General features: G+C 39.1%; 113 protein-coding genes, 4 tRNA genes and 1 pseudogene (1 of these 118 running past the window's edge). 57 read left to right on the top strand and 61 right to left on the bottom strand.

What is annotated here, in order from left to right:
- The 9 genes and pseudogenes from PGN18_RS13115 to kdsB form a co-directional block, all read left to right on the top strand.
- A protein-coding gene (locus tag PGN18_RS13115) for an arginine deiminase family protein (protein WP_335319955.1) crosses the window boundary here: on the top strand, positions 1-889 show its 3' portion. 557 nt of this gene lie to the left of the window's left edge; 889 of the gene's 1446 nt are visible here — the last part of the coding sequence; the start codon falls outside the window, past its left edge; its stop codon occupies positions 887-889.
- Between the two features lie 62 nt (positions 890-951).
- Positions 952-1884, top strand: coding sequence for a citrulline utilization hydrolase CtlX (gene ctlX / locus PGN18_RS13110; protein ID WP_335319954.1), 933 nt, complete (start codon positions 952-954; stop codon positions 1882-1884).
- 460 nt (positions 1885-2344) lie between these two features.
- Positions 2345-2923, top strand: coding sequence for a PhnA domain-containing protein (locus PGN18_RS13105; protein ID WP_335319953.1), 579 nt, complete (start codon positions 2345-2347; stop codon positions 2921-2923).
- 997 nt (positions 2924-3920) lie between these two features.
- The gene (locus PGN18_RS13100) at positions 3921-5309 is read left to right on the top strand and encodes an arginine decarboxylase (protein WP_090496099.1); all 1389 of its coding nucleotides are present in this window, start codon (positions 3921-3923) and stop codon (positions 5307-5309) included.
- A gap of 174 nt (positions 5310-5483) precedes the next feature.
- The gene (locus tag PGN18_RS13095) at positions 5484-6389 is read left to right on the top strand and encodes a DUF72 domain-containing protein (protein ID WP_335319952.1); all 906 of its coding nucleotides are present in this window, start codon (positions 5484-5486) and stop codon (positions 6387-6389) included.
- Positions 6390-6799: 410 nt separating this feature from the next.
- Positions 6800-7797, top strand: a pseudogene (gene trpS, locus PGN18_RS13090) (tryptophan--tRNA ligase).
- Between the two features lie 63 nt (positions 7798-7860).
- The gene (locus PGN18_RS13085; RefSeq protein WP_186828611.1) at positions 7861-8475 is read left to right on the top strand and encodes a deoxynucleoside kinase; all 615 of its coding nucleotides are present in this window, start codon (positions 7861-7863) and stop codon (positions 8473-8475) included.
- Between the two features lie 63 nt (positions 8476-8538).
- Entirely contained in the window at positions 8539-8742 is a 204-nt protein-coding gene (locus PGN18_RS13080) for a DUF5808 domain-containing protein (protein ID WP_335319951.1), read from the top strand.
- Positions 8739-9506, top strand: coding sequence for a 3-deoxy-manno-octulosonate cytidylyltransferase (kdsB, locus tag PGN18_RS13075; RefSeq protein ID WP_335319950.1), 768 nt, complete (start codon positions 8739-8741; stop codon positions 9504-9506). Before PGN18_RS13080 ends, kdsB begins: the two co-directional genes overlap by 4 nt.
- Positions 9507-9613: 107 nt before the next feature.
- Here kdsB and PGN18_RS13070 read toward each other — a convergent pair whose 3' ends face one another.
- Positions 9614-10567 carry a bifunctional helix-turn-helix transcriptional regulator/GNAT family N-acetyltransferase gene (locus tag PGN18_RS13070; RefSeq protein ID WP_335319949.1) on the bottom strand — a complete coding sequence of 318 codons (954 nt, stop codon included), beginning with the start codon at positions 10565-10567 and terminating at the stop codon, positions 9614-9616.
- A 370-nt stretch (positions 10568-10937) separates the two neighbouring features.
- Between PGN18_RS13070 and PGN18_RS13065 the strand changes: the two genes are divergently transcribed.
- On the top strand, positions 10938-11480 hold the full coding sequence (locus PGN18_RS13065; protein ID WP_335319948.1) for a hypothetical protein: 543 nt from the start codon (positions 10938-10940) through the stop codon (positions 11478-11480).
- Positions 11481-11780: 300 nt separating this feature from the next.
- Here the strand turns inward: PGN18_RS13065 and PGN18_RS13060 are convergent, their stop codons facing one another.
- The 3 genes from PGN18_RS13060 to PGN18_RS13050 all read right to left on the bottom strand — a co-directional run bounded on the left by PGN18_RS13060 (position 11781) and on the right by PGN18_RS13050 (position 13894).
- Complete coding sequence (locus tag PGN18_RS13060; RefSeq protein WP_335319947.1) at positions 11781-11951, bottom strand: lysoplasmalogenase family protein; 171 nt, start codon at positions 11949-11951, stop codon at positions 11781-11783.
- On the bottom strand, positions 11920-12507 hold the full coding sequence (locus PGN18_RS13055; protein ID WP_335319945.1) for a lysoplasmalogenase: 588 nt from the start codon (positions 12505-12507) through the stop codon (positions 11920-11922). Before PGN18_RS13055 ends, PGN18_RS13060 begins: the two co-directional genes overlap by 32 nt.
- 379 nt (positions 12508-12886) lie before the next feature.
- A complete protein-coding gene (locus PGN18_RS13050) occupies positions 12887-13894 on the bottom strand; it encodes an LLM class flavin-dependent oxidoreductase (protein ID WP_335319944.1) in 1008 nt (335 codons plus the stop codon).
- A gap of 448 nt (positions 13895-14342) precedes the next feature.
- On the opposite strand from PGN18_RS13050, the gene PGN18_RS13045 reads away from it, so the two are divergent.
- Positions 14343-15068, top strand: a complete 726-nt coding sequence (locus PGN18_RS13045; protein ID WP_335319943.1) for a LytR/AlgR family response regulator transcription factor — start codon at positions 14343-14345, stop codon at positions 15066-15068.
- Between the two features lie 230 nt (positions 15069-15298).
- Positions 15299-16438: a sensor histidine kinase gene (locus PGN18_RS13040; protein ID WP_335319942.1), complete on the top strand. Its 1140-nt coding sequence runs from the start codon at positions 15299-15301 to the stop codon at positions 16436-16438.
- A 96-nt stretch (positions 16439-16534) separates the two neighbouring features.
- Here the strand turns inward: PGN18_RS13040 and PGN18_RS13035 are convergent, their stop codons facing one another.
- The 4 genes from PGN18_RS13035 to PGN18_RS13020 all read right to left on the bottom strand — a co-directional run bounded on the left by PGN18_RS13035 (position 16535) and on the right by PGN18_RS13020 (position 21201).
- Positions 16535-17428 carry a sugar phosphate isomerase/epimerase family protein gene (locus PGN18_RS13035; protein ID WP_335319941.1) on the bottom strand — a complete coding sequence of 298 codons (894 nt, stop codon included), beginning with the start codon at positions 17426-17428 and terminating at the stop codon, positions 16535-16537.
- Positions 17429-17611: 183 nt separating this feature from the next.
- A complete protein-coding gene (gene arsC / locus PGN18_RS13030; RefSeq protein ID WP_335319940.1) occupies positions 17612-17956 on the bottom strand; it encodes an arsenate reductase (glutaredoxin) in 345 nt (114 codons plus the stop codon).
- An 11-nt stretch (positions 17957-17967) separates the two neighbouring features.
- On the bottom strand, positions 17968-18558 hold the full coding sequence (locus PGN18_RS13025; protein WP_335319938.1) for a DUF502 domain-containing protein: 591 nt from the start codon (positions 18556-18558) through the stop codon (positions 17968-17970).
- Between the two features lie 183 nt (positions 18559-18741).
- A complete protein-coding gene (locus PGN18_RS13020) occupies positions 18742-21201 on the bottom strand; it encodes a bifunctional UDP-N-acetylmuramoyl-tripeptide:D-alanyl-D-alanine ligase/alanine racemase (RefSeq protein WP_335319937.1) in 2460 nt (819 codons plus the stop codon).
- Positions 21202-21263: 62 nt separating this feature from the next.
- On the opposite strand from PGN18_RS13020, the gene PGN18_RS13015 reads away from it, so the two are divergent.
- The 4 genes from PGN18_RS13015 (at position 21264) to PGN18_RS13000 (ending at position 22579) form a co-directional block, all read left to right on the top strand.
- Complete coding sequence (locus PGN18_RS13015) at positions 21264-21752, top strand: regulatory protein RecX (RefSeq protein ID WP_335319935.1); 489 nt, start codon at positions 21264-21266, stop codon at positions 21750-21752.
- Between the two features lie 94 nt (positions 21753-21846).
- Positions 21847-21923: transfer RNA gene (locus PGN18_RS13010), tRNA-Gly, on the top strand.
- 69 nt (positions 21924-21992) lie between these two features.
- Positions 21993-22076 (top strand) — tRNA-Leu (locus tag PGN18_RS13005).
- Between the two features lie 272 nt (positions 22077-22348).
- Positions 22349-22579: a hypothetical protein gene (locus PGN18_RS13000; protein ID WP_335319934.1), complete on the top strand. Its 231-nt coding sequence runs from the start codon at positions 22349-22351 to the stop codon at positions 22577-22579.
- Between the two features lie 94 nt (positions 22580-22673).
- On the opposite strand, the gene PGN18_RS12995 is transcribed toward PGN18_RS13000, so the two are convergent.
- A complete protein-coding gene (locus PGN18_RS12995; RefSeq protein WP_335319932.1) occupies positions 22674-23402 on the bottom strand; it encodes a hypothetical protein in 729 nt (242 codons plus the stop codon).
- A gap of 398 nt (positions 23403-23800) precedes the next feature.
- Between PGN18_RS12995 and PGN18_RS12990 the strand changes: the two genes are divergently transcribed.
- Positions 23801-23873, top strand: a tRNA-Gly gene (locus PGN18_RS12990).
- A gap of 71 nt (positions 23874-23944) precedes the next feature.
- Positions 23945-24028, top strand: a tRNA-Leu gene (locus PGN18_RS12985).
- A gap of 228 nt (positions 24029-24256) precedes the next feature.
- Here the strand turns inward: PGN18_RS12985 and PGN18_RS12980 are convergent.
- The 3 genes from PGN18_RS12980 to PGN18_RS12970 form a co-directional block, all read right to left on the bottom strand.
- Complete coding sequence (locus tag PGN18_RS12980) at positions 24257-25090, bottom strand: transporter (protein WP_335319931.1); 834 nt, start codon at positions 25088-25090, stop codon at positions 24257-24259.
- 188 nt (positions 25091-25278) lie between these two features.
- Positions 25279-25686 carry an NAD(+)--rifampin ADP-ribosyltransferase gene (arr, locus tag PGN18_RS22425; RefSeq protein WP_442955356.1) on the bottom strand — a complete coding sequence of 136 codons (408 nt, stop codon included), beginning with the start codon at positions 25684-25686 and terminating at the stop codon, positions 25279-25281.
- Between the two features lie 763 nt (positions 25687-26449).
- Entirely contained in the window at positions 26450-27559 is a 1110-nt protein-coding gene (locus tag PGN18_RS12970; RefSeq protein WP_335319929.1) for an FAD-dependent monooxygenase, read from the bottom strand.
- Between the two features lie 104 nt (positions 27560-27663).
- Between PGN18_RS12970 and PGN18_RS12965 the strand changes: the two genes are divergently transcribed.
- From PGN18_RS12965 to PGN18_RS12950, 4 genes are all read left to right on the top strand, one after another.
- Positions 27664-28629, top strand: a complete 966-nt coding sequence (locus tag PGN18_RS12965) for a helix-turn-helix domain-containing protein (RefSeq protein ID WP_335319927.1) — start codon at positions 27664-27666, stop codon at positions 28627-28629.
- A 137-nt stretch (positions 28630-28766) separates the two neighbouring features.
- Entirely contained in the window at positions 28767-30185 is a 1419-nt protein-coding gene (locus tag PGN18_RS12960) for an SDR family oxidoreductase (RefSeq protein ID WP_335319926.1), read from the top strand.
- A gap of 7 nt (positions 30186-30192) precedes the next feature.
- Positions 30193-30348 carry a DUF2256 domain-containing protein gene (locus PGN18_RS12955; RefSeq protein ID WP_335319925.1) on the top strand — a complete coding sequence of 52 codons (156 nt, stop codon included), beginning with the start codon at positions 30193-30195 and terminating at the stop codon, positions 30346-30348.
- A 69-nt stretch (positions 30349-30417) separates the two neighbouring features.
- Positions 30418-30957 (top strand): lipocalin family protein, encoded by a 540-nt coding sequence (locus PGN18_RS12950; protein ID WP_335319924.1) that lies wholly within the window; start codon positions 30418-30420, stop codon positions 30955-30957.
- Positions 30958-31008: 51 nt separating this feature from the next.
- On the opposite strand, the gene PGN18_RS12945 is transcribed toward PGN18_RS12950, so the two are convergent.
- Positions 31009-31380 (bottom strand): response regulator, encoded by a 372-nt coding sequence (locus PGN18_RS12945; protein WP_335319994.1) that lies wholly within the window; start codon positions 31378-31380, stop codon positions 31009-31011.
- Positions 31380-33995 (bottom strand): GAF domain-containing sensor histidine kinase, encoded by a 2616-nt coding sequence (locus tag PGN18_RS12940; protein WP_335319923.1) that lies wholly within the window; start codon positions 33993-33995, stop codon positions 31380-31382. The genes PGN18_RS12945 and PGN18_RS12940 overlap by 1 nt, the downstream gene beginning before the upstream one ends.
- Positions 33996-34404: 409 nt before the next feature.
- On the opposite strand from PGN18_RS12940, the gene PGN18_RS12935 reads away from it, so the two are divergent.
- From PGN18_RS12935 to PGN18_RS12915, 5 genes are read left to right on the top strand one after another with little or no spacing between them, the layout of a single operon-like run.
- Positions 34405-35382 (top strand): glycosyltransferase, encoded by a 978-nt coding sequence (locus PGN18_RS12935; protein WP_335319922.1) that lies wholly within the window; start codon positions 34405-34407, stop codon positions 35380-35382.
- A 10-nt stretch (positions 35383-35392) separates the two neighbouring features.
- The gene (locus PGN18_RS12930; protein ID WP_335319921.1) at positions 35393-37294 is read left to right on the top strand and encodes a glycosyltransferase; all 1902 of its coding nucleotides are present in this window, start codon (positions 35393-35395) and stop codon (positions 37292-37294) included.
- Entirely contained in the window at positions 37284-37898 is a 615-nt protein-coding gene (locus PGN18_RS12925) for a D-glycero-alpha-D-manno-heptose-1,7-bisphosphate 7-phosphatase (RefSeq protein ID WP_335319920.1), read from the top strand. Before PGN18_RS12930 ends, PGN18_RS12925 begins: the two co-directional genes overlap by 11 nt.
- The gene (locus tag PGN18_RS12920) at positions 37852-39354 is read left to right on the top strand and encodes a PfkB family carbohydrate kinase (RefSeq protein WP_335319918.1); all 1503 of its coding nucleotides are present in this window, start codon (positions 37852-37854) and stop codon (positions 39352-39354) included. Before PGN18_RS12925 ends, PGN18_RS12920 begins: the two co-directional genes overlap by 47 nt.
- The gene (locus tag PGN18_RS12915) at positions 39354-40424 is read left to right on the top strand and encodes a glycosyltransferase family 9 protein (RefSeq protein WP_335319917.1); all 1071 of its coding nucleotides are present in this window, start codon (positions 39354-39356) and stop codon (positions 40422-40424) included. The genes PGN18_RS12920 and PGN18_RS12915 overlap by 1 nt, the downstream gene beginning before the upstream one ends.
- Here the strand turns inward: PGN18_RS12915 and PGN18_RS12910 are convergent.
- The 6 genes from PGN18_RS12910 to PGN18_RS12885 form a co-directional block, all read right to left on the bottom strand.
- Positions 40366-41382 carry a glycosyltransferase family 9 protein gene (locus PGN18_RS12910; protein WP_335319915.1) on the bottom strand — a complete coding sequence of 339 codons (1017 nt, stop codon included), beginning with the start codon at positions 41380-41382 and terminating at the stop codon, positions 40366-40368. The two genes, PGN18_RS12915 and PGN18_RS12910, sit on opposite strands and share 59 nt — an antisense overlap.
- Position 41383: 1 nt before the next feature.
- The gene (locus PGN18_RS12905) at positions 41384-42355 is read right to left on the bottom strand and encodes a glycosyltransferase family 2 protein (RefSeq protein ID WP_335319914.1); all 972 of its coding nucleotides are present in this window, start codon (positions 42353-42355) and stop codon (positions 41384-41386) included.
- Positions 42297-44072: a carbamoyltransferase family protein gene (locus PGN18_RS12900; RefSeq protein WP_335319913.1), complete on the bottom strand. Its 1776-nt coding sequence runs from the start codon at positions 44070-44072 to the stop codon at positions 42297-42299. Before PGN18_RS12900 ends, PGN18_RS12905 begins: the two co-directional genes overlap by 59 nt.
- A gap of 139 nt (positions 44073-44211) precedes the next feature.
- Positions 44212-46332 carry a glycogen debranching protein GlgX gene (gene glgX / locus PGN18_RS12895; RefSeq protein WP_335319912.1) on the bottom strand — a complete coding sequence of 707 codons (2121 nt, stop codon included), beginning with the start codon at positions 46330-46332 and terminating at the stop codon, positions 44212-44214.
- A gap of 200 nt (positions 46333-46532) precedes the next feature.
- The gene (locus tag PGN18_RS12890) at positions 46533-47600 is read right to left on the bottom strand and encodes a zinc-dependent alcohol dehydrogenase (RefSeq protein WP_335319911.1); all 1068 of its coding nucleotides are present in this window, start codon (positions 47598-47600) and stop codon (positions 46533-46535) included.
- Positions 47601-47696: 96 nt separating this feature from the next.
- Positions 47697-48452, bottom strand: a complete 756-nt coding sequence (locus PGN18_RS12885; protein ID WP_335319909.1) for an SDR family oxidoreductase — start codon at positions 48450-48452, stop codon at positions 47697-47699.
- Between the two features lie 279 nt (positions 48453-48731).
- Between PGN18_RS12885 and PGN18_RS12880 the strand changes: the two genes are divergently transcribed.
- The 3 genes from PGN18_RS12880 to PGN18_RS12870 are packed head-to-tail and all read left to right on the top strand — an operon-like array spanning position 48732 to position 50616.
- Positions 48732-49214, top strand: coding sequence for a hypothetical protein (locus PGN18_RS12880; RefSeq protein WP_335319907.1), 483 nt, complete (start codon positions 48732-48734; stop codon positions 49212-49214).
- Positions 49211-49909 (top strand): DUF421 domain-containing protein, encoded by a 699-nt coding sequence (locus tag PGN18_RS12875; protein WP_335319906.1) that lies wholly within the window; start codon positions 49211-49213, stop codon positions 49907-49909. Before PGN18_RS12880 ends, PGN18_RS12875 begins: the two co-directional genes overlap by 4 nt.
- Entirely contained in the window at positions 49906-50616 is a 711-nt protein-coding gene (locus PGN18_RS12870) for a DUF421 domain-containing protein (RefSeq protein WP_335319905.1), read from the top strand. Before PGN18_RS12875 ends, PGN18_RS12870 begins: the two co-directional genes overlap by 4 nt.
- Before the next feature lie 17 nt (positions 50617-50633).
- Here the strand turns inward: PGN18_RS12870 and PGN18_RS12865 are convergent, their stop codons facing one another.
- Entirely contained in the window at positions 50634-51218 is a 585-nt protein-coding gene (locus PGN18_RS12865) for a hypothetical protein (protein WP_335319904.1), read from the bottom strand.
- Between the two features lie 336 nt (positions 51219-51554).
- On the opposite strand from PGN18_RS12865, the gene PGN18_RS12860 reads away from it, so the two are divergent.
- The 3 genes from PGN18_RS12860 (at position 51555) to PGN18_RS12850 (ending at position 53479) form a co-directional block, all read left to right on the top strand.
- A complete protein-coding gene (locus tag PGN18_RS12860) occupies positions 51555-51770 on the top strand; it encodes a hypothetical protein (RefSeq protein WP_335319902.1) in 216 nt (71 codons plus the stop codon).
- A 77-nt stretch (positions 51771-51847) separates the two neighbouring features.
- Positions 51848-52990 (top strand): zinc-dependent alcohol dehydrogenase, encoded by a 1143-nt coding sequence (locus tag PGN18_RS12855; protein WP_335319901.1) that lies wholly within the window; start codon positions 51848-51850, stop codon positions 52988-52990.
- 3 nt (positions 52991-52993) lie between these two features.
- Positions 52994-53479, top strand: a complete 486-nt coding sequence (locus tag PGN18_RS12850; RefSeq protein ID WP_335319900.1) for a hypothetical protein — start codon at positions 52994-52996, stop codon at positions 53477-53479.
- A gap of 135 nt (positions 53480-53614) precedes the next feature.
- Here the strand turns inward: PGN18_RS12850 and PGN18_RS12845 are convergent, their stop codons facing one another.
- The 4 genes from PGN18_RS12845 to PGN18_RS12830 all read right to left on the bottom strand — a co-directional run bounded on the left by PGN18_RS12845 (position 53615) and on the right by PGN18_RS12830 (position 55758).
- Complete coding sequence (locus tag PGN18_RS12845; RefSeq protein WP_335319899.1) at positions 53615-54118, bottom strand: hypothetical protein; 504 nt, start codon at positions 54116-54118, stop codon at positions 53615-53617.
- 110 nt (positions 54119-54228) lie between these two features.
- Entirely contained in the window at positions 54229-54441 is a 213-nt protein-coding gene (locus PGN18_RS12840) for a hypothetical protein (protein ID WP_335319897.1), read from the bottom strand.
- Positions 54442-54656: 215 nt separating this feature from the next.
- Positions 54657-54842, bottom strand: a complete 186-nt coding sequence (locus PGN18_RS12835) for a hypothetical protein (protein WP_335319896.1) — start codon at positions 54840-54842, stop codon at positions 54657-54659.
- Positions 54843-54891: 49 nt separating this feature from the next.
- Positions 54892-55758, bottom strand: a complete 867-nt coding sequence (locus tag PGN18_RS12830) for a cyanophycinase (protein ID WP_335319895.1) — start codon at positions 55756-55758, stop codon at positions 54892-54894.
- Between the two features lie 305 nt (positions 55759-56063).
- Between PGN18_RS12830 and PGN18_RS12825 the strand changes: the two genes are divergently transcribed.
- Positions 56064-56441, top strand: coding sequence for a response regulator (locus PGN18_RS12825; protein ID WP_335319894.1), 378 nt, complete (start codon positions 56064-56066; stop codon positions 56439-56441).
- A 67-nt stretch (positions 56442-56508) separates the two neighbouring features.
- Here the strand turns inward: PGN18_RS12825 and PGN18_RS12820 are convergent, their stop codons facing one another.
- Together PGN18_RS12820 and PGN18_RS12815 are read right to left on the bottom strand one after the other, a co-directional pair.
- Positions 56509-56976, bottom strand: coding sequence for a BLUF domain-containing protein (locus tag PGN18_RS12820; RefSeq protein WP_335319893.1), 468 nt, complete (start codon positions 56974-56976; stop codon positions 56509-56511).
- 334 nt (positions 56977-57310) lie between these two features.
- Positions 57311-57640 carry a hypothetical protein gene (locus tag PGN18_RS12815; protein WP_335319892.1) on the bottom strand — a complete coding sequence of 110 codons (330 nt, stop codon included), beginning with the start codon at positions 57638-57640 and terminating at the stop codon, positions 57311-57313.
- Between the two features lie 310 nt (positions 57641-57950).
- Between PGN18_RS12815 and PGN18_RS12810 the strand changes: the two genes are divergently transcribed.
- The 4 genes from PGN18_RS12810 to PGN18_RS12795 all read left to right on the top strand — a co-directional run bounded on the left by PGN18_RS12810 (position 57951) and on the right by PGN18_RS12795 (position 60563).
- Positions 57951-58607, top strand: coding sequence for a response regulator transcription factor (locus PGN18_RS12810; protein ID WP_335319891.1), 657 nt, complete (start codon positions 57951-57953; stop codon positions 58605-58607).
- 758 nt (positions 58608-59365) lie between these two features.
- A complete protein-coding gene (locus PGN18_RS12805; protein WP_335319890.1) occupies positions 59366-59869 on the top strand; it encodes an RNA polymerase sigma factor in 504 nt (167 codons plus the stop codon).
- 133 nt (positions 59870-60002) lie between these two features.
- The gene (locus PGN18_RS12800) at positions 60003-60197 is read left to right on the top strand and encodes a hypothetical protein (protein WP_335319889.1); all 195 of its coding nucleotides are present in this window, start codon (positions 60003-60005) and stop codon (positions 60195-60197) included.
- A gap of 177 nt (positions 60198-60374) precedes the next feature.
- Positions 60375-60563 carry a hypothetical protein gene (locus tag PGN18_RS12795; protein WP_335319888.1) on the top strand — a complete coding sequence of 63 codons (189 nt, stop codon included), beginning with the start codon at positions 60375-60377 and terminating at the stop codon, positions 60561-60563.
- Positions 60564-60612: 49 nt separating this feature from the next.
- Here the strand turns inward: PGN18_RS12795 and PGN18_RS12790 are convergent, their stop codons facing one another.
- Complete coding sequence (locus tag PGN18_RS12790; protein ID WP_335319887.1) at positions 60613-60867, bottom strand: hypothetical protein; 255 nt, start codon at positions 60865-60867, stop codon at positions 60613-60615.
- Between the two features lie 241 nt (positions 60868-61108).
- A complete protein-coding gene (locus PGN18_RS12785; protein WP_335319886.1) occupies positions 61109-61927 on the bottom strand; it encodes an alpha/beta hydrolase in 819 nt (272 codons plus the stop codon).
- Positions 61928-62541: 614 nt separating this feature from the next.
- Here PGN18_RS12785 and PGN18_RS12780 point away from each other — a divergent pair.
- Positions 62542-63060, top strand: a complete 519-nt coding sequence (locus PGN18_RS12780) for a protease (RefSeq protein WP_335319885.1) — start codon at positions 62542-62544, stop codon at positions 63058-63060.
- Between the two features lie 265 nt (positions 63061-63325).
- Entirely contained in the window at positions 63326-63745 is a 420-nt protein-coding gene (locus PGN18_RS12775; RefSeq protein ID WP_335319884.1) for an SRPBCC family protein, read from the top strand.
- A 341-nt stretch (positions 63746-64086) separates the two neighbouring features.
- Here the strand turns inward: PGN18_RS12775 and PGN18_RS12770 are convergent, their stop codons facing one another.
- Positions 64087-67605, bottom strand: a complete 3519-nt coding sequence (locus PGN18_RS12770; RefSeq protein ID WP_335319883.1) for an ABC transporter permease/M1 family aminopeptidase — start codon at positions 67603-67605, stop codon at positions 64087-64089.
- Complete coding sequence (locus PGN18_RS12765; protein ID WP_335319882.1) at positions 67602-68501, bottom strand: ABC transporter ATP-binding protein; 900 nt, start codon at positions 68499-68501, stop codon at positions 67602-67604. Before PGN18_RS12765 ends, PGN18_RS12770 begins: the two co-directional genes overlap by 4 nt.
- A 397-nt stretch (positions 68502-68898) precedes the next feature.
- Between PGN18_RS12765 and PGN18_RS12760 the strand changes: the two genes are divergently transcribed.
- The 5 genes from PGN18_RS12760 (at position 68899) to PGN18_RS12740 (ending at position 73820) form a co-directional block, all read left to right on the top strand.
- Positions 68899-70395 (top strand): sensor histidine kinase, encoded by a 1497-nt coding sequence (locus PGN18_RS12760; protein WP_335319881.1) that lies wholly within the window; start codon positions 68899-68901, stop codon positions 70393-70395.
- Positions 70392-71117, top strand: a complete 726-nt coding sequence (locus PGN18_RS12755) for a LytR/AlgR family response regulator transcription factor (protein WP_335319880.1) — start codon at positions 70392-70394, stop codon at positions 71115-71117. Before PGN18_RS12760 ends, PGN18_RS12755 begins: the two co-directional genes overlap by 4 nt.
- 87 nt (positions 71118-71204) lie before the next feature.
- Positions 71205-72209 (top strand): phosphotransferase, encoded by a 1005-nt coding sequence (locus PGN18_RS12750; protein WP_335319878.1) that lies wholly within the window; start codon positions 71205-71207, stop codon positions 72207-72209.
- A gap of 63 nt (positions 72210-72272) precedes the next feature.
- Positions 72273-73136, top strand: coding sequence for a dienelactone hydrolase family protein (locus PGN18_RS12745; RefSeq protein WP_335319876.1), 864 nt, complete (start codon positions 72273-72275; stop codon positions 73134-73136).
- Between the two features lie 378 nt (positions 73137-73514).
- Positions 73515-73820 (top strand): GIY-YIG nuclease family protein, encoded by a 306-nt coding sequence (locus tag PGN18_RS12740; RefSeq protein ID WP_335319875.1) that lies wholly within the window; start codon positions 73515-73517, stop codon positions 73818-73820.
- Between the two features lie 577 nt (positions 73821-74397).
- Here PGN18_RS12740 and PGN18_RS12735 read toward each other — a convergent pair.
- The 12 genes from PGN18_RS12735 to PGN18_RS12680 all read right to left on the bottom strand — a co-directional run bounded on the left by PGN18_RS12735 (position 74398) and on the right by PGN18_RS12680 (position 83260).
- Positions 74398-75360, bottom strand: coding sequence for a hypothetical protein (locus PGN18_RS12735; protein ID WP_335319874.1), 963 nt, complete (start codon positions 75358-75360; stop codon positions 74398-74400).
- Positions 75361-75367: 7 nt separating this feature from the next.
- Positions 75368-76465, bottom strand: a complete 1098-nt coding sequence (locus PGN18_RS12730; protein ID WP_335319873.1) for a toxic anion resistance protein — start codon at positions 76463-76465, stop codon at positions 75368-75370.
- 27 nt (positions 76466-76492) lie between these two features.
- Complete coding sequence (locus PGN18_RS12725; protein ID WP_335319872.1) at positions 76493-77107, bottom strand: TerD family protein; 615 nt, start codon at positions 77105-77107, stop codon at positions 76493-76495.
- Positions 77108-77111: 4 nt separating this feature from the next.
- On the bottom strand, positions 77112-77666 hold the full coding sequence (locus PGN18_RS12720; RefSeq protein ID WP_335319871.1) for a TerD family protein: 555 nt from the start codon (positions 77664-77666) through the stop codon (positions 77112-77114).
- A 2-nt stretch (positions 77667-77668) separates the two neighbouring features.
- The gene (locus PGN18_RS12715; RefSeq protein WP_335319870.1) at positions 77669-78505 is read right to left on the bottom strand and encodes a phosphoribosyltransferase family protein; all 837 of its coding nucleotides are present in this window, start codon (positions 78503-78505) and stop codon (positions 77669-77671) included.
- Positions 78492-79196, bottom strand: coding sequence for an HAD family hydrolase (locus PGN18_RS12710; RefSeq protein ID WP_335319869.1), 705 nt, complete (start codon positions 79194-79196; stop codon positions 78492-78494). Before PGN18_RS12710 ends, PGN18_RS12715 begins: the two co-directional genes overlap by 14 nt.
- A gap of 104 nt (positions 79197-79300) precedes the next feature.
- On the bottom strand, positions 79301-80116 hold the full coding sequence (locus tag PGN18_RS12705; RefSeq protein WP_335319868.1) for a TerC family protein: 816 nt from the start codon (positions 80114-80116) through the stop codon (positions 79301-79303).
- Positions 80117-80253: 137 nt separating this feature from the next.
- Positions 80254-81273: a WD40/YVTN/BNR-like repeat-containing protein gene (locus PGN18_RS12700; RefSeq protein WP_335319867.1), complete on the bottom strand. Its 1020-nt coding sequence runs from the start codon at positions 81271-81273 to the stop codon at positions 80254-80256.
- 7 nt (positions 81274-81280) lie between these two features.
- Complete coding sequence (locus PGN18_RS12695; protein ID WP_335319866.1) at positions 81281-81712, bottom strand: DUF2147 domain-containing protein; 432 nt, start codon at positions 81710-81712, stop codon at positions 81281-81283.
- Positions 81713-81811: 99 nt separating this feature from the next.
- Complete coding sequence (locus PGN18_RS12690) at positions 81812-82189, bottom strand: DoxX family protein (RefSeq protein ID WP_335319865.1); 378 nt, start codon at positions 82187-82189, stop codon at positions 81812-81814.
- A gap of 139 nt (positions 82190-82328) precedes the next feature.
- A complete protein-coding gene (locus PGN18_RS12685) occupies positions 82329-82745 on the bottom strand; it encodes a VOC family protein (RefSeq protein ID WP_335319864.1) in 417 nt (138 codons plus the stop codon).
- A gap of 101 nt (positions 82746-82846) precedes the next feature.
- On the bottom strand, positions 82847-83260 hold the full coding sequence (locus PGN18_RS12680; protein WP_335319863.1) for a hypothetical protein: 414 nt from the start codon (positions 83258-83260) through the stop codon (positions 82847-82849).
- A gap of 359 nt (positions 83261-83619) precedes the next feature.
- Here PGN18_RS12680 and PGN18_RS12675 point away from each other — a divergent pair, with 359 nt between their 5' ends.
- Positions 83620-84579 carry a GlxA family transcriptional regulator gene (locus PGN18_RS12675; protein WP_335319862.1) on the top strand — a complete coding sequence of 320 codons (960 nt, stop codon included), beginning with the start codon at positions 83620-83622 and terminating at the stop codon, positions 84577-84579.
- A gap of 490 nt (positions 84580-85069) precedes the next feature.
- Here the strand turns inward: PGN18_RS12675 and PGN18_RS12670 are convergent, their stop codons facing one another.
- Positions 85070-85939, bottom strand: coding sequence for an AraC family transcriptional regulator (locus tag PGN18_RS12670; protein ID WP_335319861.1), 870 nt, complete (start codon positions 85937-85939; stop codon positions 85070-85072).
- Positions 85940-86279: 340 nt separating this feature from the next.
- Here PGN18_RS12670 and fucP point away from each other — a divergent pair, with 340 nt between their 5' ends.
- The 3 genes from fucP (at position 86280) to PGN18_RS12655 (ending at position 90207) form a co-directional block, all read left to right on the top strand.
- Entirely contained in the window at positions 86280-87590 is a 1311-nt protein-coding gene (fucP, locus tag PGN18_RS12665) for an L-fucose:H+ symporter permease (RefSeq protein WP_335319860.1), read from the top strand.
- Positions 87591-87597: 7 nt separating this feature from the next.
- A complete protein-coding gene (locus PGN18_RS12660) occupies positions 87598-89235 on the top strand; it encodes a UxaA family hydrolase (protein WP_335319859.1) in 1638 nt (545 codons plus the stop codon).
- Between the two features lie 189 nt (positions 89236-89424).
- Positions 89425-90207 carry an SDR family oxidoreductase gene (locus PGN18_RS12655; RefSeq protein ID WP_335319858.1) on the top strand — a complete coding sequence of 261 codons (783 nt, stop codon included), beginning with the start codon at positions 89425-89427 and terminating at the stop codon, positions 90205-90207.
- A 267-nt stretch (positions 90208-90474) separates the two neighbouring features.
- On the opposite strand, the gene PGN18_RS12650 is transcribed toward PGN18_RS12655, so the two are convergent.
- The 5 genes from PGN18_RS12650 to PGN18_RS12630 all read right to left on the bottom strand — a co-directional run bounded on the left by PGN18_RS12650 (position 90475) and on the right by PGN18_RS12630 (position 98106).
- Entirely contained in the window at positions 90475-91881 is a 1407-nt protein-coding gene (locus tag PGN18_RS12650; RefSeq protein ID WP_335319857.1) for a TolC family protein, read from the bottom strand.
- Positions 91868-95068, bottom strand: coding sequence for an efflux RND transporter permease subunit (locus PGN18_RS12645; RefSeq protein ID WP_335319856.1), 3201 nt, complete (start codon positions 95066-95068; stop codon positions 91868-91870). The genes PGN18_RS12650 and PGN18_RS12645 overlap by 14 nt, the downstream gene beginning before the upstream one ends.
- Before the next feature lie 24 nt (positions 95069-95092).
- The gene (locus tag PGN18_RS12640) at positions 95093-96295 is read right to left on the bottom strand and encodes an efflux RND transporter periplasmic adaptor subunit (protein ID WP_335319855.1); all 1203 of its coding nucleotides are present in this window, start codon (positions 96293-96295) and stop codon (positions 95093-95095) included.
- Positions 96296-96367: 72 nt separating this feature from the next.
- Positions 96368-96973: a TetR/AcrR family transcriptional regulator gene (locus tag PGN18_RS12635; RefSeq protein ID WP_335319854.1), complete on the bottom strand. Its 606-nt coding sequence runs from the start codon at positions 96971-96973 to the stop codon at positions 96368-96370.
- Between the two features lie 662 nt (positions 96974-97635).
- Positions 97636-98106, bottom strand: coding sequence for an Lrp/AsnC family transcriptional regulator (locus PGN18_RS12630; protein ID WP_335319853.1), 471 nt, complete (start codon positions 98104-98106; stop codon positions 97636-97638).
- Positions 98107-98231: 125 nt separating this feature from the next.
- On the opposite strand from PGN18_RS12630, the gene PGN18_RS12625 reads away from it, so the two are divergent.
- Both PGN18_RS12625 and PGN18_RS12620 read left to right on the top strand, forming a co-directional pair.
- Positions 98232-98894, top strand: coding sequence for a metal-dependent transcriptional regulator (locus PGN18_RS12625; protein WP_335319852.1), 663 nt, complete (start codon positions 98232-98234; stop codon positions 98892-98894).
- The gene (locus PGN18_RS12620) at positions 98881-100746 is read left to right on the top strand and encodes an Nramp family divalent metal transporter (RefSeq protein WP_335319851.1); all 1866 of its coding nucleotides are present in this window, start codon (positions 98881-98883) and stop codon (positions 100744-100746) included. The genes PGN18_RS12625 and PGN18_RS12620 overlap by 14 nt, the downstream gene beginning before the upstream one ends.
- A 68-nt stretch (positions 100747-100814) precedes the next feature.
- On the opposite strand, the gene PGN18_RS12615 is transcribed toward PGN18_RS12620, so the two are convergent.
- Positions 100815-101294, bottom strand: coding sequence for a TlpA family protein disulfide reductase (locus PGN18_RS12615; RefSeq protein ID WP_335319850.1), 480 nt, complete (start codon positions 101292-101294; stop codon positions 100815-100817).
- 686 nt (positions 101295-101980) lie between these two features.
- On the opposite strand from PGN18_RS12615, the gene smpB reads away from it, so the two are divergent.
- Positions 101981-102430, top strand: coding sequence for an SsrA-binding protein (smpB, locus tag PGN18_RS12610; RefSeq protein WP_090496795.1), 450 nt, complete (start codon positions 101981-101983; stop codon positions 102428-102430).
- A 65-nt stretch (positions 102431-102495) separates the two neighbouring features.
- On the opposite strand, the gene PGN18_RS12605 is transcribed toward smpB, so the two are convergent.
- From PGN18_RS12605 to PGN18_RS12595, 3 genes are all read right to left on the bottom strand, one after another.
- Entirely contained in the window at positions 102496-103152 is a 657-nt protein-coding gene (locus PGN18_RS12605) for a protein-L-isoaspartate(D-aspartate) O-methyltransferase (protein WP_335319849.1), read from the bottom strand.
- 197 nt (positions 103153-103349) lie between these two features.
- Entirely contained in the window at positions 103350-105830 is a 2481-nt protein-coding gene (priA, locus tag PGN18_RS12600) for a replication restart helicase PriA (RefSeq protein ID WP_335319848.1), read from the bottom strand.
- Positions 105830-106216 (bottom strand): DUF423 domain-containing protein, encoded by a 387-nt coding sequence (locus tag PGN18_RS12595; RefSeq protein ID WP_335319847.1) that lies wholly within the window; start codon positions 106214-106216, stop codon positions 105830-105832. Before PGN18_RS12595 ends, priA begins: the two co-directional genes overlap by 1 nt.
- Before the next feature lie 90 nt (positions 106217-106306).
- Here PGN18_RS12595 and PGN18_RS12590 point away from each other — a divergent pair, with 90 nt between their 5' ends.
- The 4 genes from PGN18_RS12590 (at position 106307) to PGN18_RS12575 (ending at position 109317) form a co-directional block, all read left to right on the top strand.
- A complete protein-coding gene (locus tag PGN18_RS12590; RefSeq protein ID WP_335319846.1) occupies positions 106307-107875 on the top strand; it encodes a hypothetical protein in 1569 nt (522 codons plus the stop codon).
- A 116-nt stretch (positions 107876-107991) separates the two neighbouring features.
- On the top strand, positions 107992-108219 hold the full coding sequence (locus PGN18_RS12585) for a hypothetical protein (RefSeq protein ID WP_335319845.1): 228 nt from the start codon (positions 107992-107994) through the stop codon (positions 108217-108219).
- 41 nt (positions 108220-108260) lie between these two features.
- Complete coding sequence (locus PGN18_RS12580) at positions 108261-108596, top strand: DUF5723 family protein (protein ID WP_335319844.1); 336 nt, start codon at positions 108261-108263, stop codon at positions 108594-108596.
- Between the two features lie 46 nt (positions 108597-108642).
- The gene (locus PGN18_RS12575) at positions 108643-109317 is read left to right on the top strand and encodes a hypothetical protein (protein WP_335319843.1); all 675 of its coding nucleotides are present in this window, start codon (positions 108643-108645) and stop codon (positions 109315-109317) included.
- A gap of 2 nt (positions 109318-109319) precedes the next feature.
- On the opposite strand, the gene tsaB is transcribed toward PGN18_RS12575, so the two are convergent.
- The 8 genes from tsaB to PGN18_RS12535 form a co-directional block, all read right to left on the bottom strand.
- A complete protein-coding gene (tsaB, locus tag PGN18_RS12570) occupies positions 109320-110015 on the bottom strand; it encodes a tRNA (adenosine(37)-N6)-threonylcarbamoyltransferase complex dimerization subunit type 1 TsaB (RefSeq protein WP_335319842.1) in 696 nt (231 codons plus the stop codon).
- A 299-nt stretch (positions 110016-110314) separates the two neighbouring features.
- Positions 110315-110545 (bottom strand): membrane protein insertion efficiency factor YidD, encoded by a 231-nt coding sequence (yidD, locus tag PGN18_RS12565; RefSeq protein ID WP_335319841.1) that lies wholly within the window; start codon positions 110543-110545, stop codon positions 110315-110317.
- On the bottom strand, positions 110529-110945 hold the full coding sequence (locus PGN18_RS12560; protein ID WP_335319840.1) for a ribonuclease P protein component: 417 nt from the start codon (positions 110943-110945) through the stop codon (positions 110529-110531). The genes yidD and PGN18_RS12560 overlap by 17 nt, the downstream gene beginning before the upstream one ends.
- Positions 110946-110995: 50 nt before the next feature.
- Complete coding sequence (gene rpmH / locus PGN18_RS12555; protein ID WP_010601723.1) at positions 110996-111154, bottom strand: 50S ribosomal protein L34; 159 nt, start codon at positions 111152-111154, stop codon at positions 110996-110998.
- A gap of 349 nt (positions 111155-111503) precedes the next feature.
- Entirely contained in the window at positions 111504-112238 is a 735-nt protein-coding gene (locus PGN18_RS12550) for a LytR/AlgR family response regulator transcription factor (protein WP_335319839.1), read from the bottom strand.
- A complete protein-coding gene (locus tag PGN18_RS12545; RefSeq protein WP_335319838.1) occupies positions 112216-113232 on the bottom strand; it encodes a sensor histidine kinase in 1017 nt (338 codons plus the stop codon). Before PGN18_RS12545 ends, PGN18_RS12550 begins: the two co-directional genes overlap by 23 nt.
- Positions 113233-113266: 34 nt before the next feature.
- The gene (locus tag PGN18_RS12540; RefSeq protein ID WP_335319837.1) at positions 113267-113614 is read right to left on the bottom strand and encodes a DUF4288 domain-containing protein; all 348 of its coding nucleotides are present in this window, start codon (positions 113612-113614) and stop codon (positions 113267-113269) included.
- Positions 113615-113637: 23 nt separating this feature from the next.
- The gene (locus PGN18_RS12535; RefSeq protein WP_335319836.1) at positions 113638-114393 is read right to left on the bottom strand and encodes a LiaF transmembrane domain-containing protein; all 756 of its coding nucleotides are present in this window, start codon (positions 114391-114393) and stop codon (positions 113638-113640) included.
- A 132-nt stretch (positions 114394-114525) separates the two neighbouring features.
- On the opposite strand from PGN18_RS12535, the gene PGN18_RS12530 reads away from it, so the two are divergent.
- On the top strand, positions 114526-115343 hold an 818-nt coding region (locus PGN18_RS12530), incomplete at its 3' end, for a ChaN family lipoprotein (RefSeq protein ID WP_335319835.1).

Below are 115343 nucleotides of genomic sequence, written 5' to 3'. Positions count from 1 at the left end.
CTTATTAAATAAACCGGCAAAAAAGGCGCGCGTACGCGAAACGCTTTTGATGCGCTATATTTTCTTTAACCATTCGTTATTTAAGAGTTACCGCAATAACATCCTCGAAATTCCGGATGTTACCATGCACTTTTTACGTCCTGGCGATGAACCTGCTTTTAGCACCACATTGGAAGGTGGCGATGTGATGATGGTTAGCCCTAACCACGTACTAATTGGCTGTAGCGAACGTACATCAGAACATGGCGCTAACGAAGCCATTAAACTTTTGTTTGAGCAGAACGTGGTCGAAAAAGTAACAGTGGTAAAAATACCGAGCAAACGCGATTACATGCACCTGGATACTGTTTTCACACAGGTAAAACGAAATACCTGGGTGATTTTAAACTCAATCGCCCATTCGCCAAAATACAATCCTTATGAGCCGATCAACTTCTTAAAAGAGCCAGAAAAACTCGAAGCCACTACTGCTATTCAGTTTACAAAAGCCAATCCACAGGAACCGAAGCATTTCGAACATGTAGAAGCCTTATTGAACGATATTAGTCAGAATGATTTAAAGAGTACCGAACCAACGAAGATTATTTATAGCGGAAACAATACTTTCCCTTACGATTCAAGAGAACAATGGACCGATTCGTGTAACTTGTTAGCCATTAAAGAGGGGGTAGTTTTGGGTTACGACCGGAATGATAAAACCGTTGAAGCATTTAAAGCAGCTGGTTTTGATGTAGTTGATGTAAAAGATTTAATCCAGGATCTGGAAAGTGGTAAGGTAAATACTGAAACCATAACTGATACTTTGATTTTAATGCCATCAGCAGAACTTTCGCGTGCCCGTGGGGGTTTCCATTGTATGAGCCTACCGATTTTAAGAGACAATTTATAAATATAACGTCATACTGAATTTATTTCTGCATCTAATCAAAAAGATCCTGAAATGAATTCAGGATGACGAATAGAGAAAGAAAAATGCAAACTACCAGCCATATCCTTATGATCCGCCCGGTCGACTTTAAATTTAACGAGCAAACCGCGGCGAATAATAAATTTCAGGTAGCATCCGAAACACAGGATGTACAGGAGCAAGCCTTAAAAGAGTTTGACGGTTTTGTTGAACTGTTAAGGCAAAATGATGTTGATGTTACGGTAGTTGATGATACCCTGCAACCAGAAACGCCCGACTCCATTTTCCCAAACAACTGGGTTTCTTTTCATGAAGATGGCTCAGTTTACCTCTACCCTATGTTTTCTGAAAACCGCCGTTTAGAGCGCAGAAAAGAAATACTGGAAGATCTGAAAACGAGATTTGAACTGAAGCATTTAAGCGACCTAAGCTTTTACGAAATGCAATATGCTTTTTTAGAAGGCACTGGCAGTATGGTGTTAGACCGCACCAATAAAATTGCCTATGCTTGTTTAAGCGTACGTACAGATGAAGAAGTTTTAAATAACTTTTGCATGCTTAGCGGATACGAACCGGTTATTTTTCAAGCAGTAGATAGCGACAATTTCCCGATTTACCACACCAACGTAATGATGTGTATTGGCGATCGTTTTGCAGTGGTTTGTCTTGATTCTATCCGCAATGCTGACGAACGTATTCAGGTGAACATCAGTTTAAAAGGGAGCGATAAAGAAATTATCGAAATCAGTTTAGCACAGATGAATAAATTTGCGGGGAATATGCTACAGGTTTCCAATGCGGCAGGTGAAAGTTTGCTGGTGATGTCTGAACAGGCATATCTATCTTTAAATCCCGAGCAGGTTAAAACATTAGAACAATACAGTCGCATCATTTATGCGCCGCTTTACACCATCGAAAAAAATGGTGGTGGTAGTGCAAGGTGTATGCTGGCAGAAATACATTTGCCGGTTAAATAAATGATTAGTTGTAAAATCTTGCTGTAGTTCGCAAAGATACGAACCACTTTTATTTCGGCCACGGAAGCACGAAATACAAGGAAAATCCAATAAAAAATACACTTTGGATCTCCTCTCCGTGGTTCGTGTTTGCGCGAACTACTTTATTTTTTGCCACGGAAACTCGAAACACACGGAAAATCCATGGAATAGTAGGCACCCGGCTATTCGCAGCAAATAGTGGCACCGGCCCAAATCAATAAACCTGATCGAAACGAACACGAGTGCAACGAGTAAAGTGGAGAGCAGGGCTAACCCAAACCTATAAAAAACAGGAACCTGCTTTCCAAATAATTATCAAATATTATTGTCTATAAACCATAGTCTTTAAATTATAAGCTTGAGATCTGGCAATATTGCCTGCATCACAATACCTGCTTATTCCAATTAGTTTATTATTTTCGCGAAAATTTAAACATCCATGTCATTACTACAAGAATTGCAAACCCGTTCAGGAAATAAATGTGAATTATGCACCGCTGAAAACAGCCTATCTGTTTATGAAGTACCCCCGACCAGCAATGCCAATAGCGATAACAGCATTTTAGTTTGTAAAACCTGTTTGGACCAGATTGAAAAAAGTGAACAGCTTGATGCCAATCACTGGAAAATTTTAACAGAAACCATGTGGTCGGAATTTGCGCCTGTTCAGATAGTGGCCTGGAGGATGTTAAGCCGATTGAGAAATGAAGGTTGGGCTGCAGACAGTCTGGACATTTTATACCTTGACGATGAAACTTTGGAATGGGCTAAAAAAACCGGCGACCATGAACAGGAAGGTACAGTGGAATTTCATCAGGACTGCAATGGAACCCGTTTATTTGAAGGCGATACTGTGGTTTTGGTTAAAACACTTGACGTTAAGGGTTCTACATTGAGTGCTAAGCTGGGTACAGTAGTAAAAAACATCCGTTTGGTACATGATAATACCGAACAGATTGAAGGCAAAGTAGAGGGCCAAACCATTGTGATTTTAACAAAATACCTAAGAAAAGGATAGTTTTGACGTTAATTTGCGTTCTGGTGACGGCACACGTTTAAGCTTGAGCGCGTTTAAAACGCGCGCTTGAATAGCCTAACGATTGCATCGTTACAAATGATAATCATGGTGTTTTGCCACGGAAGCTCAGAACACACGGAAAATTTTTCACATTAGGCGCCTCGCTGTAAAACCCTAAATAGTACTAACACCCTTGCCACCTAAAACCTGATCGGAACGGACACGAGTGAAACGAGTAAAGGGAAGAGCAGGGCCAACCCAAACCTATAAAAAACAGGAACCTGCTTTCCTGATTATGTTTAGATATTTATCTTCTTCAGCCTTTTAAAAATTTACATAGAGCCTTAGCGAGACGCTTAGATCAGATAGGGCTTCTTAAATAGGTCCATAAATAGCAGAACGATTATACTGTTCAACTTATGTTTTTTTCATTAATATTGGAATATTAATTTGCACCATCTGCTTGAACAAAATAATATGGTTTATAAGAGACTGAAATAAATTCAGCCTGACGACCCATTTTAGTGCTGGCGCGCGTTTGAAACGGGCGCTTAAATAGCCTAACGATTGCATCGTTACAAATGATATTCGGCGCTTTGTTCGCATCTTGAATCATGGTGTTTTGCCGCGGAAGTTTAAAACACACGGAAAATTTTCACATTAAAACGCCTCGCTGTAAAACCCTAAATAGTACTACCACCCTTGCCACCTAAACCTGATCGGAACGGACACGAGTGAAACGAGTAAAGTGAAGAGCAGGGCCAACCCAAACCTTTGAAAAACAGGAACCTGCTTTCCCAAATATCAAGCAGAAACAAATCTACTATAATACTGAATTACAGGCAGGTAAGCAAAAAGAATTTACGCATCGTTTTAAAAAACATTTGATATTGAAATTTTGTATTTGATCCAAGCGTTTATTCACCGTAAAAATATTCTGAATACCGTTTAATTCTCAATTTAAAATTACATTTTTGCAAAAATTATTTAAAAGTAAATGCAGAGTTACTCAGAATTTCTCGATCTAAGCGTTGGCTTTCCACAGGAAGGCTTTGACGTAATAGATGATGAATTATATTTTCAGGATTTAAACCTGATGGAAATGATCGAAACTTACGGTACTCCCCTACGTTTCACATACTTACCAATGGTAAGTAAGAAAATTCAGCAGGCGAAGATTCTTTTCCAGACTGCCATTTTAAAGAACAACTATCGCGGCGATTACAAATACTGTTATTGTACAAAAAGCTCGCATTTCAGGCACATTGTTGAAGAAGCCTTAAAGAACAATATTCACCTCGAAACATCTTCTGCTTTTGACATGCCTATGGTTGATGCATTGGAGAAAAAAGGTGCTTTAACTAAAGATACAACCATTATCTGCAACGGATTTAAGACATACCAATACAAACAGTATATCATTGATATGCTGCATGATGGTTACACCAATATTATTCCGGTTTTAGATAATAAAGAGGAATTTAATCTCTTTGATGACGAGGTAGATATTGATACCCCTTGTAACCTGGGGATCCGTATTGCTGCTGAGGAGCAACCAGATTCGCAGTTTTATACTTCGCGTTTAGGCGTACGTATGGAAGATGTAATCGATTTTTATAACAATAAAATTGTACATAACCCTAATTTCAGGGTAAAGCTATTACACTTCTTTATCAATTCGGGTATTACCGATTCGCCTTATTACTGGAACGAATTGGAAAAATACGTGACCCTTTACTGCAAATTCAAAAAAATCAATCCTGATTTAGATACGCTTGATATTGGTGGCGGTATGCCGTTCAAAGATTCGTTGGTTTTCGATTTCGATTACGAGTATATGGTGAACGAAATTGTCAAAAGGATCAAAGAAATCTGCGCCATCCATGAAGTAATGGAACCAGATATTATTACTGAATTTGGTAAATATACCGTTGCCGAGGCTTCTGGTATTTTATATAAGGTCTTAGGCCGTAAACAACAAAACGACCGCGAACGCTGGTTAATGCTGGATGGTTCTTTCATAACCAACCTACCCGATGTTTGGGCTTTAAACCAAAAATATATCTTGCTACCGATTAACAACTGGGATGCAGAATACGAACGTGTTAACTTAGGTGGCATTACCTGCGATGGACAGGATTATTACAACCAGGAAGCGCACATGAACAGTGTATTTATGCCTAAAACCCGTAAAGTACAGTATTTAGGATTCTTCCATACTGGTGCGTACCAGGAGGTGTTGAGCGGTTATGGCGGTATACACCATTGTTTATTACCAAGTCCGAAACATGTGTTAATCCGCAGAAACCGTGACGAGAGTTTCAATTTTGAAGTTTTTGGTGAAGAGCAGAACAGTAAGCAAGTGTTGAAGATCCTGGGTTACTAGGTAAGTTTCCAATTAGCAATTTTCAGTTTTCAGTTTGAGATACGGAAATTATAAACTTTCCACAATAAACTAAAGCAAAGCACAAGTTTCTTATTTTTACAATATATAAATACCTTAGTTGAATGAGCTAAGGTATTTTTTTGGCCTTAGACGTTACACCTAAAACCTTTAAAAATGCAATTCGGGAAAGTAGACGATCCTTCAGTAATAGATTATACCCTTCCGGCAGATGCTCCGGAAACGGTGGCAATTTTAGCCGCAAATAAACCTAAACAATCTTTTAAGGCTTACGTAGGTTGTGCAAAATGGAACAAGGCTGATTTAAAGGGTTTTTACCCAAAAGGAACAAAAGATGAGCTTACTTATTATGCTACTCAATTTAATTCTATTGAGCTTAACGCTACCTTTTATGGGATGCCATCCAGTGAACAGGTGATTACATGGACCCAAAAAACACCTGCAGATTTTAAATTTTTCCCGAAACTGACCAATACCATTAGTCACTTTAAAAGATTAATCAACGTTAAAGAACCTGTGGCCCAGTATTGCGATGCCATTAGTAATTTCGAAGATAAACTGGGCATGGCATTTCTTCAATTGCATGACAATTTCAAACCCAAAGATTTTGAAAGGTTAAAAATTGTGATCAACGAATTTCCAAAGGTAATTCCTCTTGGAGTTGAGGTTAGAAACACAGAATGGTTTAGCAACCCGGCAATTTTGAACGAATTTGCCAAACTGTTTGAAAGTAACGGGATAACGAACATCATTGTTGATACTTCCGGACGCCGAGACATGCTGCATATGCGCCTAACTACACCAACGGCATTTATACGTTTTGTAGGTGCCAATGACGATGAAATCGATAAAAAACGTTTAGATGACTGGATTGAAAGAATTGTGGAATGGAAAGAACAAGGCTTAGAAAACCTATATTTTTTCGTACATCAGAATGTCGAACTCTCCTCTCCGTTATTCTCCGCTTATTTTATTGATAAACTAAACAAAGCGATAGGGACAGATTTAAAAATTCCGGTAATGGCTAACCAAGCGCCACCTAGTTTTCCTAGCTTGTTTTAACAGTATAATTTTAATTACCAGCATATGCTTGCCATAAAAGAGTTTGCAGATGATGTTAGGTATTGGTGGATCTTAAAATGCGATTCTGTCGATCGTATTGCAAAACTATTAAAGCAATTGCTGTGGTTGCTCTAAATTATATTATCCAGAACCGCGCTCTGGTTTTCTTCGATAATAAAAGCAATAAATATCATAGATTTTAGTTTATGGCTAAACAACTACACATAACCATAATGTTGCTTTTAAATTCGGTATTGCTCTGGTCTGGAATAAGATCGATCTGTGGAAATGCGATTTAAAGGCCGAGCTGATAACAAAAGTCTCGAAACGACCGTGCTATTAAAAATCTTGCAATGAAAATTGAGCCGACTTGTGGATTGCTTGCATTTTATTTTTAATTTCGTGCCATTATGAAAGAAACAGTGGTGAGCGGTATCCGCTCAACAGGAAAATTACATTTAGGTAATTATTATGGTGCAGTTAAAAACTTTGTTCAAATGCAGACGACTATAACTGTTACTTTTTTATCGCCGATTTACATTCCTTAACTACACACCCTACGCCAGCCGATTTGCACGGAAACATTAAACATGTTTTAGTTGAATATCTGGCCAGTGGAATTGATCCAGAAAATAGCACCATTTATATACAAAGTGATGTACCTGAAGTTGCAGAGCTATATCTGTACCTGAACATGAACGCTTATATGGGTGAACTGGAACGCAGCACTTCATTTAAAGATAAGGTACGCGCCAATCCCGACAATGTAAACGCGGGTTTATTAACTTACCCTGTACTAATGGCTGCCGATATTTTAATTCACAAAGCGACCAAAGTACCTGTTGGAAAAGATCAGGAACAACATTTAGAAATGGCCCGTACTTTTGGCAATCGTTTCAACAGGTTGTATCATACCGAATATTTCCCTGAACCTTACGCTTTTAGCTACACCGATAAATTGGTTAAAGTACCTGGCTTAGATGGAAAAGGTAAAATGGGAAAATCAGAAGGCGAAGCGAATGCTGTTTACCTTTCTGATGATCCTGAAACGATCCGCAAAAAAGTAATGCGTGCGGTTAGTGATGGTGGCCCAACGGAAGAAAACCAGCCAAAACCCGAACCGATCCAGAATCTCTTTGATTTAATGAAGGTGGTATCAAGTGTAGATACGCATCAACATTTTGACAATCTGTATAATAAAATGCAGATCCGTTACGGCGATTTCAAAAAACAACTGGCGGAAGATATGATTATAGCTACTGCACCGATGCGCGAGCGTATCCAGGACATTGCAAAAGACGATGCTTATTTAAGGCAAGTAGCCAAACATGGTGCACTAAAAGCCCGTGAGAGTGCACAAAAAACCATTAGAGAAATTCGTAGTTTAATCGGGTTTAAAAGTTTTTAATTAATATTGCGATAAGCGTTTGGAGAAACAATGCCTTACGCAAAACGCATAACGAAGGAACATATGCACATAGCAATTGTAGGAAATATTGGTGCCGGTAAAACTACCTTAACAGGTTTGTTGGCCAAGAATTATGGATGGGAAGCTTTATATGAGGCTGTGGACAATAACCCTTATTTGGAAGATTTTTATAGCGACATGAAACGCTGGAGCTTTAATCTTCAGATCTATTTCCTAAACAGCCGTTTTCAGCAGATTACTGATATTGAAGTTAACAAACGCAATGTAATTCAGGACAGAACCATTTATGAGGACGCGCATATTTTTGCAGAAAACCTTCATGACATGGCTTTGATGACTACCCGCGATCATGATAATTACAGGGCTATTTTCGATAATATTACTTCTTTTATTAAACCGCCTGATTTATTGGTTTACCTTCGTGCGTCGGTACCTACCCTGGTTAATAATATCCAACGCCGTGGCCGTGAATATGAAGCTGGGATCCGCATCGATTACCTTTCTAAACTGAATGAAAAATACGAAGCATGGATTAGGGGATATAAACTGGGTAAATTATTGATTTTAGATAAGGACAAGCTAGATTTTACCAATAATCCTGAAGATTTAGGTACGGTAATCCAATCTATAGAGGCAGAAATTAACGGTTTATTTTAAGAATCTATTTTCTTTATTTGGAGTTGAATGAAGAATGCATTGTTTAATTTATTACCAGATAATATGGAAAAAGATTTTCAACATGAAAATCCAGAAAACTGGAAATGGGGTATTTTTTATTTCAACAAAAACGACCATAGGTTAATCGTTCCCAAACGCATCAAAATACTGGGTTGGACACTTAATTTTGCCCATCCCCTTTCCTATATCATTATTGCATTGATGTTTACTTTTGTTTTTTACCAGTTCTATCAGCATAGTATATGAAAGACAAAAATCTAAAAGCGATCGGGATTATTCCTGCGCGCTATGCCTCTACCCGTTTTCCTGGAAAACCCTTGGTTGATATTGCCGGAAAAACGATGATTCAGCGGGTGTATGAACAGGCTTTGAAAGCCAAAAGTTTATCGAAAGTGGTGGTTGCAACCGATGATGAGCGTATTGCACATGAAGTAAAAAGATTTGGTGGCGAATTTGCTTTTACCGCTTCCCATCACCAAAGCGGAACCGATAGATGCGCTGAAGTAATTGAGCAATTGCCTGGTTTTGATATCGTTATTAACATCCAGGGGGATGAGCCTTTTATAGAACCTGCACAAATCGATTTGCTTGCCAGTTGCTTTTCTGAAGAAAAAGTACAATTGGCAACGTTAATCAAATCCATCCAAAGCCAGGAAAGCATCTACAACCCCAATAGCCCAAAAGTGGTTATTGATGTAAATGGCCGTGCCATGTATTTTAGCCGTAGCCCAATTCCTTTCGTCAGAAATGGCGAACCGGGTGTATGGGCAGAAAAGCATCAGTTTTACAAACACATTGGCATTTATGGTTATCGTACAGCAGCTTTAAAAGCCATAACCCAACTACCACCCTCTTCATTAGAAACTGCCGAAAGCCTGGAGCAGCTTCGGTGGATTGAAAATGGATTTTATATCCAGACAAAAATAACTGATTTAGAAACAGTTGCCATAGACACACCAGAGGACTTATTGAAATTGAATAAGCTATTGAAAGCTTTGAAAGCGGAATGAGTTTATCAATTCCGTCATGCTGAATTTATTTCATCATCTTTCCTGCAAAATAGACCCCTGAAATGAATCCGATAACTATCGAATCATGGGTGACGTATTGAGTGCAACTAACTTAAGGAAAGTTCCATCTGAATATTACATCTCGCGTAGGGTGTAGGCTTACCTGCTACTTTTTGGAAGCCCAGTTTATGGTAAAGGTTGATGGCTGGCTTTAAAATGGTATTGCTTTCTAAATAGATTTTAGATGCACCTAATGATCTTGCTTTATCAATAATTGCATTTGCAAGTATAAAGCCTATATTTTTTCCCTGCGCTTTTGGCGATACCGCCATTTTAGCCAGCTCAAAATCATATTCGCCATCATTTATCTTAATAAGCGCACAAACGCCAAGCGGTTCGCCATCATATTGTGCCACTAATATAAAACCTCCTTTATCTAAAATATAACCTTGCGGATCATCCAATGCTTTATAGTCAGATTCTTCCATTTTAAAATATCTCGAAATCCATTCTACATTTAATGATCTGAATACTTCCTGGTATTCCGGTTTGTAAGCTACAATTTCAACTTTTGCACCATCGCGTTGTTTTTTCTTTTCCATAACCCTTCTCAACAAACTTTTTTGTTCCAATAAAAATTCCCACTCTCCTATTGCTTCCCAAAGTTTATGCTGCGCTTGCGCCGAAATCTCTTCAATGGCGGCGTTTACATCGATAAGCTGGTCTTTTAATTCTGCTGAAATTTTCATTCCTTTTTTAGAAAGGCTTATTACATTTCTGCGTCCATCGGCTTTGTCTTTACTTTCCTTAACATAGCCTTTTTTCAGCATCTCGCTAATGATTTTACTAACTGAAGGGTGAGAATGGCCAATAGCTTTAGCTATTTCGGTAATCGTTTTTTCCCGCTCTTGCGTAAGTGTATAAAATACCGGAAACCATTTGGGCTGCATATCGATATGATACAATTTATAAATCTGTGCAGCATCTTCGGTTACTTTATCAGTCAACATTCTCAGCCTGCTTCCTATCGCTACTTTACCAATCTCTTCAAAAAATTCCATAAAATAATAAGTTACGTAATCAGTTACGCAAATATAATCATATTATTAATTCAATCAAACCGCATTAACTCATGTGGTGTATTTGTAAATACATGAAAAATAAAATGCGATCATTTTAATATATATTGCTTCTCATAGGGTGATCCATGCCTTTGACTAAGGCTAGTATCCTAAATTGGCAGCCTTGGATTTGAACTGGTGTAAACGCTTTGTGTTATAGGGGTTATAATGGCGTTCAAAATAAGGTTACAAATAGGCCACCCGGTGATTACTTCGCTTTGCAACTATGGTTACTGTAGGTCATTCATTCTAAATACAAGAATGATTAAATTAGAAATGTGAACTAAACTTAAAATTTGTAGTTTTGGATATGAGAAATACCCCGCTCTTGATTCCCATCTGTTTATTAGTGTTAGTAGCCTGCAATTCGAAAGGTAAAAAGGATAGCAATGCGATCGAGTTTAAAAATGTCAACCAAAGTGTAGCCAAATCATTTTCTGATTTAAAAACACTAGACACTTTTAAAATAGAACTTACCGGTAGAAAGCCAGAGGAAATGGTATTAAATTTCACGATCAAAAACGCTGGTGGAAAAGAAATTTACCACATGAAAATCAAAGGAACTGAATTGTTGGATAGCACAGATCCAAATATTGATCTTTCAAAAAAGAAAGACCAGATTATTTTCTTAAAAACCATTGCCGACGATTTTTTTAGCGATGAAAATTTTCTTGAACCGGCCGTAATGCCGGAAGATAAAGCCGATAGCTATGTTCCTGATAAGACACTTTATGAGGAATTGAAAAAAACAGGTTTAAACGGCTTCAAATATCGCCTGGGTAAAGAAAACAACATTTATATTGCGTGGAGCGAAAAGGAGAAAAAGGTAAAGGTTTACTATAATTGTTGCTAGCTTATAAAGCTAAGAAATGAAAAGATCTTTATTTATTGCAAATCGATCAAGAGAAAGTTCATTAAATTTCGATAAAAAGTGTTTGGCCGTAAATTTATCGAAAAAAAAATATCAAACAGTCCAACATTGTTTTTTTATAAAAATCCATTTATGGTTAAAAATGTGGAGGCAAAAGCAAGTACGAGTTGGGTTGGAAAATAAAAAAACTATCACCCTCTGTCATTGCCTATCCTAAAATAGTCAACTATATCAAAGGATAATTACTGCCTTAAAAGTTCTTTTATAATTGAAACCAATTCATTAAACCTCTGTTCTAGTAACCACTAATTGTCGGGAAATTGTTCCATATACCATCAAATACTGAGCGATCATATACGTTGCAATAATGATAGCCCCGCTTTGTGGAATAGGTTGAGCAAACTTGTTAACAGCCAAAATGCTATCGGAAAGCAAAAAAAAACAATGCCCCATAAAAAATGAGTTTAAAGCTGAAAATATTCACTTTACCATATCGATTAAAGGCCATTATAACCATAACCGTAACAATAATAGCATACATTAAAACGGGGAATTGCATAGGCCCCAGTTTAGGCTGTAGGTAGAAAAACAATCCTGAACAAAAAATGGCGAAGGCTCCTACAACCCATAAAAAATAGGGCGTTTTGTGATTAGGATTTGATTTATGATCAAGTGTAAAGGCCCTGATATAAAAAATATGGCAAACTACAAATGCGATTAATCCATAGATAAAAAAAAACATTTTATCGTTTTGAAAAATCAGCAGAATATCCCCAATCCATGCAAAAATTAATCCTGTAAAAATTCGTTTGTGAAAACGTCCCTTCAAATTTGTGCCAACATAAAGCCATACCAGAAGTACCACTACGATTAATGGCTTCGCAAAATTTCGTAGTTGGATATTATTAACATATTCAGCATACAACTGAATTATAAATACGAGAAAAAATATTAAAGAAAATAATTTAGTCTTCATTAGTGCCAAGATTTGCCTTTTAATTAAAGCCAAATTACGGATATTAACTGAATAGCTACAAAAATTACTGGGCACCCAATCGGGCAATGTCGAAAACAGCGATAATAAATTACCGCAAAGCGACATAAAGTACTGAATCAATTTAGATACTTTCTGTTCTAACCGAGTTCCACAGGTGGTTAACACCATCTCTGTAAGGCTAACAAGTATGGCATATTTCCACTAAAAAAAAGGTATGGAATGCTATACATTTCACTTCCCCATCATACTTACAGCCAAATGCAGGATCAAATCGGGAGATACACAAAGTAAGCGCCCAGAAACTACCGCTATCAAGATTTCCGTAGGCTTTCATATGGCATTGCCCAGCAATCTTTTATGGGTACCTAAAAAAACAACATTATAATCTACCTTACGCTTTAAATAACCCTGCAAAAATTTCATTCGAACGCAATTTTGCCTCATGGTCGTAAATATGAGAGGTACTCATTATCTCGTTTACGCCAAATTTTGCAACAAAAGCTACTAAATTTTCTTTAATGGTTTTGGCGCTGCCAATAAACGAGTAGTACAACATCTGTTCGACTGCTTCTTTTTCCATACGGTCCCAGTACTTATTGATATTATCAACAGCTGGCTTGAGCATTTCTCTTTTACCCGTTATAACCCCTAGGAACATTCGTTTTACAGAACTTGATAAATGTTCCGCCTCTTCATCAGTATCTGCAGCAACTACATTTACACAAGCCATTACATAAGGCTCGCGCAAAAATTCAGACGGTTTAAAGTTATTTCTATAAATCGAAATTGCCTGTTCGAAATAAGTTGGGGCAAAATGACTGGCAAACGCATACGGAAGTCCTTTTTCTGCGGCTAAACGTGCACTATCGGTACTCGAACCCAAGATCCAGATCGGTATGTTCAACCCCTCCCCCGGAATGGCCCTCACGCTTGCCTTGGCATTATTGGCAGAAAAAAATTGCTGTAATTTTTCAATATCTCTGGGAAAACTGTGAACGGCATTAAAATTCTCGCCGCGGATGGACATTGCAGTAACCTGATCAGTTCCAGGTGCTCTGCCCAAACCCAGATCAATGCGGTTAGGATAAAGCGAAGCTAATGTCCCAAATTGTTCTGCTACAATTAAGGGAGCGTGGTTTGGCAGCATGATACCTCCAGAACCTATGCGTATTTTACTGGTGTTACCAGCTATATAACCAATAAGCACAACTGGTGCCGAACTGGCCACACCGGCCATATTATGGTGTTCGGCAAACCAGTAACGTGTATAGCCCAAATTTTCAGACTGTATAGCCAAATCTAAGCTTGCTTTAAAGGTATCTAAAGCAGTGGAACCATCTAAAACGGTTGCCAGATCGAGAACGGAATAAGGTATATTTTTCAATAAGTGATCAGCCATAAATTAAGGGGATAAACTGTAGTGCAAAAATATCTTTAATAAAACCAAGTACGACTCAAACTCAACACATATGACGTTCAGCCAACATACTCTATCAACTGTACAACAAAGTTGCTAACAAAACTGAAAAAACTTAATCAGACAGCATTAAATACAGCAATGTATGAGTTTGTCTATTCCGGTAACAAAAAAGATGCGCATACGCTCTTAATTTGATTAAACTTGTTATATTGATTAGCAAATCAATTAATGGCTGTGAATGCCTTATGGCAGAATATTTGGAATATTTATGGATTGTAACCGATGGCCGCATCAAGTAAATTTAATTGATACAGATTTACGTTAAATTAATAAATAGCGAAAAGAGTTTAAATTATTGCGTACAGATGGTACTTTTTTCGTTACAAAAAGGCGTAATTTCGTTATAAGAGAACCAGATATTTTGAAGATGATTAAGTGCATAGCCATAGACGACCAGTACAGTTCCTTAGCAGGGCTCCAAAAATACATAGAAGATACTCCAAATATGCGGCTAGTGCAGCAATTTACCGATCCCATTACTGCCTTAAGGGAGCTGGCCAGTTCAGAAACGGTGGATGTAATTTTTATGGATGTAGAAATGCCCCAAATTTCCGGGCTCGAACTAGCCAAAGCTATCCGCTATAGAACCAGGAAACTCATCTTTACCACATCTCACCAGCAATATGCTTTTGATGCTTTTGAGGCTGCTGGTGATGCTTATTTGCTTAAACCATATAGCTATGCTAAATTTGCAACTACTATAACCCGACTTTTTGGGCATGAGATGGCGGGCGGAGCCAATGAAGATTATTTTCTGGTTAAAAACAAGGAAGAGGAGCACCGTGCGGTAATGGTTAAATATGAGGATATTATTGCTTTTGAAAGTTTTCATAATTACATTAAATTACATACGGTAAGTAAAGTAATTATTGCTTACTTAAGCTTAAAAGATGTTCGGGAACAGCTTAGTATAAAAAAAGGTTTTATCCAGTTACACCGTGGTTACATTGTGGCCATAGATAAAATTTTGCATATAGATGGCAATAGGATTACCATGAATAACCACATTAGTTTTACCGTTGGAGACATTTATCACCATGAATTTAAAAGTTTTATTTCCGAAAGGTTAATCATCAGTAGCCGTAAAAAATAACGGCTACCGATGGAAAGATTTAATAACTTATACCTGAAACTGTAGTAAATGTTGTCGTAGTGGGTTCAGTAAGAGTTGTTGGTTTATTGATCTTTCTAACCTGTTTTTTTTTAAATACAAATAGTGCTCTTTTAGCTAGTTTTTGAGTTTTCATAATTGTTTTTTTTCGAAAACTAGCGGCAATGGCACCCTATAACTTTAGTTGTTACACAAATAGTAAACATGTCTTTATGAATAGGTTTAAATGGGGCAACAGCATGTTGCAAAACTGGCTGTACACTTACCGTATACACATTATTGCTTGGACAGCATTCATCTTTTGGGAAACCGTGATGGTGATTTACTTTCTTGGCCTAGTAGGCACATTCGGTAACTACGCTATTCATTATAGTATTAATATCACCTTGTTTTATACCTATGCTTTACTCCTGGAAAAAGCAACAGCATTCCCTAATGGTACGGTATGGAAAATTCCTTTGGTTGTGATATCAACTATCTTAACTTATTTAGGCATAGTTACCGGTGTAGACATTCTATTAAATGCCTATACCAATATTTTACCGGGAGAATTACCAAGTCTTCAGGTTAGAATAAGTAAAGTACTATATAGAGGTTCGTTTTTCCTTCTTTTTTCTACAGGCTATTATTTTTTAAAACGGTTTATTAGAGAAAAAGCAGAGAAATCCCGTATTGAAAAACAACGTTTCCAGGTGCTTCTTGAGAAAGAGAAAATGGAAAAGGAATTAGCGATGTCTAAAAATGCTTTTATGAAAGCACAGATTAATCCGCATTTGCTTTTTAATACATTTGAATTTGTACACCAAAAGCTAAGAACTTACTCTCCTGAAGATGCCAAAGTAATGCTCTATCTTTCGGATATGATGCGCTTTGCTGCCAGTACACAGCACAATGAGGGATTTGTACATCTAAGTGAGGAAATTTCGCAATGTGAAAACCTGATTGCTTTGCATCACATTACACAAGGTGCAATTTACATTGAACTAGCCAGCGGACCAGATCTGGATGAAATTAAACTCATTCCACTGGTTTTGCTCACTATTCTGGAAAATATGTTTAAACATGGAAACCTTAATGATGTAAAAAATAAGGCTACTATAGCTATTTACACTTTTGATGGCAGGCTACATATCGAAAGCCGCAATTTACCGAGGTTAATTAAAAGCAAGGTGGGCTTTGGCTCAGGAATGGATAACATCAGAAACAGGTTAAATTATGCCTACCAGCAAAATGCTCAGATGACTGCCGGAATTGATGAAGAAGGTTTTTATACGTTAAACATCAGCATTTCTTTGGCAGCACTAAGCACAGCGCCGGTAATAAAAAAAGCGGAACAGACGATCCATGCATAACGATATTTTTAAATTAAATATCATTAACAGCATCTGGCTGTTTAAGCTGTATGTACATGATATGGCCATCCGGACAGGCAAAAGAAAATGTCTAGTTCAATCTTCCTTCTGTTTATTTTCAGCATATACTGCTGCAATCTGGGCTGAAAGATATTTAAAAGCAAGTGGCATTTCAGCAGTTGCATTTTGAATGCTGCCTTCCATAAAAATAAAACCTTGATAATCGATTTGGTGCAAAGCGCGCAAATACGGTTTAAAATCATCGCCCATTACGCCCGGCAATGATCTTTTTTCTTTTTCGGCCACTTCTACAAATCCAATCCATTTACGAGCCTTAATAATTTCATTAGGCAATTCTCCTTCACGCATCATATGAAATATATCGGCATTGAGTCTGAAATTAGGGTGATTTACCCTGCCCACTATCTCTGCTGCCGACCTTAATGAGGTGATGAAGTTTGTTTCGGTAGTTTCGAGGTTTTCTAATAAAATCGTAACCTTATGCTTACCTGCAATTTGGGCTAGCTTTGTGCATAAAGCAACAAAGTCTGCTTTCGCTTTAATGATATTATAATCTGCAGGGATGCTCCTTGCACCCGAGCTACCTAAAACAATAAACTTAACGCCTGCCCTCCCGGCTCTTGAAAGAACGGTTTCCGTATAAGCTAAAACTCTTGCTTCGTCTACATCAGGTCCGGCTATTTTGATACTCGATGGAAAGAAAAGATTACAGCTCAAAACTTTACACTTTGCTGCTTTGATCTTGTTTAAATTGGCGTTAAACTGTTCGTCTGTTAAAGCAGGTGAAAGCAAATTTGGAACCGATTCGCCAATCAGCCTAAAACCCGAAGCATAAGCCAAACTATCCTGCTTCAAACTGGATACAATGCCTATATGCGGATAACTTTTTTGATCTGAAATAAAACCAGAAAACAGGGTATAAACCAGGCAAGTAAAAAAGGCTAAACAGGTGGATTTCGTAACACTCATATTATTCAAATCATTTGGTCAAGAAAATTAGGTCTCAAAATTGTAATTCCCGTATTTAAGTAAATAGCCAGAGAAATATTTTGAGAACTCTTATCTAAGATAAGATAAAATCTAACTGTTTGCTAGATCTGTACAACGAAAGAAAGTTAAACTTTCAAAAACTTTCATCAATCAATTCGAAAATTAGCCCAATATGTCTTTAATCTTTTCCGTTGGCCTGGCGATTACCGCTTTGTTACCAAAAATAACAATCGGTCTTTCAATTAAAATGGGGTGTGCAATCATGGCATCAATCCATTCTCCATCATTCAGGCTCTTTCCTTTATAGTTTTCAATAAAAACCTTCTCGCCTTTTCGGATTAAATTCAATGGCTTAATATCTAGTTTACTGATGATTTCTTCCAGTTCACGTTTACTGGGTGGTGTTTCCAGATAATTAATTACTTTAAAAGCCCTTCCACTGCTTTCTAATTCAGTTAAAGCACACCGGCTTTTACTACACCGGCTATTATGATATATCGTAATCATTTAAAAAGTATTTAAAGTCCACTTACTCCACCGCTAACCACCAGTTTCATTGCATCAGCTGCCGTCATTTTCAAATCGGTAACCTTATCACGTTGTACAATACATAACTGACCGGCAAATGAATAGGAAAGCGGAAAATAAACGGCAACTTCATTAGGCAAATCCAGTTTGTGTAAATTGTTCTGTGTTAAAAAACCAATCTTTTTTAAACCACCTTCTACCTCAACCAGTACGGGATGGTTGAATTTCTTCTCATCGCCCACAAAGGCTTCTGTTAAATCTTTAATGGAAGAATAGATGAAATTAAACAAGGGCAGGCGCTGCATTATCCGCTGAAACCAGTTGTACATCGGTTCGGTAACCAAATTAGTTACAAAAATACCTGCCAGCAAAATAATAGTCACAACGGTAAGCAAACCCAATCCCGGAATATTCCTACTTTCGCCAGTAAGTGGATTTACACCAAATACATTCTTTACATTTAGCCAGCTATCAACTGTTGTAACCGCCCAAACGACAATAAAAATACTCACCGCAATGGGTACCACAATTAATAAACCTTTAATCAGATAGTTTAAAATGGCTTTCCCAACTCTATTCATGGTGTAAAAATAACATATTTTAGTTATAAGTATTCAATCGTTTATTGGTCATTAATTCATTTGTGCAAGGTGCGTACCATTGCAATTGGCCATTAGCGCAGGCTATGAACCATCAAGTGATTAGCCAGCATACAAATAGGCAATCCGCTATACTAATGACCAATTAACCAATAACCATTGAACTTACTCATAGAAATAAACACGTTTAACCCGCTGTGAAATATTGGTGAGGATTTCATACGGAATGGTACCGATATCTTTGGCTAACTGCATAATGGTATGCTCTTTATTAAAAACGATTGCTTCATCACCAGCTTTTACCTCAACGCCGGTAACATCCAGCATGGTCATATCCATACAGATCGACCCAATTGTTGGCACCAAATGGCCATTAATGATCATTTTGCCAACGCCATTGCCAAAATATCGGGCGTATCCATCTGCATAGCCAATTTTTACGGTTGCTATTTTTCCACCATTTGGCATGAGTCCTTTCCTGCTATATCCTACGGTTTCGCCCGAAGCTAAAGTTTTCACCTGTGTAACGGTCGTTTTAAGTACCATAACTGTCTGCAATCCCCGGTTGTTGGTTAAAGCAGAATCAAAACCATACAAACCTATGCCCAAACGTACCATATCCATTTGCGCATCAGGCCAACGCGATATACCAGAAGTATTGGAGATATGCAACAATGGTTTGTAGCCTAACATGTTAATTAATTGATGGGCTACGGTTTTAAATGTATCAATCTGCTGCTGGGTAAATCCGTCATGCTCTGCAGCATCGCTAGCTACTAAATGCGAAAAAATGCTCTGCACTTTTAGCCTTGCTGAATCTTTTAACAGTAGAAATAAGGTATCCATTTCGGCTTGATCGAAGCCTAAGCGGTGCATGCCACTATCTATTTTAATGTGGATGGGATAATCGAAATCATAATCTGACAGTGCATTTAAGAAGCTGTTCAGGATTTCCACACTATAAATTTCAGGTTCGAGCCTATGTTTGATAATGGCATCGAAAGCCGATTCTTCGGGACTCATCACCATGATTGGCAAAGTAATGCCGGCTTTCCTCAACGCGATTCCCTCATCGGCATAAGCTACCGCCAGATAATCCACTTTGTGAAACTGCAATAAATTAGCGATTTCGAAACTTCCGCTTCCATAAGAAAAGGCCTTGACCATCGCCATTATTTTAACGCGTGGCTTAATTTTAGAGCGATAAAACTGCAAGTTGCCAACCATGGCATTCAGATCGATCTCTAAAACTGTATCGTGTATTTTTTGGGTAAGCAATTTGCTGATGCGCCCAAATTCAAAGCGCCTGGCCCCTTTTACCAATATTGTTTCGTGATTAAAATGCAAACCTGGAAAAGCTTCTACAAAAGCATTGGTATCCTCAAAAAACTGCGTTTCTAACTTAAACATATCGGCATAATGGGCTATGTTTGTACCAATGCCGATCAATCGGTTTACCTTTTTTTGCGAGAGCAACTCGGCTATTTCCCTATACAAATCAAAATCGTCTCTACCGGTTTCGAATAATTCGGAAAGGATAACGGTTTTCTTTGGGTGTTGGTTCTGTTGATTTAAAAAATCGAGTGCGATGGCTAAAGAAGATATATCAGCGCTGTACGAATCGTCAATAATAGAACATTGATTAATACCGTTTTTAAGTTCCAGGCGCATACTTACGTGACTTAGTTTCTCCAGACGCAGATCGGCCTGCTCCGGGCTATAACCTAGCGCCAATAAAGTTGCCCAGCAGATCATGCCATTTTCAATGGAAGCTTTATCTTTAAAAGGCAGCATGCATTCAATTTCCCTATTTTGATAAATGGCCCTTAAATAACATCTTCCTTCAATAGGTTCAACAGTGGTGATATACAGATCTGCTGGCTGTTTACTGCTCCAGCTGAAGTGCTTTTTGCCAGGCAGGTTTTTTATACCTATTTCACTTACATATTCTGGTGAATAAATTAATAACTCAGATGCAGCAAAGAGTATCAGTTTTTCGGCAAGTTTTTCTTGTTTGGAACCAAATCCTTCAGCATGTGCCTCACCGATATTGGTTAAAATTCCGATTTCGGGACGGATAATTTTGGCTAAATGCTCCATTTCATCAACCGAAGAGATACCAGCTTCAAAAATGCCGAGGGTATGCTCAGCCTCAATCTGCCATACAGAAAGTGGCACCCCTATTTGTGAATTATAACTTTTTGGACTCTTCACAATATTGAAATCAGCTGCCAAAAGCTGATACAACCATTCTTTAACAATGGTTTTCCCGTTACTGCCAGTGATACCGATTGTTTTTAAATCAAATTGATTCCGGTGATAAGCGCTTAACTTTTGTAGCGCCGTCAAAACATCATTTACCAATAAAAAATTACAATCTGGATATTCATGAACATATTTTGCTTCCGTAACTACAAAATTCCTGATTTCCTTTGCATAGGCATCTTTAATAAATTCGTGCCCGTTACGGTGCGAAGAAAGGGCAAAGAACAGCGAACTTTCCGGCACCAAAACCGAGCGACTATCAATTACCAGGTAATGGATAATGAGCTCTCCATCAACTAATTTAGTATTTGCATTTAAAATTTCGGCTATTTTGACAACGGTATATATTTGATTTTGCATTGCTATTATATTCAGAAAAATACGGTAATCGCTTTTATTTTTACGAATTTCAGTAATTAATTATGAAAAGCGGTAAACAAGAAGCAGTATTATTGGATAAAAAGCAAGCATTGGCCAAAGCCGAAAGCTTTTGCGTTTACCAGGAACGATCACAAAAAGAAGTTCGATATAAATTGGTTGAATGGGGCGTACGTGGCGATGAACTGGAGGAAATTATCACCGAGCTGATCATCAACAATTTTTTAAATGAAGAAAGATTTGCCAAACATTATGCATCGGGAAAATTTAACATCAAACATTGGGGCCGGATTAAAATAAAACAGGGGTTGAAATTGAAAGGTGTTCCTGATAAAATCTTACAAAAAGCAATTTATAGTATTGATGAGGAAGATTATTTAAAGACGATAGAAAAATTAGCGGAAAAAAAAGTGCAAAGTCTGAATGAAAATGATCCTTTCAAAAGGAAAAACAAGCTGATGAGTTACCTTCAGGCGAAAGGATTTGAAACCGATTTAATTTTACTGGTACTGAAAGCCAGCAATTTAAATTAAATATTAAATTTTTAATAAAAAATCTCTTGACAGATATATAAATCTGCCTATATTTGCATCACCAAAACGAAACAATAACATCAGTTTTGTAAATGCGAAAGTAGCTCAGTTGGTAGAGCACGACCTTGCCAAGGTCGGGGGTCGCGAGTTCGAATCTCGTCTTTCGCTCCAAAATGCCTTCCTACCAGAAGGCATTTATTTTAAAGTTAACCAAGTCGATGGAGGTCGGCAGCGGCTAATGCTCGGGTGGTGGAACTGGTAGACACGCAGGACTTAAAATCCTGTGCTTTCAAAGGCGTGCGGGTTCGATTCCCGCCCCGAGTACATAACAAAGAGAGGTCCGGTCAAAACGATCGGACTTTTTTTATTTTTGACTTATACTTTAGCACCTACCCTATCGATCTCGTATAGTTTTCACATTTGCTCAATATTTCTTAACTGTGGCGCCTCCGCTAATGCCGCTATTTAGTTTTGTATATTGCTTTCTAAACTGTAGATACAAGATCGTTGTGACCAATGGATAAAGTATCACAAAGATCCAAAGTTTGGTCATCACATTAGCACTATAATGATACCCGTCCAAACATAAACTTGTAATGAACATAGCAATTAGCAAAATCGGGGCTCCGGAAAAGCTAAGCCATGAAAATAAAGGAGTATCCCTGATTTCCCGGATAAAATTTGAAAGAACGGTAAAAGCACAGATAACGGCTGCCACAAGGTACAATAATGAAAAACCGATGTTTAAAACAAGATCTGCAATATACAGAATAGTAGCTTCAAAGCCACTACCGGAAGCCGATGAATTCATAATAGTCATCACATAGGCTATATATAAAAAGAAACCTATTAGCAAATCGATGATCCAGTATTTTAGGATAGTTTTGTTCATTTTAATGCGAACTCGTTTGATGGGTAAGTTTAATCAAATGCAACCAATTTATCCTCCGGAAGGTCATGCTCGTAAATCCGGCCATTTTCTTCTCCAATATAAAGCCATTGAACAATATTACTGCCGTTTGGCCCTATCGGGGCAATACCAATTACCCTGTAGTGCTGACCATTCCTTTCTGCAGATTCGATAGAGTAAGTCAGCTCCTCTCGTTTTTTTATAGCCAACTGCAGTAATGGATTTTTAGTTTGAGTAAGATAATATTCTGTCAACTGATAAACCTTATTCAAATATGATGTGGTAAATTCCTCATCGGTAGACCAGGTATATCTTAATTTTTTGCCATAGGTAGTTCTGAAGGACGTTACTGGACCGTCGGCTGTTTTCTTTATGGAAAATAATAACCTGGCCGGCATCTCTGCATCATTATCTCCAGGAACGGCAACCTGCCCGTCTTTCCAGGCAACCTCTATCTGGTCTCCACGATTTAGGTTTTTGGTAGTATCGGTTTCATTTATAAAAACGAAGGTACTATCAGCCTTCTTTGCTAAAATCTGGAAATAGTCACCATCATCCAGATACGATACAAAAGTCATTTGGTCAATGTGTTCATGATAATTATTTTGTTTTCTTACGACAACAGGCTTTTGCGGAGGAGGGCTTAGCTTCACTGGGCCCTGCTCCTGTGCTGTTTTGCAATGACAGGCCAAAAGCCCGCATACGCCTGTTATGGTGATTGCAATTATTCGTTTTTTCATCCGGTAAATTGTTTTATCTGATGGGCGTAAATAAAATTAAACCGTATTTCCATTCTAAACTGCGTTTACTAACCTAGTCATTTAAATAGCTTCGAGCAAGTTACAAAAAGTTGCTATGATAAAAATAACAATTATCGTATGTATTGGTAACAGGGTAGATATTTCTTCGTTTTTTTTATACCTGGTTAAATCCCTTGAGCTGAGCTAAGAAACCTGATTCTAACTCCCTGATAATCTTCAAATTTCATGCATATAATAAAAAAAACAATCAACCAGTATGCACCCAAAAAGCTGCCTTAAACACAATTCAAAGCAAAAAAAATAAAATTATTTTTGATAGTGATATTTATATTTCTATATTTGCAACCCCAAAGGAACACAATACATGTGTTAATTTTGCGAAAGTAGCTCAGTTGGTAGAGCACGACCTTGCCAAGGTCGGGGTCGCGAGTTCGAATCTCGTCTTTCGCTCTAAATGCCTTCCTACCAGAAGGCATTTGTTTTTAAGTTAACCAAGTCGATGGAGATCGGCAGCGGCTAATGCTCGGGTGGTGGAACTGGTAGACACGCAGGACTTAAAATCCTGTGCTTTCAAAGGCGTGCGGGTTCGATTCCCGCCCCGAGTACAACAAAAAAATCGAGCGAAAACCTTTCAGAAATGGAAGGTTTTTTAGTTTGATATATATATCCTATTCGAAAAATTAACGTTAATCTCGTTCAGTTACTGGACATAGACCGTATCCGGCTTGCTTCCTTTAACAATTAAGTAAAAAGGACAGCCTTATGTTGAAGGCATCGATACTGAAAGTAACAAGTATCATGCACTGGAACTATCTTGTATTTGTGATGAGCTATTAAATTCGGACGGCTATGCCAAGAAAGTATTTTTTCATCGCATTTTTCTGTATTCCATAATTCAAACCGCCATCAATTTTTAAATCATGTGCGATTTCCAACTGGACCGCAGCATTAACAAAGTTTGAATACTGGTGTTCTTTAAAATCATAAGTAAAGTAAGTTTCAGCGATACCGGTAATATTTTTCCTGATTTCGTGGCTGACCGTTAGTGACTGCAGGTATTCCATGTGCATTTGGTCGCCAGCCTTATCTTTTAAATGGTCCAGTTCTACCTGCGTGCCTACTTTCCATTCCGACGGTAATTTAACCTGCATGGGTACGATAAGTCCCTCCTCAAATTTACTGTCAACAGATGTTGCCGTCGGCAGCGTAACATAGGGCAGTAATGCCAATGCAAAATTACCTTTATCGTTACCAAGCAGATTTTGTTTGAGTCGCAGATTGATATCTCCAAATCCTTTGCTATTTTCAACATCTCCTGTTTCAATATTTTTTTCTTTTTCCCAGGCGTAGGTTTCAATGCCGACCTGCAAAGATGTGCTGCCGGTGAGTCCCATTTTGAGGTTCGCCCCGTTTACGATTATCGTTTTCTGCAAAGAGGATTCGGATCGCTCGCGCTCAAAAGCAAACAGGTCACTTTCGTATTGAAAATGACCAGCATCAACCGTGATGGCAGATTCGGTAACGTCTGGCCGGTCAGTTTCCATTTCCCGGAGTCTTTCTTTCGGTGTGGGCGAAAATATAGAGTAAGACTTTTGAGTAGTCTGTGCCAGAACGAACTTCGGCAACAGAAAAATCACAGTAGCAGCAAAGAGATACTTAAATGTCATATTTCAGTTTTTCCCGGGGTAAATTCAAATTTTCGTTTCCTGACAAAGTTTGTCTGATCGCATAAACAACAAGATAACGGCAGGTAACTATTCACCTAAACAGCATTAGATGAGATATTGTTTTGCGTGTAACATAAGCGGCGAAGCCAATACCAGGCCCTACTTCTCACTGTTCTCCTGCCCTGGTCTCAATTAATGACCTCTCCTTTGTTGGCAGCCAATTTTTCACGCCATTGCTGTAGCTGTTCAGGCGTTTGCCTTAACCATTCACTTACTTCACCAATAATTTTCAGTGGTTCCTTAGTGCGATAAGAACGGGTTGGGTTGCCCGGAAACCTCTTGTTGGTAACATTGGGGTCATCCTCAAAATCGCTGGTGGGTTCAACGATATAAACGCGTTCCGGGCCATCACCTTTGGCCAAAGCTGCTGCTAAACCTGCACCGTTTACCAGAGCGGTAAAGTAAATATGGTTCATCACGAGTCCTGACTGATAGTTAGATGTATATCCGGCAGTCAACAGGTCACCAACCTCCAGGTTTGCTCTTGTACCGTGATAAAAAGGGCCACCATCAGCAGGTAGCACTACAAAAGCCAATGATAGGGAATGTTGTTGTTTTGCCTTTTCAACGTTGCCAAGTGCTTCGTAACATTTGGCGATGTTCAGGTACAGCGACGGAAGAGCAGCCTTTACTGCTTCATCCTGAATACTTAAAGCTAATTGCAATGCGTTTTCATACCACTTTAATCTTTCAGCAATGCTCACCTGCCGCCTGGCTACAAACCACGCGGCGATAAACTTTTCATGGTCATTTGCCGCTTCGTTCCAGGCCTGATAAAATAGCTGCTCCGCCGCTTCAAAATTACCGGCTTCTTCGTTCTGCATGCCTTGCATACAGCGCTGTACAATGTGATGATGCGAATTAAATTCCATACTTATGCTCTCCGAAAAATGTTGATTTTTCTCCAAAAATAGCAGCAGGACCCGCAAAAAGATCAGCATTTTAAGTATAATTTTTCTAATGTACTATCGCTTTGATTTCAGCGTTATCATTACAAAGTATCTCCAGAATAATTGGGAAATAAGTAACTGGAAATACCATTTAATAGCTTCATATGTACCTACGTCGAGATTACTTAAACTTACTGGTTTCAGACATTGTATTTTGACTTTTTACTCCCGTACTTTAGAAAAAATGATCACCGCCTAGATTGTAGTTTTGCTACATAAACTTTCGCGAAGAATACGTTTAATACATCGAAGAATTTTAATGCAAGCACCTTAAGATTCCCGCATGCGCGAGATCCGATTGTTATCGGATGACGACCGAAATAGTAGAAAACTGCTTTAAACGATGTATTTATTGATTATTGCTCCAGGCCACAAACGAAGCTTGTAATTCCTCTTCGGTTTCAGGTAGCTGAACTTTGAGTGAAGCATCAACCCTCGCCTGAACGCTTTCTACAAATGATCTGAATCCCTGGTTATATTTTCCGAAAGCAATCTGGTGATCCTGATGGTGAGATAATTCTTTTGCCAACATGGTTGCACCCTGCATGGCCAGACTGGTACCCATCCCTGTAAAAAAACTTGGGGCATAAGCCGCATCACCGATTAGCCCTACCCTGCCTTTTGTCCATGAAGGCATTTTGATCTGACAGGCCTCATCGAAATAAAGATCGTCGGCAGCCTGCATGGCTTCCAGAATTTCCGGAATTTTCCAGTTCTTATTCCCACCGAAGTAATCTTTCAGGATTTGCTTAGGCCATTCCCGATCACGGTAGTCCCAATTTAATTTCGGTGCCCTGAATACTAAAATAGCGTTTGCAGCATTTTTAAACTGGAAGATGACAGCCTGTTTTCCCAGTTCGCGATATACCATGCCGGTAGATTTTGGCCTGCCAGTTTGGATATGATCTGCCGCCGCAAAGGCAAAGTAAACCCCCAAAAACTTTTTGTAGTTGTCTTCCGGACCAAAAACGAGTTTTCGCACCATAGAATGTGTGCCGTCAGCACCAAACACCAAATCGTAAATTTGATCATCTCCTTTCTCAAAAGATACTTTTACGTAACCATCATGCTGAATCAATGCAGTAATACTATTGCCAAACATGACGTGAACTTCATCTTTAGGAATGGCATCGTAGATAATCTCTACCAGATCACCACGATGAATCTCTATGTCGCCCAGATATTCTGGCAAGGTATTAATTGCAAAGTGTACCAATGTTTTCCCTTTAGCATCAACGATCTCGTCTGTATGAACAAATTCGTTGGCTTTAATCTGATCGTAAATACCCATTTCCCTTGCTATATCCAGAGCTACACCACGCACGTCGATTGGCGAACCGCCTATTCTGAGATCATTCCCTAATTCAACTACCGTAACTTCATAACCAAATTTATTTAGCCAATAAGCCAACGTTAGTCCCGCAAAGCTTGCACCTGATATCAATACTTGTTTTTTCATCGCTTTTACATTTTATTTTTTAGATATGCATTTTATTTATCACAAAGCTAATTGTATCTTTACGATTAAAATATTCGATAAACTAGCATTTTTAGTCGAAAAAAATGAAAGATGAAAGAAATGAATATGTTGATAGCGATATGCAGCAGTTCACCAACAAACTCGGACTGGTCTTGGAAAATGTGCTGGAGAATTTTGAGGTCACTTTCTTTAAAGGATTAACATTTTTACCTGACATGGCCATGCATTTCGGATCATTTGCCGTAAAAGAAGATTTTACCCGTGTAACCGGCCAATCTGATCTCGTTGATGGTATCGGAATTATATTTCATAATATATTTGAACACTATGGAAACAAAGAACCGGAAAACCGAAAAGCACGACATACCATGGAAGCACCTTATGTGCGCATCTTTCCATATACAATAAGCCAAACTTTGCAATTTAAAAAAAACACACAGGTATCTCATGTTTCCATTAGCATCAGTGCGCAATATCTGAAGGATTTTTTAAAGGAAGAGGCTGAACACTTTGACTATTTGTTTGATCGTGCCAACAGCTTTTGGATAGAAGAGTTAATGACGGATGATATTTTAAGAACTGTAAATGAAATTGCGAAAAAACAAGAGCCAGGTAACTTAAAAAGCTTTTATTATAAAGTGAAGGCCATGGAATTACTATTTTACCTGTTTGAAAGTTTAAAGAAACGGGAAAATGCTGAAAATTTGAAATTGAACGCAAAAGAAATTCAGGCGGTGTACAATGTAAGAGACAAGATCGTATCCTCATTAAGCAATTTCAATACGATAGCAGAATTAAAGCAGATTGCCGGAATGAATGAATTTAAACTGCGCAAAATATTTAAACAGGTGTTCGGCATGGGCGTGTACGACTATTATCAACATTTACGGATGAAGGAAGCGGCACGTCTTCTGCGAGAGGAAAAACTCTCGGTTTCGGAAGCTGGATATGAAATGGGGTTCGAGAACCTTGGCCACTTTACCAGGGTATTTGAAAAGCATATCGGAAAGAAGCCTAAAAAATACATGCAGAATCTTCAACAAAATTAGTATCAAGACCAATCCTTAAAGCAATGTATATCCCAAAATATGCATGCTTCTACAATATCAAATTTCACCTTAAACTTATCTTCACCTCCCAGCAAACATAAAAAGGCCGATAGCTGTTGGTATATTAAAACTACGCATTGAATATACTACTCACCGGTGCAACCGGATATATTGCCCAGCGATTGCTTCCAGTTCTGTTGGAACAAGGCCATTCTGTTTTTTGCCTGGTTAGAAATGCCGCACGTTTCGACCAGAACAAATTTGGCCATGATGCTAAGGTCAACGTTATAGAAGCTGACCTCATGAAACCTGAAAGTTTACATTCACTACCCAAAGATATTGACGCGGCATACTATCTTGTCCATTCGATGAGTGGTGATAAAAACTTTAGTGACAATGAAGCAAAGTCTGCCAGTAACTTTTCAAAAGCAATTGGCGAGACCTCAGCAAAGCAGATTATATTTTTAAGCGGGATCGTCAACAGCACTGAACTTTCTAAACACCTGGCCTCCCGTAAAAAAGTAGAGCAGTTGTTGGGTGAAGGCAAAGTACCACTAACCACATTGAGGGCTGGAATCATTGTGGGATCTGGCAGTGCCTCATTTGAGATTATCCGCGATCTGGTGGAAAAGTTACCGGTAATGGTTGCACCCAAATGGTTACATACCAAATGCCAACCGATTGCAATCCGCAATGTGATCGAATTCCTATTTAAAGTACTGTTAAAGGAGTTTACTTTCAACAAACATTACGACATTTATGGCCCGGATATATTAAGCTACAAGAAAATGCTGCTGCAATTTGCGGAGGTTAGGAAACTGAAAAGACGCATCTTCATCGTGCCTGTTATGACGCCCAAGCTTTCCTCCTACTGGTTATATTTTGTAACTTCAACCTCATACAGCCTCGCCCGGAACCTGGTTGACAGCATGCATGTGGATGTAGTGGCCGAACCAAATGATTTAGCAGGTCAACTTGATATTAAATTAATCCCATACAAACAAGCTATTAACCTCGCTTTTCAAAAGATTGAACAAAATATGGTGCTTTCTAGCTGGTATGATGCGATGGGAAAAACGTATTCGAAGGAGATGATCAAAAAGCTGCTCACTGTGCCAAAAAATGGTGTGTTTGTAGATCGAAAATCAGCTCATACCAAAAACAGGAAACTGGCAGCAGCAAGAATATTTGCCATTGGCGGGCGCTCGGGATGGTACTATGCAAATTGGCTATGGAACTTTCGGGGTTTCCTGGATAAATTGTTTGGTGGCGTCGGTCTCAATCGCGGAAGAAAAAATCCAACATCCATCAGTACAGGCGATCAGCTTGATTTTTGGCGGGTAATTTATTCAAATCCTGAAGAAAGTCGTTTGCTTTTATATGCTGAAATGAAGTTACCAGGTGAAGCCTGGTTAGAGTTTAAAATAGTAGACAGTTGTGTTTATCAAACGGCCACTTTCAGGCCGCTTGGATTAGCCGGTCGATTGTATTGGTACGCTGTGCTGCCCTTCCATTATTTTATTTTTAATGGCATGATCAAAAAAATTGTCTCTTGATATTTTTATGAAAGATGTAAAAAAGCAGCATCTACCAATGAAAACCTGTCCGGTTTGCAACCGCCCTTTTATGTGGCGTACCAAATGGGCAAAAAACTGGGATGAAGTGATCTATTGCAGTCAAAAATGCAGGCGTAAAAAAAGCTTGGCGAAAACGGTATAAATTAATGCTCACTTCAAGCATTCAAACATTTGCCCTTCACCTTTGTTGAAATTATTTAAGATTAAAACCGTGAAAAAAATATACAGTAATACACTTCTACTTGCTACATTAGCTGTTGTGGCGGTAACCTATACAAGTTGTAAGGTTTCAATCCCTGGTGGAGCAACAGCAGTTAAGCCATTTAACAAAGATAAATACCTGGGTACCTGGCACGAAATTGCCAGAATGGATTTCAAGTTTGAAAAAAACCTGAAGAATGTAACTGCTACCTATTCACTGAATGATGATGGATCTATCCGGGTAGACAACAAAGGCTACGATATGGTGAAAAACAAATGGAAACAGAGTATCGGAAAAGCCAAATTTGTAAAGGGCAATGATGAAGCCAGGCTAAAAGTTTCATTTTTTGGTCCTTTTTACGCAGGGTACAATGTAATTGAAATCGATAAAGACTACCAATACGCCCTGATAGCCGGAAATAACCTGGACTACCTTTGGATACTATCACGTACAAAACAAATTCCCGATGCGATAAAGGCAACTTACCTTAAAAAAGCAGAGAATCTTGGCTACCAAACCAAAGATCTGGTGTGGACCATTCAAGATTAAGGCTGGATACGAAGCTATCATAGTAAAGATTGTGATGGAAACTGCCCCAAATCATTTTTTTGCATAAACCTCGCGGATGATTTTGGCCAATTCTTCAATTTCAAGATCTTTAAGTAAATAGGCAGAAGCTCCGGCATTAAAAGCCTGAATCCGGTACTCATCTTTACTATGCATAGTTAAAATAATAATTTTAATATCTGGCATTTGCGATTTCACCCGTTTTGTTAATTCTAAGCCTGATATACCTGGCATATTCCAATCGATCAACATCACATCAACTAATATACCTAACTCCAACTTTTTCATTACGCTAGCGCCGTTTTCAGCAGTGGCAACAATCGTAATTCCTGCCTCTTTAGCAAGCAGCAGTGAAAGGCCCTCGCGAACAATATCATTATCTTCTATTATTACTAACCGGATCATCACCTACTTGGCTTTTGGATTAATCCTTGATGAGGAATAATTACTTCAACATGGGTTCCCTTACCAGGCACTGAAGAAATGGTGAGCCGCCCATCTAACAATTCAATCTTACTGCGAATGGATGCGAGGCCTATGCCATTAAGCTTTTCCAATTTTTCTGGCATTCCCTGTCCGTCGTCATTAACCGCTATTTTTACCTGATCAGTCCCAACGATGATCGTTACCTCGCAGGTAGTTGCCTTTGCATGTTTAACCACATTAGTCATCAGTTCTTGAGTGGTGCGGTAAACAGCCAGTTCCATATATTTTTCTAACCTGTTATGCTGAACGGAGATGTGACAGTTGAATTCAATTTTTCCCGACAATTGCCTGCAAATATCATCAATAGCGCTTTTTAATCCAAACTGTTCTAGTGTGGTGGGCATCAGTTCATGTGAAACCCGTCTGGTTTCTGCGATAGCCTGGGTTAACAGTTCATTGATGTAGGCTTTGTTATGCCTGAATTCATCTTCTGATCCTCCAGCGCGCAAGCTAGACATATTGATTTTTATCCCATAAAGAAGTTGACCAATCCCATTATGCAAACTTTCAGATATTCTATGGCGTTCTTCTTCCAAAGTACTCAGCGATGTCCGGAATATTTCCAATTGTTGTTCCTGCTCCATTTTTTTTATTTTATCTTCCGCTTCGCGCATTGCTGAAATATCCTGATCAACCCCTAATACGTGCTCGATATCACCCTGACCGTTCCGTACCGGAGTTCCTTTAATACGCAGCACTTTGATCTTACCTGAAATGTTCATTTCCAATATTTCCTCAAAATCCGAGTCACTGTTCTGTATGCATTGAACAACCTTTCTGGCTTTGGTTAGGCTATTTTCAATTGCATATTCCAAATAAACAGCTGGTGTGATCTGCGATCCAGTTTTCAGGTTAAACAATCGGTACATCCCGTCTGACCAGATTAAATGACCATTAAGACGATTGAATTCCCAACTGCCTAATGATGCTGTTTCCTCTGATTTTTGTAGCAATAGGTAGGCTTTAAGACGATCTTCTTCTGCTTTAATTCGTTCATCGAAAATAGACTGCAGACGGTCCCGGCTTTCCTGTAGTTCTTTGGTACGCTTTTGTACATCATCCTCTAGCTGAAGGCGGTATTTTAATTCGGCGTCGCGTAGAGCCTGTTCTGCCCGTGTGCGTTCCAAGGCATCCCAGGTGCGTTCTGCAACATCATTCAGGGTTTGAAGGTCTATCTTGTTCCACGTCCTGGGCTTGCTTGAATTTATGCCTATCCAAGCCACCAGCTTTCCATGCTTTAAGAGCGGAACAGCTGCCCAGGCCGCCACACCAATACTGGCATAAGTCTCTGGCGATTTTACCCATTCACCTTTTATACTGGTATCGGTAACGGCAATCGTGCGTCCGGATTGAAAAGCTGCCGCCAGGGACAAGGAGAAATCTGATAAACGCATACGCTCAGGCAAGACCATGCCCTCATCTTCAAAGTGCCCCGCAACATAAAAGGAATCTCCATCCTCGTCCATCTCAAAATAACTGGCATACATCACATTTAACCTTTTAGCCAGTAATTCCATAGCGATGTTTTGCACGCTAAGCGGGTTAGTTAGTGGACGCAAGGCATCGCTTAGTTTCAAGAGAAAAGCCTGCCTCTTTTCAGTATGTTTACGCTCTGTAATGTCTTTAAACAATACGGCAAGCTTCAATTCCTGTGGCTGATCAATAGGAAATGCGTAAACATCGTACAACCTGCCCAAGGCATCGGCCTGGTGCTGGAAACGGGCTGGTGCGCCAGTCAAGGCAATTTCGCCATATTTATCATACCAAAACTGTTCATGTGCAGGTGCCAGATCGCGCATCCTTTTCCCTATAGCCCCTGTAAGTCCGGTCAATTCGTACAAAGCTGGATTAGCTTCAAGGACAAGATAGTCTACTGGCTTCCCATGTTCATCGAATACCATTTGAATGATACAAAAACATTCATCGATAGAGTTAAAAAGCGTGCGGTACTTTTTTTCACTTTCAGCCAAAGCCGCTAAAGCACGGGCATTTTCAATGGCGCTATACATGCGTTCTGCAGCTTCTTCGAGCAACATCATTTCTACAGTAGTCCAGTTTCTCGGCCCCGATTGGACGGCAACGAGCGACCATACCGGATGTTTTTTACCGCGGCGTATGGTGCAGGCCGCTACCGCTCGAAATGAAATTGCGGCAAAGTTTGCACGATCGTTGGCGCTTAACCTATCGTCTAAAACAGCATCATTAATGAAGAGTGAACACTCAATCGACCGAAGAAGCAATTCAGGAAAGTTTGCCGACGAAAGTGTATCGGGAGTGGGTGGAATTAACGAATTACCACTTTGATACATCACCTTTGCCATATCTTTAGTGAGCTCGATCATTGCACAATAACATCGGTCAAGCTTTAATTCTTTAGCCAGCATTTTTACTGCAGCTTTACCTATGTCATCCTGATTAGTATAGGCCCTTAGGGTATCGCTAAACCGGAGCAAAAATGCCTGTCGCTCTTTCCAAGCGCTTTGCCCGGGTCTTTCATATTCTTTTTTATCGGACATAAATTCAACAATATTCATTCAAAATATTGATATAGATCTGCACTATTACTTTAACGTTACAAACAAAAAACAAAATTGAATTAAGATTGTTTAGCCACATCAACTCACAATGATGTTACATGTTCATCTGGTTAATCAATCACGTTGAAAAGTTTCCTCCCATTCAAATTATCCACCATAACAAACAGGTATAAATTCGGCTCTTTAACAGTGCGGTGTCATCAAAATAAAAAACGTTGACGCTATACGTTAAACCGCGGCCTATGCCTGAACTTAAGCAAGTATTCCACCCAATCGCATACAGGTGTTTTCCTGCACTAAATCAGGTATTTGTACAACGAACAATAGGCAGTGAAGTGCAGTTATTTAAGCAGCGTTTAGGGAAACGATTCTTTTTCAGTCCATAAAAGCTATTAGATAACTCAATATGCAAGACTTTAACAGGCCAAAAATTTTTACTTGGCACATCCACGGAAGCTATCTTTTTTACCTCTCGCAGGGAGACTATGATATTTATATACCGGTAAACGAAACCAAAAGCGAGGGCTACGTAGGCCGTGGAAACACTTTCCCCTTCGGAGATAATGTGGTAGAAATTCCTGCGGCACAAGTGCGTGAGATGGATTTCGATGTCATCTTATTTCAAACTGATGAGAATTATCTACGAGACCAGTACGATGTACTTTCTGAACGGCAGCGCACCTTGCCGAAAATCTACCTGGAGCATGATCCGCCCTGGGATCATCCGACCGATACACTTCACCCTGTTACAGATCCATCGGTTATCCTGGTACATGTAACGCATTTTAACAGTTTGATGTGGAACAGCCCTAATGTGCAGACGCTTGTGATTGAACATGGTGTAACCGCTAGCCCACATCCTTATAAAGGCATTTTGAAAAGGGGCATCGTGATAATTAACAACTTGCCTACCCGCGGAAGGCTTTTAGGATTTGATATTTTTGAAGAATTGAGCAAAACCATACCGCTTGATCTGGTAGGCATGGGTGCAGAAGCATATGGAATTGGTGAAGTACTCCATCCGCAGCTACCAGCCTTTATCTCAAATTACCGTTTCTTCTTTAACCCGATCCGCTATACCAGTCTCGGCCTTGCCGTTTGCGAGGCGATGATGCAAGGTATGCCCATTATTGGTCTGGCCACCACAGAAATGTCAGTTACCATTAAAAATGGCCATTCTGGTTTTGTAAGAACCGATATTAATATGTTAAAGCGGGATATGGAACTTCTGCTTGAAAATCCTGTATTAGCCATGGAATTGGGTAACCATGCACGAAAAACCGCTGAAGAGCGCTTCGGTATAAAAAGGTTTACGAGCGAATGGCAAAAGCTTTTTGAAAAAGTAAGGGCTAAAGAGCTAACAACCAAAACCAATTACATCTAAAATCACAACTATGACGAACAAAATCGCATTTATTAGTGAACATGCATCACCCCTTGCCTTACTTGGAGGAAAAGACAATGGCGGCCAGAATGTTTACGTTGCCGAAGTTGCAAGGCAACTGGGCGAACAGGGCTACCAGGTCGACATTTTTACACGTCGCGAAGATATCATTTCAAAAAAGGTAAATACTTTTTGCCAAAATGTACGCGTGATTTTGGTAGATGCAGGCCCCAAAGATAAGATAGACAAGGAAACACTACTTCCGTATATGAAAGATTTCAGAAGAGAAATGGAATATTTTATCAAACGTAATAAAATTTCTTACCAGCTTATTCATGCCAATTTTTGGATGTCGGGCCTGGTGGCGATGGAACTGAAGGAAAGGCTCGATATTCCCTTTGTGATTACTTTCCATGCCCTTGGCCATATCAGGAAAATGCATCAGAAAGAAATGGACAGGTTCCCGCCTGAACGCGTAGATATAGAACGCAGCATTGTACAACAGGCAGATAAGATCATTGCCGAATGTCCTCAGGATGAAGTTGATCTCCGTACTTATTACCGTGCTGATCCTGATAAAATGGTGATGATACCATGCGGGTTTAGCCCTGATGACTTTTACCCTATAGCCAAATCTACTGCAAAAAAACTACTGGAAATAGCCGATAACGATAAGATTGTGCTCCAGTTGGGGCGAATGGTAGAACGTAAGGGTATCGACAATGTGATTCAGGCCTTCGCCAAGGTTAAAACTGACCATCAATTAAGACTGATTATCGTTGGTGGAGAACATGATTCATCAGAAAATGATCCTGAACTGGAAAGACTGAAAACACTGACCAGGAAATATGGAATTGAAAATTCAGTAGATTTTGTTGGTCAGAAAAATAGAGGACTTTTGAGGTATTACTACAGTGCGGCCGATATTTTTATTACAACACCATGGTATGAACCGTTTGGCATTACCCCAATTGAAGCCATGGCCTGCGGCACTCCGGTTATCGGCTCGGCAGTAGGCGGTATTAAATTTACAGTGAAGGATGGTCACACCGGCTATCTGGTCCCACCAAAACAGCCCGAGGTTTTAGCAGAAAAGATAGCACATTTATTATCTGAACCATCGTTGCTTAAGAAAATGTCGGACAATGCCGTCCAGCATGTGCATGAAAATTTTACCTGGAAAAAAATTGCCTTACAACTGCATAATTGCTACCAGGGTATTCATGCCAATCAGCACAAATTGCGAGAGCAGGAGTTTACCATGATACAGCAAGCATTTGAAGAAGGCGCAAGGACTTTCGAGCGCACATCAAGGATATTAGGCACCAAGATTGCCTTGGCCGGCGAGATGATCAGTAGGGCATTAAAAGCCGGGAATAAAATATTGGTTTGTGGAAATGGCGGAAGTGCTGCAGAAAGCCAGCATTTTGTTGCGGAGCTGGTGGGCCGTTTCGAAGTACCGCACCGCAAGGGACTTCCGGCGATGTCACTGAACGCAGATATGGCTATTATCACTGCGTGGGCAAATGATTTTGGATACGACGATGTTTTTGCCAGGCAGGTACAGGCTTACGGAAACCAGGGCGATATATTATTGTGCATGAGTACAAGTGGTAATTCGGACAACATCATTAAGGCGATGCAGATGGCCAAGAAAAAAGGAATCTGCTGCATAAATATGTTAGGCAAAGATGGTGGACGCGCAGTAGATTATGGCGAACTTAATCTGATAGTACCATCTAACAGTACACAACGGATACAGGAAATGCATCTTCATTTGGTACACCTGCTATGTACGATCATCGAAAACCGCATGTTCAATGTTGCCTTTACAAACAAAACGGCTGCCAAAGAGCAATCGCTGCCAGCACTATACAGGCCTGAAAAAATTTTTAATCATTATGGCAGCTAAATGTGCCATTTTTCTGGATAAGGATGGCACACTTATTCCCGATATCCCATATAATGCAGACCCTGATCTTATAAATCTTGAAGAAAATGTGGGTCGAACACTGGCCATGCTTACCCCATATTTTGAATTGATTGTGATATCCAATCAAAGTGGGCTTGCATTTGGCTATTTTAATGAAAACGACCTAAAAACGGTTGAAGCTCGTATAAAGACACTTTTGCACAAATATAAGGTGAGTTTAAGTGGCTTTTATTTCTGTCCACATCACCCCAATGGCAATACAGCACCTTATGCCAGACGATGCGACTGCAGAAAACCAGCCCCTGGTTTGATTAACAGGGCAGCGCGCGAACACCATATTTCTTTAACCGGCTCATGGATGATCGGTGATATACTCAACGATGTGCAAGCAGGTAAAGCGGCAGGCTGTAAAGCCATATTGATTAATAACGGCAACGAAACCGAGTGGGATATGGCAGATCATCCGCAACGCATTCCCGATTTTATCGCCAGTGATTTTGCGGCAGCAGGCGAATTTATCTTAAATAGTTTAAATCATGAAAAACACAACACCGCCATATCAGCAATTTCTGGAAAACTTTAAGGACAAAAAAATTCTGGTCATCGGCGACCTGATACTCGACCGCTATATTCAAGGTGAATGTACCCGTGTGGCACCTGAGGCCAGTGTTCCGGTAATCGATATCAATGCGAAAAAGAATTGTCCTGGAGGCGCGGCAAATGTTGCAGCCAACCTTAAAGCACTTGGCGCTGAAGTCATGCTATGTTCCGTTACCGGTGCTGATGGGTATGGCCATATCCTTAACGGGCTGCTAAAAAAGCAGGATATCAGCACAGATTTGATTATTAACGAGCCGGAACGGTCCACCCTTTGTAAAACAAGGGTAAGTTCTCCTTCCCAGCTCATTGTACGGTATGACGAAGGCAGTTCCACCCCGGTATCAAAGGTTATTACCAAAAAACTGGTGGAGCACATCAGCACCGTTTTTGAACATGTAGATGCCGTATTAATTTCTGATTACGAAAAAGGTGTAGTAACTGATGAGCTGATTCTTGAATTAAAATTATTAAAAAACAGGAGTAAAAAGATATTCGCCGTAGATGCCCGGAATTTTGCCCGTTGTGCTAGGCTTGAGCCAACACTGATTAAGCCAAATTTTACAGAAGCTTTGGCGCTTTGCCAATTTAAATCTGTTAACCTGAATCGGCTGGAACAGGCAAAAAACTGGGGCGAATGTTTGTACAAGCATAGCAATGCTAAAAATATCCTGCTCAGTATGGATGAAGATGGTGTATGCGGCTTTGAAAAAGGCCGATTCAGTTTTCATCAGCATGTGCCAAAAGTGACCAACCCAAAGGTAAGCGGTGCTGGTGATACCTTCCTGGCCACCGCTTTAATGGCATTGCTTAGTGGAACGGATCTTTTCACTGCTACTGCGCTGGCCGTAAGTGCAGCTTCAGTAGTGATTAAAGAACCACATACGGCAGTGTGCAATATCGCACGCCTAAAGGATGATTTTGGCATAAAGCAAAAATATTTGAACAATGTAAGTGAAATCAGCATCCTGATGAAGCATTACCAGGCGCAGGGAAAACGGATTGTGTTTACCAATGGTTGTTTTGATATTCTGCACAGTGGCCACGTGAGCTATTTAAAAGGATCAAAGGCACAAGGCGACATCCTTATTGTAGGATTAAACAATGATGAAAGTATAAAAAGACTGAAAGGTCGCCAAAGGCCTATCAATGCAATGAATGATCGTATAGAAGTGTTATCTGAGCTGTCATGCATCGACCATATTATTTCTTTTGGTAAAAAAGGCGATGATACGCCTATTCCCCTTTTAAAAAGGATACGGCCACATGTGTTTGTTAAGGGGGGAGATTATCGCAATAAGTTTTTGCCCGAAGAAAAAATACTGAATGAAATAGGCTGTAAAATAGTTTTTTTACCAACGGTAGCGAACAGGTCTACAACCAAAATAATTGGCAAGATTCAGCAGAATATCACCCTATTAAACAGCAACGCCATAAATTAATGGAATGGAAATCATGTAAGAAGATATTGGTAATGCGGCCTGATCATATGGGCGATTTACTGATGTCGGCTCCGGCGATCAGGGCCTTAAGCGAAAGTTTTAAATGCGAAATAACCTTGCTCACCTCTAACATGGCATTGGAAGCTTCAGCACTTCTGCCATGGATAAAAAAGGTAATCTGTTGTGATTTTCCCTGGATGAAAACAAATGATGCGATAACTCCCGATGCGTTGGCAGATGTGGTATCTGCTATCCGGGCGCAGGCTTTTGATGGCTGTATATTATTTAATGTTTCCAGTCAGAACCCCGCCCCTTCTCTAATGATTGCCTTTATGGCAGGTATTCCCCTGCGCGCGGCCTATTGCAGGGAAAACCTTTACGGCCTGCTCACCCATTGGTTGCCAGATCCGGAGCCTTATTTCGAAATCAGACATCAGGTAGCACGCGACCTCAAACTTTGCACTTTTATTGGGGCACATACTACAGATCAACGCATCAGGATTTCAGTACAGAAAGATGCCGCAAACGATAAATTGAAAGTTCTGGGTTTAAAAAAGAATGGTTTCTTTATTTTTCATATGGGTGTTTCTGAAGAAAAGCGGCAGTTTCCGAACACAGAATGGGTAAAACTGTCCAAACTGGTAGCAGCAAAATATGGTCTTCCTATCTTATTAAGCGGAAATAGTAAGGAAAGCGACATCATTGAAACCTTTGCGAAAGAAATAGGTAAAGCGGTTATTCCTGCAGCCGGTCTGTTTAACCTGAAGGAATTTGCGGCCTGCATATTAAAGGCAAGGGCTATGATAAGCGTAAATACGGGTCCCATGCATCTAGCTGCCGCCGTGGGTACACCCGTACTGGCCTTGTATGCACGAACGAACCCCCAGCACACCCCCTGGATGGTTCCCAACAGCGTAATTGAATATGACGTACTTTCATCCCAACTCAGCAATAACCAGGTTTTGCGTTTTCAGTCTGAAAAAGTCTATCCATTGCCCACAACATTTCCATCTACCCAAACGATATTTGCTGCATTTGATGATCTTCTTCAGGAAACAGCATCTCTTTAACCACCTGTTCTACCAGAGCATAATTTGGTGTTTTTGTCCAGTCGATGGTTTTATGCCGGGTCGTATCAATCGGTCCCCATCGTTCAGGCTCTCCATCCATACTGATCACCACACTTTTTACCCGGAGAGCAGCGGCGATATGCGATATGCCTGTGCAGTTAGAAATTAGTCCTTTTGAGCGTTTGAGCAATGCCCCAACCATACCCAAATCAGTTTTACCAGCCAAAATTAGTGGTTTTTCTTTCATCAAAGCGGCTACCTGATTAGTAATTTCCAACTCTTCTGAAGTTCCGGTAAGTACGATCCGGAAAGCGTGCCTGGCGCAATAATCTGCAAGTTTGGCAAAAAAATCAGGTGGCCACTGGCGCCAGGTACCCCTTGAGCCACAATGGATACAGATATAATGCTCACCAACGCCTAATGTATCCAACCTTTCAAAATCATTTTGATATAATGGATAAAACACTGCCCTCGTAGCAATTGCAATTCCCAGGTGTTTCATCAAAGCAATATGCCTTAGGCTTTCGTGGCCCCAATTTGGATAAGGCATTAACAAAGGATTTTCTGCCAATTCATTCGAGCTAAGGGCAAAACCTGCGATCCTGCTTCCACCCGAGCAAGCCTTTAGCATTTCATTAACAATTGTGCCGTTTCCATGCATCTGCAGTATCACATCAAATGCTTCGTCGGTAAGATTTTTGCAAAATCTGCTGAAAGTCTTTTCATCAAAAGGCATTTCAGGTAAGCCAGGATAACCAGAAAAATCGATAAAACGATCGAAAAGTTCAGAATAACGTTCGATTAGCTTCCTGGTAGAGGGCAATCCGATAAATACAATTTCTGCCTTAGGGTAAGCCAAACGAAGGTTTTGGATGGCTGGCATGGCGCACAGCAAATCCCCTAACTGCAAAGCCCTGAAAATACCAATTTTTTTTAACTGCAATATGTTCCCCTCCATATTAAAAGAGAAGTTTTCTATAGCGGATTACGCCACGGATCCGAAAATAGATGCTTAGAAAAGGGATTATTGCCGAAGTGACCAGCATTTCGGTGATATGTTTAGCCGATCGGCTGGTTTTCTGCAGTCGTTTAAGCGCAAAACAGGTCATCAAAAGCAACATAGCAGATACACTCCATTTTGAAGTCCTATGATAACCCAGCAATAAAGCGTAAAGGCTAAGTAAAGCCAATAATACGATCAGATAATAATTCCATATCGGATAACGCTGTATTTTTTGACGATAAAGTTCAGGGTATTTTTTAAATAGCAATACGTCATAAATTCCTTTACACTGCTCTTTTAAACTTACACCCCAAGCAGCCTCTCGCACCGGATGAACAACCACCGCAGCTTCATTCCTGAATATGGGGATGTTTGCCTGCATCAATTTAAATTCAAGATCCGAATCTTCGCGCCAGGCCATGGCAAAGCGTTCATCAAAACCTCCTGTTTTAAAGAGCGCAGCCTTGGTACAGGCGCAGTTTGCGGTTATAAAATCAGCTTTAGAAAGCCTGGAGGTATTCAAGGCAAAGTCGGTTGGTTGAGGATAAAGGGGAACAATTGTTTTACCACTGTATGCTGCCAATTCCCGGCTATGGTGATGATCAAGAAATCCTTTAAGCCAACCGGCATGCGGCAGGCAATCGTCATCGGTAAAAGCCACAAGTTGTGCGCTGGCCGTTAACCAGCCCAGGTTGCGGGCAGCAGCAGGCCCTTTTTTTTCTGCTGTACAGCGTGGAAACAACTGAAAATTATAATAATCTTTTTGATAGTTAATCGTTTCGATCATTTCCTTATCGGGGCCATCGTTCACCACAATAACTTCAAAATCACTGCCTGGCAAGGTTTGTTTATTCAATGCATCCAGACAGTTAAACAAGAGGTTCAACCTGTTGTAAGTTGGAATGACTACCGATATTTTTATGTGCATCTGTTTTGGTAATTAAATAGGATCCTATAATAAGCGCATCAAAAGGTGATGTCCAGAAACATTCTACAGCATCCCTGGGTGAGCATACAATAGGCTTGCCCAATGTATTAAAAGAGGTATTGATCAGCACAGGAATGCCTGTAACTTCCTTAAAGGCACGCAACAAGCGATAATATTCTGGGTGTTGCTGTTCATTGATGGTTTGTACCCGGGCCGTACCGTCGGTATGCCTCACCGCAGGGATCTGGTCTTCTTTCTCCTTAAGCACATCGTAAATAAACAGCATAAAAGGCGAAAACTTTGCATCTTTAAACCAGAGATGCGCATCTTCTTCCAATACCACTGGGGCAACCGGACGAAAATCTTCACGGTCTTTCACTTCATTCAGCATCGCCTGCATACGGGGATCTATCGGCGAGGCCAGTATTGATCTGCTGCCCAATGCCCTGGGGCCAAATTCCATCCTACCCTGGTACCACCCGATAATCTGATTATCGGCCAGCAAAGCTGCTGTTTCTGTTGCGATATCCTCCATTTTTGTAAAGGGTACTTTTGCCCAGTTTAAAAACCGTTCAATTTCTATATCGCTATATTCAGGGCCCCAATACACGTGGTCCATTACAAATTCGCGCTTTTGCGTTTTACGTTCGTTAATATCCACATATAGCGCGGCGCCAAGTGCGGTGCCCGAATCGCCTGCCGCTGGCTGTACCCATACATTTTCGAATGGTCCCAGGTCTCTTATCCTCGCATTTAAAACGCAGTTTAAAGCTACGCCGCCAGCCATCACTAAATTGGGCACTTGTGTAACCTGGTGAAGGTAGCTCACCAGTTTTAAAACCGTTTCTTCCAATACCAGTTGCAGGGAGCGTGCAAGATCAAAATGGAACGCGGTAAAAGGTTCATCTTTTAATCTCTTCGCACCAAATCTTGCTTCTAAATTTTCATCGCTTATGGTATACTGCCCGTTTCGGCCCACGTTGATAATCTCCCTGAACTGGTCAGCAAAACGCGGCTGCCCATAAGAGGCCAGTGCCATCACCTTGTATTCATCAGAAGAGTGCAGAAAACCCAGATGGGTAGTGAGACGTTCATAAAGCAGGCCGAGCGAATGAGGAAGGTTTACCTGATTGATCCTCGTCATTTCTGTCCCCCTGCCAACACCATAGGTTGTAGAAGCCACCTCCCCCCGTCCATCAAGTGTAAGTATAGCGGCCTCCTGGTATGGTGATGGAAAAAACGCACTTGCCGCATGCGCCGCATGATGATCTACATAATGCCACTCCCAATCGCTGGTTTTTGAACCATAAAAACGTTTCTGCAAATGGTGCGGATAACCATCTACCAACTGGTTTGGTGCATGCAAAATCGAAGAAAGAAATAAGTTATCCCAGGGATTGCCTGCAGTTCCATCAGTAGCATTATTCGGATAAAACGGGATTTCGCATATCGGTTGGTTTTTTAAGTTTTGATCAATAAGCAGGCCCGGATCAAAAGAATAGGCAATATGGTCAACATCCCTTAGATGGATACCTGCTACCTTTAAGCAATAATCTATGGCATGAAAAGGAAGTTCGTAGGTATTAAAGGGAATAGGCCGTTTGCCATGTTTAATATGAGTAAAGCGTTCATCTTCTGCAGCAGCTAAAAGTATTCCATCTTCGAGAATGCAGGCCGCAGAATCATGAAAAACTGCATTTATACCAAGTGTAATCATACCATAATTGTTTAAGTAAAGGAAGTATTCGATCTAGTAACCATAGCTAAGAGAGAAGGGATTTGGATTTTTGATAAATGGGTATATTTCGCATCGATCATCGTAGAAATACGCAAGGCCTTTGTGTTTTAAACATACGTTAAGATACTGCCCTTAAGACGATAACACTTTTTTCCTCTACGCATAGTGCCTCACCTGCTAAGAATTCTTCTTTTTCTAATTCCTTTGTTGCAGTAAAAATCGCAATTTCCCATTTTTGGGAAAATCTGATGTCGGGAAGTCTGAAACAGGTTTCGTATTCACCCCCATTAAAGATTAATAAAAAATGGCTATCAACAATATCCCTACCATTTGCATCCTTTCCGCTAATACCCTCGCCATGGAGAAAAACCCTCAAGGTATTTTCATGATCTAATTCCCATTCTTGATCGTTGATTAACTCACCCGTAGCTGAAAGCCAGGCAATATGCGGCAGGCCATCTTCAGCAATCTGGTTATCCTTAATCCATTCCCTTCTCGACAGACTGGGGTGACGCTGACGGAGCAAGAGCAGCTTTTGTGTAAATGATAACATTTCAGTGTCAACATCGCCCCAGTTCAGCCAGGAAATTTCGTTGTCCTGGCAATATGCGTTGTTGTTACCCTTTTGGGTTTTCGAAATTTCATCACCAGCTGTTATCATCGGTACGCCCTGAGATAAAAGCAGTGTAGCCATATAATTCCTTTTCTGCTTTTTGCGCAGCGTGTTAATAGCTATATTACGGCTTTCACCTTCTTCCCCACAGTTCCAGGAGTCGTTATTAGATTCGCCATCATGGTTATCCTCACCGTTGGCCTCGTTGTGCTTTTCGTTATAACTAACCAGATCGTGGAGCGTAAAACCATCATGAGCCGTAACAAAATTGATGCTGGCGGATGGTCGCCGGTTACGCTGCCTGTATAGGTCAGGGCTTCCCAGAAACCGCTGGGCAAAACAGCCCAACATCCCCTTTTCGCCTTTCCAAAATCTGCGCACACTATCTCTATATACGCCGTTCCACTCTGCCCAGCCCGCCGGGAATTGGCCAACCTGGTAACCATCTTCATTAATATCCCAAGGTTCGGCAATGAGTTTTACCCGTGATATTACCGGATCCTGATGAATAATATTTAAAAAATTACCCAATGTATCTACCTCATCCGATCCCCTGGTCAGTGCCGAAGCCAGGTCAAATCGAAAGCCGTCTACATGCATTTCTTCCACCCAAAAACGCAAGCTATCCATAATTAAACGCAGTACGGCAGGAAAGCGTGTATCTAATGTATTTCCGGTCCCGGTATAATCGGTATAGTATCGTTTTTGGTTTTCTTCCAAACGGTAATAGGTTTCATTATCTATTCCTCTAAAACAGATCGTTGGTCCTTTTTCGTTGCCCTCTGCCGTATGATTATACACCACATCCAGAATAACTTCTATCCCGTTGCGGTGCATGGCCTTAACCATATCCCGAAATTCACGAATCTGCTCACCATTTGTTCCGGAGGAAGAATATTTTCCTTCAGGTGCGAAAAAACCGATGGTATTATAACCCCAGTAATTACTTAGACCTTTTTCCTGCAGATGTCCATCTGAAATAAACTGATGCACAGGCATTAGCTCTACAGCAGTTATACCGAGAGACTTGAGATAGTTAATACTTGCAGGATGTGATAGCCCCGCATAGGTTCCCCTGAGGTTTTCGGGAACTTTAGGATTGAGCTTGCTAAACCCCTTAACATGCAATTCGTAAATCACCGACTGTCCATAGGGAATTTTCGGTAGCGTATCGCCTTGCCAATCGTATTTTAAATCTACTACGAGCGATTTAGGCACGAATGGACCACTGTCGAGCAGGGAAAAACTTAAATCCTCGTCTGCTTCACCTATATGATAGCCAAATACCGCATCATCCCATACCATTTCTCCGGATATCGCTTTGGCGTAAGGGTCTAGAAGCAATTTGTTTGGATTAAAACGTTTACCGCACTCGGGTTCATAAGGGCCATACACCCGGTAACCATAAAGCTGTCCGGGATGAATTCCTTCGATATAACAATGAAAAATATGGTGGTCACGATTAACAAGCTCAATCCGGACATTTTCCTCCAGATCATTATCATATAAACAAAGTTCTACCCTATCGGCATTTTCTGCCAATAGTGCAAAATTGGTTCCCTTTCCATCCCATTCCGCGCCAAGCGGAAAAGAACGTCCGGGAATAGGAGCATATTTTTCTTGCATAAGAATCCTGTTTTTGGGTGGCAACAAGGAAAAAGGATCAACAGTTTTGTCATCACGGGTATTTACCTACCTAAACACGTTAATCGGGTATTTTATCCGTGGATATACGGTTGATAAGGGCTGCCTGACCTAATACCTAATTGCGCCAGCTCCAACCGCATGTTACACTAAACCTGGCATTGGTGCTTTGCTTAACACGCTTAAGCCATTGTTAAGGCAACGAACACTGCGCCAGTATCTTTTTTGTTCTGAGCAGTTTGGAAAGCCTCATTAATTTTATCAAGGGGAAACGAATGGGTGATCATTTTCCTGGCGTTGATTTTACCTTTAGCTAAAAGATCCAGACAGATTTCCATTTCGGAATAAATATCCCAAAAGGCATAACTTGCACTTGGGATTAATTTGATTTCTGCCATTTGCAGATGTTGCCAGTCCATTTCAATATTGGTCATCCCTGCCTCGAAACCGCCAACAATGACCACTTTGCCTCCAATGCGTGTAAGAGAAACTGCCTGGGGAAGGGTATGCGGCATAGATGGCCCGCCAGCACACTCAAAGGTAATATCGGTTCCTCGTCCGAGACTAAATTCCATTACACAACTTAGGGCATCTTCTGTCTCCACATTTACCGTTCGGTCTGCGCCGAGGGCCTTCGCGAGCGCCAATGACGATGGTACTACATCGAAAATAATGACGTCGGCTCCAGATGCCTTTGCCAGCTGTAACTGTGCCAGCCCAATCGGACCTGCACCGATTACGGCTACCTTATCATTAATATGCAGACCGCTGAGCTGCTGGGCATGCAAACTCACAGAAAAAGTATCCAGTAAGGTAGCCTCCTCATCACTTACATGGTCAGGAAGTAAATGAAACCTGGAAGCCGGGCCCGTAATATACTCTGCAAAAGACCGGGAGACCGTTTCCATCCTCACCTTATAAAGGTTGGGACAAAGGTTGTATTGCTGTACCCTACACCAGTCGCAAATTCCATCTCCCAACACAGTTTCCACCACCACCCGATCTCCGGGATTCACGTTTTTAACTGCGGGTCCAATTTCTACAACCTCTGCAGCCAGCTCATGCCCCATAATCCTACATTCAAGGTCAGGATCATGCTTTTTCCAGTGGCGAAGGTCAGTGCCACAGATTCCTGAAACCGTTATACGGGCCAAAACCCAGTCGTCAGCTGGTATTTTCACACGGTCAACTTCCTGAACGTCGAAGGTACCAGCTGCGTTTTTCAAAGCAGCTTTCATTTTATTGCTCATATGCTGTTAATTTTTATGATTTGGCAGCAGCTAGATGGCCCGCCATTTTCGGAAATACCAGTGATCTGCTTTCCGGATCAGTTGCATTAAAATCTTTTAAATCAGTTGCAGGTGTGGACGGATCTGCAGGTTCACCACATCAGATGCAGGCGGTTGAGCAATACAAAACGCAATGGCCCAGGCTATATCTGCAGCTTGTAACATCTCCTGTTTATTTACCTGTTGAATTTTATCCTCACTGCTTCCAGCTTGCATATCGGTATCAACTGCTCCGGGTTCTATCAGCGAAACTTTGATACCCAGTGGATTGACTTCCTTTCTCAAGGCGGCCGAAAATCCCTGGATGCCAGCTTTGGTAGCCACATATACTGCACTACCACCCTCTCTTACTTCAGCGCTCATTGAACCGATGTTAATGATTTGTCCCGTACCCAAAGGCCTGAACCTGTTAATGGCCTCCCTGCTGCAGGCCATATATGCGAGCAGATTGGTATTCAGAATATACTGCCAATCCTCATATTCACCATCCGTTATACTCCCAAAACCTAGTGCGGCATTATTGATCAGGATATCTAATCCGCCAAGTTGTTCATCGGCATGCGAAAAAAGGGTCCTGATACCTTCCGGGGAGGAAAGATCAACCGTTATACCGGTGCCGCCAAGGGCATTTTTTGCTGCAATAGCATCAAGTGTTTCATCTAACTGATGTTGATTACGCCCGCATACAAGACATTGCGCACCAAGCGAGGTTAACAAAATAGCCGCCGCCCTGCCAATACCGGTAGTTCCGCCCGTGATGATAATTTTCTTGCCCGAAAAGGCACTGCTGAAATAAGAATTGAAATCTTCCATAGGTTATAGCTGTTTAAATCACAATCTCCTGTTTCTATTTATAACCCTGCCAGAATTTATTTTGTTGAATGCAAAAATACCTGTTTAAACAAAGTGAAATACGCGTAATGGTTTCAAGCCCCTGCTTTACTCAAAGTAAGCGTTAACAGGATTAAATACCTGTACCACTTGTATTTGTACGCCTTCTATCTGTTCATAAAACCTGCAGCATTACCGGAGTGTTCACCAATCAGGAATGCCCTCATGGCAAAGCTGCTTTTTATTCTAAAGTCTACAGAGATGAAAATCATTAACCTTTTTGCCCTTACTGTAATGATCAGCTGTATGCTCGTTTCAGCCTGTGGCCATAAATACATCGATAAAGAGATCAAAGCTGATCTGGTAAGCAAGGCAAAGGAAGATGTCAATTTTGCCGGACTGATGTTTACAGTATTTAACGGCAACGTTGCCATTTGGGGCAAATGCGCCTCTGAACGGTCAAAACAGTTGGTAAAAACCAAAATTAAAACCATCCATATGATCAACCATATCAATGAGCAGATTATTGTTGGCAACGTGAAATTAGATGCAGATTATAACCAAAAATTAAAAATAGATGGCGTACTCGTAAACTACCCCGGCGTTGCTGCCTCGGTAAGCAGACAGGTTATTAGCCTGATTGGCTATGTTGAGCCAGACCGATACCACGAATTGCTTAAGGACATGCGACGGTTCAGTTCAGACATCGATTCCCGAAAACTTCAATCAAATTTAAGGAGATGAAAAAAGAAGAAATTCATTGGGGCGACTGGCACCGGGTATTATTCGGTAATACGCCAGCCGAATTTTTGGTAGAGGTGCTGATCAGAACGGTAATTATCTACCTGTTTCTGCTCGTCACACTTCGGCTAATGGGCAAACGCATGGGCGGACAACTCACCATTTCCGAATTAGCCGTGATGCTTACTTTAGGCGCAATTGTTTCAGTACCTATGCAAATCCCCGATAAGGGCATACTACAAGGCGTACTGGTGCTCTTTTGTGCTTTTGTTTTCCAGCGGGGGATTACCTACCTGTCTATAAAAAAACACAGTATTGAACTACTCACCAACGGCAAAGAATCGCTATTGGTAAAAAATGGCGTAATCATAACAGACCAGCTGATTAAAACAAAGATATCCAGAGAGCAGATGTTAGCCATATTAAGAAATAATGGAATATATAATCTTGGAGAAGTACAAAGGGTATACCTAGAGGCTTGTGGTATTTTTTCGATTTTCAAATATAAAAAAGCGAAACCAGGGCTTCGACTAACTCCGCTGTCCGATGAAGTAACCAGCATGGTATTTGATGAGCAAAAGGAAATAAGAGTTTGTAAACAATGCGGCCAAACCGCTGAACCTGGAAAAGATGTTAGAAAAGCATGCAACAACTGCGGTGCACAGGATTGGGGAAACGCCGTTTTACTATTATCATGATGAAAGAATACGAAATTAAACTTAACGACCTGCGTCGCATTTTGATAGGCGAAATTCCCTTAACTTTTTATGCAGAAGTAATTTTAAGGACAGCAGTAATTTACCTGATCCTGATGATATCCATGCGTTTGATGGGTAAACGCATGTCATCTCAGCTCAGCCGAAATGAAATGGCTGCAGTAGCCTCCCTGGCCGCTGCCGTAGGTGTACCACTCATGAATCCCGATCGGGGACTTCTACCTGCAGTGGTGATTGCTATAGTGCTAATAGGCTTTCAGCTACTGATTGCCAAAATTGCCTCAAAAAACAAGAAATTCGAATCCATTACTCAAGATAAGTACAACATGATTGTAAAAGACGGCGTATTAAACATTAAAGCCATGCTTTTAACAAGGGTGAGCCGGGATCGCGCGCTGGCACAATTACGCAAGGAAGGGATAACCCATCTGGGAAGCGTAAAACGTTTATACTTTGAAGCCGGTGGAACTTTTAGTCTCTTAAAAACGGCAAAGCCCCTTCCGGGGCTGTCGATTATTCCAGCATGGGACGATGAATTTTCTGACGAAATCCATCGGCGGGATACCGCAGTGCTACTATGTAGCAACTGCGGAAATTCGAAACCGGATGCTACCGTAGTAAATTGTCAGAACTGTGGTGAAAATAACTGGATACCAGCAGTAAATAACCTAAATGACCTGAAAAAATGATTGCTTAACGGCCTCATCTAGAGCGAACTTATCATGCGGTTTTTCTGCTCCTGGTAAGTAAATTCTTCATTCATCAGAATTTTAAAATCCTGCTCGCGGTTATCTGCAGCCAGCTTTAACGTTTTCAAAAGTTTCGCACCATTCATCTTCAAGCGGTTTAAACTTCCCTTTAAGCCGTTAGCACGCGGTAAAGCCTTCAAAGAATCTATACTGATCTTTTCCTCGGCAAGCAGCACTGAAGGTAGTATTACCCGCTTCTTCGCCGCATAGTCCTCAATCCGCTTAAAACTGATGCGGTTTATTTTCATTAGCTGCTCCAGCGCGGGTGAAGTTTTACCTTCTTTGTTGTCTTTATGCAGAACCAAAAGGTGATATTCCATGAGCAATAGTTGTGTAATTTGCTTGAGGTAATCAGCCGCCGCTTCATCAAGCTTGGTTTCATAGGTTTCTGAACCGCCAACCCGGTTAGGCACGGCCATGTCGCCACCCACACTATCTTTTTCCAGACTAGACTTCTTATCAGCAGTGTTACACGACATCAAGCATACCAATAGCAGCCAAGCACCAGATTTTATCCCTAACTCTTTTCTTAAATTTTTCATTCCGATTCTTATTTTTTAGATAAGCCATGTTCACTGGACTAAAGTTTCCAAAATTCAAAAAAAATGTACTATGTAGCTTGCCTTAGGCAATATACCCGGCTAAGCCAGGCGTTTAATGGATATAGACATGTTATTAATTCGAGTATTAATACATCAAAAACACGTAATTAACACTTAAACTTTTATAAAAGCGCTTAGGTTTTATAAAAAGTAAGGAGCAAAACATTATGGATGGAAAGTAAGCAATTGTAATAATTACCAACTTGCCCCATCATATAAAACACTGAAATTCAATATAAAAGCATCTTAATCTATTTCAGCATTAATAATAAAGACATGGAAAAAAAACATAGCAATAACGGTCCGGAGATCGTAAATGCAGGTAAAACACCTGTAAGAAAACCTGCTGAAAATATTATAAGCGGAGCAGGCAATCAGGATCAGCTGGATGGGCTTAAAAAAAACGCTGCCCGGCAACCTGTGGAACACAACAAAATTGGCGTATCGCCTGATGCCGGTCGCGAACCGAAAAAAGGCGAGACGAAGAAATAAACTTTTTGGATACGTGCGCCAGCAATGCTAAGTAAACTTATAATATCATTTATACAAAACCAGAAAATATGCTAGCAATGAACTACCGAGGCCCTTACAGGGTCAGAACTGAACAGCGCCCGATGCCTGAAATTCTGCATCCGGAAGACGCGATTGTAAGGGTAACCCGTACCTGCATTTGCGGATCCGACCTACACCTTTACCACGGAATGGTACCTGATACCCGTGTGGGTTCGACCTTTGGACACGAATTTATCGGTGTTGTTGAAGAAATCGGCCCACTGGTTACGAATGTAAAAATCGGAGACCAGGTACTGGTTCCATTTAATATTGCCTGTGGAAGATGTAATTTCTGTAAACAGGGACTTTATGGAAATTGTCATGAATCAAACCCGATGGCTACTGCCGTTGGTGGTATTTTTGGGTACTCGCACACAGCAGGAGGCTTTAATGGCGGACAAGCGGAGTATGTGCGGGTGCCATATGCAAACATAGGCCCTACCGTAATCCCGCCGGATATGGATCCGGATGATGCTGTATTGCTGACCGATGTTGTACCTACCGGGTACCAGGCGGCAGAAATGGGCGGAATTAAAGAGGGAGATACCGTGGTTGTTTTTGGAGCCGGACCAATCGGGATTATGGCAGCGAGATGTGCCTGGTTTTTCGGTGCAGCCCGTGTGATTATTATCGATCACATCGACTATCGACTGGAATTTGCCAGAAACTATGCGAAATGTGAAGCCTATAACTTTAAATCCATGGAAGATCCGGTAGTGTTTCTAAAAAAGATCACTGACTGGTATGGCGCTGATGTTTGCATCGACTGCGTAGGCTGTGAAGCGGTAGGCAATTCCCTCCAAACTTTTACCGGTAAAGTAACACTGATGCAGGCTGGCACCGCCACTGCGCTGCAGTGGGCAATCAATTCGGTAAAAAAAGGCGGAATTGTTTCGGTAGTAGGTGTTTATGGTCCGCCATTCAATTATGTACCTATTGGCAATGTACTGAACAAAGGGATTACCTTAAGGGCCAACCAGGCATCGGTAAAACGGCTGCTACCTAAACTTATTGAACATGTACAGGCCGGAAGGCTTGATCCTAAAGGACTTATTACCCATAAGGTGCCACTGGAAGAAATATCAGACGCCTACCACATTTTTTCAGCCAAGCTTGATGAATGTATCAAGGTGGTACTTATCCCATCAACTAAATCTTAAAACATGGAAAATAACAATTTTGATTATAAAAATATTCCCGGCTGGGGCATGGATATCGATGAGCAGAATGAACCCACCTATCCGATGAAAAATTATACCGGTGATGACCACAAACGTTCGGAATATGAAAAGCCTCCCAAACAACCTGTTGATGTAGAGATACTTAAATCTACTGAACGCCATGCAATAAGTGCCGTATTTGGTAACGCGTCGCCTCCTTCAGGCCTAAGTGGTATGATACGCCGTTATGCCTTTAAACATAGCGAAGACCGCTACCGGCACTGGATTCCCTTGATTCTTGCCGACCGTATAAATGCCTGGGAAGGAATTATAGATGATTTTAGAAGCGGCAATATACCTAACATACCTGCCGAACGAGGATGGAAGTCGGAAATGAAATACAATCGTGCAGCATTGACTAAAAAGATCCTGGTAACAGGTGTAGTTAGTTTAGTATTATTAAGTTACCTCACACGAAGAAAAAGATAAGATATTTGGCAGCCAGGTGTGCGATACTTTATCTGCATCTGGCTTGCCAAAACCAATAAGCCTCTGTAAAAAATAATCGGTTTGATTTGGCATTTATAAGTTACCCATGCCGCTAAGCAAATCGTTATAGCATTGCTAGTGGGTATGCCACAATGTTTGACTGGCGTCAAGCCGTTTGGTCAGCATGGGGAGTTTTTCTGCAGTCCACTGCCGTAATATCACATCCTTTAACCCCGCTGGTCCTGAAGCTTTAACATGAAGGCCAATCAAATCCTCATCAGCCTGCATCACCAACTGCAAAAGCAATTTAGGGTACCCAGGTCCCTGGTTGTTTTGCAGATTTAACAGATTCGCTTTCGCCTCCGCAGTAAGATCAGCTTCAGGAAGAGGATATATAGCTTGTAGTTCAGCAATATACCTTGCCATACTGTCGCTTCTCTGTGCAAGATAAGGTGCAAATTCCGAATGATCCTGAACTTTTGTTATTTCCAAATCCAGGGCATGCTGATATTCTATTATAGCAGCTAACGGATACAAAAAATCATTTCGTTCCAACCTGTAATCTCCTGTTTGCTTTTCACAGCTGGTAAACATCACCAGCAGCAATATCATAGAAGGGCAATAGTGATAAAATTTCATAGCGGTGATTTAATATGTCAATTAACTGTTCGAGAAATCATATTAAATAAAGACGCACGCAGATGAAATTATATTCACCTGCATGCGCCGTTGCAGAAATGTACAGTTAACTATTGGGGAGTTGTGGATCCAGATGAAGTGCTATCAGTTGTTGTAGAATCTCTCGTTGTACTATCCTCCTGCCCAACTGTTTCCTGCTGGGAGCCACTGTTGCTCACAGAGGTATCACTGCTGGTCGAGTCTGCACCTTCCGATCTGGCGCCTGAATTACATGAAATTAAAACTGCTGTAGCCACTACAGCGATAAATAGGTACTTTTTCATATGATATTGAATTAAAGGGTTACCCAATATTAAGCTGTTTAAAGCGACGAAAGTTCCGTTTTTATTCAAAAGGGGTAGTTTGCACCATGCTGAACGTATTTACCCCCTAAGTTTAAAAAGAGGCAATATTTTTATTTTCCGTCTAGCTTAAACGCAATGGTTTTCCTTTTCGGTGAGCAGAATCATAGCAATAATAGTTAACCCCATTGATGAGTTTAGGTATTCCCGCCAGCATTACCTGCCAGATCGCCGCTTACATCTTCCTCATCATCAATTTCGCCGGTTAGGCCGCGTTGTACATCGTTATCATCTGCTTTTTCCTCATCATTCGGACTAACGTCTGATTGATGTTCATTTTTTTGGTTTTCATCCTCGTTCGGATCTACGTTTGTTGTCATCATAAATTTTTACTTAAAGAACAACATGAAAATAAATATAGTTTTGCTTCTATCAAACGAAAACGGGCTCAAGTGCCGGAATTTCCCATACTGCACCGTCTTTTAAAATGCTGACATTCAGATCTGCAATACTGATGCATTGTCCACTATCATATTCCGTCACGTTTGAAGATTTTGTATGAAAACCATCGATGATGATGACCACACCACTTCCAATTACCTTGATATCCTTTCCATGCTCAACAATCAAAGCCGTATCTTCTTCAATGCCGATGCCGATACAACCTGGATTCGTGGCAATCACCTGGCTCATCCTCACAAAACGGGACCGGTCTACAAAATGGGTATCAACGCAGATATTTTTTAGCAAACTAAATCCAGTTGTTATTCTCACCGCTCCAACCAGTTGTTGATTGTCTTTATTTCCTGATATGATCATCGGAGTGGATAAAGCCATTGCACCAGCGCTGGTACCTGCAATTACAACAGGCCCTTTTACGTAGCGCTCTTTGATCTGATAGAGGAAGGATGTACCACCGTAAATTGAGGTAAGTTTTAGCTGATCGCCGCCGGTAAAAAAAAGCAAATCGGCGCGTTCAATACGTTCTTTCAGGTCGTCGCATAAAACTTCACCTCTGTTATGGTGAAAGATGTGCCCCACCTCTGCTGCCCCTAAGCGGTTAAAAATCTTCAGATAATCACTAAAGCTCTCCTCATGTTCCCCACTAGCGGTAGTAATTACTTCAATTACCGGAGAAGATTTACCACTTAGTGATATCACCGCTTCCAGCACTTCTAAAGGATCATTTCCTTCCTTCTGCATTGCTGTTTCGGGCCTGCCATTCTTATTTTCATGACCACCAATAACCACTAGTTTGCCAGCCGGAACAAGCTTGCCACTTAATTCATTTTTTTTCATAAAACATAAGCCTAATTAGCTACAAGACAAGCCCTTCTTCGTTTTGTTTACTGCGAATAAAATACACGTATTTACATCTCCCAATACGTATTTATACCCACTTCATTATAATGAAAAAAGCTTTGCATATCGTAATACTGATATAAACAGTATACTTCAATAAAAAAATAATCTTCAGCGCAATCGGTATATTTATCCGGTAAGTAGTTGCAACGATTTTTAATGGTTAAACCCCCGAAATTTGCTTGTAAATTAAATCTTATATAAAATAACAGTAAATTAGATTGTAATTAAATCTAAAACCTATGCCTAAAATTCTTGTAGTGGATGATGATCTCAGTAATGCTGAAGTAATCCAATTGGTATTGGAAAATGAAGGTTTTGAGGTTGAACGGATTTGCCATTCTATACAGCTTGAACCTTCAATAGCTCAATTCTGTCCTGACTTGGTTTTAATGGATATCCTTTTGGATGCGCACGACGGAAGGGATATTTGCAATGATCTCAAAGCAGATCAAAGCACGAGTCATATTCCAGTGATGTTGATTACGGCCATGTTAGAATCGCAGGTAGGAACGATCGTCTGCGATGCGGATGCCATTATGTTTAAGCCCTTTGAGTATACGGTTCTGGTTAATAAAGTAAGGAAAGTATTGCGTAGTGCGACAAAAATTAGGAATTAGAATGAGACATAGGCGGTCACCGATTATATCAGGGTCATTTTAATAACTTGCAGTCATAAAACCACACTTATAAATTTTTTCCATCAACATTTATAATATAAAAAGAACGAAGAAAGTCGGCAGTCTCATTCGCATCCGATAAATGGCTAGTCAAAGAGATATCGTCATTAAGATGAAAAAAATTAGCGATGTTATGATGCTGATCTGCATTTAGCGGACTGAAGCCCATAGACCATGCCGGAAAACTTCTTTTATGCCAAAAACCCGATCCGAGCAGAAGTATACTTTTGTTACGTTCATCAGCACATATGCTGTTGTACATGGTGGATACTTTCTCTTTTTCCCCTTCCAGGAACTGAATAAATCGGCCTTCGGTTTTGGTGATGAATCTTCCTTCCATATAAAGCAACATCCCCGTCAACCCGAGCGACGTATTGTTACGCCGTGATTGCGCTAAAAGAAATAAAAGATCCCCATCGCTCATAAGGCGCGAGGCTATGCTCGTGTAGACTAAATAATAAATTCCTGTAGGCATAGGGATAGAGTTAGCTTACAAGTTAACAAAATAATGATAGAATTTCCTGTTTTACAAGCTGGAGTTGTAGGAAAATCAAATTTCATAGGTATCATTTTACTAAGCCATCCGACTCACCTTATTAAGCAATTCTGTGATATCCAAACTCAATGTTTAAAAGCCCAGATCATGTTCTTGGTATGCCTTCTTATTTTTGCCTAAGTTAAAATTAAGGCGTTAATCCATGAACCTACCAGCCGGCATTTTTCTATATTTGATTAATTCGTAACATAAAAAAGGTTAAGCATTAATGTGTGCTTAACCTTCATAGCTTTCAATTTTTGCCATCAGCTAGTCAATCATTCTTTTCAGTGTCATTATTTGAAGTGGAATTGGGCATGTTTCCTGCTTCTCCAGGATTACCCTTTTCCGGATCTGCCCTTGCCTCTTCAGCACCGTAATCTCCTTCGCCCATTTCGCGGCCAAGCATACCTGCTCCGTCTTTCACTTTTTCTAATTCACTGCTATCATTGCTTTGATGGCGGGGAACCTGATTATCGGGCATATTTGAATTTTCTGCCGTATGATCTGCTTTTGGATCAGCAAGATTATTGTTTTTATCATCTTCTTTCATAATGACTACATATTTATTATACAACAGGTAAATAGTCTGTGATGTTTTCACGAATAATTAAAACTGTTTTTATATCCATCATATGACATCTAAAACCAACAAGTTACCCCGCTCCAATCATCAATCAAAACTTTTAAGCAGAACGGGCAGTTCTATAATATATCCAAAAGGTGATAACGAAGGAAAATGGATTGATTAAGAAAAAACCTGATCAATAATTACCGGAAAGGTAGCCGAGCGAAACAGTGGTGCATACCAATTAAATAGCAGCGCCTAAGTAAAACCATTTACTATTGCCAATAGCGGATTAATATTTCACATACGGTCATAATCAATTTAAGTTATATCAACTGTAATATATATGAACAAATTAAAAATAATCCTTGCGGAGGATCATAACCTGGTAAGAAACGGGATTAAAATGTTACTTGAATCGCAGGCTGATATTGAAGTGATTGCTGAAGCTGATGATGGTAACCGGGTATTGGAACACATTGCATCTGGATTGATTCCCGACATTGTACTTGCCGACATCAATATGCCAGAAATGGACGGTATCAGTTTGATAAAAGCCATTAAATCATCACATCCCGATATTAAAGTAGTGATCCTTTCTATGCTGGATCATGAAAAATATGTGAAGCAGGCATTTATGGAAGGAAGCTATGGCTATATTTTAAAAAATGTAAATGAAAGCGAGATGCTCTTTGCGCTTAAAACTGTTGCCGGCGGAGCGAAGTATCTTTGCGTAGAGTTGACCGAAACAATGCTTAACCGTTTTATCCATGAAACGTCTGCCCAATCAGAACAAGAGGAAACCCAGGTGGATCTTTCCATGAGGGAAATTGAAGTTTTACACCTGGTTGCAGAAGGTTACACCAATCAGGAAATGGCTGATAAATTATTCTTAAGTAAACGCACAATCGAGGGGCACCGCCAGATGCTAATTGATAAAACAGGGTCTAAAAACACCGCATCACTAATCCGTTTTGCTGTGGTCAATGGTTATTTAAATTGATTGGATGCGTCGCATTTTATTAGGCATCTTAGTCCTATAAAAATATTATCCATTTTGAAGCTAAACCGGCTTACTTCAAGGTATCGTCACCCTGAACCGAGCCTTAGCGAGCTCACCGAAGGTAATTTATTTCAGGGTCTTCCTTTTAAGATCATGAAATTAACGTATTGAATATTAAATCACAATAATGACATGGTCTAATCAATCTTTCATCAAAGCGCTTTTTATTAAGTCGCTATCGACTATAAGTTCAGATCTTATTTTTCCAATCATCTAAAAAATAACTGGCCTTAAAACATTACTCCCAAAACCTATAGAACAAATGAAGTGATTTTATCTATGAAACTGCCTGAATGTTTTAATACCTCCAAAGTTATCGGAATTTGCTTTACGCGCTTCACAGATCAGGATTTATTTAATTGTATTATGACCATTGTTTGCCCAACATTTTTTGTATAACATATCACCGCTTAATTTCGGATAAATGATTGGCCACAGCTATGTATCAATAGCTACGTTAATGGCGACAACAATGGCTATGAAAGCCATTTTTTCCGCCATTTGGATAACTCTCTATATTTCCATATCATTTATACGGTTTAGTAGTACGGATAATACGCGCACTTAATGTTGTTAATACCCATTATTAAAACAGCCAGCTAATGTGCAAAACCAAAAAAAAATAAGGTGGTTCTTTTAAGGTAATAAACGTTCACTGGCTGAACACTTGTCAAACCGGTTATTAAAAGAAAAAGATCATGGAACAAGAGAATTTCTGCGTGGCAGCAGAATATCACAAACAGTCATTACTGGCACAAGCCCTTAAACTTACAGCTGATGAAGATGATGCAAAAGATCTGGTACAGGATACCCTGATCAAAGCGGTTGGATCTTGTAGTAGCTTCGCCGAGGGTACCAACATCAGGGGCTGGTTGTACGTCATCATGAAAAACACCTTTTACAACAACTGTTGCAAGCAAAAAAGACGCACCGCCATTTGGGAAAGTGACGATTGCCTTTACGATCAGAAACTGACAAACAGTCCTGTTAAAAACCTTTCAGAAACCAAAATGGTACTGGAGGACATACAAAAGGCAATGAATACACTCCGGGCAGATTACAGAGCAGCATTTCAGCGATATTTCGAAGGGTACAGTTACGATGAGATTGCACTTGAACTCAACATCCCGTTGGGAACAGTGAAAACCCATATTTATCAGGCACGCCAAAGTTTAAAAAAATACTTGCGCATTTACCGTTAAGGTATTAGATCATAGCTAACTATAGCTAAAAATGTAAGCTAAACCTGGTATTATAGCGATACGCACATTGCTTTAAGTGGGCAAAAATGGATACCATAGTTACGATACCTAGCTTAAAACAGGAATTAATATCATGGAAAGAAAAAATGGTACATCAGATATAAAAAGTTCAAAAGCTGATCAGACTGATGATCAGGAGGACTGGCAGATTGATCCTTTAGCAGGTTATAAAAAAACCAGCAAAAAGGATGCAGAGGATAAAAAAAATAAAGATGACGATAAAAAGGGTTTAATGGGATTTGATGAGTGGTCTGTTTCCTGGCCGTAACTGATGTGGAAATATAGATATCTACAATAAGCTGGTACGATTATTAAAACACGTATTTAACATAAAGCCAAGTATAAATACCTGTTTTGATCAAATGGAGTTAAAAATCTGATTATTCACCTATTTAGTCAAACTTTACTAAAGCTGGTATTGCTTTTTAATAAAAAATCTATCATTATGAAAAACATCATTTTATTATTGTTGCTATCAGTGTTCAGTTTTGGCACTTTTGCACAAACCCGCCAAGACACCACAAAAAAGAGAACTGAGAAAAAGTCTAAACAAAAGCAGGAACCCAAGAAACGCGATACGATGAAAAGGGATACCCTAAAAAGGGATACCATCAAGCGTAATGTACCTATGTAGTTAAAAAGGGAGTGCTAAAAAGCACTCCCTTTTTCAATAAACCAGGCTTTTAGCTTAAAACAATCTGGTAATTCACATTTACTCTTTTTGGATAATTACTTTGCTCGCTGTTTAACGAAACAAATGCGGCATTGCCATGAACTTCATTTTTCAATGCATGTTCATAATGCGATTGGATTGTTGCCTGGTCATCGTTTTGCACCCCCTTTGTAGTTTCTGCTAAAAGATTTCTATCATTCAGGTTCTCAGGCAATAATGTAATATCGCAATTTCCTTCACTGATTTCTTTGACTAAGTATTTCATTTTGGTTTTAAATCTTCGTTTCCTGTTTTGTAAATAAGATTTCAAGAAAGACCAAAAATAGAGTAACTCTTTAGTTTGTATGTAATCTAAAAGTTAATTTTTGGGTGTAGGATGTGTCAATTTAAATCCAACAGATATGATTAAAACTATACAAGAAACCTTAAAATTGGAATATTTATGATAAAATATTGCCGGATCAAAAAGAAAGAAAAAACTAATCAGCCATTTGCCAACGGCATACTTAAGGCTTTTGATTAAAATAATTACTTAAAAAAACACTTTGAAATTTAATGGCGTTTGCCCAGTAATCCCAGTTATGTACACCAGGCCTGGTTGTAAAATCGTGCTGAATATTGTGGTACGAAAGTTCATCATGAAGGCGCACGTTCATTTTATAAAAAAAATCGTCAACACCACATTCAATGGCAATGGCCAATGATCCAGGTTTAATCAAGTAAATCATATCAATCACACTATTTTGTTTCCAGCGTTCCGGAAATTTATCCTGCTTACCCAATCTTTTCGAAATATCCCATCCGTTCGGAAAAGGTTTAATATCTACACCTCCACTCATGCTGCCAACAGCACCATAAACATCCTGATGTTTAATAGCCAGATACAATGCGCCATGTCCGCCCATACTCAAACCCGTAATTGCCCGCCCCCTTTTTTCGGCAATGGTTTTATAATGAGCATCAATATAGCTTACCAATTCGTAGGCGACATAGGTTTCATATTTCCATGCCGGATCCACCGGACTATCAAAATACCAACTGGTTACATTACCGTCAGGACACACTATAATGAATTGATATTGGTCAACCAGACTTTTTATTCCTGGCACTTTTTTAGCCCATTCTGCATAGCTTCCCCCTGCTCCATGAAGCAGGTAAACTACCGGAAAAGCTTTTCCTGATTTATAGCTTTCAGGTTTAATCACTACTGCCTTGATATTTTTTTTCATCGAATTGCTGTAGGTCAACGCAGTATCTACTTCCGCAGCATTTATAACGTGGCTACACAAAAACAAACAGGCAATGATAAGGAGAGTTTTTTTCATGAATGATTTTTAATAATAATTATAATAGCATGTTAAATTTATGAAATTACTGGTTATGGTTATTGAGCTCCTTAAAAAATTGCGATAAACTATTATTTATTTTTTTGAAAATGATCGTTCAGTAGCTTTTCGGAGCCAATAGTCCCGTTATCCGCTTTATCCCGATAGACCTTTGAAACAAGATTAACAGCAGCTAAATCGGGATGCCCGCTCCTACCGGGTTTATTAAACAAAGGTTACTGCACAAACTATTAATCCTGGATAAATATTTAAATTTTGATTAAACAGCCAAGCCTATAATTTCCTTGCTGATTGTGCCATCCAGCCCCGATCCGATAACAATCGGATAAGTAAACACGATTTTAAACGGAAAGTGGGAAGAAATAACAATAGCTGCAACAAATTGCACTCCATGAAAAAATTGCTACCATAAGTTAACGACAATAGTTCCTAAAAGTTTTGCTGGAAATAAATTACAATCTTGCGCTTAGTGTCAAAGTGCATTATCTGCTTTTTACTCACAAAATGATTATTAGAGTACTTAATCGTTTTAGTTTAGTCAGTTTCGATCAAACAATATTAAATCTTATTTGCTTATACAAACAAAACAGCTCATGAAAAACATCAGATTAATTATCCCCGCACTTGTGGTCTTATTTTCGGCCTGTAGCGAAGCCACCAGAAATACGGCGACCACGAAAAGTGAAAGTATCAGTCAGACTGCTGCCCAGAAAAGCGATTCACTGGAAGTCAAACTAAAAATAAATGGCAATGTAATTAACGGCGAACCGTTATTATTGAGATTTGTAGTGCTTAACAATACCAATATTGCTAAAAAATTCTGTATCTGGCACACGCCATTCGAACCTTTAATAAGCAGTTATTTAAGTATTACCAATGAAAAAGGAGAAGAAGCTCAATATAAAGGCGCAATGGCTAAAAGAGTGATGCCCCCTCCTGCCTCTAGTTACACGCAAGTAAAGCCAGGTGACAGCCTAGTGGCTAATGCCGATTTGCTTAAAGCGTATGACCTGAAAAAAGGATCGAGTTATAAAGCGGTTTATACAGGTGGAAACGTGAGCGGTTTAATGTCTAAAGATACGGTTACCTTTGTTTATTATGACATCCATTAATTGAATTTTTCTTTGCCGCAAACGCCCATTTTAGAAATTATTGTTGACAGAAAGACCTTTATGAATAGCCATTAACTAGATGTATGAAGCCATATCAACTTAAATGGACTTATACATCGTAAATGATTGGAATTTAACAAGCTCTCTTAACGACGAAAAAAGCTCTGTTTTGGAGAAGTATTCTGGCCCCTTACTTTATCGCCTTTGTACTTTACAAAATGCGAAAGTTCCTTTAACTTTATTTTATAGATTTAAACCGCTAAAAATGGAAAATAGTACATCAATCACCGTACAAACTATAGTAAATGCACCAATAGAAAAAGTTTGGGAGTTTTGGAACAACCCGGATCACATTACCAGATGGAGCTTCGCTTCTCCCGATTGGCATACCCCTTATGCTGAAAATGATTTAAAAGTTGATGGCAAATTTAAGAATACCATGGCAGCAAAAGATGGAAGCGCAAGCTTTGATTTTGTTGGAACTTATACTACGGTTGATGAGCATCAAAAAATCGACTATCGTATTGAAGATAACAGAACAGTAAGTATTGTTTTTGATGCATTGGGCGAAAAAACCAGGATTACGGAAACTTTTGATACTGAATCTACACACCCTGTAGAAATGCAACGTGACGGCTGGCAGGCCATTTTGGATAACTTTAAAAAATATGCGGAGGCGTCGTAAATATAGTTTTTAGTAACATCTTGCGAAATAACGGATCACAAACGGCCTATCGTTCACAGATTCCAATAGATAAATCATCCTCGACCGAAGCAAAGCGAAGTGCCTGCCTGTCCGGATTGACCAGTCCTTACAGGCGAGGAGATGTCTTTATACTATATTAAAAGATTTCTCCATTATGATCCAAAGGACGGATACGCGGCATAAACAAATCTACCGAAAATCGTCACCCAGTACTTCCGCCCGGCCAGTCGGACGGGTGTTTCAGGGTTTTGTTTAGGATCATTTCTATATAGATGCTGAAACAGGTTCAGCAGGACGAATCTTCGAATCAGAATCCCTCCCTAATCAATCACCCTTAGGTTATCGCTTCTATTTTCATCCAATATATATCCATAAGGATCAATTGCTACCGTTTTTGGTTTGTAGTTAACTATAATCGAAAGCCTGGTTATATTTTTAGTGATGTGAACTTTTTGAAAATAAACTGGTTTTGTATTTGATTTCCAATCCATTTCCAAGGCATCAAAGCAGGCCAGGTCTATCTTCAGATCAGGTAATTGCCTACTGCCTTTACTTAACCTTTCAGCATCTAACAACAGATCAACCTGATATTTTCCATTTTTCAGAACTTTACAGTTAATTACTTTTACACCAAGATCGTAAGTCACTACCTCATTAAAACAATCGTTGATAAATTTTTTATCTTTAGGTTGAGCCTGCTTCAAAAGTGTATTTACAAGATCGGCAGCTGTTGCTTTAGGTTTAGGGTATTGATGTTCCAAAATTAATTGATGCAGAACTGCATTAAATTGCTGCTCACCCATCGTCTCTTTTATTGCATACATCGTTAAGCCACCCTTTTGGTAATGCACATATGATTGATCTAAAGTTTTGGCCAGAGGCAATTCTTCTTGATCAATATTCCGATTCAAAAAGTAGAGGTCCTTATCATAAGTGAGATACTTTCGCAAATACATTTTACCAAAAGTTTTTTCAATTAATACATTTTCGGTGTATTTAGCCAGCGATTCGGTGAGCATGGCATAACCTGCACCATCTGCAGGAGCGAGTATATTGCCCCACCACTGGTGTGACGTTTCATGCGCAGCAATGGCATAACTTTGATTAATAGCACCGCTCTGACTATAATTGCCCAGAAAATTTATATTCTCTGCACTGAAAATCAGGCCTGGATATGCCGTAGCAGCTCCTTTATATTGTGGTATTTCTGCAATGGTTAATTGTTTAAACTGATATTTTGCAAAATTTGAGTTGCTGTAATCTAAAGCATCTCTAAGCGCTTTATACATACTTTTTAGGTTATATTCCTGCCCAGGCTGATAATAAATACTTAAATCAATCCCCTTATAGTTTTGTTTTTTCAAAGCGTATTTTGCACTACTTAGTGCAAACATAAAGTTAATTGGTGCAGCTGTTTTGTATTTGAAGTATTGCCGGTTATTGGCATGCCAACTGCGCTGCAACTCCCCCACAGTAACCACGTACTGATCAATATTGGTAGAAATAGTTGTTTCATAATCGACCAGATAGTACCTATTGTTCAATAGTGGCTTCGTGGGAATTTCAGGAAGGGCTGCTTTTTTCCGTTCCTGTTTATCATCACTTTCAAAGTGATAACAGTAGCCCAATTGTGGTATAAATTTCTCTAATTCGACATAAGTACCATTGTTCACAACCGAATTCTCCGTATCGAATGGGATAAATCCGTTTCTGATAACCTCCATAGAAAAATTCATCAAAATTTCCTGACCAGGCTGCAATGGTGTTGTTAGCATCAAAAACTGTTGATTAAAAAACTTATCCCTTTCGCTTCTTTTAATCCCGGCAGTGCTTACGAAAAATGAGTGAACAGCGGGATCAACAGAAGTCCATATTTTGGAAATTGGCTTATTTGTGTCATTTTTAAGCAAATACGTTCCCCGAACGGTATATTTTCCTTCGTCTGGATATAAATCCACATTGGTTTTAACGGTTTTGATCACAGGTTGAGGGAGGTTAGCCCAGGATTTATATTTCAGTTCATAAGCCAGGCGCCAGTTTAATCGGGCTTGTTTATTTTTATATTTTCCAATAAGATTGGTTTGGTCATAAATAAAAGCAGCACAGAAAATCCAGATTAATAATGCCAGGACGGCAATCCATTTATGTTGCTTCAAAGCCAATCCCATTGATCTGAATCTTGCTGTAATCTTCATTTCAACTAAACGCTGCCATAATCCAATGGTTAACACAGCAATAACAGTTGTAAAGGCCAACCAGTAGAGCATATACCAATTAAATGCAACAGCATAATATCCAAAACCATTAAAATAAGAATGCTGGAGATCTGGAACGGTAGCAAAGCGAAAAAGATAATGTTCCAGCCCAAAGCGTTCGGCATAAATGATCAGGAATACAATAATCATGTTGAGTAACATGCCTAAATATTTATTTGTACTTAAAGTTTGAATAAAAACAATGAGCACCACAAAAAGCAACAAAGGAAAGGCGCTATAATAGTATAAAGATAAATAGGAAGGCAATTCGACCTGGAAATAACCATGGGTAAGCTGCAAAAAAATACCAATTCCAATATTTAAGGTTACGAGGACCAAAACAAGGCCAAAAAGGCTCAGGGTTTTTGCCATCCATAATGCCGAATTTGGAACGGGACTGCTGTAAATGAGTGAATAAATATTGACCGATTTTTCCCTGCAAATACTTTCTGCAGCATAAAAAATAATTAAAATTAGTCCAAATTTCATGGAGCGTATTTCTTCGATAATAATGCCTGTTGCCGGATAAGTATGAATGCCATAAATACCGCTAAATAGCCTATCTTTTAACTCTATGCCGAACAAAAATACCCACAGCAACAGCATGACCATGATGGGTATATTTTTAAACAGGAAGACCATTTCTAATCTGAACTGGGCTTTAAAGGTCCTGAAATAATAAGAGATACCAACTGGTAAAACTATTAAAGGCTGATAAGGAATCAAAGCAGCGTATGCCATTTTATCTGCCTTTACCTTTAACTGTTGCTGTTGTGTTAGCCTAAAACTGAATAAGTGATAGCTCAGTACAATTAGCAGACTTGTAACACAAGTCCAAAGGATTCTGTTGAATAAAAATGCACCTTCAAGAGGAAATAACTGGTGATTTCGTTGCAGAATAGTCCATGTTCTCGTTTCGCCGAAAAACGAAGCCAAAGCAAAAGGATCTAAAAGTAAGGGCAAAATATCAGCACTCCCTGCCTTCATTGTCGAAGTGGCCAATAATGGTGAATTGCCTAATATCGAAGCCAGCAGGTATAAAATGTAAATCAATACGCCAACTACATAAATTGCCCTTACACTTTTGGTTAATATGGCGGTACAAAATAAAATTCCTGCTGAAAATAGCACATTTGGCAAAGCAAAAACTAAAAGCGGCTGTAAATAGTAACTCGTGTTAAAGATACCCAGGCGATCTTCATTAATAGATAAAGAACCTACATAAATCCCAAGCGCTACCAGCACCAATAAGCTAAAAACTGCGATGATCAGGCCCAATAACCTGATGCCAAAATAAGGTCGTTTTTTAATTGAGGTGGTAAAAACAACTGCTTCCATTTTATACATACTATCTCGAAGCACCACGTTCGCACTAAATAATGTAGCTGAAAAAATTGAGAAGAGTGAGAGCAGAGCAATGATGTTGGTGATGACAAATGGTGAATTTTTATGAACTTCTTCTGAGCCAAATCCGCCCTTTACTACACAAAAGTAGCCCAGTATAAAAAACAAAAGTGCTGCAGCTCTAAAGGATATCTGCCCGAAATGATACTTCAGCTCAAATTTTAGTAAATCTGTTATCATCTCCTTGCCTCCATCTTTGAATTGACCTCACTAAATAATGAAGAAAAATAAACCTCTTCCAAACCTGGATAAACAGATGCGAAACCGATTGCGGGTAATTGATCTGCCAGCACAAATAAATGCAACTTACCCGAAATAACCTTGGTAGAAATGACATTAAAAATGGATGAATATTGAGCCAGATCAATCTTATCAATTGCCTTCCGCCAGATTTTTCCATCTAATTTTTCGGTCAGTTCTGAAGGTTTACCCTGTAAAATCAACTTTCCATTAGCCATCACTGCCATTTCAGCACATAGGTCATTCACATCTTCCACAATATGCGTAGACAGGATGACCACCCGATTGGTACCAATTTCACTTAACAGATCGTGGAACCTATTCCTTTCCTGTGGATCAAGCCCTGCAGTGGGTTCATCAACAATAATCAACTGCGGGTTACCCAATAAAGCCTGTGCAATTCCGAAACGCTGCCGCATACCTCCAGAAAAAGTACTTACAGCTCTCTTCCTAACCTCAAACAAATTGGTCTGTTGCAGTAGTGAAGTCACCTGTTCCCGTCGTTCACTCTTATTTTGCAGTCCTTTTAAAATCGCAAGATGATTTAATAAATCTATAGCTGAAATATTAGGATATACCCCAAAATCCTGTGGCAGATATCCCAATCTGTTACGCATCTCCTGGGGATTCTGCAACACATCATTTCCATCAAAATGAACCCAACCAGCATCTGGCAGTTGTAAGGTGGCAAGCGTACGCATCAGTGAAGATTTACCTGCTCCATTAGGGCCCAACAAGCCAAACATACCATTTGCAATATTTAGCGTAACATCATCGAGGGCCTTCACCCCATTTTGATAAGATTTTGTAAGTTGCTGTATTTTAAGCCGTACCATATTAAATAATTAAGATGGCCGCAAATTAGGCTGATGAAACCGGTCTGTTAAATTTAAGTGACAAAGGAAGCAGAAATGATGACGAAAGAAAAAAATAACCTGATATTCCTTTCATCATGAAAAACATGCCTTTAAACACCTAGATTTTAGCAAGCTGCTATCGCCCCGGTTCGTGTCACCACGAAACGGAATTTTCCTTCATCATCGAAAACATACCGTTCATCATCTAAATTTCAGGCATCCTGGAAAGTTTTTTAATTTTAAAGAAGTAAGATAAAGGTGGTCTGTGAGGACACAGACCACGGCAATGGAAAGATTAAAAACAAAAAATATTATCGCCCCGGTTCGTGTCTCCACGAACAAATAGTATGTAAACTCACGGATACATTAATACAAAATGCTCAATACAAAGAATTTAAACTTCAGTTATAAATACCAGGATTTTTTCCTAAATATCGGTCTATTGTTATGGATAGCCATATTGAATACTTACAATTTAACCAGCAAAATTTGGCTTAACTATTCAAGCTGCATTTTGGCCTTGGGTTTTTGTTTGCTTCCTGTACTTGTTTTTTCTTTTTTTAAAATCAGACTAAAAAACGCCCTAACCCAAAAACAATACGTTGCCTGCTGGTGTACTTGCTTCTTTATCCTGCTTCCGCTTTTTACGGATCTTGCATTTTACCTGCAAATCGCGAGGCTTAACCATACTGTATTTATTTCAACAGCTTTGGCAGCAACTTCCCTCGAAATGATGTTAATTGCCAATCAGTATTACCAGAAAAAAGTGAAGTACATTAAATGGATCAAAAAAATTGGCCTGGAAAATGCAGTACTCATCACCATTATTTTACTTGCTGCAACCATTTCCATAATGGCCGTTTCAAGTTTAGACAACCCCATTTACCAGCGAGATGGTTTCCATTTAGTAGGTTTCGAGTTCAACTTAAAAGCACTTTGGTTTAATATTGGAACATTTTTAAGCTTCTTTTCACAATTTCTGATCATGTACTTATGCGGATACCTGCTTTTTTTGGTCAATAGCCGTTTACTGGTATCTAAAATCCTCAAAGAAAAAGGGCTTTTAATTTATTTGTTAGCACTTTCTACAACCATTGCATTGCTGTATCCCCTATTGGCTCAATTGTTAATTTCACTACCCATTAATACGTTTTTCGGGCGGAGCATTTTCGAAACTAATCCATTTGAACTTGAAAATGCATTCGGCGCCCTTGCCATCATGCTCATCAGTTTACCAGTAGTTTTGGCCCTGCAATGGGGCAAACAGAATAACAAAATCCTTTCTTTAGAGAAGGAAAAATCGCAACATGAACTTGACTTGTTAAAACAACAACTTAATCCTCATTTTTTCTTTAATACGCTGAACAACCTTTATGCTTTAAGTTTGCAAAAATCAGCTAAAACGCCCGAAAGTATTTTACAATTATCAGAACTGATGCGCTATACAATTTATAAAGGGCAGGAAAAATCAGTTAAGCTTTCGCAGGAAATTGACTATATTAATGATTACATTCAATTGCAAAAAATCCGTTTGCAAAAAAACTTAAATTTTGAATTTGATAAACAGGTTACCGATGATCAGATAGAGGTTGTTCCTCTTTTGCTGATTGTATTTGTAGAGAATGCATTTAAACATGGTATTGAACCTGCTGAAAACGAAGCTTCTCTAAAACTAACACTAACTGCTAACCATACCGTTCTCTTTTTCTCCTGTGAAAATTCGTTTGATCCTGAAGAAAAGACCGATCATAAAGGGATTGGGATTGATAATTTGAGAAAGAGACTCGAATTACTTTATCCTAACCATTATACCTTGCATATCACCTCCATGGATCATATCTTTAAGGCAGAACTTAAACTTCAGCTAACATGAGCTTACGTTGTTTGATAGTAGATGATGAACCGCTTGCTCATGGTGTAATTATGGAGTATGCAAAAGATATTCCTTTTATTAACATCGTTGGCAGTTGTTATCGTGCTACAGCAGCATTAGATTTTTTAAGTAAACAACCAGTAGATCTCATTTTTCTGGATATTCGGATGCCAAAGCTAAATGGTTTGGATTTTTTAAAGACTTTAGCGCATAAACCTTTAGTGGTCATCACCTCTGCGTACGAAGAATATGCTTTAGCAGGTTTTGATCTGGCCGTTTGCGATTATCTTTTAAAACCCTTTAGGCTCGATCGTTTTATCAAAGCAGTAAACCGTGCGCTTGAATTACACAACCTTCAAAGGCAAAAAGCTAAACCTGCTTCGATTGAAAAACCAGCACAAAAAAACAAAGGACAAATCGCTATCAAGGTTGACAAAAAGCACATCCTGATTAAACTAGACGAAATACAATACCTGGAAAGCCTGGGTAATTATGTAAAAGTTTGGAAAAACGGTGATTTTCTGCTAACGCCCAGGACGTTAGCCAGTTTTGAAGATCAGGTATCAGCAGATTTCGTCCGCATCCATAAATCCTTTATACTGAATAAAAAGTATGTCGACTATTTGGAAGGCGGTACCATTGTACTTAAGAATGGCCAGGAAGTTCCTGTCGGTAAAAATTATAAGCGTACGATTAAGCAATTACTTGATATAGCGGATTAACAGCATTTAGTTTTAATCTGATTGAACAAGCTGGGATAGGATTTCGATTTAAAAATTTATATTTAGCGCCCCAATAACTTTATTTCCATGCAAAATTTCTTTCCCGCGCAATATTCTACTTTATCAGCAGCTGTATTAAAAGATTATTTAATTGAAGCTTATCGGCTAGATTCATCTACAACCTGCCGGTTACTCATCAGAAATGTAAGCGACACCTATATCCTGGAAAATCAGAACCAGAAATATATCTTCAAAATTTACCGCGATGCACACCGTAAGCGCAACGAAATTGAAGCTGAAGTAGAATTATTAAACATTTTAAGCGCAAATGGAAATTCAGTTTCTTATCCAATCAGGGATGTGGAAGGAAAACAGATTCAACAGTTTAATGCTATTGAGGGTTTAAGAAATGGTATCCTATTTTCTTTTGCAGAAGGGAAAGTGGTTTTAGACCTCGAGGACCAGCACCTCATTCAATTGGGGCATGATATGGCTAAATTACATCAAAGTACTTCATCAATAAAACTAAGCAATCCGCGGCCGATATTCAATTTCGAAACTACCCTGTTTGAGCCTTTAAAAGATCTCGAACCCCATTTTTCGGAAATGAAGGAAGAATATGAGTACTTAAGAAACGTTTCAGAAAAAGTAGTTCAAAAGTTTAAAGAATTCGATACTTCAACATTCAGTTATGGTTATTGTCATTATGATTTCTTCCCGAAAAATTTCCACTTTGATGAAAAGGGGAAAATCACCTTTTTTGATTTCGATTTCGCAGGACAAGGTTATTTGATTAACGACTTGATGTCGTTCCTTAACCATTATTTCTTCCATCAGCTGAATAACCTAATTTCCAAAGAACAGGCAGAGAAGGATTTCAATACATTTTTAAATGCCTACCAAAAAGTCAGACCGTTAACAAATGATGAATTAAAAGCAATTACTTATCTGGGTATTACCTTCCATATTTTCTTTTTAAAGTTCTTTTATGACAATTACGATGATTGGTCAAATGTTTTTTTAACCCCCCGATACACAAAACACCGCGTAGCGTTGATCAAAAAATGGGAAGACACGTATTGTAACTTTTAGGCAATGCGGCCTTAATCTCGACATGCTTTTTTATCTTGTATAGCAATTTCAAAAATCAATAAGATGGATCAGAAAATAATTAACCTTTACGATGAGTATACCCACAGCAATTTAAGCCGAAAAGATTTTATGAAAAAGCTGGCCCTCCTGGCTGGCAGCACAGCATTAGCCATGACTATCCTGCCAATGCTGGAGAATAATTATGCCGCTGCTGCAGATTTTAACCGTGATGATATCGAAGTGGAGAATATTACCTATATGGGTGTTGAAGGTGAAATGAAAGCAGTTTTAGCTAAGCTAAAAGGTAAAAAGAATTTGGGCTCCGTATTGGTTATCCATGAAAACAGGGGTTTAAATCCACATATTATTGACGTAACCAAACGTGTTGCTACTGAAGGTTTCTTGGCGTTAGGCGTTGATGCCCTTTCGCCGCTTGGTGGAACGCCGGCAGACGAAGATAAAGGACGTGAGCTGATCGGTAAATTAGATCCTGAAAAAAACCTGCAGAACTATTTAAGGGGACTGGATTACTTACGTAAGCGGAAAGATGGTAATGGTAAAGTAGGTTGTGTTGGCTTTTGCTGGGGCGGTGGAATGGCCAATAAATTAGCGGTTAACGATCCTAAACTGCAAGCCGCAGTAGCATATTACGGTGCGCAGGCCAATGCTGCCGATGTTCCTAAAATTAAAGCGAGTTTAATGTTACACTACGCTGGTTTAGATGAGAGAATTAATGCCGGAATTCCAGCTTACGAGCAGGCTTTAAAAGACAATAAAATTAATTACAAAATTTATATCTATGATGGTGTAAATCATGCGTTTAATAACAATACTTCAGCCACCAGATATAACGAGGCCGCAGCAAAACTGGCCTGGAGCAGAACCATTGATTTATTTAAACACAAATTGGCGGTATTGACTCGGTAAATCATTCATTTTGCGACACAGTTACCTCTAATTAGTTCCGTCTTTTCGACTGGAGCGCAGCGAAACGGAGAAATCTTTTAAGGTTGCTAGAGCTAACTTAAGTCCAAAGATTTCTCCACTACGGTCGAAATGACGATTTTTTCTAGTAATTATTAGACTAGAACGGAGTACCTCCGATTCCGTCTCTTCGACTGGAGCGCAGCGAAACGGAGAAATCTTTTAAAGATGCGTATAAAACTAAGTCGAAAGATTTCTCCCGCCTGCACGGGCAGGCCTGTCCGCACAGGTAGACATTACGCAGCCAATGAAAATTGGTAAGCTTCAGTCTAAATGACGAATCTTTAAAGAAATAATGAATTTTTCTTTATCTTCATTTATATGGAGCGTGGAGGATGTATCTATTTCATGACCAATTATCAAAGAACAACTTTATATATTGGCGTAACTTCTGATTTAAGGGGCCGTATTTACGAGCATCAAAATAAAATTCACCCCAAATCCTTTACTGCAAGATATAACCTAACTCTCTGTGTATACTATGAAGTTTATACATCAGTAGAAGAGGCGATTGATCGGGAAAAGCAACTAAAAAAGTGGAATAGAGTGAAAAAAAATACGCTAATTGATAACTTCAACAAAGGTTGGCATGACTTAACAAAGATTATAGACGAATGGGATGATTAAGATCTTCTAAAACATATCTTTTTGAAAGGTAAGCAATCAATAGTTCCGTCATTTCAAGCGTAGCCGAGAAATCTTTTAAAGATGCAGCTAACCTGGTTCAAAGATTTCTTCCCGCCTGTACGGGCAGGCGTTCCGCTACCAATGAAAAATTGGTAAGCTTCAGTCCAAGGGACGGTTTGTCTAATAATTAATTAACTAGAATGACCTGCCTTTAGTTCCGTCATTTCGAGCGAAGCGCAGCGTAGTCGAGAAATCTTTTTAAAGTTGCCAAAAACATAGCTTAAAGATTTCTCCACTGCGGTCGAAATGACGATTCTTTCTAGTAATTATTCGACTAGAACGGAGTAACTATAGTTCCGTCATTTCGAGCGGAGCGCAGCGTAGCCGAGAAATCTTTTAAAGATGCAACTAACCTGGTTCATAGATTTCTTCCCGCCTGTACGGACAGGCGTTACGCTACCAATGAAAAATTGGTAAGCTCCAGTCGAAATGACGCCTCTCGCATACCCATCATTTAGAGCGGAACGCAGTGCAGTCGATCTGGCTAAATAGATTTCCAGTAGTAAAAACCAAAACCTTAAAACAAATCCGTTTTCAGCATAGTCTTTAAAATATTTGATTGAACATCAAAATTATTGAGGTGATTGAGAAAATTAATATCCGATATTTTAACATAACTCTCTTCCAATAATTGAATAACCTCATTTGGAATTGCTGTTTTTAAAACCGCGGCATTACTTTTCAACTTATCATTTTTATACTGCAATTCATGTACAATCCGGCTCCTTTCGGAAAGATTGTTTGTCATATCCAGGTCTTTCAAAATGGCTAGATCGCAGAACAGGAACAGGTTTCTACTTGGAAAAAACAGATAATAATAATCTTCATCCAAAAATTTATAAACTTCAATCACCAGTTCTCCGGACTTTAAACCAATATAAAATTCGGTCCGGAAATCATTCTTACAAAGCTTACCCATCAATTTTTTCTCAATGGTTGCATACACATTCGTGTATACCTGTTTGCTTTGAAAATCAATCAGTTTTGAAAATTGATCTGTAGTAAGATCAAAATAAAAATCGTTGGCGTATTTGGAACTGAAAACGTTGATGTTTTTTGAAAAGGGAAAATCTGAACTCAGGTCAGACAATACGCTGAACAGCTTACGCAGTGATAAGTTAATTTTAAGAGACTGCTTCTGCCTATCCAGCTGAAAATTTTTCTGATCCACGAGCGAGCCCGCCATCCGATCGATCAATTCTTCATTCAGGTCAATTTCATCATAGATGAGCGATACGTTTTTCTCATTGCTCTTTTTAATCTTTCTAAGCAGTTCGATTACACTCTCAGTAAATTGAAGATGGAAAAGATCTAATTTTTCAATTTCCAGTTCTTCGTTATTGGCAAAAAGTTGATGAATAACCTGGCTCCGCAGGTAAATTTTATAAATTATCTCATTATCAAAAAACACAGAGAGCAACTGTAAACGGTTGATCTCTGCGCTTGATTTTTTGAGCATATTTAAACGGTATTCATCCATATTTTGATTAATTCACCCTCGTAACGTTCTTTTTCAACTCTGCTTCCAAAGTTTTAAGTTCGCCATCCAACACTCTCCTGCTTTGTGCTCCCGCTTCATGGATCTGTTTCACCTCATTAAGGGTTTCAATCAGCGATGAAGTAGTTCGTTTCAAGGTTTCTAAAGATACTACTGTTTTTTCATTCTCTTTGGCTACATCAATACTGTTTTGTTTTAGCATCTCTGCATTTTTCTGCAAAATGGTATTGGTGGTATCCGAAATTTTCTTCTGCATCTCTACATTGGCCTTTTGCCTTTGTAAAGCAACCGCAATAGTCAATTGGTTTTTCCAAACCGGAATAGTTGTAGAAACAATTGACTGTGCTTTTTCTGCAATGGAAGTATTGTTGTTCTGCACCACACGGATCTGGGCTAAAGATTGTAACATGATAAAACGCACAATTTTCATATCGGCCAGTCTTTTATCAAGTCGGCTGATGAAATCCCTTAAATCGGCAATTTCATAATCCTGATAATCGGCCGGGCGACCTTCCATTTCGGCTAGTTTGATACTTAGTTCGTTGTATTTTAACTGTCCGGCAATAATCAGTTCTTCCATCTGGTGGATATAACCCACATTGCTGTCGAACATGGTTTGCAGCGAACTGTTATCTTTGATTGAATTTAACCTTCCAGCCTTGATTTTGTTGGTAATTTTGTCAATATTATTAACTACCACATCATATTTCTGGAAAAGCTTTTTTACATCAACCACTAAATTTTTTAAGAACGGAATCTTCGAGATAAAACTTTTAAAACCGCTCTGTTCCAATTCAGATACATCGATGTAATTCAGTTCGGTTAGCAGTTCGTTAATTAAACCACCAACTTCGCCACTATTATAGGTACGTACAGAGGATAAAAAATCGTTACTGTATTTTTCCATGGAGTTTTGGGCATCGCTTCCATAATTCAGGATCGAATTTACATCCGATGGTTCTAACGATTTTCCAATTTCCTTATATTTGGTTGTTTCCTCGGCTGTTATTTTTTCAAGGTCAACATTTCCGTCCTTATCCAGTTTAACCGGAGTAAGAGCTTGAGTAACGTTTGGGTTGGTTTCCATAGTTTGATCAATTACCAGATTTACAGCTTACAAATAGTTTTGAGTTACGGTTTTAACGGTATCTTCCAGTTTTCTATCTCTGGTTGGTTCGCCAATGGCATTAAATTTCCATTCGCCGTTTTTCTTATAAAAAACACCCATTACCATTGATACGTGACCTGCAAAATTGGCTCCGTTGGCAATGTCGAATTTGGCAAAAACCTCGTTCACACGTTTAGTTGTGCCTTCATAAATACGTATGGAAGCAAAGGGAATAGTACCAAAATCATGGCCTCTAAAGCTATTTAATACAAAAGCGACATAACTTACGCTAGCATCCAATTGTGAAAAATCAATGGTGATAATTTCATTATCCAAACCATCATCACCACCCATATCGCCGGTTAAATCATCACCGCTGTGTTTTACCGAACCATTTTTAGATTTAAGGTTCCCAAAATACACCACCTCTAAAAGCTGTTTATTTTCATTGTACAAGGCACAACTCGCATCTAAATCTACCGCCTCTTTTGATGATCCGAAGCCGAATAGACCCTTTTTTTCAATTGCGCCCCAGTTTATCCCGACACAGGCTTGTTGAAGTGTGCTGCCATTGCTTTTTTCCAGACTAATGCGCTGTCCTTTTTGAAGATTGATTGCCATAATATTATTGATATTTATTTAAATAATCCTGTAAACCACCTTTCATGCCTACGCCAACCGCTTCAAACTTCCACTTGCCTTCACGTTTGTAAATCCTTCCGAATTCTACAGCGGTTTCAATAGAGAAATCTTCTTCCAATTCATATTTTAAGATCACCTCATTGCTTACCGCATCAAAAATGCGAATGAAAGAATTTCTAACCTGACCAAAATTCTGTCTTCTGGTTTCTGCTTCATGAATGGTTACCACAATGCAAATCTCATTTACTTTTCCATCAATTTTGGTCAAATCAATTTTGATCTGCTCATCATCGCCGTCGCCATCACCGGTTAAATTGTCGCCAGTATGTTCTACCGCTCCATCTGGAGAAACCAAATTGTTGTAAAACACGAAATTTTCGTCAGAAATTAATTTTTTCTGATCGTTTAATATAAAAATTGAAGCATCTAAATCGAATGCAGAACCTGTTGAAGAGCTGTTGGTATCCCAACCTAAACCTATTGTAAATTTAGGCGCATCGATATTTTCACGCTGCCCCTTTTGCAAATTAATAGCCATATTTAAATTAATTTATAATTATTGTTTTTGATATAGTCTTTTATAAGATGTAAATTCTTTGAATATGCCTCTATCGTATGGTAATTATTTCCCAGTGAGAGATCGTAAAGCGCATTGATAAAATCAGTACTCCGGCGTTCTAAAAAGATGGTAAAACTGCTCGAAGTCGTATTTAAAATGTATTTTACAATCCGGGTATTGAATTTGAAATTGCCACTATCAATAATATCTTCCAGATCGAAAATAGATTTGATCTGATGGTAATTGAGCAAATTTTCTACGTTGGGATGGATATTTTTATTCACCAGTTCGGCAAAATAAAGCATATGTATTTCATTTTTTAATCCATACTCCTTTGCCATTTTTAAAATCATCCGCTCATGGCTCCCGGTAATCCTGATATCATCCAGAAATAAAAGTGTTTTGCCGGTAAGAAAATCTTTATCGATATGGAATGAATCATTACCAATTAGCGACAGCCTCTCTTCTGCACTTAATTCGCCATAATCTTCTTTATAAGTAATGGTTCTGTGCACTTTTGTTTCCTGTACGGCTAAACCACCGTTTTCAACCAGCCAACGGTTAAGCTGGCACACGAAATAGTTTTTCATGGCGAAAGTTGCCGTAGGGATAAAACTATAGGGACTGGATATGACCACAATCTGGTCGGTAATTATATTATCGGCCAGGTAATACCTGATAAATCCATCGGCGAGGTCTTTCCCAAAAGATCGGGCCACCAGATCGTCGCCAAATTTAAAGCGGCTGTAATCGTCGGCACTAAAACCGAAATCGACTGTATTGTCTATTTTGTGAAGAGAGAAGTTATACGGTATCATAGAATAGGTTCAAGATAGATAATTTGTTGGAATTGATGAGCATACTATTTATCCCTACGGCTTCTGCGCCCCGGATATCTGCATGAGGGTTATCTCCAACATGGATAACGTCTGATAACATTAATTCAGGGTGTTTGGCTCTGTCGATACGATCCAACATCAGCTGAAAAAAGCCTGCATTCGGCTTTGACATGCGTACTTCATCAGAATAAAGCTGAAAATCAATATACTGGCCAATGCCTAAATGTTCGATTACTTTTTTTAGGGTTTTACCTTTGATAAAACCGGTGTTACTCAATATATTAGTAGAACTGTTGCCCCATTCTTTAATTTTTGCCAAGGTAGCTAAACAATCATCGCAGTAAAGTTGGGGCATATAATTAAATACGATCTGTTCCATATCCTGATCGAGCATTTTAAGGTCTACATCACCGAAGTTGAAGTCATAATCATTGATCATACTGATGATCATTAAATACATTTCATCGGCATCAACATTTTTACCGGCTCTTTCATTGATGGCATTTACCATCAAATCCACCTGACGGAAAATGATTGCAATTTCTTCAATGCTTTTATGTTTACCGTTAAAATTCCTGAAAAAATACTGTACCCGTTCCTGCTTGTAAGCTGGATTAGACTTAATCAACGTTAACCAAAGATCGAATGAGTAGTGTTTGTAAAAAGCCATTGTACCCTGTTTGCTAATCTGTTTAATAAGTTCTAATATTACAAATTTGATGGTGTAATCAGAAGCCGTTGATTGTAAGATTTATGACAGATAAGCCATAAAAGTTACGACTTATCCAATACTTCTTCAGCTTCTTTTGAAATCACGATATCACTTTTGTGCTTTTTAGGATAGTTGAACAAAAGAGAAGTTAATACGGGTATGATGAAAATGGCTACCGTAAAAATAGATACGAAAAGATCTGTTTTTTCTCCTTCAATGGCATGAGAAACCGGCGATTCAGGATAAAAATGTGTAAATATCGAAGAGGTAAGCTTAATACCCAAAACACCAATTACAATAAAGGCTACGGTTTCCAGGAAGGTAAATTTTTCCATTAGTTTTACAAAAGCCTGTGCTACAAAACGCATAGCCAGAATCCCGATAAAAACACCGATATAAATTAACCAGATGTGATCGGTAAAAGCTACGGCAGCAAAAACATTATCAATAGAGAAGGCTAAATCCATTACCTCTACCAAAGCAACCGTAGCCCAAAAATTACCCACCAGGCCAACGGTAGATTTATAGATCCAGCTTTTGCTTTTATCTACTTCCTCTTCTTCCTCATTCTTTTTACTGTTCTTTTTCCTAAAATAATCGAAAGCCAGATATAATAAGTATAAACCGCCAAGTGGTTTCAACCACCAGATTTTAACCAGCCATGCTGCCAGAAATAAACAGATACCCCTGAAAACATAAGCACCGATAATACCATATTTTAGTGCTTTTTCCCTTTGCGATTTTGGCAAATCCATTACCATGGTTGCCAAAACAGCAGCATTATCAACCGATAATAAACTCTCGATTACAATTAAATTTAAAATAATTAACAATCCAGCCTGTATATCATCGCCTAAAATTGTGTGCAAAAAATCCATTGAGCGTATGTGTATGTTTAAATTAAAGTTTTAGTTGACAGCAAAGAAACAAAATTTTATCATTTCTGCTAGTTACATCGTTATTTTATTGTTAGAATGGTACTTATTTGAATTGTTACATACCGGGGAGCGAAATATTATTTGTCCATATACAGTTGATAGATAACGCCATTATTCCCGGCTAAAAAAACCGTTCTGCCCTTTTTAGCTCTTTGAACAGCATTAAAACTTTTATCGGAAATGTGTTTCCAATGCTGACCGCCATTGGTAGAAATATCTGTTCCAGAAGTACCTGTAGCAACTAAAGTTTTAGCATCAATATAGGTTACTCCAGACCGGAAGCCTAAAACAGGACTGGCTGGCTTTTGCCAGGTTTTACCCCCATCTTTTGTTAAAAGCACATTATTAGAACTTTCTTTATCCTTTAGGTAGTTACCACCAACGACTATACCTGTTTTTTCGTTAAAAAAATCAATAGAGAAAGGGCCTGTACTTCCCTCACCCTGTAAAATTGGGCATTTGAATACTTCCCAGTTTTGACCATAATCAGAAGAATAATAGATATTAGATACTGTTCCTCCCGTGGCAATCCAGGTTTTGCCCCCAGGTAATGTTTTAATGGTTGTACCGCTGGCTGCAAAACTGGCTTCGCCTTTAGTCAGGTTAATCTGCAGATTTTTAGAAATATCCTGCCAGCTTTTACCTGCATCAACAGTTTTAAGTAATTGCATCTTGTCGTTTATGGGGTCGCCGAAAATGATGCCTTTATTTTTATCCCAAAAACTTAAACCATCCAAAAATATGGCTGAATCTACATTTTTGTAGTTTTCCGTCCAGGTTTCGCCTCCATCAATGGTCTTCAGGATATAGGCTGGAGAAGCAATACCCACAATAATGGCCTGTTTATCATCGAAAGCTTCAATATCCCTGAAATCGATTTTTTCGTAACCTTTCGGGTTCATCCATTTCCAGGTTATTCCTCCATCAGTGGTTTTACCAACTGCCCCATTACTTCCACTTACCCAGGTAACCCGATCGGAAACCACACTTAAGCCGCGCAAGCTGGTTTTGGTATGCTCATTTAAGGGCTTCAAAGAATACGATTGCGCTGCGCAAAAAAAAGGTGCCCATAAAAGGCACCATAATAATTTCTTCATCTGTAAATTATTTTACCCTTCTAAACGTTTCTGATCTGCCTAAAAGTGAAATACCCACATATCCGCGAATGTTTAGCACATCAGCACTTTTCAAAGTCATGTTACAGCTATACGTTTTACCGCTTTTAGGATCATAAATTGTTCCATTCGTCCACTTGCCATCATCATAAACAAAGTCCTTTAATATTTCCAGGTTTAACAAAGCACGTTTCTGCAGGCTCTCATTGGGATTTTTGGCATCCAACTTTGGCTTGCCATTTAGGTTTGGCTCTTTCATCCAGGCCAGTTTACCATAGAATTTATCGCCTTTTTTATAAATTTCGATTTGTCCTTCGCCTGATGGATTAAGCCATTTGCCAACAATCGCATCTTTATTTTGTGCAAAAGCTGAAAATGATACGGCCACAAAGAGCAGCATTAAAAATGGAAACTTTCTCATATTTTTTATTTCTAGTTAGTTTTTAAAGATAATCATTACACCTTATATCGAAACACTAAATAAAGAGAAAAAGTATGAGAATTTAAAAAACTTTAAAAATTACTTTGAAACAATGGGCAGATACTTTGCGCGATAGGCATAAAAAAGAAATAAATTAAATATAAGCATCACGCCAACCATTGGTAATTCTTTCGGACTTAAAAAGGCGTGGTAAAGAAAAATATTTAGCGTAACCGGAAAAATAATCAGTGCAGCTAAAGGGGCAGTACGGTTAATCAGCAAAAGCACCCCACCTATCAGCTCCGTAACTTTAATTAGGGGCATTAAATAAACAGAGGCCATAACACCCGACATAAATGTGGTTTGAGCAGCTGTCATTTCCGGCGCTTTAGGCATTATGTGTAGAAAAAAGCTTACAGAAGCAAAAAGATACATGGCGGCAAGAAGCACGCGTACAACAATTACTGCAATTTTCATAATAATTAAGTTCCAGTGTATTTAAATAAACAAATTTATTGGTTAAATTGGTCATTGGTAGATTGATAGTTGATAATTGGTCATGTTCTATTGTCAATCTTGGACTAAAGACTCGCGACTACGGACTTTGGACCCCTACTTACTTATAATCATAGTTCACCATCCATTGAATGCCAAATTTATCAGTAGTCATACCAAAAAGTGCATTCCAGAAGGTTTTTTCTAAAGACATAGTTACCAGCCCCCCCGCTGACAGGCTATCAAACAAGCGTTTCGCCTCTTCTTCGCTAGTAGCGTCAACCGAAAGCGAAATACCCGTACCAAACGTTGCTGGCGGCATCGGGTCGGTGATATCGGTACCCATTAAAATATTCCCGCCAATGGGTAAGGCAATGTGCATCAATTTTTCCTGATCGCTCATTGACATGCCTTCGCACCCCGGAGCATCTTTAAAACGTTGCACAACTAAAAATTCACCACCAAAAACTGATTTGTAAAAGTTAAATGCTTCTTCAGTGTTTCCGTTAAAATTTAAATACGTGTTTAGTGTTGCCATTGTTTTAATCCTTTTAAGGTTGGTTATTATTGTTTGGTTTCTATATATTTTTGTTAAGAAAGGTCGTCATCCTTTGCTTCGGGCGGAAGTTAGGCAAGACGTCACAAGGAAATCTTCGTCAACTTTACATCCATCCACTGTACCCAGTTTCTACCATCAAATTGCTCCCATTTGCCTTCAATCGTATGGGTTTTAAAATTTCCGTTAAATCTTTTCGCATCAGCAAATATTAAAATGATATCATCATAAATTCTAAGGGTAGCTATTGAAATACAGCCCTCATTACCGAAAGATTGCGACCGGAACACATCTTCCATATCATCATAGTGCGTAATTTCTAATGATCGGATAGTTTTGTTGCCAAACTTCACATCAACCTGATGCTTTAAGAAAAAGCCACCATCAACCCATTCGTAGGTATCTGTTCCGACAATTACATCACCCGATTTTGTTAAACCTTCAGTTTTCCATTTGCCGATATATGGATTTAATAGGTCAAGCTTGTTGTTTCTCATAAATTTATCAAAATGCCACCATATTTCGTTGGCTTTTATTCTATTTCTTTCTAATAAACTATATGTAATTCATATCTCGTAATCTGTAGGTCAATCCGCCACATATCGCAGGCTTTCTGTTGTTGCAAAAACCGATCATTTAGAATGATATTGTTCCATCCGGCCCTAACATATTTTATACTATTATATTATATATATGATGTGACCATATTATAGCATCCTGTAAGCGTTATAAATTAAATAATAACCTGCAATAAAGTTAATGGTAAATTCAAATGAACCTCATTGCTGTAGAAGTCAATATTAAGGGGCATTTCAGACAAATTTTATATATTTACGATACCTAAATTTTTAACCAAATGATGCAGGCAGGTGTTTTATTGCCCCAAAACTTTAGATTATTAAGCATAGCGGCTATTTTAGATGTGTTTGATACCGTGAATGGTTTTTACAGAAAAGATGGGCATCAAGCTCCATTTAATATAAGTTTAATTACCTATTGCGATGCTGATAATAATTTCAGTGGCCACCCTAGCGTGCCGTTACAAGAAACGGGGCAGTTGGGATTAATTTTGATTCCATCTTTTGCCAGCACTGATATAAAAGATTGCATCAATGCCAATAGCGGATACATCCCATGGTTAAATAAACAATATTCAGGAGGAGCAGAAATTGCTACCTTTTGCACCGGTGCATTTTTACTTGCCGCATCGGGACTGCTGAATGGTAAAACTGCTACCACACATGTTGATGCCTGTTCTGCTTTTTCTGCTGCTTTTCCTTTGGTTCATTTAAAGCCTGATAAAACGGTAACGCAAGACGGCAGATTATTTACAAGCGGTGGCGCAACTTCTACCTTTCATTTATTATTACACCTTTTACAGCTTCATTGTGGAAAAGATATGGCCATTAAGGTGGCCAAGATTTTCGCAATTGACATGGACCGTGTAACCCAGTCATATTTTAGCACTTTCCAACCCATCCGCCATCATAACGATGATATAGTTGCTTCTGCGCAGGAAAAAATTGAAAATAATTATCAGGATTTGGCCACCATTGAAGAGATGATTAAAGATATTCCCTCCAGCAGAAGAAACATTGTACGCCGCTTTAAGCAGGTAATCGGAATGACCCCTATTGAGTATCTTCAGCAAACCCGAATTGAAGCCGCTAAGAAACTATTGGAACAAACTGCACAGCAAATGACAGAAGTTATCTACAACTCGGGTTACAATGATCCAAAAGCATTCAGAAAAGTATTTCGAAAATCGGTAGGGATGACACCAACACAATACCGGGATAAATTTCAACCCAAATAAATCGATTGGAAATGTTATTCAACCCCATACGAAAACTAAATAAATAGTTTTCAACACTGCAAATCAACAATGTTGATAATTAATAGAAAATAAATGTGGGTATTACCATTATTAAGAATAACTTAACATTATAATTACACTAACCAAATAATAAATATCATGAGCACATTCCTTTTAATTACTGCGGTATTTTATATTATCTCTTTTGGATTAATGCTATACTGCTATTTCTCCGCTGAGCAGATTCCTAGTGATGATGAAAGATTTTAATCAATTATTTTCCCCATCGCCAGAATTAACCTCTCACATTTCGAACTATAAAATATTAGTGTCAGAAGCCTATGAAGTATAACTTGCAATGACCTATATATCAACCAAATGCAGCAACATTTTTAATTATCATTAAGCAATATGATTTGCTGAGTGTTGAAAATACTTTATTTTTTCCAGATAGGGTTTGTAATTTAAAAATTAAGCTTTATTAAAGGGATTATTGCTTAGAAAAAGCCTGCTGATATTTTAATGGGGTCTTACCCGTTATTTCCCTAAAATACTTATGGAAACTGGTGAAATTATAAAATCCACAATCATAGCAGATTTCTTTGACGGTTAAGTTATTTTCGATCAATAATTTACAGGCCTGGCCTACTCGGATCTCATTCAGAAATTGGGTATAGGTTTTTCTGCTTTTAGTTTTGAAGAATTTACAGAAGGAATTGGGGCTAATTTTAGCAACTGCAGCAATCTCCCTTAGTTCTATCTTATTTTTGTAATTACTAATGGTATAATTATAAATCGATTGGATCCGGTCCTTTTCGTTCTCTAAAAAATTGGGTTTAAAACCTAGCGAAACTAAGGTGTTTTTTTCTTCGCAATTGGCTATTTCTATTAATACTTCAAGCATTTTGATAATCCGCATGGTACCTTTTTCCTCAATAACCTGTGGCATTAAACCTGCAATTTTTTCTTTAGAAACGCCTTGTAGCCGAATACCCTGCGCCGATTGTAACAAAACTTTTTTAATCTCCTGATTTTCGGGGAGATCCAAAAAATCTCTCCCTAAAAAATCTTCCTTGAAATGAATTACATAAACATCAACTGGTTCACAAACTTTATCATCGAAAAATTCCGGATCGAAACGCCAGTAATGTGGCAGGTTGCTCCCTAATAAAACTACATCACCCTCCTTAAAATTTTTGATGCTATCGCCGATAAACTGCGTACCCCTTCCTTTTTTAATATATATCAACTCTAGCGCAGAATGATAGTGCCAACGGTTGTTTACGTCGGGCATAACATCTCTTCTGGCGCTAAAAGAATCTACAGAATTGGTAGATACGTTAAGTAAATGCGGTTTCATAAAATCTAAAAAATCAATCTAATATGCAAAATTAATTTACAATGCAAAAAATCAAGCTAATATCATTTAATAATTAGATGATAAAGTTAAATTTTTATTAATGTTGAACGGCTTAATTTGTATAGCTGCAAATAACCAGAAAACATCTTATGAAAATTGAATATTTTTCTCTTGTTCTTTAAACCAATTGCATCCGCTACTTCATATCGGTTGGAAAGGCCCGACTTAGTTCACCCTATCTAGTAAAGATTGGGGTTGATGATCAAAGTTTTCAGAGGTTTAACCTATTTTTATTTTAATTTAGCCGCAACCTGCTTAAACCATTTATAACCAAATAAACATGAGCCAAATCACATCCGCAAACTTTAAAGTAACCGATCAACCAAAAAACGGCAAGGGATATCTATTCCCCCTGATTTTAGTTACCAGCCTATTTTTCTTCTGGGGCTTTGTCCATAATCTTGATCCAATATTGATTCCACATTTACGTAAAGCTTTTCAATTGAATGTGTTCGAATCAACCCTGGTCGATTCTTCTGTTTTTATCGCTTATTTTTTATTGGCGCTACCTGCAGGCTACATTATGCGCAAATATGGCTATAAAAGCGGTATCATATTAGGGCTTGTTTTATTCGCCATCGGTTGTTTATTATTTATACCCGCTGCCAATACCGCACAATATGTATTTTTCTTAGGTGCGCTTTTTATTATTGCCTGCGGTTTAACCTTTCTGGAAACAGCTGCAAATCCCTATGTCACTGTTCTTGGGCCGCCAGAAACTGCTACGCAACGCTTAAATTTCTCTCAATCTTTTAACGGTTTTGCCGCCTTTTTAGCCCCGGTACTGGGAGGTAAATTTATTTTTACCGAAGTAAAATATACCGATGCCCAATTGGCGAACATGCTGCCTTTGGAAAAACAGGCTTATATGCTTGAGGAAGCATCAACCGTGAAAGCACCATATTTAATTTTAGGCATACTCATTATCGTAGTAGCTATTTTATTCATTTTCACCAAACTGCCTGATATCAAGGAAGAAGAAAATGTTCAGAAAAAAAGCAGTTTTCGCCATGTATTAGGCCATAGCCATTTGCGCTGGGGAATTATTGGTCAGTTTTTTTATGTAGGCGCCCAGGTCTGCGTATTAAGTTTATTCATCAGTTTCGTAACCTCATCGGCGGGCATTAGTCAGGATGAAGCCAAATGGTACGCTGGTGCAGCAGGCCTGGCTTTTATGATCGGCAGGTTTGTCGGCACCGTGTTTATGAAATTTGTAGCACCACATAAACTATTGACGCTGTACGCCTTACTTTGTGCTACGCTTACCCTTATCTCTATTTTTGAAAGCGGAATGATCACTGTTTATGCTTTAATTGGTGTTGCCTTTTTTATGTCGATCATGTTTCCAACCATATTCTCATTAAGCATAGCAGGCTTGGGTAAAGATACAAAATTAGGTTCGTCTTTAATTGTAATGTCTATTGTAGGCGGTGCATTTTTACCACCGCTTTTAGGCCTTATATCAGACGCTACCCATAACATCCAGTATGGCTATCTGGTACCTTTTGCTTGCTTTCTAGTGGTTTTCTACTTTGGCTGGAAAGGGTGGAAACCTAATCATATCGAAAAAGAAATAAATTTAGAAGTATAAATTAACAATGAAAAAATTAATCATTAAGATTAATCATGCGGATAACGTTTTAGTTGCGTTACAAAATTTGCCAGCAGACACTTCAATACTGCATGAAGGAATTACTTATGTTACTGTTGATGAAATCCCAGCCAAACATAAATTTTTTATGCAGGATATGAAAGCTGGAGATGAAGTAATGATGTATGGCGTTTTGGTTGGAAAAGTGCAGTTTGATGTAAAAGCGGGCATGCGGATGAATGTAGAGAATACCAAACACGCCGCAGAGCCATTTGCCTATCGCAGTTTTAATTACAAATGGGAAGCTCCCGATGTGCGTAAATACGCCAACCGGAGCTTTAATGGTTATCACCGTAAAAATGGCGCGGTAGGTACAGCAAACTACTGGTTGTTTATCCCCACTGTCTTTTGGGAAAATGGGAATTTGGATATTATTAAAGAATCGCTTTATAATGAATTGGGATACGCTGTAGGTGATAAATATAAATCTTACACCCACAAACTGGTTCAGGCTTTTGAAAAAGGAGAAGATATAAACAACATTAGTTTTGAGCCTAAAGTAAATCAGGCCAATCGTACTTTTAAAAATGTAGATGGCATTAAATTCCTCACGCATAATGGTGGATGTGGCGGAACACGTCAGGATGCTGATACGCTAAGCAAATTATTAGCGGCTTATGCCCATCACCCAAATGTGGCCGGCATAACAGTTTTAAGTTTGGGCTGCCAGCATCTGCAGGTAGCAGATTTTAAGCGCGATCTTCTTGCATTGGATCCTGATTTTGACAAACCACTTTTAATTTTTGAGCAACAAAAAGCACAAAGCGAAGAGCAGTTGATTCAAAATGCAATTCGCAGTACGTTTGAAGGATTGATCTTTATTAATAAACAAGAACGTACAGCAGCGCCACTCAGCAAAATGTGTGTAGGGGTTAAGTGCGGCGGTAGCGACGGTTTCAGCGGTATTTCGGCCAATCCAGCGGTTGGTTATTGTGCGGATTTATTGGTTGCATTGGGTGCGAAGGTTTTGTTGGCAGAGTTCCCCGAACTTTGTGGTGTAGAGCAGGAAATGATCGATAGGTCTGTTGATCAGTCAACTGCTGAAAAGTTTATTCGCTTAATGACGGAGTATGATGATCTGGCGCATAAAGTTGGATCTGGTTTTTATATGAATCCTTCTCCAGGAAATATTAAAGATGGTTTAATTACCGATGCCATCAAATCAGCGGGTGCTGCGCGTAAAGCGGGTTCCTCGCCCATTGTAGATGTTTTAGATTATACCGAACCCGCAACCAAACCCGGTTTAAGCTTAGTATGTACCCCAGGAAATGATGTTGAAGCCACTACGGGTAAAGCCGCTGCCGGAGCAACCTTAATTTTATTTACCACAGGCTTAGGCACGCCGACAGGAAACCCGATTTGCCCGACCATTAAAGTCGCTACCAATTCTGTTCTGGCCAACCGAATGAGTGATATCATTGACATCGATACCGGACCTGTAATTAATGGAGAAAAAACCATTAACGAAATGGGTGAAGATATATTGGAATATTGTATTAAAGTAGCCAGTGGCGAAGAAATACCAAAAGCAGTACAGCTTAACCAAGATGATTTTATTCCATGGAAAAGAGGAGTTAGCTTATAATGAGAGGTGAGATGTCAGATGGAAGATGTGAGATGGAAGGCTTAATAATAAAACCATCATTAACTTCCTAATCTATCGAATAGAGTAAAACGAAGGGGGAAATCTAAAACAACTAAGTCCACCACTGTTCCCCTATGCAAAAAGCGCTATGCTTAAAGATTAAATATTAAAAGAAAAACATAACCGAATATGAATTTAAATTTAAACGACAAGATAATCCTGGTAAGTGGTGGAGCCAAAGGCATCGGCGCAGCGATTGTTAAAGCCCTGGCTATTGAAAATGCTTTCCCGATTATTATTGGCCGCAATGAAACCGATAATGTAAAGATGCTTCAGGAAATAACAGATTTAGGTTTAAAAGCTGATTATTTCACTGCAGAACTTACCCTGCCGGAACATTGTAAAAACATTATTGATGCCATACTAGCCAAGTACGGCAAAATTGATGGTTTAGTGAACAATGCAGGCGTTAATGACGGAGTAGGTCTGGAGAATGGTACATACGAGGATTTTATAGAATCGCTTCATAAAAATGTAGTACATTATTATCTTTTAGCCAAATACGCCCTGCCCGCTCTAAAGCAAAGTAAAGGTTCAATTTTAAATATCGGGAGCAAAACAGCTGAAACCGGACAAGGCGGAACCTCTGGTTATGCAGCATCAAATGGTGCCAGAAATGCATTAACACGCGAGTGGGCGGTAGAATTATTGCCCTTTAGTATCCGCGTTAATGCCATTATTGTTGCCGAAGCCTGGACACCGCTTTACGAGAAATGGATAAACTCTTTTGAAGACCGCGATGCAAAGCTTAAAAACATCACAGATAAAATTCCTCTTGAAAACCGAATGACCACTGTAGAAGAAATTGCCAACACCGCTATATTCTTATTATCAGATAAATCCAGTCATACCACTGGACAACTGATTCATGTAGATGGCGGTTATGTACACTTAGATAGGGCTTTGTTGTAAATATTTTGATGTCGGCTTCATTATTGATGTCATTCTAAACGCGGTGAAGAATCTTTAGATCAAAACATCCTTCGTACCTACCATTGATAGACTACCAAAAAAAAATCGTCATTGCTGAGGAGGAACAATGAAGCCTTTTCACAATGACGAATTAACCCGCGGGGAGCAAGACAAAAAAAAGCACCAAGAACATCGCGTCCTTAGTGCCCAAATTTATACACAAACCTATAAAGCCCTTTACAAACCTTATAGGTTTAGATATTGCAATTAATTCCAGCCACCACCTAAAGAGCGATACAAACCAACAACTGCATTAAGCTGCTCGGTTTTAATGGTGGTTAACTCCAGCTCGCTTTGCAATAAATTACCTTGCGCTGTAATTACCTCCAGGTAGTTCGCCATACCACTTTTAAACAACAAATTGGCGTTACGTGAGGCCTGTTGTAAAGTTTGTGTACGTTTTTCAGCGATGCTGTATTGTGTTTTTAATTTTTCTACTCTTGTTAACTCGTCAGATACTTCGCCAACGGCATTTAATACCGACTGGCGGAACTGGATCACTGACTTCTCCCGATCTATTTTAGCCAGCTCTAAATTGCTTTTTAACTGCCCGCGCTGAAAAATAGGTTGGGTAATACCGGCTCCAACCAATCCGAACAATGATGCCGGTACATTAAACCAATTACTGGCTTTAAACGAGTTGATGCCTCCACTTGCGGTAATCACTAGCGAGGGGTACAAACTGGCTTTCGCTACCCCCACCCTTGCATTGGCAACGGTTAACGCCAGTTCGGCACTTTTAATATCCGGTCTGCGGCTTAACATCGCCGAGGGGAAACCGGCGTTCAGGTTTTGCGGAATATTCATTTTATCCAAACGGCTATCGCGGTTGATGGCTTTAGGTAAAGTACCAATCAATACACTCAAAGCATTCTCCTGTATAGTTACATTTTGCTCTAAACGTGGAACCAACTGCGCGGCAACCAATTGTTGTGCCTGGGCCTGTTGTATCGCTAAAGAGGTAACCTGACCCGCATCAAATTGTAAATTGATAATCCTGAGGGTGCTATCGTTCAGTTTCAAGTTCTTTTTGGCGATTTCCAGTTGTGCATCAAGCATCAACAAATTATAATAACCTTGTGCTACATTGGCCACCAATCGGGTTTGAACGGCTTTACGGGCTTCCTCGGTCTGCAAAAAACTGGCTAAAGCGCCAGCTTTTTGATTGCGGATTTTACCCCAGATATCGGCCTCCCAAACCACACCGAGGTTTGCATTATAATCTTCAATGTGTGTTGAACCTGTAAACTGGTTCAGGCTTAATCCGTTTAAACTGTTATCGCTCGGGCGGCTCGAATTTGCCGACACCTGCAGCTTCAGTTCAGGTAAATAACCCAGTTTCGATTGTTTAAACAATACTTCTGCTGCATCGATATTTTTCAATGCAATTTGCATATCGTAATTTTTAGCCAAAGCTGTATCAATTAAATTCTGAACAGTAAGGTCGTTGATAAAACTTTTCAGCGGCATGGTGCCAATGCTTGAAGAGTCTGTTGATGAGCCGTTTCTGAATAAGCCAGGCGCAATATTGGGCAGCGCTGTATTTTTCGAAACCGAACATCCGCTCCAGATTAAAGCCAGGAGCAGGATGGTGATGATATTAAACCGTTTCATAAACTACGTGATTATTATTTACAGGTTCTCCATGGTGGTGAACAACCTCATTTCTTGATTTTTTTGATATTTTTTCTTGTAAAGCCTGGAAGATGACAAAAAGTACCGGGATGATGAATAAACCTAACACCACGCCTGATACCATCCCCCCCGCAGCACCGATACTGATGGAGTGGTTACCCTGTGCCGATGGACCGGTGGCAATACTCATCGGGAATAAACCGAACACAAAAGCCAGCGAGGTCATGATAATTGGCCTGATCCTTAATCGTGCGGCTTCAATAGCGGCATCAACCAAACTCAATCCGGCCTTTCGTCGCTGCACGGCAAACTCTACAATCAGGATGGCGTTTTTAGCCAACAGCCCGATCAGCATGATCAGTGCTACCTGTACATAAATGTTGTTTTCGATACCAGTTAAGCCCAATACCACAAACACACCGAATACACCTGTAGGGATAGAAAGGATTACCGCCAATGGCAGGATATAACTTTCATACTGTGCAGATAATAAGAAGTAAACAAACACTAAACAAAGCAGGAAGATCACGGTCGATTGTCCGCCCGAAGAAATCTCCTCACGGGTTTGTCCGGAGAATTCGTAGGCATAACCGGTTGGCAGTTGTTCTCTGGCCGTTTCTTCTATCGCTTTAATCGCATCACCAGAACTGAAACCTGGTTTTGGGATGGCATTTACTTCAATAGAGTTAAACAGGTTATAACGCGATGCCGTTTCAGAACCATATACACGGGTTAATTTCACCAGGGTACTAATCGGCACACTTTCGCCGTTTTTATTTTTCACAAACACGCGATCGATACTCGCCGGATCGGTTCTGTCGGCAACATCTGCCTGTACCACCACACGGTAGTATTTACCAAAACGGTTAAAATCTGAAGCCTGCGCTGTACCGAAATAAGTCTGCATGGTTTGCAAAATATCTTTTTTGCTTACACCCAGCTGATCGGCCTTTTCGTCGTTCACATCCAACTGCAATTGCGGATAATCTGTTTTATAAGAAGTAAAAGCATAGGCTATGGCCGGTTTCGCCATTAATTTTCCGATAAAGTTATTTGCGACACCACTAAATTTATCCAGCCTGCCATTCGTTTTATCCTGTAGCATCACGTTCATGGCCTCTACGTTACTAAAGCCTGGCACCGTTGGGAAACTGAATACGAAGAAGGTACCGGCAGATATGGCTGCCATTTTAGCCCTAACGATATTCTGGATCTCGTCGATATTTTTTACGTCGCCCCTCTCCTCATTTGGTTTTAACAATAAGAAAATCTGTCCGGCTGAAGGACTGTTCGATGCGGTTAAAAAGTTATAACCCGCCAGCGACATCACAAATCTTGCTGATGGCATTGCCCTCAACTCTGCTTCAGCCTGTTTTAATATTTTATTGGTATTGGCTAATGATGTTCCCGATGGACTGGCAACCGCAATGGCCACAAAACCCTGATCTTCTGTTGGGATAAAACCTGTTTTGGTTCTGCCGACAAGAAAAACAGTAATCAGCACCACTAAAGCCAAACCAGCCATGCTCAGCCATTTATGACGAATCAACACTTTTAAGCCGCCAACATATCGGTTGGTCATGTAATTAAAACCACCGTTAAAGCCAGCATAAAACTTTTCTACAAAACCTTTTTTAGGTGCCTTATGAGCGCCCTCGGCATGTTTGTTCTTTAAAAATAAAGCTGCCAGCGCCGGACTCAAAGTTAAGGCATTAACCGCCGAGATAATGATGGCGATAGCCATGGTTAAAGCAAACTGTTTGTAAAATATACCTGTTGAGCCGGTCATAAAACCTACCGGTAAAAATACGGCCGCCATTACGAGCGTAATAGATATAATAGCCCCGGTAATTTCGTTCATCGCCTCGGTTGTGGCTGCTTTTGGGCTAAGTGAAGGGTTTTCTTCCATCTTGGCATGCACCGCTTCAACCACCACAATCGCATCGTCCACCACAATACCAATGGCCAGTACAAGCGCGAAAAGCGTTAATAGGTTCACCGAGAAGCCAAACAGCTGCATGAAAAAGAAGGTACCAATAATCGCCACTGGAACCGCAATAGCCGGAATCAATGTCGACCTGAAATCCTGAAGGAAGATAAATACCACGATGAATACCAGTAAAAAGGCTTCGATCAAAGTATGCTCTACCTGGTTGATCGATTCATCAAGATCGGTTTTGGTGCGGTAAAACTGGTTGTATTTAATACCTGCCGGGAAATCTTTTGAAAGTTTTGCCAACAGTTTATCAATGGCAATCTGAATTTCGTTGGCATTAGAGCCTGATAACTGGATTACCCCAATCGTAATTCCGTCGTGTCCGTTTAAGCGGTTAACGCTGCCATAACTGTAAGCACCCAGTTCTACACGGGCTACATCTTTTAAGCGTAATATCGAACCATCAGAATTTGAGCGGATCGCAATGTTTTGATACTCCTCTGGTTTGGTGAGTTTACCTTTATATTTAACGATATATTCAAAAGCTTCATTACTTCGCTCTCCAAACCTACCCGGTGCTGCTCCCAGGTTTTTATCCTGGATGGCGGTGATCACTTCATTGGGTGTAATTTTATAAGTAGCCAGCTGACTTGGGTTTAACCAGATCCGCATCGAATAATCTTTAATACCACCAAATACACTGGCAGAACCTACACCCGGGATCCGTTTCAGCTCCGGAATAATATTAATCTGTGCATAGTTATTCACGAAAACAGCATCGTATTTTTTAGGATCCTCAGAGTAAACCCCGATGGCCCCAATAAAGCTATTTTGTTGCTTGGTGGTGGTAATACCATATTGTACTACCTCTGCCGGCAATTGACTGGTAGCCTGTGAAACCCTGTTCTGTACGTTAACAGCGGCCTGATCGGGGTTAGTACCTTGCTGGAAGTAAACCGTAATGGCCAAAGTACCATCGTTACTGGCGCTTGAGGTCATGTAGGTCATATTCTCCACACCATTAATGGCTTCCTCCAGTGAAGGTGTTACCGAACGTAAAATGGTTTCGGCATTAGCCCCGGGGTAAACCGCAGTTACCAATACCGACGGAGGGGCGATATTTGGAAAGCGCTCTAAGGGCAATTTGGTTAAGCCCAGTATCCCCACTATCACCAATAAGATGGAAATAACGGTCGAAAGTACAGGCCTGTCTATAAATTTCTGAAACATGATTGCTTTAACTTTAATTTTTTATTATTTCTTTGTTTGTGCCACCGCTACTTTATCGGCTGCTTTTTGAGGCTGGATCACCATACCCTCCTGCAATTTATCCACACCGCTTAACACAATCTGGTCGCCAACTTTTACCCCGTCTTTCACCAGGTAATTTTCGCCGGCTTTACCCACAATGGTAATGACTTGTTTTTTAACCTTACTGCTATCACCAACGGTAAATACGAATACTTTATCCTGCATTTCTACGGTTGATGACTGCGGTACCAGAATGGCATTGTCATGTTGCAGGCCTAAACGGATCTTGCCGGTATTACCTGAGCGAAGCGTTCCGCTGGCATTTGGGAAACTGGCTCTAAGTGTAATTGCACCGGTGTTTTTATCAAACTGACCGTCGATCATATCGATCTTACCTTTAATCGGGTAAGCAGAATTATCGGCCAATAAAAGTTCTACAGCAGGTAGATGTTTAATCCTGTCGGCAGGGGTTTTACCCGGATAGTTTGCATTGAAACTGTTGAAGTCGTTTTCCGCCAGTGAGAAGTAAACATGCACTTCGTGGATATCAGATAATTGCGTTAAAGCCACCTGATCAGTCGGTGAAACCAAACTTCCCTGTTTCTTCGGAATACGACCGATGTAACCGCTCACCGTTGCCTTAACATTGGTATAACCTAAGTTAATTTGTGCTGCTGCAACATTGGCCTTAGCTTGTTCGGCATTGGCCTGGGCAATTTTATAAGCCGTTTTAGCACTCTTTAACTGAATATCAGAAACTACTTTATTCTGAACCAGTGGGGTTAATTTATCCACCTCCAATTGTGCATTTAAAATCGCCGCTTCTGCTGCGTGTAAACTGGCTTTAGCATTGTTTAGTGCCTCGCGATAAGGGTTTTCGTTAATTTTAAATAAGGTTTGTCCGGCAGTAACATAAGCACCTTCGTTAACCAGCACACTTTGTAGGTAACCACTCACCTGCGGACGCACATCGATATCCACCGCACCCTGAATAGATGCCGGGTATTCAATATAGGTGGTTTCTGTGCTGGCATTAATGGCACTTACCGGCAAAGCTGGCGGCGGCGGTGCGGCTGCCGATTGATCTGGAGCCGACTTACAACTAATCAAAATTATAGAGAGTAGTGAAACTGTTAACAGTGACTTAACACTACTAAACCGTTTAACAGTGTTAAGTAAGGGATACAAGCGATGTAGAGATTTCATGTGGATTAAATTTAATTGGAATTATAGTGTATAAATAATCTAACAGTGTTAAGTCACTGTTTAAAAAAAATGCTAACTGTTAATAGATAATGTAATGCCTTTGATGGCATCTTTTAAAATTTGATGGTTTAATTCATCAGTTGTTCTGCCATAAGGGCGCACCAGGTTAATGGAAATTAAACCATGGATGATCGACCAATACGTATAATACTTCATACAGATATCATCTTCGGACACCGGCTTTTTCTCGAATAAAGATTCGATCACATCGGCCAGCATACCGCCCACCGTTTCAGCTTCGGGCATTGAACTTTTAACGTTGCAGCAAACCATGTCTACCCCATACATCAACTGATAAAATTCTTTGTGGGCAAAAGCAAAGTTCCAGTAGGCAATCCACATGGCTTCCATTTTATCTTCTGGAGATTCATGTTTATCCCTGGCTTCACGGATATCTTTAGCCAACATTAAATATCCTCTTCTGGTCAGTTCCAGTAAGATTCCTTCTTTGTTGGAAAAGTACTCGTAAATAATCGGCGCCGTATATTCGATCTGGTCGGCAATTTTACGCATACTCAATGCTTGCCAGCCCTCTGTTTGAACAATGTTCAAGGCGGCATCCAGAATTTTTGTTCTGGTTTCATCTTTTAAACGTAGAATTCTCTCTTTACTTCCCATCACTTCGAATATAAGGTGTAAATCATTTAACACCGTTAAGCAAATGTAGAACCAATTCCACAATTCACAATCATGCAATTGTCATATAGAATTTTATGAAAACAAAAAGTGTTCTGACTGCATTTAAACATCGTTTTCAATTAATGCCAATATTTTGAGAAAATTAAGATGACAATATTTTTATAGCTGACAATGCTGACATTTTTTGATTTTGAAAAATAATTTCAGCAGCCTTTTTGGCAGTGCAGACTGTTAAAGAGAATGAAGCTATGAGTGAGAACCTTTGTGTATAGCCCCGATTGAATGGATGCCCTCGATTCTTCATCGTGGCAGGAAGGAATGCGGGAATGATGAAACCGATAAGCACTTCAATTGCGCTACAAAACCATTGAATTAATATATTAACCTGAAATGCTTAACAAATTTAAGGGAAATACCTGGCGACGCAGCTCACAAGAGATTAACTACCAATATACAAAGAGATAGAAATCTGCGAAAGCCCGAACCATATAAGGAATATAAATTACATATAAGCACTATATCTAATATGCAATTATATTCCTTATATGTTAAAAAGAAACTGTAAAAACTTTAACCGCTAAGACCCTGAAACACCCCTCCGACCGGCCGGGCGGAAGTTCTGGGTGACGAACCGAAAAAGTCTAGTATTCTAATGGAACTATAGGTTCCTTCTTGGTAGTAGACATGATCATCATCGTTTGGAAGGTTTTCACTACAGAGATCTTACTAATCTTATCCATGATTAAACGTTCATATGATTTAATATCCTTTACATAAACCTTTAGCAAAAAATCGGCCTGACCCGTAACATGATGACACTCTGTGATTTCTTCGATTTGATTTACTTCATCCAAAAAGATCTGGATGGTGTTGTTTTTATGAAAATCGAGTTGAATCTGAATAAAGGTTTTAATACCTAAACCCAATTTTTCTTCATCTACCAATGCATGATAACTTTTGATATATCCTGCCATTTCAAGCTTGCGTACACGCTCCAATGTTGGTGCAGGCGATAAACCAATCTCCTGCGATAAAAGCAGATTGGTAATTCTTCCGTTTTCTTGAAGTATTCTTAAGATTTTAAAATCAATTTTATCTAATTCAGATGCCATATGGTGTTAAAAGTATTTTGGATTACAAATAACCAAATTAAATTCTAAATTTTAACATCATTTATCATATATATTTTAACAAATAATTTTTAGATTTACCTAAAAATAAAATTAGATAAATATAAATGCAGAGTTACACTGAAGAAAACTATTTGAAGACTATTTATCATCTGGCAGAGAAAACCGTAAACGTTCAAACCAATGCTATCGCAGAGCAAATGCAAACCAAACCCGCATCGGTTACTGATATGATCAAAAAATTAGCAGAGAAAGGACTGATTGATTATGTTAAATATCAAGGTGTCACTTTAACCGAAACTGGAAAAAACACAGCGATAGATATCGTACGCAAGCATAGATTATGGGAAGTTTTTTTGGTTGACAAATTAAATTTTAAATGGGATGAAGTACATGATGTAGCTGAAGAATTGGAACACATTAAATCAGTTGAGCTGATTGAAAGACTGGATGAATTTTTAGGCTTCCCAAAAGCAGACCCTCATGGCGATCCCATTCCCGATAAAAACGGACGATTTGCTAAAACCCAGTTTATCAAACTTATTGAATTAAAAGTAGGCGATGCTGGCACCATTACCGGCGTGAGTCAACATAGCTCTGCTTTTTTAAAACATTTAGAAAAATTAGGGCTTACACTTGGCAAACAAATTCAGGTTAGCGATGTTACCGATTTCGACGGTTCGGTTGAGATCCAGTTATCCGATAAACAAATTAATATTAGTAGAGAAGTTGCAAAACATATTTTAATCAGCAGTAATGGCAAAAACTGAATCGCTAAGTGAAGTACATCAAAGTGTAAATACCGATAAAAGAAAAGGCTGGCGCAGAATTCTGGCTTTCATTGGTCCGGCTTATTTAATCAGTGTGGGCTACATGGATCCGGGAAACTGGGCAACAGATTTGGCAGGCGGAAGTAAATTCGGTTATCAATTGATCTGGGTTCTATTGATGTCGAACCTCATTGCGCTACTTTTACAATCGCTAAGCGCCCGCTTAGGTATAGTGAGGGGATTAGATTTGGCACAGGCTTCTAAACAAGCTTATCCACGTTGGGCCAACATTCCATTGTTCGCTTTGGCACAAACCGCAATTATAGCATGCGATCTTGCCGAAATTATCGGGATGGCCATTGGTTTACAGTTACTGTTTGGCTTACCACTCATCTGGGGCATTACCATCACTATTTTTGATACCATTTTATTGCTTTTTTTACTCAACAAAGGCATGAGGGCCATGGAAGGATTTATTGTTTCAATGGTTTTTATTGTCGGGATTTCCTTTTTGGTCGAGATGTTTATTGTGGAACCCTCACTTAAAGAAGTAGCCAAAGGTTTTGAGCCCTCTATACTTAATGGCGATGCGCTTTATATTGCCATTGGGATTATTGGTGCAACGGTGATGCCGCACAACCTCTACCTTCATTCCTCTTTGGTCCAAACCAGGAAAATTGAGCGTAGCAATAGGGGAATTAAGGAAGCCTTAAAATTTAACCTTATTGATACCACAGTGGCGTTAAACCTGGCCTTTTTTGTTAACGCAGCCATATTGATTCTTGCTGCCGCAGCTTTTTATAAAAATGGATTACACGAGGTGGCGGAAATTCAGGATGCACATAAATTACTTTCCAATATTTTTGGCAATGTAGCCCCAACCCTATTTGCCATCGCACTAATTGCTGCAGGACAAAGCTCTACCGTTACCGGAACCTTAGCCGGACAGATTATTATGGAAGGGCACATCAATTTAAGGATTCAACCATGGCTACGGAGACTGATTACCCGTTTATTGGCCATCATACCTGCATTTTTTACCATTTTGCACTATGGCGACGATGCCCTTGGTGGTTTATTGGTGCTAAGCCAGGTGGTGTTAAGTTTGCAGCTGGGTTTCGCGATCATCCCCTTGATCCATTTTACATCAGATAAAAAACTGATGAAAGACTTTGCCATTAAAACATGGGTAAAGGTGTTAGCCTGGGCAAGTGCCGTTGTGATCATCGCGCTCAATGTAAAACTGGTAATGGAAGAAGTAAGCGGTTGGGCCAAAGAGGCTAATAACTGGTGGATTTACGCGATTGTAATACCTGCTTTAATCCTCATTGTGCTACTTTTGCTCTATGTTTTCTTTCACCCCTTATTGGAGCAGAAAAAAAATGCAGCCAGAAAAATTGTGCCACATGGGGATGCTTTGGATATTGGCAAAATTGATAAGATCACCTATAAAAAAATTGGAATTGCGGTGGATTTCTCTAAAAACGATAGAAATACCATCAGGCATGCTTTAATTCAAGGCGGCAAAGATGCGCATTATTACTTGATCCATATTGTGGAAACAGCTGCTGCCCGTTATCTGGGCAAGGAAGTAATGGACCATGAAACGCAAAGCGACGCTGCTAACCTGGAGCGGTACAGAGCTAATCTGGAAGACCTAGGATATGAAGCGACACCGTTTATCGGTTTTGGAAGCACAGGTAAGGCCATAGCAGAGATCAGCAACCGCAACGAAATGGAACTTTTGGTAATGGGTGCACACGGACATAAAGGTTTAAAAGACCTTGTTTTTGGCACTACAGTAGATTCTGTGCGGCACAAAGTGAACATTCCGGTACTGATTATCAGGTAAACTATAATTAATCACAAATTTTTTGCAGATAAACACTTCATGATTGGGTTTATCCGGAGAATCAGAGATTATTTGCTCACTACCGTCATCATTTTTTTGATACCACCATCACCAGATTGGTACATTAATAACTTACCGGCAGGTGAATATAAATACATTGCCGGGTATTGTTTTGGTAAAAACGTTGGAATAAAGATTCGCTTTTTATCCTGTAATACCAATACATTAGGCTTTGCATTTAAGCCTTTGGCATACGAATTAAAAAACTGCGGAATGATATAAGCTTCATCCATAGTAATCATATAAATATTCACATCCTTAAACTTGGCGTAATTTGCATTCAGGTTTTTGCTTTCCCGCTGGCAGTGCTCACAGGTACAATCAAACAATATAAAGAGATTTTTTTTCCCTTGTTTAATATCGCCATTTGAAAAGGGTTTTCCATCCAGTTTATAAAAGGTAAACTGCGGCAATAATGTAGGTTGCTGTGCATTTACCTGAAAAGTTACGGCTAAGAATAAGATTAAAAGTATGTTTCTGAATTTCATTTCCGACATTTTAACTTCAAACTTAAACGAATAAATACGAACATAACAATATATCCCATAGCTTTTACAAACGGATGAATATTTTATCCAGGAGATTCAGGTTAAATATGCGCGTTATTATGAAACTTGACTTCTCTTTTATGAAAGCATCATCGTCAGAAAATGAATGTCAGTTTTTTCATCGGTTCTGCAGTCCTACCATCCGCTTTACTCCGTTGCACGTCGTGTTCGCTCCTGTCAGGTTTAAGAAGAAGGGGCTTGTAAGCTGATGAAAGGCTTGTTCTTTTGCAACAGCCAATGTTAAATAAACAGATTGATGCCGCAACCAAAGTCGTTTTCCACTTTTGTTCAGAGCAAGCTGGACTAAGACCTGCGAAAGGGAAATATCGATAATTTCCAAAAATCAAAGAAGTCAGGTTTGAATACCCGCTCTCTCCTAAAAAAACTTGACTTCTTTATCTATACAATTAAATTAAAACTAAATTATCACACCAATTTTTAAGATATTTGCAAGCTGTGGACCGCAAATTGCATAAACGACCTTTCATGATTGGTAGACTACCAAATTCATTTAAGAATCTTTACAGAGGATCCTGAAACGGTTTCAGCATGACGGATTGCTTTTGTAGTCCAAACATTTTGTTTTACACACCGTTATACATTACAGTAATACACTTATTAAAATTTTGAAAAACGACATCAACATCAAGAATAAAAGAGCATATTTTGACTACAATCTTTTAGATAAATACGTAGCTGGGATTGCACTTTTAGGAACAGAAATAAAAGCAATTAGACAAGGTAAAGCCAACATGACGGATGCATTTTGCATGTTTATTGGTGGCAATCTTTTTGTGCGCAACCTCCATATCTCTGAATATAGCCACAGTTCTTTTTATCACCATGATATTAAACGCGACAGGGCCCTATTACTTCAGAAAAAAGAAATTAGAAAACTAAAGCTGAAAGGAGAAGAAAAAGGTTATACTATTGTTCCTTTACGCATCTTTATTAATGAAAGGGGTTTTGCCAAAATGGAAATTGCACTGGCCCAAGGTAAAAAAGAATTCGACAAACGCGATAGTATTAAAGATAGAGATACCAAGCGGGAATTGGATAGAGCAATGAAAAGATAATCCAATTGGCAGTTAATAGTTTTCAGTTCGAAAAGCCGACTATTAACTGTCAACTGAAAACTGAACTACCATGCCTGGTCACCAACCAAGGGCACAAACCTAAAGGTATCTAGTACAATTTTGTCATAATCTGTTTCACTTACACGGATTACCGTAACCATTTTCTGGGTTTTCTCATCCCCTACCGGAATCACCAGAATGCCACCAATTTTTAATTGTTTTAATAAAATTTCCGGAACCATTGGTGCACCAGCGGTAACAATTATTTTGTCGTATGGCGCATGGGCAGCAATTCCTTTAGAGCCATCACCACAATAAAAAGTGGGCCTATAACCCATCCCAGGCAAAACCTGAATGGTTCTGTTGTAAATATTCTCCTGTCTTTCTATCGTGAAAACGGTAGCACCCAATTCCATTAAAATGCAGGTTTGATAACCCGATCCGGTTCCGATTTCGAGCACTTTATCTCCTTTTTTAATATGCAGCAGTTCACTTTGGTAAGCAACCGTATAAGGCTGAGAGATGGTTTGTCCATCGCCTATGGGGAAAGCAATATCTTTGTAGGCCTGGCTCCAAAAAGTTTCATCAAAAAAGAAATGACGTGGAACTTTACCTATGGCCGCTAATACATTTTCATCTTCAATTCCACGGGATTTTAACAACTCAACCAGTTTTTTTCTCGCTCCACGTTCTCGGTAATTATCAACAAATTTATACGCCATGAGCTTCAAAATTAGCTTTTTTTAACGGTGATACAAGGAGAAAATGAGAGAATAATTGCACTAGCGAATGGATGACCTGAATTAGAGAATGATACATTCTCCACACTGAAGAATGATTGAAGGAGTGAAGGGTTGAATGAGTGAATGTGAAAAGGAAAAAACATTTACTCATTTAAAACTCCGTTATTCAATCATTTCTAATACGGATCTACGTCTATTTGTGTAAAAATGCCTTTAAATTCTTTAGTGGCATTAAACTCGGTAAGGGTTTCTCTTAATGCATCTTTAACTTTTTGAATGGCGGTATGTTTATCGGCCTTAATAATAATTTGTTTGATATAGAGGTTACGTACACGGCTTACCAGTGGCTGTTCGGGACCTAGAACGCGTTTACCAAATTTTCCTTTCAGAATATTTGCCAAGGTAAATGCAGCATGATCTAAAATATGCGAATCTTTATGTTTGATGTACAAAAATATCATCCTGGAAAACGGCGGATAAAGAAATTTCTCCCGCTCTATAATCTCGTCATGATACATTCCCGCATAATCGTTGTTCACCACCTGTTTGATGATCCGGTTTTCAGCATCGTAAGTCTGAATACAAACATTGCCCTGATCAGCCCTTCTACCTGCCCTACCCGCAACCTGTGCCAGCAGTTGAAAGCTTCTTTCGTATGCGCGGAAATCGGGATAACCTAAAAGTGTATCAGCATTAATTACGCCAATCAGGTTCAGGTTGTCGAAATCCAATCCTTTGGCCACCATCTGCGTACCGATTAAAATATCAGTTTTCTTATCTTGAAAATCATTTAAGATCTGCTGCAAGCCATTTTTTGTTCTCGTACTATCCATGTCTAACCTGGCAATGTTCACTTCTGGATAAAGTAGCCTGAGTTCTTCTTCAATCCGCTCGGTACCAAAACCTTTTTGCTCTACATGCACTGAACCACAGGCCGGACAAATATTAATACTACTTTGCTGGTAACCACAATAATGGCAATGCAATTTACCACTGCTTTTATGATAGGTTAAACTTACATCGCAGTTTACACATTTTGGCGTATAGCCACAGGTTGCACAAATGAGAATGGTGGCGTAACCCCTCCTGTTTTGAAACAATACAACCTGTTCTTTTTTAGAAAGCGCCAGATCGATATCTTTGATCATCACGCTGGAGAAATACGAACTCATCGTTTTTTTCTTCGTTTCTTCAGCAATACTCACCACCTGCTGATTCGGAAGCTGAACGCCTCCAAAACGCTCTTTCATTTCCACAAGTCCATATTTACCCTGTAAAGCGTTATAATAGCTCTCCAAAGATGGTGTAGCTGAGCCTAAAACAACCTTAGCCTGGTGCAAGTATCCCAAATAAATGGCAGCATCCCTGGCCTGATAGCGGGGAGCCGGATCATATTGTTTGTAAGAAGGTTCGTGTTCTTCATCAACTACAATCAGCTTCAAATCTTCAAAAGGAAGAAAAACCGCTGAACGCGCACCAAGGATTACTTTATAGGCGCCTGTTCTTACCTTGTTCCAGATCTCTACCCGCTCACTATTGTTGAATTTAGAATGGTATACCCCAATCGAATTGCCGAAATAACGTTTAATCCGCTCTACAATTTGTGTAGTTAAGGCAATTTCCGGCAACAGGAACAGTACCTGTCCATCTGTATGCCGGATTATTTTTTCAATCAGTTTAATATAAACCTGCGTTTTTCCTGATGCAGTTACGCCATGCAGTAAAACCACCTCTTTCTCTTCAAAATGCTGGTCAATCTGGTTCAACGCTTTCTGCTGACCATCATTCAATTCGAAATTAACGCTAAATTCTTCATCATGGGCAGCTAAACGGCTAACCGGCCTTTTCATCACCACAAAAATATCTTTGTCTGTTAAAGCTCTTAATGCCGCGGGTCCACAATTGCTTTCTGCTAAAAGCTGTTCTTTGGCAATCGGTAGATTTGATTTTTGTAATTTCAGGTAAGCCAACAGCGCATCTAACTGTTTAGGTGCTTTATCTAAAATATTAAAAAGCTGTTTCAGATTTTCCTCATCGCTGTAAAAATCATTTAAAACAACGAATGATTTAAGCAAAGGTTTATATTTCTGCACCACTTCTTCTGCTACTAATATAAGTTCCTTTTCCAGAAGATGATTGATAATAGGATACACTGTTTTTTGCCCAAGTAGTTTAGAAACATCATTGACGGTGAGTTTCTGTTGCTGTTTCAGTGCATTGATAATAATTTCTTCCTTATCGGTAAGCGTAGCATCGTCATTATAATCGTCGCGAAGAATCAGAATAGTTTCGCTGGCCAATTTTAAACTGGCAGGCAGGGCCGCCGCCATGACATCGCCTTCGTTACACATATAATAATTGGTCATCCATGTCCAGAATTTAAGCTGCATGGGTGTAATTACAGGCTCGGCATCAACCACATCAATAATGTATTTTGCCTCATAAACCGATGGTGGCACCTTGCTGATTGCGCTAATTAAAGCCGTATAAATCCGATGCTTTCCAAATTGTACCACTACCCGTTTTCCAACAGCGATCTGATCGTTTAAATCAAAAGGTACCCGATAAGTATAGTTCTTCGCCAAAGATAAAGGCAAAATAACTTCCACAAAAAGTGTTTCTCTTTCTGAAAAAATATCGTTTTCGAAAGTGTTCATTATTTATCTTTAAATGCAGCAAAAAATAGCATTATCCATCCTAATGCAAATAGTAACCCGCCAATTGGTGTCACCGGACCGATATATTCGGTAAACCCTAGATGTGATATGCTTCGGGTAGCCAATAAATATAATGATCCTGAAAAAAGAATAATCCCAAATGTAAAGCAAAAATAGGCGATATTAATAAGCTTATTCCGGTAACGGGCAAAGGTAGAAAGGTATAATAAAGCAAATGTATGATAGAACTGGTAATCAACACCTTTTTGCCAAATTTCTAATGATGGTCCATCAATTAAAGCCTTTAGTCCGTGAGCACCAAATGCACCCAACAAAACGGCAACAGCACCGAAAAAAGAAGCAGTAAGGATTATTCGTTTATTCATAATTAATTGCAAGTAGCAGTCGCTAAATTAATAATTTGACAAAGAACTTCTCACTAATGAATGTAATAAATTAAATTTGTTGCATAGCAGATGAAAAAAATCATAATTCTAACAAGTGCATTATTTTTAGGTGTAGCCTCTATGGCCTACCTCTATTTTTCAAAATTGGGAATTGAAAATGATGCGAAAGACCTCGCGCTGCAATCGGCAACCAATAATGCAGCCTTGGTATTTTCTTTCCGAAACGATAAAGGTTTTTACGACATTATTGAAGGGCAACAACTGATCCAGCAGGTTTTGGGTAAAGATAAAATGAGCCTCTTGAAACAGCTAAAAACAAATATCATCGATGACAATTTGCTCAACAGGTATCTGAAAGATCAGCAGGTTTATATCAGCGTATTACCTGATTCAAATAAAACCCTTAATTTCCTGGTCACTTTACAAATTCAGCCCGATAACGACATCAAAAAATTCTATGATCAACTAAAGCTTAAACGAGTAATTACCGAAAATTCGAAGTCGCTTTATACGGTGAAGATAAATGACAGCTTACAGGTTTATTTGGGTATCCAAAACCAGGTACTAACGGTTTCGACATCCTTAAAATTGATAAATGATGCCAATATCCGTTTAACTGAAAATCCTTTTACGGAATACATTAAAGAGAATAACCACCAGATTAAAAATGTACTGGCTAACATTTACATTAATTTTAACCAGGCTCCCTTATTACTTAAAAATATTATTGCGGGCAATATTAATGGAGAAATTACCCTTTTTAACCAACAGAACAGTTATGCTGTACTCAATTACAATTTTAGCAAAGAGAAAATTCTATTTAACGGAAGTACAGAAGTCAAAGATCAGCACAATTACATTAAGCTATTTGAAAACACCGCTGCACAAAATACATCGATCCAAAATATTTTGCCCGATAACACGGCAAATTACGCACTTTATGCTTATGATGATTATGGAAAATGGTTCAAGAAACTAAATACCTGGCAGGAACGGATTAAAGTACTTTCAAAAATCAATGCCGTAATAAAGAGGGTAAGGGATGATTACAGAACTGATTTAAACTCGATATTTACTACTTATACAAAGAATCAGTTTGTTCTTTTTCAGTTAAATACCAGCGAAAAATTGGGTGCAATTTCTTTATCCAATGGCGAAAAGACAAAACAGTTATTACTCGACGTGAGTACAGACTATAACGAGGACGTTAAACTCTTTAAATCGGCTGATATCTTATATAGTTATTTTGGTGAACCCTTTAAAAAATTTACACGGCCTTATTATACCATTATTGACAATAATCTGGTTGTAGCCAATAATGCGAGTACGATAGAATCATTTTTAAATCATTATAAAAACAACAAGCTTTTAATACAAACGCCACAGTATATAGATGCAATAAATGAAATTTCGACCACTTCCAATATAAGCTATTACATTAACACGAAAAATTCGGCAGATATTTTCAGGCACAATATCCAACTGAATTTCTACAGACATTTACGAGCTGACAGTGGCTTAAAAAGTTTCGATACTTTCTGTTACCAGATGAGTGCGGATAAAAACAAATTCATTACTAACTTGCTTTTAAACAAATACGTACAACCCAAAATACCAGATTCATTGAGTAACCGTTAATAAGGAAACACATCCAATAAACTATTTTACATGAAGAAACTTTTACTTGCGTTACTGGCAATGGCCAGCTTTGGGGTTACACATGCTCAACAATATGCGCTTTTGGTACCAAAACCATGTTCGATGCATTTGAAAATCCTTCTCAAAAATCTTTCACCTTAGATTCATCAAGAAAATTTTCTTCTAATTTTTTCCTACCTTATTTTGGAACAAATGCTATTAATAAGGGTGATTCTGAATTTGCAATAAGAAAACTCACACAGGAAGGCATTTTTGATACAAGAAGTTTATACATTGGCACCGGAGAGGTCAATCATTTTTTGAAAACAGCAATATCTACGTAGCAACATTTAGGCTTTTTAAGTCTTATAAGTATCAGAAAGAAATGGGCTTTTCATGGCAGATCAGGTCTGATGCCCATATCGATTACACCAACGAAACTTTGGCCATTTTTGATTCGTTCGAGCGGTTTAATAGCAACCAGCTCTATGCAGGAATTTTCAACACCAAAGGTTATCAGCAGAGTTACCATCAGCTTAGCTTTACCTACCGCGAAAACTGGAACAAAAGGCTTGCATTTGGTTTAAAAGCCAGTGTATTAAGCGGGATTCTTTACAATAAATTAAATGTTTATGATTCCCAATTATACATCGATCCCGAGTCGGATGCATTGTTAATTAATTTGAACGGAACTTATTCAGCCAATTTCTCTGATTTTTGATGAGATCAATAAGAAAAACTTCTTTCCAAATTTCAAAAACCCTGGTTTGTCATTTGGTTTTGGCACCAACTACACTACAAAAAAAGGCTTATTTTTAATGGCTAACGTTAAAGATTTAGGATTTATCTGGTGGCGTAGCAATACCCAACGTACAACTATCGATCAATCAAAAATTATAGAAAATATCGAAAACAATCAATCGAATACCAATCGAAAAATACAAGATATTTTCTTGCAGGCGGAGCAACCCAAAAAGTTCCTGGCTCCAACCAATGCCAAAATTGATTTTTACATGTCTAAACATTATGGCTTTTACAAACCTGCTTTGGCTGTTTCAAAAAACCTGTTTTACAAAGGTGGAGATATTGCTTTCGTAAATACTTTTATTATTAACGATTTTTCGGGCAGTGTAACACCTTTGTACAATTTAAATGGTGTTTTCATGGTTGGACTGCAGGGCAAATATCAAACACCTAATTTTGAGTTGTTTATGGGTACTGATAATTTTCTGGCTACCGGTTACCAAAGTTATGGGCTAATTAAAAAAAATGCGTATACAGGCAGGGGGGCCAATGGAGCCTCTTTTTATATGGGTGTAGGCATCAAATTTGGAAATATAGTCAATCACCCCCAATTTGCTGATGTAATACCAGGTATTAATGATAAAAGCGATGGCGACAGCTTCTTTAAAAACTTGTTTTCGATTTTTAAAAGAAGATAGGCTTAACCTTGCGCTTGTTGCTTTTTAGACTGGGTAACCACAAAATCTTTCAGGTAAAAAGGCTCAAAGTAGGCTACATCTTCAAAATTATGGTTAGCAAAAGCCTCCTTAGCTAAGCGAGACATATATGTAGCAGAATTGAAATTAGCAGCGTCAAACTTTGCATTTTGATGTGTTAAAACTTCAGTACATTTGGCTGCCCCATCGCCTAAAAAGGTAATGATTTGATTGGAAAAAAAGTTATTAAAACTTGTTCCGTCGATAATTTTAGCTTCAGTTGGCAATAATATATTTAGTGAAGGATCAAAAACTGCAGTATATACTTCCATCCTTCTGGCATCAATCATCGGACAAATTAATCCGGAATAACCTGGATTTTGCGACAAAAAACCAGCAGCCATCATTTTCAATGTTTCGATGGCAATTAAAGGTTTATCCAAGGCATAGCAAAGTCCTTTAGCTGTTGAAACGCCAATACGCAAACCTGTGTAAGATCCTGGCCCTTTACTGACAGCAATGGCATCCAATTCCTGATAACTTAAGCCAGCGGCTTTAATTACATCATCAATGAACAGGGTTAAATTAGCTGCATGCAGATTCTGTCCTTGCTCCTCTTTAAATGAAATTGTCTCGCCATTAACAGATAGTGCCACAGAGCAGATTGCCGTAGCAGTTTCTATTTGAAGTATTTTAGCCATGGGGCAAAGATAAATAAAAATGGAAGATGTAAGAGGGACTATGAAAAGATGGGCTTGCTAGTCTGAAGTTTTTAGTTGCAAGTCCCTAGTCAATCCTTTCAACCCATGTCATCCCGGGGGATAATTTATTTTATAAAAATCAATGTGATTGACAGTTGTAAAAAAGAAGTTTGAATGGCCTAGAGGTACCGGCATTTCGCTTCGCTACAGTCGAGATGACGCCGATAACAAATAACCGACCGATTAACCGACTTGGATAATAAAATAATGACTAATCAACAAATGACAATTGAACCTTATTACGGAACCGGATCATGTCCGTGGTTACCCCAGGGATGACAACGACCAATACGTTTCAGTGCCAGCCAACCGCCTTTAAACGGGCCATGTTTTTTAATGGCTTCTATTCCGTATTGTGAACAGGTTGGGGTAAAGCGGCAATTTGCACCCAGCATAGGTGAAATGGCGTATTGATAAATTTTAATCAATCCTAAAAAAGCCAACCCAAAAATTTTATTGATGAATTTCATTGGACTGGATTAAATTTTGGAAACGTTTGAAGGAAGCGTTCAGTTTTTTCTCAATAAAAGCAAACTCATACTTACTCTTACCTACAAACTGTATGGAAAACAAAAGCAATCCCCTATCCGTAGGTAAAGGCAGGTATAGTTTATCTTGTTTATTTACACGATAAGCTTCGCGGATGCGGCGCTTGAGCAGGTTACGGTCTACCGCCCGCTTATATCTTCTTTTAGGTACATTGATCACTACTTGTGCCTGCACATTAGTGGTAACATCAACAAAAAGATAGGAAATCCGAAAGGGATATAATAAAAAAGAAGAACCGTTTTTAAACAACAGGTCTAAATGTTTCCTGCTGCATAACCGTTCTTCTTTCCTGAATGTGTACATATATTTTTGATTGATCATTGCAGATTTTTGATCTGCCGATCCCGAATTAACGGAAAAGCAATCAAAAATTATGCTTTATGCTTGCGTTCGTCAGAAACTGTTAATCTTTTTCTTCCTTTAGCACGACGTGATGCTAATACTCGTCTGCCGTTAGCTGTTGCCATTCTTTCGCGGAAGCCGTGTTTGTTTCTTCTCTTTCTTTGCGAAGGTTGGTATGTTCTTTTCATGACTGTATATTATCTATTGTAAAATTAAGAGGTGCAAATATAAAGCGATTTCTCTACAAATGCAAGCGTGATTAATTATTATTTTTTCTATTTAATGCAAATGTAAAAAATCTCCTCAAAAACTGGACTAATGTGATCATTTTAATCATTGTCTTAGGCGTTATCTATTTTATTACGAATAATCTCAATTCAAGCGTTAGAAGATTCCCGCATGCGCGAGATCTGATAGCTATTGAATGACGACGATTCTATTGGATTTTGTCAATTGTAGCGTAGTCGAAGAAAATGGTAACGGAAAGTAGGGCTAAAAGTAGCTTTAACGGCTAATTTTTTACCAAAAAAAATCAGTCTAAAGCCCCAATGCTGCCTTCAATTTTACATAGCCCGTTTTACTCACCGGCAACCAGATATCAGACTTCAACAGCACTACATAGCTATCTTTCTCTTTAAGCTCTATTTTGGTTACCTGGGCCAGGTTAATGATGTATGATCGATGTATGCGGATAAACTGACTGGCATCTAGTGTTTGTTCGAAATAAGCCATGGTTTTGTTCTTATAGAAAGCACCATCAACAGTACTTAATTTCACATAATCATCATCAGCTTCCAGATAGTTGATATCGGCAACAGGAATAATCTTAATGACACCATCTTTTTTAACCACTACCCGATTGTTTTGGGCTGGGCTTAAAGCTGCAGCATCCAAAACAGCCTCTGTATTTTCTGCCTGGTTTAACTTGCCCGGTATTTTTTTAATGGCGGCATCAAAACGCGATTTATCAATCGGCTTAAGCAGATAATCTACTGCATTAACTTCAAACGCTTTGATGGCATATTCATCAAAAGCAGTGGTAAAAATCACCGCAGGTTTATCCTCCACCAGTTCAAGCATTTCGAAGCCACTAATTTTAGGCATCTGTATATCAAGAAAAATTAAATCAGGCTTATGTAAGGTAATGGCTTTCAAACCCTCAAATCCATCGCTACATTCGGCTACAATCTCTATTTCTGCATGATCTGAAAGGTAATACTTTACAATATCTCTCGCTAAAGGCTCATCATCAATTAGTATTGTCCGGATCATTTTTCTGTGGAATTTTTAGGGTGGTAATATATAAATTATTTGCCTCAATATCGGTTTGTAACAAATGAGTATTTGCAAATAACAGATACAACCTGCGTTTAATGGCACTTAAACCAAATCCTGTTCCTCCGGCCGCTTTCATTTCAGGATCGAAAGGATTTTGAACGCGCAATTGTAAAATATTATACTCAACAGTAACATCAATTTTGATGGTAATGCCAGCAGATGTGTTATAAAGGCCAAACTTTATGGCATTTTCTACAATAGGCTGTAACAACGTACCTGGGAGGCAGAGGTTTAAGGTATCTTCGGCAACATTTACTTCAATATTCAACCTATGGCTAAACCTTACTTTTTCAATATCAAGGTATAGTTGAATATATTCCATTTCTTCTTCAACCGAAACCCATAATTCGTCATCTCGTTTTAGCGTACCACGGAGAAAAGAAGCTAATTTAGTGATCATTACGCCTGCTTCTTTTGGATTAACCATGGTAAGTGCAAATACCGAATTTAAACTATTAAACAGAAAATGCGGTTGCAATTGGTGCCTTAACTTATTTAACTCAGCTTCTTTAGCCAGACTTTTTGCCGTAGATAGTCTTTCGTGAGTTTCTGACTGTTCTTCTAACCTATACCAAAGTATATTTGCTAATGCACACCAGCCCAGACACATAAAAGAAATTAGGCCTCTGAAAGCAAAAGAAAAGTTATAAAAATCTTTATATTCTTTATAATCGGCAAAAATGTAAAACATGCTATATTTAGCAGCATAAATAATCACGAATGTGAGCGCCAGTGTAATAATCAGCACATACATAATCCGCTCGTTTTTTGGCTGATAATAACCTAACATATTGCTTACTCCTATACAGGCCAATGCCAACAAAAAATTACTGGTTAAGCTATCGGTTATGGCTATCCACCAGGAAAAATTAACTACATAATGTAATCCAGCGGCACAGATTGCTGTCCATAGGATTGCTATGGACAATGATATTTTCTGTATCTGCGGAACGGATAAAGGTCTAGTTGTCAAAATGAGTTTGATTAGTTAATGATTTATTGCGATGCGCCAGCTTTTCCAGGTATAGTTTCACCGATCTGGGCTCAACAATTCTGGAACTTACTTCCACACCATCTTTAAGTTCAGCCACTTCAGCTATTCCACCCACACCTAAAAACTTCCATACTATTTTATCTCCCCGACAATCGTTGAGGGAAGGGTTGAAATGTACTGCATTCAAATTAGCTTTGCTTAAGACTTTCCCGATACATTCCGCCTGGATTAAACGTATTTGTTCGTTAAACTGGGGGCTATGTTTTCCATCACCGCAAATTACCTGATAAATACAATTTACTGCAAACCATTTCATAAGGCGTTATTTATCATAAATATTTAGAAACTTTTTATTTCAATCCCACCAAATAAAGCCGTTCCATCCAAAATCAATGTCTTTTTTAGCTCTGCTACCGGCATCACATGCGACCTTTTATCTTCAACGCTACCAAACAATGCCGTCACGTTAGATTTTATCGCCCAATTTTGCGGCACAATCAATTTAATTCCACCAAAAACAGCTGTTACATCAAGTGATACGGTCTCCGGAAAATCAGCCTGGGTCATGACAATATCGGCACCGCCAAAAACAGCCGTAATATCACCGCCCTGAAAGTTTTTAGTGTAAACCGTTTGATGACTACCTCCAAAAACTGCCATTACATCAATCACATCGTTATTATTTACGGTTTCTTTATCCGCAGCACCATCAAAATCGAAATTGGCCTTCTTTTTATCTTTTTTCTTAGAAAAGGACACACTCTTTGGTCTGAAGATCAAAAAACTACCTATGATCACCAAACCAAAGCCTAAAGCATATTTCGATAAGTCGAGGTCCAGACCAGGTATACGAATTAACGTATTATAGGCACCGACCAAAATTAAGATGAGCCAGCCTATCCCCTTAAAGTTACGGCGAACGCCTAGAAATACGCCCAGTAAAATTAAAAAATTAGACCAGCTAAATATCCATCCTGGAATAGCTAATCCAATATTGTTCAACAGGAATGCAAACCCTATGATGATGATGATGAAACCGCTCCAAACCCTTCCTGAATTTTTAACCTGGTTATGATGATGATTAATGTTTTCCATTTGTGCTCGTATTTAATAATCCAAAAGTATTGATCCGTAAAGGATCATTATATAGGCCACATGTAAGAACCAGGTAAAAGGCGGTAAGTGACCTTATTTTATCGGTGAAAATTATTTTGTTATTTTGAAGGCATGAAATTTATCCTATTTGTATTTGTTTTTGCGATTTCAATTGGCTCATATGCCCAGGAAATAGACAGACACTATAAAATTTACGATGTTAAAAAACAAAAGCCGATATCAATAAACGATATTGTTGACGACATGGAGCATGCTGATGTTTTATTTTTTGGCGAAGATCATAACGATTCAGTAGGTCACTACCTGGAAGCAGAACTTCTTAAAAAACTCCATTTAAAATATCCGTTAAAAATGGCGTTATCTTTAGAAATGTTTCCTACCGATGTACAACCTGAAATAGATGAATACCTGGCAGGATTAATTTCTGAAAAGAATTTCATTAAAGAAAGCCGGGCCTGGGGAAATTATAAAGATTACAGACCTTTAATTGAATATGCCAAAAAGAACGGGCTAAAAGTTATCGCTGCAAATGCGGCAACACGTTATAGTAATGCTGTTACAATTGGCGGGCTGAAGGTTTTGGAAAATTTCCCAAAAACATCATTCAATTTTTTACCTCCTATTCCTATTGATACCGCTCAGGGCAGGTATTATGAAAAATTCACAGAAACTCTGGGTGGACACAGCATGGGAACCATGAAAATTTACCAAACCCAAAATTTATGGGATGCGACCATGGCCTGGTCTATGAATAAGTTTATAAAAGCAAACAAAGGCATTAAGATTTTACAGCTCAACGGTCGGTTCCATAGCGATGAAAAGCTTGGGACTCTGGCCAAACTCAACAAACTCAATCCAAAATTAAAAATTCTGAACATTGCCTCGTTTTCTGATGAAAGTTTTAGCAATCCCAAATGGGAAAAATTTGG

The organism is Pedobacter terrae, from assembly GCF_036946585.1.
In the GTDB taxonomy this organism is placed as follows: Bacteria; Bacteroidota; Bacteroidia; order Sphingobacteriales; family Sphingobacteriaceae; genus Pedobacter; species Pedobacter terrae_C.
This window is presented reverse-complemented; position numbering and strand designations above follow the sequence as displayed.

Excerpts from the sequence above, each read along its gene's own strand:
- priA (WP_335319848.1), bottom strand. The coding sequence starts at position 105,830 with ATGAACACTTTCGAAAACGATATTTTTTCAGAAAGAGAAACACTTTTT.
- PGN18_RS12755 (WP_335319880.1), top strand. The coding sequence starts at position 70,392 with ATGAGCTTACGTTGTTTGATAGTAGATGATGAACCGCTTGCTCATGGT.
- PGN18_RS13040 (WP_335319942.1), top strand. The coding sequence starts at position 15,299 with ATGAATAGGTTTAAATGGGGCAACAGCATGTTGCAAAACTGGCTGTAC.
- PGN18_RS12590 (WP_335319846.1), top strand. The coding sequence starts at position 106,307 with ATGAAAAAAATCATAATTCTAACAAGTGCATTATTTTTAGGTGTAGCC.
- PGN18_RS12670 (WP_335319861.1), bottom strand. The coding sequence starts at position 85,939 with ATGAAACCGCATTTACTTAACGTATCTACCAATTCTGTAGATTCTTTT.
- PGN18_RS13080 (WP_335319951.1), top strand. The coding sequence starts at position 8,539 with ATGGAAAAAGATTTTCAACATGAAAATCCAGAAAACTGGAAATGGGGT.
- PGN18_RS12655 (WP_335319858.1), top strand. The coding sequence starts at position 89,425 with ATGAATTTAAATTTAAACGACAAGATAATCCTGGTAAGTGGTGGAGCC.
- rpmH (WP_010601723.1), bottom strand. The coding sequence starts at position 111,154 with ATGAAAAGAACATACCAACCTTCGCAAAGAAAGAGAAGAAACAAACAC.
- yidD (WP_335319841.1), bottom strand. The coding sequence starts at position 110,545 with ATGAAATTCATCAATAAAATTTTTGGGTTGGCTTTTTTAGGATTGATT.
- PGN18_RS13070 (WP_335319949.1), bottom strand. The coding sequence starts at position 10,567 with ATGGAATTTTTTGAAGAGATTGGTAAAGTAGCGATAGGAAGCAGGCTG.
- PGN18_RS12940 (WP_335319923.1), bottom strand. The coding sequence starts at position 33,995 with ATGAATATTGTTGAATTTATGTCCGATAAAAAAGAATATGAAAGACCC.
- PGN18_RS12605 (WP_335319849.1), bottom strand. The coding sequence starts at position 103,152 with ATGGCGTATAAATTTGTTGATAATTACCGAGAACGTGGAGCGAGAAAA.
- PGN18_RS12700 (WP_335319867.1), bottom strand. The coding sequence starts at position 81,273 with ATGAAGAAATTATTATGGTGCCTTTTATGGGCACCTTTTTTTTGCGCA.
- PGN18_RS12650 (WP_335319857.1), bottom strand. The coding sequence starts at position 91,881 with ATGAAACGGTTTAATATCATCACCATCCTGCTCCTGGCTTTAATCTGG.
- PGN18_RS12720 (WP_335319871.1), bottom strand. The coding sequence starts at position 77,666 with ATGGCTATTAATTTGCAAAAGGGGCAGCGTGAAAATATCGATGCGCCT.
- PGN18_RS12560 (WP_335319840.1), bottom strand. The coding sequence starts at position 110,945 with ATGATCAATCAAAAATATATGTACACATTCAGGAAAGAAGAACGGTTA.
- PGN18_RS12580 (WP_335319844.1), top strand. The coding sequence starts at position 108,261 with ATGGGCTTTTCATGGCAGATCAGGTCTGATGCCCATATCGATTACACC.
- fucP (WP_335319860.1), top strand. The coding sequence starts at position 86,280 with ATGAGCCAAATCACATCCGCAAACTTTAAAGTAACCGATCAACCAAAA.
- PGN18_RS12820 (WP_335319893.1), bottom strand. The coding sequence starts at position 56,976 with ATGCCTACAGGAATTTATTATTTAGTCTACACGAGCATAGCCTCGCGC.
- PGN18_RS12825 (WP_335319894.1), top strand. The coding sequence starts at position 56,064 with ATGCCTAAAATTCTTGTAGTGGATGATGATCTCAGTAATGCTGAAGTA.
- PGN18_RS13025 (WP_335319938.1), bottom strand. The coding sequence starts at position 18,558 with ATGAATAGAGTTGGGAAAGCCATTTTAAACTATCTGATTAAAGGTTTA.
- PGN18_RS12870 (WP_335319905.1), top strand. The coding sequence starts at position 49,906 with ATGATGAAAGAATACGAAATTAAACTTAACGACCTGCGTCGCATTTTG.
- PGN18_RS12835 (WP_335319896.1), bottom strand. The coding sequence starts at position 54,842 with ATGATGACAACAAACGTAGATCCGAACGAGGATGAAAACCAAAAAAAT.
- PGN18_RS12860 (WP_335319902.1), top strand. The coding sequence starts at position 51,555 with ATGGAAAAAAAACATAGCAATAACGGTCCGGAGATCGTAAATGCAGGT.
- PGN18_RS13050 (WP_335319944.1), bottom strand. The coding sequence starts at position 13,894 with ATGGCTGATCACTTATTGAAAAATATACCTTATTCCGTTCTCGATCTG.
- PGN18_RS12710 (WP_335319869.1), bottom strand. The coding sequence starts at position 79,196 with ATGGCTTTTTACAAACACTACTCATTCGATCTTTGGTTAACGTTGATT.
- PGN18_RS12890 (WP_335319911.1), bottom strand. The coding sequence starts at position 47,600 with ATGAGCAATAAAATGAAAGCTGCTTTGAAAAACGCAGCTGGTACCTTC.
- PGN18_RS12690 (WP_335319865.1), bottom strand. The coding sequence starts at position 82,189 with ATGAAAATTGCAGTAATTGTTGTACGCGTGCTTCTTGCCGCCATGTAT.
- PGN18_RS12795 (WP_335319888.1), top strand. The coding sequence starts at position 60,375 with ATGAAAAACATCATTTTATTATTGTTGCTATCAGTGTTCAGTTTTGGC.
- PGN18_RS12595 (WP_335319847.1), bottom strand. The coding sequence starts at position 106,216 with ATGAATAAACGAATAATCCTTACTGCTTCTTTTTTCGGTGCTGTTGCC.
- PGN18_RS12920 (WP_335319918.1), top strand. The coding sequence starts at position 37,852 with ATGAAAAACACAACACCGCCATATCAGCAATTTCTGGAAAACTTTAAG.
- PGN18_RS13000 (WP_335319934.1), top strand. The coding sequence starts at position 22,349 with ATGAACATAGCAATTAGCAAAATCGGGGCTCCGGAAAAGCTAAGCCAT.
- arsC (WP_335319940.1), bottom strand. The coding sequence starts at position 17,956 with ATGATTACGATATATCATAATAGCCGGTGTAGTAAAAGCCGGTGTGCT.
- PGN18_RS13105 (WP_335319953.1), top strand. The coding sequence starts at position 2,345 with ATGTCATTACTACAAGAATTGCAAACCCGTTCAGGAAATAAATGTGAA.
- PGN18_RS12725 (WP_335319872.1), bottom strand. The coding sequence starts at position 77,107 with ATGGCAATCAATCTTCAAAAAGGACAGCGCATTAGTCTGGAAAAAAGC.
- PGN18_RS12865 (WP_335319904.1), bottom strand. The coding sequence starts at position 51,218 with ATGAAAAATTTAAGAAAAGAGTTAGGGATAAAATCTGGTGCTTGGCTG.
- PGN18_RS12810 (WP_335319891.1), top strand. The coding sequence starts at position 57,951 with ATGAACAAATTAAAAATAATCCTTGCGGAGGATCATAACCTGGTAAGA.
- PGN18_RS13015 (WP_335319935.1), top strand. The coding sequence starts at position 21,264 with ATGAAAAGCGGTAAACAAGAAGCAGTATTATTGGATAAAAAGCAAGCA.
- PGN18_RS12630 (WP_335319853.1), bottom strand. The coding sequence starts at position 98,106 with ATGGCATCTGAATTAGATAAAATTGATTTTAAAATCTTAAGAATACTT.
- PGN18_RS12880 (WP_335319907.1), top strand. The coding sequence starts at position 48,732 with ATGAAAATCATTAACCTTTTTGCCCTTACTGTAATGATCAGCTGTATG.
- PGN18_RS12740 (WP_335319875.1), top strand. The coding sequence starts at position 73,515 with ATGGAGCGTGGAGGATGTATCTATTTCATGACCAATTATCAAAGAACA.
- tsaB (WP_335319842.1), bottom strand. The coding sequence starts at position 110,015 with ATGGCTAAAATACTTCAAATAGAAACTGCTACGGCAATCTGCTCTGTG.
- PGN18_RS12585 (WP_335319845.1), top strand. The coding sequence starts at position 107,992 with ATGTTCGATGCATTTGAAAATCCTTCTCAAAAATCTTTCACCTTAGAT.
- PGN18_RS12745 (WP_335319876.1), top strand. The coding sequence starts at position 72,273 with ATGGATCAGAAAATAATTAACCTTTACGATGAGTATACCCACAGCAAT.
- PGN18_RS12845 (WP_335319899.1), bottom strand. The coding sequence starts at position 54,118 with ATGAAATTTTATCACTATTGCCCTTCTATGATATTGCTGCTGGTGATG.
- PGN18_RS12750 (WP_335319878.1), top strand. The coding sequence starts at position 71,205 with ATGCAAAATTTCTTTCCCGCGCAATATTCTACTTTATCAGCAGCTGTA.
- PGN18_RS12930 (WP_335319921.1), top strand. The coding sequence starts at position 35,393 with ATGACGAACAAAATCGCATTTATTAGTGAACATGCATCACCCCTTGCC.
- PGN18_RS12875 (WP_335319906.1), top strand. The coding sequence starts at position 49,211 with ATGAAAAAAGAAGAAATTCATTGGGGCGACTGGCACCGGGTATTATTC.
- PGN18_RS12715 (WP_335319870.1), bottom strand. The coding sequence starts at position 78,505 with ATGATACCGTATAACTTCTCTCTTCACAAAATAGACAATACAGTCGAT.
- PGN18_RS13035 (WP_335319941.1), bottom strand. The coding sequence starts at position 17,428 with ATGAGTGTTACGAAATCCACCTGTTTAGCCTTTTTTACTTGCCTGGTT.
- PGN18_RS13045 (WP_335319943.1), top strand. The coding sequence starts at position 14,343 with ATGATTAAGTGCATAGCCATAGACGACCAGTACAGTTCCTTAGCAGGG.
- PGN18_RS12965 (WP_335319927.1), top strand. The coding sequence starts at position 27,664 with ATGAAAGATGAAAGAAATGAATATGTTGATAGCGATATGCAGCAGTTC.
- PGN18_RS12790 (WP_335319887.1), bottom strand. The coding sequence starts at position 60,867 with ATGAAATACTTAGTCAAAGAAATCAGTGAAGGAAATTGCGATATTACA.
- PGN18_RS13100 (WP_090496099.1), top strand. The coding sequence starts at position 3,921 with ATGCAGAGTTACTCAGAATTTCTCGATCTAAGCGTTGGCTTTCCACAG.
- PGN18_RS12980 (WP_335319931.1), bottom strand. The coding sequence starts at position 25,090 with ATGACATTTAAGTATCTCTTTGCTGCTACTGTGATTTTTCTGTTGCCG.
- PGN18_RS12800 (WP_335319889.1), top strand. The coding sequence starts at position 60,003 with ATGGAAAGAAAAAATGGTACATCAGATATAAAAAGTTCAAAAGCTGAT.
- PGN18_RS12995 (WP_335319932.1), bottom strand. The coding sequence starts at position 23,402 with ATGAAAAAACGAATAATTGCAATCACCATAACAGGCGTATGCGGGCTT.
- PGN18_RS12620 (WP_335319851.1), top strand. The coding sequence starts at position 98,881 with ATGGCAAAAACTGAATCGCTAAGTGAAGTACATCAAAGTGTAAATACC.
- PGN18_RS12905 (WP_335319914.1), bottom strand. The coding sequence starts at position 42,355 with ATGCACATAAAAATATCGGTAGTCATTCCAACTTACAACAGGTTGAAC.
- PGN18_RS12735 (WP_335319874.1), bottom strand. The coding sequence starts at position 75,360 with ATGGATGAATACCGTTTAAATATGCTCAAAAAATCAAGCGCAGAGATC.
- PGN18_RS12615 (WP_335319850.1), bottom strand. The coding sequence starts at position 101,294 with ATGAAATTCAGAAACATACTTTTAATCTTATTCTTAGCCGTAACTTTT.
- PGN18_RS12915 (WP_335319917.1), top strand. The coding sequence starts at position 39,354 with ATGGAATGGAAATCATGTAAGAAGATATTGGTAATGCGGCCTGATCAT.
- PGN18_RS12645 (WP_335319856.1), bottom strand. The coding sequence starts at position 95,068 with ATGTTTCAGAAATTTATAGACAGGCCTGTACTTTCGACCGTTATTTCC.
- PGN18_RS12705 (WP_335319868.1), bottom strand. The coding sequence starts at position 80,116 with ATGGATTTTTTGCACACAATTTTAGGCGATGATATACAGGCTGGATTG.
- PGN18_RS12685 (WP_335319864.1), bottom strand. The coding sequence starts at position 82,745 with ATGGCAACACTAAACACGTATTTAAATTTTAACGGAAACACTGAAGAA.
- ctlX (WP_335319954.1), top strand. The coding sequence starts at position 952 with ATGACGAATAGAGAAAGAAAAATGCAAACTACCAGCCATATCCTTATG.
- PGN18_RS12775 (WP_335319884.1), top strand. The coding sequence starts at position 63,326 with ATGGAAAATAGTACATCAATCACCGTACAAACTATAGTAAATGCACCA.
- PGN18_RS12955 (WP_335319925.1), top strand. The coding sequence starts at position 30,193 with ATGAAAGATGTAAAAAAGCAGCATCTACCAATGAAAACCTGTCCGGTT.
- PGN18_RS12625 (WP_335319852.1), top strand. The coding sequence starts at position 98,232 with ATGCAGAGTTACACTGAAGAAAACTATTTGAAGACTATTTATCATCTG.
- PGN18_RS12550 (WP_335319839.1), bottom strand. The coding sequence starts at position 112,238 with ATGATCCGGACAATACTAATTGATGATGAGCCTTTAGCGAGAGATATT.
- PGN18_RS12635 (WP_335319854.1), bottom strand. The coding sequence starts at position 96,973 with ATGGGAAGTAAAGAGAGAATTCTACGTTTAAAAGATGAAACCAGAACA.
- PGN18_RS13095 (WP_335319952.1), top strand. The coding sequence starts at position 5,484 with ATGCAATTCGGGAAAGTAGACGATCCTTCAGTAATAGATTATACCCTT.
- PGN18_RS12695 (WP_335319866.1), bottom strand. The coding sequence starts at position 81,712 with ATGAGAAAGTTTCCATTTTTAATGCTGCTCTTTGTGGCCGTATCATTT.
- PGN18_RS12805 (WP_335319890.1), top strand. The coding sequence starts at position 59,366 with ATGGAACAAGAGAATTTCTGCGTGGCAGCAGAATATCACAAACAGTCA.
- PGN18_RS12840 (WP_335319897.1), bottom strand. The coding sequence starts at position 54,441 with ATGAAAAAGTACCTATTTATCGCTGTAGTGGCTACAGCAGTTTTAATT.
- PGN18_RS12830 (WP_335319895.1), bottom strand. The coding sequence starts at position 55,758 with ATGAAAAAAAATGAATTAAGTGGCAAGCTTGTTCCGGCTGGCAAACTA.
- PGN18_RS12780 (WP_335319885.1), top strand. The coding sequence starts at position 62,542 with ATGAAAAACATCAGATTAATTATCCCCGCACTTGTGGTCTTATTTTCG.
- PGN18_RS12730 (WP_335319873.1), bottom strand. The coding sequence starts at position 76,465 with ATGGAAACCAACCCAAACGTTACTCAAGCTCTTACTCCGGTTAAACTG.
- PGN18_RS12910 (WP_335319915.1), bottom strand. The coding sequence starts at position 41,382 with ATGGAGGGGAACATATTGCAGTTAAAAAAAATTGGTATTTTCAGGGCT.
- PGN18_RS12885 (WP_335319909.1), bottom strand. The coding sequence starts at position 48,452 with ATGGAAGATTTCAATTCTTATTTCAGCAGTGCCTTTTCGGGCAAGAAA.
- PGN18_RS12900 (WP_335319913.1), bottom strand. The coding sequence starts at position 44,072 with ATGATTACACTTGGTATAAATGCAGTTTTTCATGATTCTGCGGCCTGC.
- PGN18_RS12945 (WP_335319994.1), bottom strand. The coding sequence starts at position 31,380 with ATGATCCGGTTAGTAATAATAGAAGATAATGATATTGTTCGCGAGGGC.
- PGN18_RS12540 (WP_335319837.1), bottom strand. The coding sequence starts at position 113,614 with ATGAAATGGTTTGCAGTAAATTGTATTTATCAGGTAATTTGCGGTGAT.
- glgX (WP_335319912.1), bottom strand. The coding sequence starts at position 46,332 with ATGCAAGAAAAATATGCTCCTATTCCCGGACGTTCTTTTCCGCTTGGC.
- PGN18_RS12770 (WP_335319883.1), bottom strand. The coding sequence starts at position 67,605 with ATGATAACAGATTTACTAAAATTTGAGCTGAAGTATCATTTCGGGCAG.
- PGN18_RS12680 (WP_335319863.1), bottom strand. The coding sequence starts at position 83,260 with ATGAGAAACAACAAGCTTGACCTATTAAATCCATATATCGGCAAATGG.
- PGN18_RS13060 (WP_335319947.1), bottom strand. The coding sequence starts at position 11,951 with ATGGGGCATTGTTTTTTTTTGCTTTCCGATAGCATTTTGGCTGTTAAC.
- PGN18_RS12935 (WP_335319922.1), top strand. The coding sequence starts at position 34,405 with ATGCAAGACTTTAACAGGCCAAAAATTTTTACTTGGCACATCCACGGA.
- PGN18_RS13085 (WP_186828611.1), top strand. The coding sequence starts at position 7,861 with ATGCACATAGCAATTGTAGGAAATATTGGTGCCGGTAAAACTACCTTA.
- kdsB (WP_335319950.1), top strand. The coding sequence starts at position 8,739 with ATGAAAGACAAAAATCTAAAAGCGATCGGGATTATTCCTGCGCGCTAT.
- PGN18_RS12855 (WP_335319901.1), top strand. The coding sequence starts at position 51,848 with ATGAACTACCGAGGCCCTTACAGGGTCAGAACTGAACAGCGCCCGATG.
- PGN18_RS12760 (WP_335319881.1), top strand. The coding sequence starts at position 68,899 with ATGCTCAATACAAAGAATTTAAACTTCAGTTATAAATACCAGGATTTT.
- PGN18_RS12970 (WP_335319929.1), bottom strand. The coding sequence starts at position 27,559 with ATGAAAAAACAAGTATTGATATCAGGTGCAAGCTTTGCGGGACTAACG.
- PGN18_RS12765 (WP_335319882.1), bottom strand. The coding sequence starts at position 68,501 with ATGGTACGGCTTAAAATACAGCAACTTACAAAATCTTATCAAAATGGG.
- PGN18_RS13020 (WP_335319937.1), bottom strand. The coding sequence starts at position 21,201 with ATGCAAAATCAAATATATACCGTTGTCAAAATAGCCGAAATTTTAAAT.
- PGN18_RS12785 (WP_335319886.1), bottom strand. The coding sequence starts at position 61,927 with ATGAAAAAAACTCTCCTTATCATTGCCTGTTTGTTTTTGTGTAGCCAC.
- PGN18_RS12535 (WP_335319836.1), bottom strand. The coding sequence starts at position 114,393 with ATGGAAAACATTAATCATCATCATAACCAGGTTAAAAATTCAGGAAGG.
- PGN18_RS12675 (WP_335319862.1), top strand. The coding sequence starts at position 83,620 with ATGATGCAGGCAGGTGTTTTATTGCCCCAAAACTTTAGATTATTAAGC.
- PGN18_RS12925 (WP_335319920.1), top strand. The coding sequence starts at position 37,284 with ATGGCAGCTAAATGTGCCATTTTTCTGGATAAGGATGGCACACTTATT.
- PGN18_RS12640 (WP_335319855.1), bottom strand. The coding sequence starts at position 96,295 with ATGAAATCTCTACATCGCTTGTATCCCTTACTTAACACTGTTAAACGG.
- PGN18_RS12850 (WP_335319900.1), top strand. The coding sequence starts at position 52,994 with ATGGAAAATAACAATTTTGATTATAAAAATATTCCCGGCTGGGGCATG.
- PGN18_RS12660 (WP_335319859.1), top strand. The coding sequence starts at position 87,598 with ATGAAAAAATTAATCATTAAGATTAATCATGCGGATAACGTTTTAGTT.
- PGN18_RS13065 (WP_335319948.1), top strand. The coding sequence starts at position 10,938 with ATGAGAAATACCCCGCTCTTGATTCCCATCTGTTTATTAGTGTTAGTA.